Here is a 115,343-nt window from a genome sequence, read left to right as displayed (position 1 = left end):
TTATGAACAGTGATTTCGACGGCGCCAAAACGCAGGTCACGCAACGCACTCTGAATCTCACGCAGAATGGCTGCTTCGTCCTGACCGTCAACACTACGTAGAGATGCGCTCATTATCTTATTCCTTGACATGTGAGAAGCCTGCCGTCGCGACTGGGGTCGATGGCCATGGCGGTGACGCAATGATAGTGAGGCGCAGATATTCTTAAAAAGACTATTTAAGAATGCAGATATAACCAAAATGACTTTAGCGGAATGGCGCAAAACCAAGGTGCATTGCGCACCCCGGCACGCGTGCTGTGCTCACCCGCTTTGCTGGTCGAAAACCGGAGCATGCGCCCAGTCGATCGCCTGAGCGACCATTGGCCGCGCAAACCAGTAGCCCTGCCCCAGTTCGCAATCGTTCTCCCACAAAAATGCAGCCTGACTGGCCTCCTCTATGCCTTCTGCCAGCACGCGCATGCCAAGGCTGGAAGCCAGTGTGATGATGGCCCGGACAATGGCGATATCATCACGATCATTCGGCAAGCCAGCTACAAAGCCCTGATCGATCTTGAGTTTCTGCACCGGCATGCGCTTGAGCCGCAGCAGTGAAGAGTAGCCCGTACCGAAGTCGTCAATCGCCAGGCTCAAGCCCATCTCGCGCAATCGGTGCAATTGCTCGATGGCCTGATCCGGGTTCTCCATCACCGCACTTTCAGTGACCTCCAACTCCAGAAACGCACTCTCGAGCCCAGTGTCACGCAACACCTGCGCAACCTGAAGGTCCAGATCACCCCGGCTGAACAGGCGGCTGGACACGTTAACCGCCACAAATTCGATGGGCACGCCCTCCGCCAGCCATGCTTTCATCTGCCGACAGGCCGTATTCAATACCCAGGCATCGATATCGACGATCAGCCCGCTTTGCTCGGCAATGGGGATGAATTCACCGGGCGAGACCATCCCGCGCGAGGGGTGCTGCCAGCGCACCAGCGCTTCGACACCGCATATACGCCGAGTCGCCAGGTCGTGAACCGGCTGATAGAAAACCCGCAGTTCTGCCTGCGCGATGGCCTGGCGCAATTCGCTGGCCAGTTGCACCCGCTGCTGGGCGTGAGCAGTCAGCTCCTCGGTATAGAAAGCAAACACATCGCGGCCATCGCCCTTGGCCTTGAACAGCGCAGAGTCGGCGTTGCGCAACAGTTGCTCGACAGTCAGCGCATCGCCGGGAAACAGGCTGATACCGATGCTGGCAGAAACGAACAACTGATGACCAGCGATGGCGTACGGCGTCTTGAATGCATCGATCACCTGTTGCGCCAGAGCCGCTGCATGCACCATTTGGGGACAATTCTTGACCAGTAGCGCGAATTCGTCGCCACCCAGACGCGCCACTGTCATCTCGCTGTCAGACACGCTCTTGAGTCGCTCGGCAGCCGCCTTGAGCACCTCATCGCCCACGTTGTGACCGAGGCTGTCGTTGATGTTCCTGAAGTTATCGAGATCCACCAGCAACAGCGCACAGCCGCGCTTGCTGAACCGCGCCGAGGTCAGCGCCTGACTGATACGGTCTGTCAGCAGCAGGCGATTGGGCAGTTCGGTCAGGGCGTCATAGTGCGACAGCTGCGCCAGTTCCTGCTCGGAGCGCTTGATGGCAGTGATGTCGGAGAACACCGCCACGAAATGCCGGACCTGACCGTCCTCACCCTTGACGCTGCGAATGGTTTGCCACTGAGGATAGATTTCACCGCTTTTGCGCCGGTTCCAGATCTCGCCACTCCACTGCCCGGCGCTGACAAGCGAGTGATACATCTGCCGGTAGAACTCAGGCCCGTGCCGACCCGACTTGAATTTGCTGGGGTTGAAGCCCAACACCTCATCGGCCTGATAGCCGGTGATGTCCATGAACGCACGATTGACGTGGACGATACGGCCTTGCGCATCGCTGACCAGCACGCCCTCACGGGTACTGTCGAACACCACAGCCGCCAGCAACAGCCGCTCGTAGTCCTGCTGTCGACGCTCGAAAAGCGCCTTGCCACCGATAATGCTCATCAATCTGTCACGAGCAATGAAGATCATGACGGCGCTAAGCAGTACCCAGCCGTAACCGATCATCTGTTGGCCAATAGCCAGTCGAGCCGGTTCGACGATGAAAAGGGGCAGAAGAAAGTCGGCTGTCGCGAACCACAAAACCGACAGCACCCCATACAGGACGGCGGTTCGCAGCGCGTCTCGGGAATAATCGGACATAAAAGCGGGATGCCTTGCGAAAGGTCTGGATTATAAAGCAAGAAACATCCTGCGACTCTTATCTGAAAGGGTGACTGGTTTTCTTTGTAATGTCAGTGATAATGCTCCGGCAACTTTTTTCTTTACCGGTTTTTTTACGAGGGCCAAACAGCCTATGTGGTACAACGGTTTGCTCGACCTTTCCGTCTGGCAGGTAATAGCAGTCACGCTGGTGATGACTCACGTGACTATTATTGGCGTCACGGTCTATCTGCACCGCTACTCGGCCCACCGCTCGCTTGAACTCAATGCGGGGCTGAAACACTTCTTCCGTTTCTGGCTGTGGCTGACCACTGCCCAGAACACCCGCGAGTGGACAGCCATCCACCGCAAGCACCACGCAAAATGTGAAACCGTCGATGACCCGCACAGCCCTGTCGTCAAGGGCCTGTCCACTGTCCTTCGCAAAGGCGCCGAGCTGTATCGCGAAGAAGCGCAGAATCAGGACACACTGCGTATCTACGGCAAGAACTGCCCGGAAGACTGGATCGAGCGCAACCTCTACTCGCGCTACAAGCTGCTGGGCATCGCCCTGATGGCCGTGATCGACTTGGCTCTGTTCGGCGCGCTCGGCATCACCGTCTGGGCCGTACAGATGATGTGGATTCCGTTCTGGGCCGCCGGCGTAGTCAACGGCCTGGGCCATGCGGTCGGTTATCGCAACTTCGAATGCCGGGACGCGGCCACCAATCTGGTGCCGTGGGGCATCGTGATCGGTGGCGAAGAGCTGCACAACAATCACCATACCTACCCCAACTCGGCCAAGCTTTCGGTCAAGCCATGGGAGTTCGACATGGGCTGGGCGTGGATCAAGGTGTTCAGTTTTCTGGGTCTGGCCAAGGTCCAGCGGGTCGCGCCCATCGCCCATCGGGTCGAAGGCAAGGGCAGCATGGACATGGACACCGCCATGGCGATTCTCAACAATCGCTTCCAGATCATGGCCCAGTATCGCAAGCTGGTCATCGCGCCTCTGGTTGCCCAGGAACTGAGCAAGGCCGACGAATCGGTGCGTCACCAGTTCCGTCGCGCCAAACGGCTGCTGTCGCGGGAGACCAGCCTGCTCGATGACAAGCACCATCTGCGTATCCAGACCATGCTGGAACACAGCCATGCATTGAAAGTTATTTACGAGAAGCGCCTGGCGCTGCAACAGATCTGGGTCAAGACCAGCAGCAACGGTCATGACATGCTGTCTGCCATGAAAGAGTGGATTCACGAGGCCGAGGCCAGTGGCATCCAGTCCCTGCGCGACTTCGCCGATCAGCTGAAAACCTACTCGCTGCGCCCCGCCCACGCTTGATACCGTTGATCGGCGCGCCTCCCGCAGGCGCGCCGGTCCCGGAACTTATCCCCCTCCCGACCTATCTCACCAACTTCCCCGCTAATCGGGAAAGGGCGCGGCACTGGCCGTAAACGCTTGAGATGGTTCTTATGGAAAAGCAGTCTCCCACAGCCCTACCCGGCACGCCGATCACTGATATGCCCGCAGCCACAGAAACCCTGTTAGCCCTGATGCACGCACAGGCAGAAGTCGCACGCCTGAGCGAGCGTGAACAACTGTTCAGCTCATTGCTTGTGAGTGTGAACGCAGTGCTATGGGCGTTCGACTGGGAAACCCAGCACATGATTTATGTCAGCCCTGCCTACGAGCGCATCTTCGGACGCTCGGCGGGCCTGCTATTGGCTGATTACAGCGAGTGGCGCGACAGTATCTACCCGGACGACCTGAACTACGCCGAGCGCAGCCTGAACGAGGTTATCGAGAAGGGTTCGATCGAGGATCGCGAGTACCGGATCATTCGCGCAGATGGCGAAGTACGCTGGCTCAGCGACAAATGCTTCGTCAGCCACAGGGCCGATGCCAGCCAGCGCCTGATCGTGGTGGGCATTGCCGAAGATATCACCGAGAAGAAACACCTCGAGGATGAACTGCAGCGCCTGGCCACCACCGACGTACTGACCCAAAGCAGCAACCGCCGGCACTTCTTCGAATGCGCCCAGCGAGAATTCGAGCTGGCGCGCCTCAACGGGACGCCGCTGGCCTTCCTGCTGCTGGACATCGATGACTTCAAGCTGGTGAACGACACTTACGGCCACCAGGAAGGCGACACCGTCCTGCAACGCATCGCGGAAAGCGGCCGCTCGGCCTTGAGGCGTGGCGATCTGTTCGGGCGTATTGGCGGCGAAGAATTCGCCGCAGTATTCCCCGGCTGCGCGCCGGATATGGCCATGCAGATCGCCGAGCGCCTGCAACGCGAGATTCAGCGCCAGAATTTCCAGTCAGGCGGCGTGACGTTCAGCATCACCGCCAGCCAGGGCCTGACCAACCTCGGCCCCGAAGACCAAAGCCTCGAAGCCCTTTACGGCCGCGCCGACGCGGCGATGTATCAAGCCAAGCGCCAAGGCAAGAATCAGATCGTACCGGCTTGAATCAGCCGGGGATTGCAAGAGTGGACCGGGCGACGCTCCGCTTTTCCACGATCTCCCGGAATGTGTGACCTCCAGTATGTGGAACCGCCTGTACGTGGGAGTGGACTTGTCTACGAACTGCCAAGAACCGGCAGCCAAACGGCGCGGCGCAGATTTGTGACGAAGAGCGTCACCCAAGGCATTCCCACGCTGGAGCGTGCGGAACGATAATCGTCGGTAGATCACTATCGTGCCCATGCTCCGCGTGGGCATGCCGTTCTGGACGCTCCTGACGCTGGTCACGCTCTTATTTCTTCGGTAAATCCGGAACAGCGGCTGCAGAATCTTCGATAGCGGCAGGCGCCTCTGGCGTCAGGTCCAGCAAATCGGGCTCATCTTCCTTAACCTCATCGGCAGCCACTTCAGGCTCGACCGGGAGCGGTATCAGCAAGCTCGGGTCAGTCACGCCGGTCAGTTTCTTGCGCAAGCGCTGCAGATCACCGACGCTCAGCTTCAATAACTTCGCCGACTTGGTCTTGACCAGTGTCGTGACACTCTCTTCCTCACCCAGACGCGCCATCTGCCCCGCCAGGTTCATTGCCAGCACTTCGCGGGTGAAGATGCCAGTGTTGTACTGATACACCGCAGCGATCAGCTCACGCAGCTCCAGCGGCAAGCGCCAGCGGGTGCGCAGCGCGGAACCGAAGGCTGCCGAGTATTGCTCCAGTGACTGCCGGATAACCTGCTCATTCAGCTCGCCACCCGCCAGCAGCCATTCCTGCAAGCAGCCCAATACCGCCAGGTCGCCCAACGATTGCAGCAGACCGGCACAGAAGCAGCGCTCTGCATCCAGCTCCAGCATGCTGCCCAGAATGCGTGCGTAGTCGGCAGTGCGTTGCGACATCGTCCAGAACTCATGGGCCTGCGCCAGCAAAGCGTCGTCGGTCAGCACCGCCATGCGTTTCTTCGCCAGCCCGGACGCGATATTAGCGCCCTGCACCGGCCCCAGAATGGCCAGCGCCCCGGCCATGGTCTGGACAGGTTTGCCCAGGTGCTGGGCAGCACTGTTGGCGGCAGCAATCAGTACCGCGGTTATATGAGGATCGTTGCGCAATTCCTGCTCGAGCAGCACCACGTCGATGCCGCCCGGCGTCTGACTGAGCTTCACTGCCGTCGCTACGTCAACGTACAGCGGCGCGCCGTCGGCTACGTCTCGGCGCTTGTCGAGAAACTTGGTCAGCGTCAGCCCGGGCGTCAGGGCTGGCACCTCGCCCGGAGCAGCGGCGCGTTGCTCCAGCAGGAGGCTTTCAAGACGCTGACGCAGCCCCTCGGTGTTCAGTGGTTTGGTCAGATAAGCGGTCGGCGCAAGCGGCAACACTTCACGCACGCTGGCGCTGTCGTTGCGGTTGCTGATGAGGATGAACGGAATGGCAGGCTGGCGACGCAAATTGCGCACGCCACGCAACAGGCTCAGACCGTCCACGCCCGGCAACTCGCGCGCGGCAATCACCAGATCCGGCAGTTGCTTTTTCATCCATTCGACGGCTTGTCTGCCATCGGTACACATCTCTAGCTCGACATCCCCACGCACACCCAGCACCAGGTCGCTGAGCGTCTCGCGCACCCACGGATCAGACTCGGCAATCAGTACGCGAGGTACGGCGGGCAAAACTACAGCAGTCATCATGACTCTCCGATGTCGATGCGCTCACCTTAGCCAATGCAATCGCCCGGATATAGCCAAAAGAGCGAAAAACCATGCTCCAGACCAAAAAAAACCCGTCGGAACGGGCTTTTTTTGTCTGTTTGGTCAAAAATCAATCAATTCGTGACCTCACACTTTTTACGCGATTTCAGCAAAGCACTCGTCGAGAATGGCCAGGCCACGGTTCAGCAATTCATCTTCGGCGGTCAGCGGTACAAGCACACGCAACACGTTACCGTAGGTGCCGCATGACAGCAGAATCAGGCCCTTGTCGCGCGCCTTGGCGACCACCTGAGCCACTGCAGCAGCGTTAGGCTTGTGCGAATCGCCGTCTTCGAACAGCTCGACTGCGATCATCGCGCCCAACGCTCGCACTTCGCCGATCACCGGGTACTTGGCCTGCATCTCCTTGAGCGACGTCACCAGACGCTCGCCTACTGCCTTGCAGCGCTCCAGCAGATGCTCTTCTTCAAAGATATCCAGAACCGCCAGCGCTGCAGCGCACGCCACCGGGCTACCGGCGTACGTGCCGCCCAGACCGCCAGGGGCGATGGCGTCCATGTATTCAGCCTTGCCGCACACGCCCGCCAGCGGGAAGCCGCCTGCGATGGACTTGGCGAAAGTAGTCAGGTCTGCAGAAACACCCATCTGCTCCATGGCGAAGAACGTGCCGGTACGGCCAGCGCCGGTCTGTACTTCATCGGCAATCAGCAGAATACCGTGCTTGTCGCACAGCTCGCGCAGACGCAGCATGAATGCTTTAGGCGCGACGTAGAAACCACCCTCGCCCTGTACGGGTTCGATGATGATCGCAGCAATGTCCTTCGGCTCGGCGTCGTTCTTGAAAATACGCTCGATGCTGGCGATGGAATCGTCGACACTCACGCCATGCAGCTCGCACGGGTACAGTGCGCGGAAGATTCCGCCCGGCATCAGGCCCATGCCCGCCGAGTAGGGTACGACCTTGCCAGTCAGACCGAGGGTCATCATGGTACGGCCATGATAAGCACCGGTGAACGCGATCACACCGGCACGGCCAGTGGCAGCACGGGCGATCTTGACGGCGTTTTCCACCGCTTCGGAACCCGTGGTCACCAGCAGGGTTTTCTTGTCGAAATCACCTGGCACTTTGGCGTTGATCTTTTCGCACAACTCGACGTACGGCTCGTACGCCAGCACCTGGAAGCAGGTATGGCTCAACTTGGTCAGCTGCTCTTGCACGGCGGCGATGATCTTCGGGTGCAGGTGACCGGTGTTCAACACCGCAATACCGCCGGCGAAGTCGATGAATTCACGACCTTCTACGTCAGTTACGGTGGCGTTCTTCGCCGAAGCAGCGAAGATCGGGTGGATCTGCCCAACGCCGCGTGGTACGGCGGCATGGCGGCGTTGCATCAGGGAGTCGTTAGTCTTGCTCATGTATTCCTCATTCGCCGCTCATCGGTCGGCGTGGTTCAAGGATCAAGCGGGCTGGATCAACTGCGGCAGCATACGATGATCGACTGCTGCAGCCTTCAGGCCACCAAGAAACTGCGATGCTGCAAAAAGCCGATGACACGTCGCTCTCGCGCGCCATCGGCTGCACTGCCTAAGCGTCATTCTGACCGAGTCAGTCAGTCAAACCGACAGGCAGAGGTATTTGATTTCCAGGTAGTCTTCGATGCCGTACTTGGAGCCTTCACGGCCCAGGCCCGAAGACTTGATACCGCCGAACGGTGCCAGTTCGTTGGAGATCAGGCCGGTGTTGATACCCACCATGCCATATTCCAGTGCCTCGGCGACCCGGAACACGCGGCTCATGTTCTGCGCATAGAAGTACGACGCCAGACCGAACTCGGTGTCGTTGGCCATCTCGATCACTTCGGCCTCGTCCTTGAAGCGGAACAGCGGAGCCAGCGGACCGAAGGTTTCTTCCCTGGCAACGGCGGCATCTTTCGACACGTTGACCAGAATGGTCGGCTCGAAGAACGAGCCTTCCAGGCTGTTGCCGCCGGTCAGCACCGTCGCGCCTTTGGCGACCGCGTCGGCGATGTGTTCCTTGACCTTGGCCACAGCCTTGTCATCGATCAGCGGGCCGGTGGTGATGCCTTCTTCAAGACCGTTACCGATCTTCAGCTTGCCGACTGCGGCCTTGAGCTTCTCGGCGAACGCGTCATACACAGCGTCCTGCACATAGATTCGGTTGGCACAGACGCAGGTCTGGCCGTTGTTGCGGTACTTGGAAATCATCGCGCCTTCGACTGCCTTGTCGAGGTCGGCATCGTCGAACACGATGAAAGGCGCGTTGCCGCCCAACTCCAGCGACACCTTTTTGATGTCCTTGGCGCATTCAGCCATCAACTGACGACCAATGTCGGTCGAGCCCGTGAAGGACAACTTGCGCACGATCGGGTTACCGGTCAGCTCGCTGCCGATATCGCCCGCGCTGCCCGTTACCACACTGAACACGCCCGCCGGGATGCCCGCACGCTCGGCCAGTTCAGCCAGCGCCAGTGCAGAAAACGGCGTTTGCGACGCAGGCTTGAGCACCATGGTGCAACCCGCCGCCAGCGCAGGACCGGCCTTGCGGGTGATCATTGCCGCCGGGAAGTTCCAAGGCGTAATCGCCGCCGTCACACCGATCGGCTGCTTGAGCACAATCAGACGCTTGTCCGGCTGGTGACCAGGGATCACATCGCCATAGACGCGCTTGGCTTCTTCGGCGAACCACTCGATGAATGACGCAGCGTAGGTGATCTCGCCCTTGGCTTCAGCCAGCGGCTTGCCCTGCTCCAGCGTCATCAACAGACCCAGGTCGTCCTGATTCTCGATCATCAGCTCGAACCAGCGGCGCAGCTTATTGCCACGCTCCTTGGCGGTCAGCGCACGCCAGGCCGGCAGCGCCTTGTCGGCCGCCTCAATCGCCCGACGCGTCTCGGCCGCGCCCATTTTTGGCACAGTGCCGAGGATTTCATTGTTGGCCGGGTTGTTGACCTTGATCGACTGACCACCGTCCGCGTCCAGCCACTGGCCGTTGATGTAGGCTTGCTGGCGGAACAGGGTGGAATCTTTGAGCTGCATGTCGGCCTCCTAAACAGCACCGCCCACAGGCGGCGCGAACAATTGAATATCGATGCACCTCATTTGGAAGCCATCGCCAGGAAAACATTCCATCGGGTTCCAGCGATGCACAGCGCATAAAAGCAGGAAGACCGAACAAGAGCGTTTGAAATTTCAAACGAATCCTAGGCATTGCGGGGGCAAAGGACAATAGGCCGTTCGAAAAAAAGAACGGCCCTATAGAGTTGTGTGGTTTTCTGATCAGCGTCGAGCCTGGGCGCAAAGGTATCTTGCAGCCCGATTTTGCTCAGGCCGCCTTGCCCTTCAACGTGAACAGGCTCAACCCCAAACCGATAAACGACGCGCCGAACACCCGATTGACGTATTTGCGCCGACGCGCGGAGTTGAGATGACGTTTGAGCCTGAGTGCCAACAGCGCATAAAAGGCATGGGCGACCATTGAGCACCCGGCGAAAGTCAGGATCAACACCCCGGTCTGTTCCATCTGCATATTGCCCGGCTGGATGAACTGCGGCAGAAACGCGATGAAAAACAGGATCGCCTTGGGGTTGGTCAGCGCCACCGAGATGCCTTTTGCAAACAGGCTGCCTGCAGAAACCGCATTAGGCATGGTCGCCAGCTCATCGAATGCACTTCGCGCGCTGCGCCACTGCTTGATCCCCAGATAAACCAGATACCCCGCGCCTGCAACCTTCAGGACCAGAAACGCCGTGGCGGACGCCACCAGCACCGCGCCCAGCCCTGCAGTTACCGCCGTTGCAACAATGATCAACCCGAGCACGTTACCGAGCGAACCGATCATCGCCCGCGCCGGGCCGTGGCTCATCGAGTTCGACAACGCCATGACCACCGCCGGGCCGGGCGTCAGCGTAACCAACATGGCAATCATCGCGAAGCTCAGCCACTGATGTATCGATTCCATTTTTATTCTCCAAGTGGCGCAGGTTTAACGCACGCCTGTAGCGCTATCGATAGTCTGGCAGCGTGAACGACTGGACTGCCGGCGTCAGCGCCCTGGCAGCACGCTTGCTGATAAAGGGAGTTGCAACGATACGCTGCAAGGCACGAAGGATCGTAACACCGGTACGACTGCGAGGATGAACCAGACGCGGAACAAGCTTCGGCACGCTCTGCGATTTTTTCACCATAGGCCGTAAAACGTACTCATAGGCGGCGAGCGCCTCTTTAATAGAGTCGGTTTTGGTGAGCTCGCCGGCCAGTACATACGCGCCTATCAGGGCCAGCGAAGCGCCGACCCCGCCCAAGGGCGTGACACACCACGCCGCATCGCCCAGCAACACCACCGTGCCGTTCGACCAGCGATCAATCTTCACCTGGCGCAAATCATCGAACCAGAAGTCGTCCGCAGCCTCCATACCCTCAAGCAGACGAGGCACCTCCCAGCCCGCGCCTGCAAACGAAGCCTGAAGAAACGCCTTCTGCTCGGCAACGCTGTTGCCGACAGTCAGGTGGCTTCGGCCCTGCACATTAAAGAACGCACGCGTCGTACCGCGATTGTCCGGACGAACGCCCGCACTGCGACCGCCCACCGCGTTATACCAGCGCGCGGTCTGGCTATCGGTCGGCGCACGAGGCACGGTAAAGAACGCGCTGGCCAGGTCCATCCGGCGCGGCTGATTCTCGCCGGGGAACACCAATTCCCGCGTGCGCGAGCCGACACCCTCGGCAATGATCAACAGATCAAAACGCTCTACGCTACCACTCTCGAACGTGACCGACACACCCTCCTCATCATGCTCGACCGAAATAATTCGGTCGCCAAAGCGATAGAACGCATCAGCAGACGACGCCTCATACAGCAGACGCGCAAGATCACCGCGCAACACTTCAAGCTCGGCAGTGGGGCCGTCGCCGTCCAGACCTGCGAGATCAATACGCGCCGCCGTGCGGTTATCCTCATCGACCCACGCAAGCCCGGTCTCACCAGTGTTGAGGCTCTTCACCGCCTGCTCGAGCCCCATCAAACGCAAGACCTCCCGAGCCGCGCCCCGCACATCCACATTCTGCCCGCCATCGCGAAAGGCAGGCGCCTGCTCGACAACAGTCACATCACAATCGCGCTGCGTCAGCCACCAGGCCGCGGCACAACCCGCGATACTGGCCCCGGTAATAAGAACGCGGCACGGGCTGCGCTCGATGCTTTTGAACTGATTGATAAGGTGCCCCCGGTTAGAACGATCTGGCTGGACGGTATTGGCTGCATCATGCACCACTCGACGGCAGTGCCGGAAGCAGCCGTTTATACCGGCGTGAGCGTCAGTAGATATGGAGCGAAGCATGCTCATGGCTGCCCGTGCGGGGCGCGCAGGATGATTTGCGTTGCAAGCCGCCTGTAACTGGACGCCCCGTACCCATGTGAGTATCATGGCGCCCGCGCTGCACCAGTAGCTCAGCTGGATAGAGTACTGCCCTCCGAAGGCAGGGGTCGTGGGTTCGAATCCCGCCTGGTGCACCATATTTTGCAGTCTGGATATGTCTTGAATTGTGGACAGTCTAGGAATACCCGAAGCCCGCCTTGTGCGGGCTTTTTTTGTTTTTGTGTCCAGTCCTGAATAAGGTTTACACCCTCTAACCTTTCCTCAGGAGGAATCAATGGATTCGGGGAAAATGCGCAGCCAACGCGATCACACGCTGGCCTTTAAATTATCGGTCGTAGACCAACTTGAAGTGGCCTTATGAGCGGAGTTCGACCTCAGTCAGACCGCTTTTGGTCAACGGTTTTGAGCTGTTTAACAAGCTTGGGAAAGATTCCGCGCTTGGGCAAGCGTTGAGCTAAAGTTACGGCCCTTCTCACGTCAAACTTTAACTCCATGAACCTACGAGCTCTCGCTGTCGCCGCACTTGCCGCCCTTTCTGCGATCGGAATAGTTTGCGTCATCTACATCCTTGCATTCGGGACTACTCGCTCTGCCGATCCCGCGATCTGGGGGCAGTTTGGCGACTACGTAGGAGGAGTCTTAAATCCGTTGTTCGGACTCGCTGCGTTTTTGTCCGCTCTTTGGTCGGTTAATTTGCAGCAGAGGGAATCTAGAGCCGCCTCAATGCAGTTGGCGGCACAAACCGATATTGCACTGAAGGAACTGGATACGCTCAGCGCCGAAAGGCTAGGAGAAGAGTTCCTGCATGTAATTAGGGACATCGACCAGCGACTCTCCGCTCTGCTGCTCGAGGTCATATCTCCACGGAACTCACCTCAAGCAATCACTATCACTCAGATGGTTGCGGAAGCTGACCGCATTGTGATGTATGGAGGAAGCTCTCCCGCTTTTGCCCAATTTCTGCAATTTGCGAACGCTCATGGCTCTGTTGTGGAAGCCCCTGTACGTGAGATCAAACACCTTGTGAACAAGCTTCAAGAATTCTTGGAACACTATTCAAAGCACAAGGCAAAAGGCTTCGCGCCTATTCTTGTATATTACGCTGACAAGGCCTACCGATTGATGAACATGCTGGAAGCAGTCGGTGGCATGCCTCCCAAGACTCGAGAGTTCTTCGCGACCATCAGCGACTCTCACCGCTGACAATGTGCTCAAGGCTTAATCCAGATGGCCGCTGACCGTTCCAGGTGTTTGCTTTCAGCCGTTGTGACTATCACTACCGACAGCTCTGGGTCGATTGCTGCTGACCGCTAGTAGTGCCTTGCAATAGCTCCAGCATGCGGCAGCGCTATGAGCGCTCTCATACTGCGGCCTATGTCTAATTGGCCCCTACAGAAAAGCCCGCATGGCTGCGCGCTTCTCTATTTGTCCAGCCATTCCCTGATGGCGGGTTACATCGAGGCCATGAACACCTGGAAAGCCGATGAGCAGGAGCTGAATGAAAAACGTCAGAGCCTCAGCACCCGTCTTGAACAGATCAAACAACAGGCCGTAGAGGACATGGCCAAAGCCCGGCAGGCAGAAACGGACGCCGCTACTGCGTATGCACAGGCAGTCGCGTGGGGCGACACCGAAGGCGAAAAGACCGCCAGCTCCGATGCGCAAAAAGCCGCGAAGAACCTTGCAACGGCAGCCGAACATAATCGTCGGCAGGACTTGATCATATCCGCTCTGGAGCAAGAGCTGCTGACCGTAGATCGATACATCACCGAAGCACAGGAAAAGCATAAGGGAATAGAGCGCGACGCCCTGTGGCTTTCTCAAACAGTGCTGGAAGAGAAGTGGAACGAGGCCGCTAGGACGTTGTTCGAGGTAGGTGGAAGGCTATGGGCAAATTACAACCTGCTCGGCCTTGATCAAGTGAGCCTGTTGAAACTGGCGGTTCCGCAGGAAGGCGAAACGGTCGGGAGCTGGACGTGGCATGAATTATCCGACCGAGCGCGCGACTACGGCGCGCAGGATCTGCTTCAGCTCAACAATATTTAGACACCTTAACAGGCTGCACTCGTGAGCCAACTGGAGGAACGAACGGATGAAAGCAGTGAACAACACGGCGCTGATATCGTCGAGGTATGGCTGAAGAAATAAGACCGCTTTACCTGAAAAAGGGCCCAGAAGGGCCCTTTTTAGTGTAAACGCTTTACTGGAAATACACAGTATTTCTAGCCCATCGCATCAAGATAATGCTACATAGGATGCACGGGCCTATACCTATATAGTCACAGTCTGCTCTCGGCTAAGAGTAGTCGCTCGATTTCGTCTACTCCACTAGAGGAAGCTCACAATGCTGACTGGCGCTAATATTCCCGGTGGCCAAGAGCTCTTTATTCAGCTAAGAATAACCCATAGACCAATTAACGCGAGCTGTCATCCTTAATGGACCTTAGAAACAAGCAAATTCCCAGGCCAAAACATTGGCAGGAATTTGAGGAGTTATGCCTTGCCCTTTTCAGAGACGTCTGGAAAGACAGGCTCGCTCAAAGGAATGGTCGCGCAGGACAACCTCAACATGGTGTTGATGTATGGGCCGGAGTCGATGGCAGTCGTTCTCGTTTTCAAGGTGTCCAGTGCAAGGGGAAGGACGCATCGCTTGGCTCGACGGTTAGTGAGGCCGAGCTATTAGCCGAGATAGCCAAGGCGGATAAATTTAGCCCTGCACTGGAACATTGGGTGTTGGCGACCACCGCACCTACAGACGGAGAGTTGCAGCGATTTGCACGTGAAATCTCCGTCGAGAGAGAGCGCCAAGGAAAATTTACTGTCCAAGTCATGGGTTGGGGCGACATCGAGTCCCTACTCTTCAACCACCCAAAGGTGGTTGAGACCTTTTACCCAGAACTTGGAGTGGACGCTGCAAGGCTTGCGGAAGCCGTTAACGTATTCACAGTCGTGGGGCCCTCAATTAATGGTACTCAACCTTTAATCACCCAAAGATTGAATACACCTGCTTGGCGCGAAGTGATTTTTGATAGTAGTCGCGACCTAGGTCCTGCCCTCCTAGGGAGGCCACTAGGTCCGACAGATGCACTTGCTTGCCCCCGTCTTCCTGAAGCCGACTTGGTAATCCGGCAGATGGAAATGGGATACTCAGCACGACTCATCGGTGAACCTGGAACAGGGAAATCGGTTTGTGCCTTCCAAGTAGCACATACTTTTGCAACGCGTGGCTGGAGGGTTTTTACTCTCCGTGGTGACGATGTACTCCCGGAAGCCCCCCCTCGTCCGGTGACAATGGCGTCCTATTGTTGGTGGATGACGCGCACTTGGTCACCGACAATGACCTAAAAGTACTGGAAGGCCGGGCAACTTCCCAGCGGCTTATCCTCTCTACACACAGCGCAATAGAGGGTCGCGCCGCTCTGCGAGGAACAGTGCGAATGGACCCACAAGCGGCCATTCGTGCTATTGCGTCAGGTCTGCTTGCGGATCGTCGCGCTACGTTGGAAGCCGTGCGGCGGGCGGATGGCCATGTGGGCGATCTTATGATGAATACTTCACTCGAAGAGCGCATCGAACATGCAGCCAAGTATGCAGCGGTTCCGTGGCAATTCTGCTTTGTGCTCGGAGGCGGTTGGCGGCGAGCGAACGAAGCTACAAGCACGGCCGGCGCACTTGGTGCTGCTCTGCCGCTGGCTGCGGTGGCCATTAGACAGCTAGCTTCCCGTGATTCAAGCTGCTCAGCGGCGGACATCACAGAACTGCTAACCAGTACAACAGTCGACACAGGCAACCTAGGTACTGCGTTGGATGCACTCGTCACAGAGCGATTGGTAATATCTGCCAATGACTTTCGATGCCCTCATCAACGATTTGCAGCCGTGCTACTTGGACGCATCTTGGAACGCGAAGACGAGGCATCCAGAGCTTCGGTGGCTGCAATACTAAACGCTGTAATTACAGACCACTCTTTCCCCCTTGCAGGCCAAAAAACCCTATTGCATGAACTTTGGTTCCACGACCACGGCAGGTGGCGTCGACTAATCAGGAGAGAGTCAATTGAACATCTTCTTGCTCGCTGCTGGGAAGTAAGCGAACCGGATGAAGTGATGACCGCATGCTTTGTACTGACTGAAATTTCATCATATCTCGAAGAGGGTATTGTAATCGCTCTTCAAGAAAATGAATCCAAAATCGTTTCGTGGATTGAGCGAGCGATAAATCCTATGGGACATGGACTCGCGTGGCTACTGAACGATTTGTTGAATAGCAGAGAAGCGTTTGCCATCGAGCTGATCCGCAGGGTGAATCCGATAGTAATCTCTGGTTTGATCTCTAATGTAGGCCCTGCAAGCGCTGGGCATGTCGCTGACTTGGCAAAGAGCCTAAGGCTAGGACAAGGGGATCCGTGGGCGCAAAAAGTGCTTGAAAATCTAGATAAGGAAAAACTATTAGCGCTAGCGGCATCATGGCCACCGGAAGCACCTTTGTATCGAATCATCTCTTTAATGGAGGCGATAGCTTGGCCCTGTGAGACACTAACCTTAGACATGGTCGAGGTATTCTTACCCACCGCGAGACAGAAGTTAATAGCGGATCCTGTACTCAATTTCCGAGAGCTTGATGATCTTGCGTGGCACGTTCTCAGAGTCCTAGACCCTCTGGGTGTATACATAGGAAAGTACGCGCCTACTACTCGGCATATACATCTTGCCCGTGCATTGTTTGACAATGTCGACCTGCATGATCTGGCTCGAAAACTATCTTTGGCACCGCTTCGCATGTTTCAGCAAGTAACATTCCTGCTAGCGCTGCTACACCGCGTTTCGCGACCTAAGTTCAAACGGCTTGTTAAGCTGATTGACTGGGATAAACTCGGCGCAACGATCGGTGCACATTGGAGTCACCTGCCCCATGAGGCAGAGACTCTTATCGGGGTAGCCGCTGGCACGAGCGAGTCCTTGATTACAATGGCTAATTTTATCCAGAAGAACCTCGATCATATGGAAACTATGCCCCCGCGATTGGCGGTGTTGGCTCCGGATGCGGCTGTAAACTTTGTACGTCTAGGCAAGTCCATTGCTCTAGCTAATTACTCGCATGTTGAATGGACTTATGGCGAGTTTGTCATCGCACTTTTCATAGAAAAAGCACCTGAACTATTACCATCTGTGCTCGTTCAGTGTATTCCAACCATCGCTAAGACTCTCTCTGAAGCTCACCCGAGCTGGTATAAGGAGTCCTCACCAATGCTCAAAGCCATGCTGGCAAATGCGCCTGAGAGTCTTCAACGGGTCCTAGACATGATAAACACCGAAAAGGCAGCGATTGGTTGGAAGGCTGCCATGAGTGCCGGGCGCGGAAGTAAGAAAACTATAGACGTACTCCTTCAGGCAGCAGGGGATCGAACGGATGCTATTGGCGATTTTGCTAGGCAGCTCAGGACGCGAAGAAAGCCCCGCGTTATTTCGACCCGAGGAAATTAAGATCATCGGGATTTGGCTGGCACCAGGGCAAAACAATCATTGCAACTTAGTAGATGAACAAATAACACGCTTTAAAACTTAAGCAATTGTAAGGTTCTGTTAGGATAAAATTAGTCGTTTCGTAATGCTTTGCTCTGACCAAACCAGATTTTATTGTCTGAGAACAACCGCTTTTGGCCAATATATGAGGCCCACGAAAGACGGCTTTCGGCCAGAAGAGGCCATCAACTTTACATCACGGAACAACTAGCCGATTCCAGCATCCCTCTGCTGCAATATACCAAAGACTGGATTCTCTACAGGACGCCCCTGTTTTTCTGCTATATCAACGACGAGGCCTGTGTATCCGGCATGAGCGAACACCATTGAATAAAACATATGCAAGCATGAACATATACAATCATACATTTTTTGATCATCCGCCTGGCCGACTACCCCATGAGCGGAAACATGCCTTATAGAATTCCAGTCGTCCACCAGCTTATCAACAAACAGCGCGTACAGTGTGTTTTTGTTACTTGGCCGCCCCGCACCGTTAAGACTATTAATAACTCTACGAATGACTTTTTCGGAGAATAACTCTGGTTGATTCTTAACTAGCATTTCGAAAACTGGTATGGCAGCAACACACTCCTTCATATGTTCAGGATCAGCATTGGAATAATTCTTAAAGTACGCATCCGCCACACCTTCAACTGCGACAGATATCGCGAGTGCCACCGCATTTTGGCCAGTAAAATATGAATATGTAACATCGATATATAGAGGCCAGAATCTAGGGATGTCCTGCTCCAAAAAACAACCCATAAGGCTGTCTAACGCGGCTACAGAATTTTCAAATTCACTTGGGGATCCATCGCCGACTGGGCTCTCACCCGACCAAAGTCTTAAGTCTGCTTGCAGGGCCGTAAGGTGGTAGATCCATGTGGTATTGATTCTCTCATACGAGGTGACCAGTTCCAACTGAGACGCAGCCACAAACTGCAAAGCCTTGTATAGCCCCCAGTGAAATCGGGAAGGCATCGGCTTATCTGAGCTTGTTTTAATATCTAAAGTATCGTGGTGGATAACCAGCCTGCATGAGACTCCCCGAATAGTAAACTCTGAAACATTCCTAGACTTAGAAAATGCGGTAGTCGAAAAAGCGTTACAAGGGAAATTAAAATTTCGCTGAATCGCTGTCGTGTATTGAGCGTAGCTTGCGGCAGTGTTCTTTTTAGAGCAGGTATACAATAAGGCGACATGAGCGCGTAAAACCAACCCTCTGGTTACATAGTTCACTTCCGAAGTAATCCAAACATCATGAGCTTCCCACTTAGTTCCATCCAGCGCAACTCCTACAAACCTAAAATATGACTCTTCCCCAAGGTAATGTCCGGCAGGAACTTCATGGGATAAATATTCACTATCTTTTAAGCGGTAAATATCTAGTGACGAAGTGTCTGGATATACTGTAATTTCAAATCGACCAGCCCGACTCTGGCTGATCCGACCGGCGCCCCGGAACTCGGATTTTCTATTTACAAGGGACAGACTTGGAAACTCCAGCTCCAGTGACTGATCTTTTATTTTATCCGTAAGTTTCCTGAAATCCTGAAACACTATAGCCTACCTATCTCAGTGTGATTGATTCAATGACAAATCCCATTCCCGAAGATTTCGCAGCCTTCTGGGTAAAAAATGATGCATCCTTTGGGATGAGCTGGATGAGTGTACATGTTCAGCGATTAGGGCGTTCATTCCCGCCATTAAACCTAGCGAATCAACCACTAGGCTCAGCACACTAGCGCTAGCAAAGCCTAGCTACGTTCTTGGAGCCTGAAATCGCTGGCTCGCCTCGCTCACACTTTCGCGTAATCCCTGAATTCTTTCCTGAGTGTCACCACCTGCGGCGGCGTTGTGCTTCCACCCCACGACAAATTCAGATCCCGACCGGTAGCCTGTGCAGATCGTCCACGGCCGCCAAGCTCGCGCCCTCCCCATAGCAGTTTGAGCGCGCCCAGCGCCTCGATCTTCTTGATCCGCCCACTGACCCGGGCGAATAGTGGTCAACTGTCTTGATGTGGATCTGGAAGCTCTCGGTGTTATTCAAGACCTCGACTTCGCGCTCAATCGCCTTTTCCTGAATCTTGCCATCGGTCTGGCGCAGCCAGTTGCCGTCGGCATTGACGCGCTGCTGGCAGGCTTCGCTGTGCTGCCACACCTGGTCGCCTTTCGGCACCCGAGGCAGGCTCAGACCGTGCGGCGGAACCTAAGTGACTTGTGCGGCAGGCCATACTCGCCCCGGACTGCAATGCAAAAGATCGATGCACTCAATCGGAAAAGGAAGGCGGAACTGTTGATGTTAGTGAGCGGGACAACAATACGGTACGGCAGCACAAACTGCACTTTGTCTTCCTGAACACCAAAAGCGGTTTACCGCATGACAACGACTTAGTGGTGCGAGACGGGTTCTTCAAGGCTCATTTGCTCGCGGCCGGAGTTCGTTATCGAGGGCCTGGCCAATGCCAGCACACTTACACCAGTCAGTTGCTGACGACAGGCATTGCCTTAATCGATTGGATCGCCGAGCCGATCAGCCAGCCATTGCTGAGCTCATCAGCTAATAGGTCAATGGAGGCTCAAACGCCATCCATGGATCAGCATCCTTCCAAGCGCCAACCGTTGCTAAATCCTCATCCACAACAGCGTTTCCTTGCTCCGAACCTCAATCGGCAATACCGGTTTTTGTTGGGAGAGGAAATTGCCACCGAAGACCTGTATCGCAGCCATCGAGTTTCAGAACTATGCAGTCTTGAATGACCTGGGCTTTGAAGGAATCGGAACTGCGTGTTGGCTGCATGAAATACCCGCTTAAAAGGCTAGAACTCGCGCGCACTTAAATCAAGTGCACACCATGTCTGGATTTTCGGGGCTGGGTGGATGACTTGGAGGGATGGATACCGGGCGGGCGTTACCTTGCGTGGCCGGAAAGCAAGCGTAGTGCATTACGTCTTGGTTGATTGTGCCTCGCCGCTAGCGGCCATCTTACACGGTTGCCCGTACGGCATAGCGGCAGCGTTACACAGTTGCGTATTGTTACATCACATGCACAGAAACTCCCAGTGAAGTGCTACACAAACTTTATCTTTATTTTTCATGTACTTAAGTATTACTGCTACACCTGCAACACCAGTTACACCGCATTTGAAGGACCTGTCCCCACCCCCTATGAAGTGAGCCCCATCAGCGAATGGAATCCGGCATAAGCCGGGGACCCTGAGGACTTCCGCTGCATACGGGGTAGGAAACCCGCGCATCTTGAGTAGCCGACGTTTTCACAGCTTAGTGAACTGGTGAACCCGGTGAACTCACCCAATCAGGTGGTGAACCCGGATGTTCATTCCTTCAGCTACTGATCTGCTGCCGTCAACCTGTCAACTGTCAACCAACGTCAACTGATCAGCAGCTACCAAATCCACGCGGGTTTCATGCCCCGTACCGGAGGAAAAACCTCAGGGTCCCCGGCAGCTTTTCGACCCCACTAACCTTCTGGTCAGACAAAAGGCACCGCAGAGCGAGACGCCGACTAGTATCAGCTTCGAGAACGTCATCAATCAGGATAGGGAAAGCGCTATGGATATGGTTCGCGTCAACTCGTCGGCGATTACAGCTGTCGGCTATGATCCCGCTACAGGCAGGATGAAAATCATGTTCAAGCAAGGACGTACCTACGACTATTGCGGCGTTCCACCGAACATCCATCAAGGCTTGATGGCAGCGGGCTCGAAAGGTACTTATTTCGCTAGGATGATCAGGGATCGATACCAGTGCTAGGCTGGGGCATACAAGCTCATTTCGAACCTGGCGCACACCCAGCACGGCGGGCCCTGTATGCCTAACCAGACCACCGCAAGCGTAACCCTTATAAACCGGGCCTCTGACAGCCCAGTTCAAACGACGCCTGGTCTGGGAGTGTCTTGATTTGTGGACAGTCTACAAAGAAACCCGCCCCCTTTGTGCGGTCTTTTGTTTCTGAGCTTGTGGATTGGAATCCGTTGTCGCGTGCAAATCCGCGCCCCCTGAGCGACTTTTGGTGCTGGATAAAGTTGGCATGTAAGGCAGTGCCTCATTGCGAGACGGTTTAGGTACTCAGGTCGGCAAGCGCTCGCGAACGATTGAAGCGAAGCTTTTTTGAAACCATTGACGTGGCCCGGGTAAAAAAGTCGATACAAGCACTACTGATCAAAGCGGGAGTGGTGCGGATGGTGAGTAACGTAACCTGTGGGCCTGAAACTTTAATAGCTGCCATTCACCGCGATGTCTATATGTATTACATAAGCATATTTCCGTTAATTAAAGTGAAATAAACTCCTGCGCCAACGCCATACCCACCGCCTGCAATCGGTTGGAGGCCCCTAGTTTTCTACTTGCATTGGCGATGTGAAAGTTTACAGTTCGTTCAGAGCAGCCTAGGATGCGGCTTATCTCCCATGTTGTTTTGCCTGCCCCTGACCATTTCAGGACTTCAGTCTCTCTCATTGTGAGGCTGCACGATTGCTCTCCCGGTGCTTTCAAGTGCCTCTGTGAGCCTTCCAGAAGAAAAGGTACTAACATAAAGAGCACTCCAAAAGTCACATTTACTTCATCGTCAAACTCTTCATTAGAATCTACCGGATGAGCAACATTGAATGAGCCCAGCATTTCTCTACAGCGCAAGGGAATGCTAACCCCTTGTGACAGGCCATGGCGCTCGCGTGCTCTCCAGAACTCTTTTGACCTGCCACGCGCCCTCCTTCTGGCGCCACCCCAAAAGAGCGGCATGAAGTGCCTACGGCAATGCTTGACTATGGGATCTATTAGAATGAAGTTTTCATCCTCATAGCATTTTAACCAGTCGAGAGGGTAAGTCGTTATAATCCGATTGGATGGTTCATTGGTGGTGAAGCCGCCAATGCTAAGCAAATAAGTTTTGTAGCCAAGTCGACATAATACTTTTCGTAAATGACTTTCCCAATCGCGGCAATCCAAAAATTTCGCCAAACAGGAGAAATCATCTAACACTTCTAGATATTCTTTTTTTTGAATTTTTTCTTTTTTTGTATTATTGTAATTGGATAGCAAGACAATATCCTTTTTATTTTTATATAATAAAAGGTCTGAGGCGCGGGTCACATCCAGAAAGTCCGCGCCTGTTTTTAAGTTACGGATGATGACAGTGCCTTTCTACAAAGCTTCGGAATAGTCCAAGGCCATCTTCAGTCAAAATACTCTCGGGATGAAACTGAACGCCCTCCAATGGATACTCGCGGTGACGAACCCCCATGATATATCCGTCATCGTTTGAGGTGGAGGTAACCCTCAGCACGTCAGGCAGTTTCCTATCATCAATGATCAAAGAGTGATAACGTGTAGCTTTTATTGACTTGCCGCCAGTATGCGCATATACACCTTTGCCATCATTATCTATTATGCTGACCTTTCCGTGCATAACATTGTCAGCCCGAATAACCGCACCACCAAAAGCAAGACTAATAGCCTGGTGCCCCAGGCAAACACCCAATATAGGCAATCGTCCTTTAAAGTGCTGGATTAACTCTATATAACCCGCATCCTGCGGATGACCTGGGCCAGGTCCCAGCACGCAAAAATCTGGCGCATAAGCTTCGATCTTTTCTATCAGGTTTGGAGAATCATTGCGCTCCACCCAGGTCTCCAAACCTAACTGCTCAAGGTACTGACTGATAATAAATACGAAGCTGTCATAAGCATCTATCAGGAAAACTCTCACTGCAGCATCTCCTTTCCTGTGACTGCGCGATAGACAGAGCCCATTTTATAAAACGTCTCTGTCCACTCCTTGTCCGGCACCGAGTCTGCAACTACGCCTGCGGAAGCCCTTAAATAATAGGTACCCTCCTTATGTACGGCTGAACAAATACATAATGCTGTATTGACACTACCATCAAATCCGATCAAACCTACCGCACCGGCGTATATACCGCGTCGGTTTTTTTCCATACTTTCTATAATTTGCATCGCCCGAATCTTCGGCGCACCCGTCATAGTCCCCGCAGGAAACGACGCTTTGATAACATCGAATGCATCAAAGCCCGTTCTCAGTAGGCCGCGCACGTTTGAGACCATGTGATAAAGGTGCGAATACTCCTCAACCAGCATCAGCTCATCAACCTCCAGTGATCCCGGCTGACAAACACGACCGATATCGTTCCTGCATAGGTCGACCAGCATTAAATGCTCAGCACGCTCTTTTTCAGAGCGTGTCATGCTCAAGATCAACTCGCTGGAAGACACGCCAGACCTTTTACCTACGGTCCCAGCGATAGGCCTCATTTCGATCAGTTCATCTTTGACTCGGACAAATAACTCGGGACTAGCACCAATCAGATCAACACCTCCCAGATTAGCCATATACATATAGGGTGACGGATTGTTCTTCCGCAGCGCTCGATATACGTCGAAGGGCTTGACTGATGTATCGACCTGCACCTCATGACCCAGCTGTATCTGATAGATGTCACCTTGGTGGATATGCGCCAACGCCTTGTCGACCCAACCAAGGAACTGCTCTTTTTCCACCGTATCGCGAGCAACTGTAACTGAGGGGTAAACGATCTGCTCGTCAGGGAGCGGGCTCTTTGCAGCGTCGGCCAGCAGAGCAACATATTCATGAGTATTGCGTGCGTCCCACAGAGGGCAATTATTAACCACCACCTCTACAGTCTGGTTTGTGTGGAAATAAACCAGAGTTTGAAAAACGGTGAGGGCTATGATTGGATAGTCAGTAGTCCGCTCAGTAAGATCGGGAATTTTCTCGACGAATCGAACGCTGTCATAAGAAAGATAGCCAAAAAAAGCTAGGCTGGGATTAGCGTAGCGTGGAGTGTCGAATGAGTCTTGCAACATGCGTAGCAAATCCCATACAGCATCATTATTGTCAATACAGATACGCTTGCTTTCATCCAGAACGATGCCCCGCTCCAACAGCGAGCTTCTTAGATGACATATCAGCCGCTCGTTCCCCTCAAGCTCTGCATATGCCTCATATACCTTTACTGACAGCAACGGGTTCATCCCTATAATGGTCGCTTTACGATCTCGACTGGGACCCGATAAAGATTCAAGAATAAATGTGCTATCTGGACCTAAGGTATCCAACGCCAACTTGTACACTGCCAACGCTTCACATTTCAGACGCTCAGTATGTAGCTGCACACTGACAGGTGCAATTATCCTGCTCATAATGCTTCCTTTATTATCGAACACCTTAAGTAGACAGGTGAAAAACGTAAAAACTCAATTATAAAATATTTCGGCGTTACAACTAGTTAGTTATTTATGACATTCTCCACCTTTCATTGAGGTGCACAAACTTAATGAGAGTACTGTACCGGAAAGACACGAAAGCCGGCTAGCCCTGCCGACATATGTAGATTTTCGTATGAGAAATAGCGAAACTTCCTACAGCACTGAAGGTGTATTTAAAACTAAATTAATGCTTAGCTGACATGCAGCATAGCACTGGCAGTAGAGTTTGCGGCACCCAATATTGCTGTTGAAAATAGAAAGCCAGGATGCCCTGTACCGAAATGGGCGTCTCGCGAACCATAAAATAATGACATTCTGTAATACACTGTTACATCTTGCGCCGGTTGAAGGTAATGCAGAAACGATCCTGAATTATTTGAGGTGCTACTCATAGGCCGTTGGAGACTCAATATACAGTTTTCGGGCTTTCCCGATTTCTCGCATCTGATTGAGAAAAATCGCTATCCAGCAATAAAGTTCCTAATAGCGGTGACGGTCTGCTCACTGCACTCGAGGTATGGAACATGTCCGGCACCGTCAATTATACATATACTTGCATTTGGTAGGTCGCTACTGATTTTATCCAGACAAGAAATATCAAAAATACGGTCTTCACTACCCCAAACGATCAAAGTCAGGGCTTGAATTTCAGTAAGTCGCGCCTCAAGCGGGTACAAACCTGCCCCTTTGAAGTCTGCCATTATTTTTACAATATTTTTGTAGCGAAGCGCCCCTTTAGTGGCCAGAGCCTTCGCCATAAATAGCGGGATCCTGGGGGCGTGCTGGAATGCAATGCTCCAAAACTTTTCCATTTCGCCGACAGTTCGATAGCCAAAAGGATGCCTGCCAGATTCAAGAAACTGTTTCATGACAAGGCTCGGTCTCCAAGCAGGCAAACCAGCCGGTGCGATTGCGATCAGGTGAGAGACGTCAGCAGGAAAAGTAGCTGCGTACATACAGGCAATGCAGCCTCCGATAGAACTGCCGATTAATACAAAGCCTTTGCTAAGCTGCGAATCTAGAAAAGCCTTCAGCCGCTCCGTCTGAGCTGCAGGGCTGTAGCTTTGCGATGTATCGAACGAAGACTCCCCCTCACCGGGCAGATCCAAAAAAAATACAATTATAGGTATCCACCAACGAGTAGATTTGTGGACCCCACTGATCCTTGCTGGCCCCTAATCCATGAAGAAATACCAACGTAGGTCCAGTATTGCGGTCATTCGAGCATAAGTAAGCAATTTCATAATTCTCTGTTTTCCAGCGTCGAAGTTTCAGCCTGAAGCGATGCCTGTTCTGCTCGCGCATACCGAACAGTAATAATTGACCTGCCCAATTCATGAAATCCTCTTACCGGGCTCGCCGGTCAACCGGCAGGGTTGCCGCTTACTGAAACCTTCTTGGACAGTCCACGTACCTGGCAGAGCCCAACACCAACTATGACCGCCACTCCGCCGATAATGAGGTTTGTCGATAACTCCTCGCTCAGAAGCAACTGGCTTACCGCTACTGCAAATACTGGCACCAATAAAAGAAACGGTGCTAAGCGCTGAATAGGGTGGCGACCCAAGAGCCAATACCACAGGCCAAACCCAATGAGTCCGCCGCTCACAGCGGTATATAACACGGCGGCCCATGCTATCGGACTAGCAGTAAAGACTTCCTCCCACACAGGGCGCTCCACTGCAACTGATACCATCAGTAACTCGGGCGCTGCAATCAGTGCTGTCCAGGCGCTTATTGTCAATGGGTTAAAGGGCCCCCATCTTTTAGCGAGCAATGTTCCCACTGCGAACACAAAAGCGGCAGCTATCACCAGCACTATCCCCGATAGTTCGCCGCCTTTTCCTATTCCACCGACCACCATCAGCACACCCAGCAGTGCGATTATGATACCCACCATCACCGGCAACGTGATGCGCTCCCCAAACACCACCCCCCCTAGCAAAAGAGTGAAAGGTGTTGTCAGTTGGTATGCAACAGCAGAAGTCGAAGCATCTACATGTAAAATACCGCAGTACAGCAATCCAAAATGCAGCGCTCCAGTTAACGAGGCAATGTAGAAGACCTTTGATAGTTCGCTGCGCTTGGGAACTCCGCAAAACGGCAGTAGCACGACAGCAATCAACGCGAATCGCATAGCAACCATAAGGATTGGCGGAAGTTCTTCCCCGCCTATTTTCACTGCTGTCACTTGCGCACCCCATAGAAAAGCCACGAATACGGCTATCAATGTATCTCGTATAGGCATTTACACGTTATCCTGTCTGAAATTGGACTTGTTTAAGCAAACGCTGATGCTCGACATGGCGGGGGCGCTCGTTTAGTTTCTGGTAGTACTCCACGAGACGATCCAGCGTTTCCCGAAGTGCCTGCTCCGCCTCTGGGTCTTGAACCAGTTGGCTATTGAACGTAGCCGGAAACCCTGAGCCGACTAACACCATTTTGTTCAGAAGGGCGTTGAGCACCACCTGACCAAATACAGCGGTGTGACCATATCGACGTCCCACTACTGCTACCGCTGCGAGCTTGTCTCGTAATGGCCGCTCTCGCGGACGCAAAAAGCCATACCCAACACGTTCCAAAAATGCCTGGAAACGACTGTTAGCTCCATATGCATGCATCACCGGGAGATACAGGACTGCGTCTGCCTTAACCATCTCGCCAACGATCAAAGCGACATCATCAGACAAAGAGCAATCAGTTTTTGAACAGGCATTATCGGCATCGCAATAATCGATACGATAGTCTCGAAGCCAGAGATCTTTAACTAAGGCGCGTCCTTCCAAGTGACGCCGAATCAACGACACCACTCGGCCGCTGACCCCATGCGTCCGATTTGAACCCACGATAACGATCAACTTCATTAGTTCAAGACGCCTTGAGCAATGGCATCTCAGCAAGGCGTTCATACTCTAGAAATGATTCCTCCAGCAACTGCCCAGTGAGGTATAGCGTAACCCGTGCCACTTCTTTGATCATCGCCCGCTCTTCACCTGTTTTCACCGAGCGCTGCATAGCCACTCGCACTTCTTCAGAATGTTTTTCGTCAATGCTCGAATGAGCAACAAAGAATGTCATTTGCTCGTCTACAAGACCGAGGTCCAAGCGAAACTTGTTCAGTATTGGCTGGATATGGCCGTAAACCTCTTCTGCCCAATAGCTGTATCCCAAGCGAGCGACCGGCCCCTGGCGAATGGCCACATCGTTCAGATAAGCGATCAGCGCTTGAGTGGGGGCGAGCGGCGCAGGTAATAATGCGGGTAGCGCGCCTATCGACTCCAAGTCGCGAATCACCATCTTCTCGTGCCCTAACTCTTCGAGCGCATGCTTGTAGACAAATCGCAGCAGCGTTGTCTGTTCCGGATCCGCGCTGAACGCACAGGCCGCCTGATTGATTGAGTTGAATCGGGTGTAGTGGTAAATCTGAAGCATCACCTGTTGATAAAGCTCTACCGCAATCGGATACCTAAGGCTGTGTGTCCAGTAGTTACCTTTTTTGATTTTTGCCCAGCCACTTTCAACGATAGCGTCCAGTTCTTTGAAGAAATCATCCATTAGATATTTTTCCTTTTATAGTATTAAAGACGGTGTCTATCTCTAGGTATATCAAACTGTAATCACGTGTTAATTGGCGATTTTCCCAAGTGATGTCGTCGGCCAAAACAACCCCTCCAATAGCAACATACAATGCAACCAAACGACCCCGACATAATGCCGAAATATATCGGAATGACGTGTTCGCCTTCAACCAAATAGCCGCCTCCAGGAGAAAAAGTCTTAAGTGCGGACCGCCTCTGTATTTCTCATCCAACACTAGTCTATTGGCGTCAAAAGATTCCATCAGATCAGGGAAGTGATGATCTATATTAACAAGGCGTTCGACGAAGCTCATCCCATGACCCAGTGGCGTTATTCGAATGGCACCTACGACTCTCTCACCATCCATATAGACCAAGTGGTAGGAACAGGTGTCTCGCACCGCCTCCGCGTCATCAAAAAACTCTTCATTCGCTGGATTATCACCGATGTAGCGAGACCTCAAAAAACACACACTTTTGAATAATTCGTTTTTCGTAGATATCACCTGCACAGACATACTCATATAAGACCCTCGACTAGAGGCTGCGCCGGTCGATAATTCGTGCTTCTTTCCAACTGAACCAACTTCCCAAATTCACATGATCATCTAAATCATCCACTACCATGATTGTCGCATCGACCTCTAGACGCTCGTGCATACGCTCGCGAACCAGTAGCGTTAATTGACTGCGATCACCTTGGTAAAATCTGGAAATTTCAATTTTGGCTATTATCGTGTCCTTGCCATTCACGCGATTGATGACGATTTGGTAACCTAAACATTGTTCGACACCTTCGAGTAGGGCCTGCTCAATATGGCCGGCGGTGAAGAGTTTGCCGTTAAGCGTCATAGAATCTTTGACTCGGCCAAGCACTCTCATTGTTTGCGAGAGCGCAATCGGTTTTTCTACCGTTTTTTGGATGCAGACGAGATCACCCGTGCGATAACGAATTAGGGGTTTCACTCCGTCAACCAGCATAGTGACACATAACTCGCCCTCGCCACTGTCCCCGAGACTCTCACCCGTTTTCGGGTTCAATACTTCAATAATATAGTTGAGTCGATGAGGTATCAGTTGGTCATGGGCATTGGTGGCGGCAATAATCATGGATTCCTGCGAGCCATATAAACTGTTGTACGCTTCACAGCCCCAGAGGCTGTACAAATTATTTTTAAGCGCTGGCGTACAGAGCTCGCCACTCATCATGAATGCCCGCAACGAAAAGTCCTCGCGCGGGTTAAGGCCTAATCGCTCGGCCTCTTTAGCCAGCGCAAGCAGTAAACCTGGGGCGGAAGCAACGACGCCAATACGCAAGTCCCGCATTAACTGGAGCGTTTTGGGATAGCCAATGACTGGAGAGTGCGGCCAAATCTTGGCACTACAGACGCCTAGCTGCTGACAGACATCACCCAGGGTGTCGCCGAAAGAGTGAACTTCGGTAGGGCCCATGATGCCCACGACAGTTTTTTCTCTAGGAAAATGTTTTTCCAGTACCGCCTTATAGGCCATCGCGAGTTGCTTATTACTCGCATAGCTTTCCTTTTTATCTCGAGGACAAGGTGTCGCGGGGCCCGTCGTGCCGGTGGTTTCATAATAGTACACGCTGTCTTCTAATACGCCAGACAGTATATGTAGCATGGACACTCTTAAATCCTCCTTGGTTGTAAAAGGCAGGGAGGTAAGATTCTTTAGCGAAACCTCTTGAGGTGAAATATTCTTGAAGTGCTTTGCATAAAAATGTGATTTGCTTTTGACGTGCGTTAGTACTACTTCTAGCCTTTCCTCATGCCAGGATTTAAGGCCTTTTTCAGTAAGCTGATTTGCCCAGTATGCTCGATGAACATCATCATACCTCATAACAAATTCGTCAAACGACTTTTCGACTCTCACAACTTAGACCCTTATTCGCAGTTATAATCTTCGCCGTGATGGCTGCTTTTTCTGGATGCAGACATTAACAAGCAAAGAAAAATTGCATCCCTGTCAAATTGGTCAGTTGTTAGCAGGTGCTGCTTTATGCTAGAGCTAGGCGACCATGGTAGAAATATTCATTTCTTAAACAGTCTAAACCTTCAGATGGACAGTTCTTACTTGACCCAAAAAACGAGGAGGCCAGAGTGTCAAAATCAGCGGCAGCACAGCATAATCGGTGACTTCTCGTCGTGTCGTAGAGATTTCTCAACCAGTATAATGTGTAGTTTTTGGCACCTCTCATCTGTTTGACTGTTTAAATTTAATACTCAGCATTAAACGATATGTTTATTAAAATGATCCTAGAAGATATTTTCGAATAGCAAGATTCGGTCCCAATCGTCGTCGCCAAATACTGTGTTACGCGACTAGTCAATATGACACTACCAAGAATAACGCCTCAGTCGACCTCTAAAAAGCTCCTCACGAGGCCTTAACCTATCAGCCGAATTCCCTCGAAAACAATAAAACCCAACCCCCTCAACCCAACAACCCGACAACCCCAACCAACTTCAACCCCCATTCCACCCGTGCCGGAATACCTTGAATCAGATCCCCCCGATCCTCACCCAGCAGCGCTCTGAGCTGATGCGGGGCGAACACCAGGTCGATGAATTGGCGGGCCAGTGCGTCAGGGTCCGTGGGTTGGTCCGGGCCTGCCAATATTGCCGAACGTACTCTGGCGAAACCGCCTTCCCAGCCTATTCGGTTGACTTCAGCAGCCAGCAGCGGGGTGCGGTTAGAGGTGGCTATCACCAGGCGCATCATTGCCAGGGTTTCGGCTTGCAGCGCATGTTCGAGGATGCCTTGGCCCACGTGCCGCAGGCGGCCTTTGAGTGGGAGCGCTGGAGTCGTTGCGGCGGGCACCAGCAAGGCGGCTACGTGGCGTCGCACTACAGCTTCGAACAGCGCTTCTTTGTTGGCGTAGCGCGCATAGAGGGTGGCTTTGCTGGATGACGCTCAGGGCTTGCGCCGTGCCATCGCCGGTTCGGGTTGTGTGGTGTCTACGCTCAACGGCCTGGAAGAGGTGATCATCCGGCAGCAGGGCAGGCTGTTGGAGGCGGCGACGCGCTGATCAATACACAAGTGCAGGAGAAGTGGTTCTGGGCTTGGGCCTTGAACGGTTATACAACTACCGTCTCCGGTGACGTGATCAAGTTGAAAACAGCTAAGTAAGTACTGCTCGTTTTCAGAAAGCCCGGTTCGCCGGGCTTTTCTGTTTCTGGCTATTGGCGGATGCGCTGTCGGGCGATGGCCCGAGAGCAGCTAACATAGAGCCGATATGTGTAAGGGTATAAGCCAGATGTAATCCCGAGCAGACACGCATCGTTGCCAACCGCTAAAAGGTTTAGCATCCAGCCCACCCCCAGATATGAAGCCTTCTGCATGACTGCCTTCTACCTTAAGTTGCTCATCACCCCCGCGCTCATGCTGGCCATTTCATTGGCGGCCAGGCGCTGGGGCACTGGCGTGGCGGGGCTTCTCTCTGGCCTGCCGATGACCTCGGCACTGGTCATGCTGTTTCTCAGCCTTGAGCAGGGCACCGCATTCGCATCGATGGCGGTGCCCGGAGCATTGGCCGGGCTGGCGGCGATTCAAGCGACTTATCTGTTTTATTTCCTGGCCACTCGACGCGTTTCAGCGATGGCTGGATGCGTCTTGGCCTTGATGGTGTATGGCGCAACGGCCTTTTTGATGAACCTGTCGGGATCACTGGCGCTGTCGATCATGTTCACGCTGCTGATGGTTGCGTTGATCATCGTTGCCACCTCGAAACAGACGCCGCCCGAAGTAGCGGCATACGTCGCGCTGCCACGCTGGGTCATCCCGATGCGAATGTTGACGGCCACCCTTCTGCTGCTGGCGATTACCGCAAGCGCTACCTGGCTCGGCCCTGTGGTCAGTGGGCTGCTGGCGCCGATCCCGGTCATCGCCTGGCCGCTTGCAGTGTTCGTCCACGTCCAAGGCGGACGTTATGAACTGGCAGCGATAGTGCGGGGCAATGCCATTGGCGCTGTCGGGGTGGTTAGCTTTTACCTGACCCTCAGGTATTCCATATTGCAATGGGGCGCGCTTCTGTCTATTACGACTGCCGTTTTGTTGGCTGTGGTGGTGACGGCTGTGTTGGCCAGGGTGTTGGCGAAGCGGTAGTGCGTATAAATGGCTCCAATGCGACGCTGACCAAAATCAGTCATCCATAGATACCGACGATTAAAGCGGCAATGGCACACACGGCAAGCCGACTGCCTGTTCGGAAAATATGCTGAATTTCTATCATGCGACCTTATATTTAATTAACTAATCCTTGGCAGCACCAACGTTTTACCCCAGAATTTCACAGCGTCTAAACGCTTGCTCGTGGCGTGAACGCTATTTGATATAGGGAAATATAATGGCGATGGTCTTCTGTCGTGGTTGTGCAAAGGAAATACATGAAACGGCGCTCAGTTGCCCACAATGTGGCGCCAGTCAAATCTCCGCAATACCCGCAAAACAGCTGCGCGACGCAGGCTCTCCGTGGATGGCTATCACCTCTCTGGTCTTGAGCATCGTCTGCACGCTGGCCCTGTTTGACGATGGCGAGTGGGACCTGGACACCATTGTCGGGCTCGGTATGTTCTCAATAGCCGGGCTTGTTCTGGGCGTCATCAGCATCAACAAAAAGAAAACCGGTAACGGGTTGGCGATTGCGGGGACTGTTCTATCCGCCGTGTCGCTACTGATATTCATTGGATTAATTACTAACTGATTTAGGGAAGAATTGAGATGGTATTTTGTCGTGGTTGTGCAAAAGAAATCAGTGACGACGCTGACACGTGCCCACATTGTGGAGCACCGCAGCTGGTCATTTCACCTGCCGGTACAAATACAGATACCCCACCTTCAGGAAACTGGTATTTCGAAGTTCTGAAAAAATATGCCGTATTTACCGGTCGGGCACGCAGAAAAGAATACTGGATGTTTTTCCTGTTCAACGTGTTGATCTCGATGGTCATCGGCTTTGTCGGCGGACTGTTCGGCGATGGCGGCATACTCACTAACCTGTACTCCCTGGCCGTCTTGGTCCCAGGTGTTGCAGTGGGTGTTCGCAGGCTACATGACACCGACCGCAGTGGCTGGTGGTTGCTGGTCCCGATCGCCAACCTCGTGTTCCTTATTCAAGAAGGCCATCCAGGCCCTAATCGGTTTGGCCCAAGTCCTAAATAAATGCTGTTTGAGGATGTGGTCGTTTGACCGCATCCTCGCTCACACTAGACTATTTGCGCGAGTACCCCGGCAAACAGATCAAACCTCGACCTGAACCCGGGCCCCTGCACTCAATTCTTAATTAGCGAAACTCGCTCTAAGGCGCTGACCCGCATATTGCTGAGCCTCCTGAACTTTCTCCATCACCGCAGCGGCGCCGAGAGCACCACCGTCGTATAGATGGCGGCAAGCGATTACCCAGCCTCCACCATGAAAATACAGCACCACCGGAAACGGTCCTTTTCCCTCAGCCGTATAGACAGTCGCGGTCAATATTTCGGCAGCGCCCTGCACCATTGTTTCAAGGCTGGTGACACCCGATACCAAAGCGTTCGGTGAACTGTCGCGCTTCATATCACCCAACACGCTTTTGTCTGCATCAGCGATGGTCGGCTGCTGGCAAGCCTCTTCGAGTACGGTCTTTTCTATGCCTTTGGTATCGAGGCTGGCGTACTTTTTCAGGACGTTCTGCATGTTCTGCTACCCGAGTCAGTTTGCAGCATGCTCTTTGTGCCGCTTACTGCCAGTTCCTGCACTGAACGCCTTTCCGGATCGCGAGCGCAACGCGCCAATATCGTTGTGCCTACGATCATCAGTCTGAGCAGGTTAATAACAATTCGGTTTTTTTTGCCGAGTGGTAATGCCGACTGCGGCCACTAACCCTTCAAACAACTTTCCAAATCTTCAATCAAACCTGGCCCATCGGGCTGCCATCCCAAGCGCTCGCGTGTCTTGTGACTCAGGCTGATCATGTCCTTGCCCACAAATGTCGACAGCCAGCCGAAGTGCGCGGCAGCCTCATGGGCGGGCACGGCCAAAGTGGGCAGACCGAGGCGTTCTCCAATAGCCTCGGCAATCAGGCGAAAAGCGATGCCTGATTCGGCAGTCGCATGATAACGAGCCCCCGGTCGATGCTTCTCCAGAGCGAGGCGGTAGAGGCGCGCCGTATCTTCAAGGGGCGCTGCGGACCATTGATTCAGGCCCCGATCAATATAGGCCGAACATCCTTTTTTCTGCGCGTGCTTGATGACTTCGCTGACCAAGCCTTGTTTGACGGGGTTGTGAATCTGCGAGAGGCGCATGACCACTACGTTGACGCCGCGTTGCAGCAACGCCTGCCCGGCGAGTTCCGACGCGACCCGGGGGTTGGAATGCATCGGATCGAAATGATCTTCATCTGCGGCCTGCCCTAGTGATGAAGAGCCCATCGCCGTGCTGGAGGTGATAACCAAAGGGCGATTCGAGCCTTCCAGCGCAGAACCTAATGCGTCGATAACGCGAGCGTCATTCTGGCAGTTGACGACGAAGCGCGCGAAGTTGTGATCAAAGGCTGTGTGAATCACCGCGTCGCACTTTTCTGCGCCACGTTGAAGGCTGGACAGGTCTTCGATATCCCCGCGATGGAATTCGGCTCCTAGGGCAAGTAGAGCTCGAGCCCCCTCCTCTGAACGTGTCAGCCCCACTACTTGGTGGCCTGCGTTGATCAGTTCCCGGATGACCTGAGTGCCAATAAAGCCTGTGGAGCCGGTTATAAATACGCGCATATTAAAATCTCTCTTTGCTTAAGTCGCCAGAGTGCGCGTAACGTTTATCCGGTAAAAGACGTGACGTTATCAGGGTATAAAAACCAACAGGATCATCATGACGAACTCGCTGGGAAAGTATTTGAAGGACTGTAGGGCTCGTCTGGACCCTGCGAGTCTGGGTCTTTCCCAAACGCGTCGTCGTACGCCAGGCTTGCGTCGGGAAGAAGTTGCCCAACGCGCCAATATCAGCGCGACGTGGTACGCATGGCTGGAACAGGGGCGTGGTGGATCACCGTCTGCCCAAGTCCTCGGACGGATCGCGCAAAGTCTCTTGATGACCAAACCCGAGCGGGAACACTTGTTCATGCTTGCGTTTGGTCATCTGCCCGAAGTTCTCTACAGCGCGCCTGAAAGTGTGTCGCCGCGCTTGCAACGCATTCTGGATACGCTCGCGTTTAGCCCTGCTTTTATCAGGACAGCCACATGGGATGTTCTAGCCTGGAACAACGCTGCGGCGGCCGTGTTTACTGACTACAGCCTGCTGCCCCCAGAGCAGCGAAACATCATGCGTTTGATGTTTTGCAACTCCGCCACGCGGGCCAAACAGGATGACTGGTATGCCGTCGCGCGCTTTATAGTCGCCGCATTCAGAGCAGACGCCACACGTGCCGGGGCCGCGTCGGAACTTCACGAACTCGCTGACGAGCTCTGCACACTAAGCGTCGATTTCGCGACGTTATGGCGCGACAACGATGTGCGTTCACAGGACGAAGGCACCAAACGCCTGCGGCATCCGGATCATGGGCTGATTGAGCTGGAGTATTCGAGCTTCGCGGTGGACGGTAGGCCCGATCTGTCGATGATTGTTTATAACCCGGTTGCCACTGATGACGCCGAGCGAGTTCAGGCGCTGGTGGAGAGTTACTTACAGCGTTAACGCGGCTGGAGAATCATCAGGCTTTTCTGCTACCAGGCTGCCCTCTGCCCGAAAGATCGAACCGCCATCCCACCACGCACTCAGAAAGTATCTGACCTCAAAAAATCAGCCCTTTCCCGTCAATTGGCAACGACTTATCTGGAGCCCCGGTACAGCCGTCGCTTCAGCGATGATCGCCTTACTCCCGACACCCCAAACAGGTGTCGAGCACAAAGCTCCGGACCTCGCCAGTTGGTCAATCCGAATTCAAAAGAGTAACCCTATGAGACCCCAAACCTCCTTCATCTTCGACCTCGACGGCACGCTGACTGACAGCGTCTACCAGAACGTCGCCGCCTGGAAAGAAGCTCTGGACGCAGAAAATATACCGCTCGCGATGTGGCGCATTCACCGCAAGATCGGCATGAGCGGTGGGCTGATGTTGAAGTCGTTGTCACGTGAGACTGGTTTGAACATCAGCGAAGAACAGGCCGAACGGCTCAGCGAAAAGCATGCTCGGGCGTATGAGCGGCTTCAGGGTCAGATCATTGCGCTGCCTGGCGCCATCGAGTTGCTTGAGACGCTCGACAAGGAAAACCTCAAGTGGTGCATCGCCACGAGCGGTGGGCTTGATACGGCGACGATCAACTTGAAGGCGCTGAAACTGGACATCAATAAGATCAACATCGTTAATCGTGATGACGTCAGTTACGGCAAGCCTGACCCGGATCTGTTTCTGGCGGCAGCGGAGAAAATACAGGCGCCTATCGACGAGTGTCTGGTGATCGGTGATGCCATCTGGGACATGCTGGCGGCACGTCGCTGCAAGGCAACTGGTGTGGGTCTGCTTTCAGGTGGCTATGACATTGGCGAGCTTGAGCGGGCGGGCGCGCTGAGGGTTTACGAGGACCCATTGGACCTGCTGAACCATCTGGACGAGATTGCCTCTCGTCCCTGATATGGGAAAGGCAAAGTCAGCTAAAAACGCTGCAACTGTTGCCGCGCCTTAGATAACCGAATGTATTCCCCCGCTGCGAACGGGAGAATACTTTTTATCGGCGAATCAAAGTTTGAATTGTGCAACCAGCGTGTTGAACGACGTGGCCAGACGCGACAATTCCTGGCTGGATGCACTGGTCTGATTGGCACCCGCTGCCGACTGCGCACTCAATTCTTGAATGTTGACCAGGTTGCGATCCACTTCGCGTGCAACCTGGGCCTGCTCTTCGGACGCAGAAGCGATGACCATGTTGCGCTCGTTGATCGTCCCCACCCCACCGGTGATTTTCTCCAGTGCGGCACCCGCGCGCTGCGCCAGCTGTTGGGTGTTTGTGGCGGTCGCAAGGCTTTTGCTCATGGCAGCCACCGCGCCGTCGGCACCGGACTGCACGGTGCCGATCATGCCTTCGATTTCCACCGTCGACGCCTGGGTCCGGTGAGCCAGCGCGCGGACTTCATCGGCCACGACTGCAAAGCCTCGGCCTTGTTCGCCGGCACGTGCCGCTTCGATAGCAGCGTTGAGTGCAAGCAGGTTGGTCTGTTCCGCGATGCTGCGGATAACCTCAAGGACCTTGCTGATATCCCGCACATGGCCGGCAAGCGTCGTGACAGAACCCGTGGACTCGGTGATCTCGCTGACCATCGTGCCGATGCCTCTGACCGTGTCATCCACTTGCCCACGCCCATCAACGGCATCGCTGGCCAGCGTTTTGGAGACATCTGACGTGGACACCGCATTTCGGGCCACTTCCTCTACCGCGGCAGTCATTTCGTTGACCGCCGTAGCCGCTTGCTGAATCTCGTCATTTTGCCGTGTGAGGCCGCGCGTGCTTTCTTCCGTCACAGCACCAAGTTCTTCGGCAGCGGAAGCGAGTTGGTCAGATGCGCTGGAAATCTCCTGAATCGTTCGTTTCAGGCTGCCTTGCATGGTGCCGATCGCATTGAGCAAGTGCCCTGCCTCGTCGCCACGCGTACTGGAAATTGATTGGGTCAGATCACCTGAGGCGATGCGCTGGGCAACTTCGATCGCTGTTTTCAGTGGTCGGGTGATCATGCGGGTGATCATGATGCCCAGCATGATTGCGACCAGAAATGCGATGACAACCCCGACCGACAACATCGTGACCGAAGTACTCTGCAGCTTGTCAGCCTCCTCCGCGCCTTCTTTGATCTGACGTTTATTGGAGTCCGTCATTATCTGGAGATAGCCACGGGCTTTGTTGAAATCGCCTTCCGCCAGCTCGTTCAGTCGACTGCGAGCCTCCTCCAGATTACCGGCATCCTGCAGTGCGAAGATTTTCTGGGCGGCAGCGATATAACCCGGCATTACGGCGTCGTATTGATCGCCAGCGACACGCTCATCATCTTCCAGCGGAGTAGCCCGGTAGACCGCATAAACTTTCTGAGCGCGTTCCATTTCGCCATTGATGCTGTTACGCATCTTTTCTGCGGTGGGCTTGTCCTTGGCATCGAGCAAACGATAAAGGCCCCGGTTGTGAGTCGTCAGCGCGGTCAGGGTCTCGTTTGTACTGGCGACCGAAACCAGGTTATTCGAGAACGTCTGCTGCAGCGCGTAAGACAGCCGGTTGATCCCGAGCATGCCGAGACCGCCCACAATCAGCGTGATGATGGCGCAGGCGATGAACGAAGCCATGAGTTTGCTAGAGAAACTGGTGCGATTTATCAGGTTCATTGATTATCCATCATCGTTAAATGGTCAGTGCCATTCAGAAACCCTGAGGGCTTGAGGCGAGCACTACGAGGCGGTTTTGTCCCTGCCCTTTCATGATTCGCCCCACAGGCTGAAAGAATAGTCGTGCAATTCCTGCGTCACCGTTTAAATCTGGTTTCGATCCACGAAAGCAGCGGTGAGCGAGTAAACACTCGCGCCCAGACGACGAGCCTTGAAAACTTAGAGCCTTGAAAAACAGTCACCACGCTCTGGTTTTCGAGAGTACTTAAACCTATCGGCGGGACTAAATCTTTCTTGATAAATCAACGTTTATATAACTAAAGCACTGAAATCCACGCCGAAAAATGGAATAAGAGCAAAGCCAGAACCGCGCGGAGATATTTGTAGTGATGAATAGATCGGGCAGCGGCGGGCCTTGAAGATGGCAAGGCACCGCCGGATGTTCTCGAGCACTAATGCGTCAGGAGTAGAGCAGGAAACGCTTGGCTGTTAACCAGGCGAAACGCCGCCGCCCTCATCCGCCACAATATCCGGATCGTCCGAATACACTTCCGGCTCATCATCCTCATAAGCCTCTTCGTGCTCGGTGCGCTTCTTCACTTCGTCACCCTGTGCCGAACCGACACCTGGCGTGTTCGCATTCATGGCGAGAACAGGATCGGCTTCGCGGTCGTACTGGCCCAGCATGGCGCTGGCAGGGTCTTCTTTCGGGACGCTGTTTGTGAGTATCGGATCGGTCGTCATGTCAGCCACCTTTTGGTTTGCCAAAGAAAGTGGACGCAGCAGGAGGCTAAGGGTTCGATTCAATTGACGAGCGTGGCGTCGTTCATCCGCCAAACGATGCATATTGCAGTGGCAGGCCGGTGGTGAACTTTATCTGTTCCATTGCAAAACTGGAGCTCACGTCGCTGATACCGGGAATGCTGATCAGCTGTTTATAGATAGCGTCGTAACCCGCGATATCGGCGACTACGATGCGCAACATGTAATCGGTGTCACCCGCCATGCGATAGCACTCGACCACTTCAGGCAGGTCACCCACGGCGGCGTGGAACTGTTCTAGCCATGCAGCGTTGTGCTGGTTGGTGCGAATCGCGGCGAAGACGCTGACTGACACATTCAGTCGGTGCGGATTGAGCAGGGCGACGCGGCGGTCGATGATGCCGGCCTCTTCCAGCTTCTGGATGCGTCGCCAGCACGCCGTGCTGCCAAGGCCGATGCGCTCGGCAATGTCTGCGACCGAGCGCGTGCAGTCGGTTTGCAGGATATCGAGGATTGCCCGGTCAAACTTGTCCATAAGTGATTCCTGATTCAAGTCGGTACTGATACTGATCGTTCCTCACGCCATGCGCTCAGCCTCGTGAGCAAGCTCACTCCCACAGGGACATGTACTCTACAAGAAGCTGGGGCATCAGCCCTATTTGCGGGCTTTTCATGACTTGCGTATAACGCCGGGCAATGGAGCGTGAGGAACGAGATTACTGCATGTCGGGGATCATAGAATTTTTAATCGTATTAATCTAACCATAAGCGAATAATTTTTCACATCCGCTGCCGACATTCAGGGAAATATCAAAAAATTTTCGCCTCGGGATCAGTAACCTTTCATGCCATCAGCCTTGCGAGGCTGGCCCCTGACTCTGACTCGATTACAAAGTGAATTGCCCATGACCACCTCTGCGCTCTACCTGGATTACGCCGCTACCACGCCTGTCGATGAACAGGTTATCGAAGCCATGGTTGCCTGCATGGGCCGCGAAGGTCATTTCGGTAATCCGGCGTCCAGCGGGCATGGCTACGGTCAGGTTGCGCGTCAGGCGGTCGAGCAGGCGCGCCGCCAGGTGGCTGACGCGGTGGGCGCACCAGCGGATACCGTGGTCTGGACATCCGGTGCCACCGAGTCGAACAACCTGGCGATCAAGGGCATTGCTCACGACAGTACAGCGCAGCGTCGGCACATCATCACCAGCGTTCTGGAACACAAGGCGGTGCTAGACACAGTCAGCACGCTGGAGCGTCAGGGGTTTCCTGTCACTTGGTTGAAACCGGACGCCAAAGGCCTGATCCAGCCTCACGCCGTACAGGCTGCCCTGCGCGAAGACACACTGCTGGTCTCGTTGATGCTGGTGAACAACGAGTTGGGCACACTGACCGATATCGCCAGCATTGGCGCTATCGTGCGTGAACACGGGGCGCTGTTTCATGTGGACGCTGCGCAGGCAGTGGGCAAGGTGAAGGTCGATCTGTCCAGGCTCGACGTGGACCTGATGTCATTTTCTGCGCACAAGGCCTATGGCCCCAAAGGTATCGGCGCTCTGTATGTAGGACCGCGCGCGCATTCGCTGCTTCAGGCGCAGATACACGGTGGCGGGCACGAGGGGGGCTTTCGATCAGGCACGCTGGCAACGCATCAGATCGTCGGCATGGGCACAGCGTTTGCGCTGGCGATCAGTCAGGCCGATGCCGAGAATCGTCGTATCGAGGAACTGAGCCATCACCTGCGTGAAGGGTTGTTGGCCTTGCCGGATGTGCAACTCAATGGCTGTCCGGAACAACGCATTCCGCACACCCTGAACCTGTGCATCACCCGCAGTGGTTTCAGCAGCTCGCAGTTGTCACACAGCCTGGCGCTGTCCTCGACGTCGGCATGCAACTCGGCCAGCAACGCGCCCTCGCATGTGCTGCTTGCGCTGGGTATGGATTCAGCGAAAGCCTTGGCCAGCGTTCGCGTCAGCCTTGGCCGTTACACCACGCAGGCAGATGTAGAGCGCGCCATCGAGGTTTTCAGCAAGGCGCTCAGCGCACCTGCTACGTTCTGGTAGTCAGAGCACTACGCTTCGAGCCGCTCATCCCGTAGTGGCTCCCCCCTCGCATTTCCTCCTGTCTGAAGCCCGCAAAGGCTGCCTGGCTGGCAGCCTGCCGCGCGCTTTTCATGAAAATGTACCTCTCCAGATACAAAAAGACACAAATTGGCACAGTTCTTTCAGGTGGAACTGTCGTGCCATCAACCAATGGTGCTCACTGCATTCAAAGGGGTGCTTACACGCACCAACGTGCAGTTTTCGGATGCCGACGCGTCCATTAACAGTGCAGGCGACAGATCAAAAGTCTCGTGCCTCGCCAGGAAAGGAATCTAGCTGTGACAAATGAGTACCGTTCAAGACCCATGCCGCACCGACGACCAACCCTCGCACTGGTGTTTGACGTCGACCAGCCGCGCCCACCGGTTTCCTCTTTTGCCGTACCCGTCGGCCTTTTATTGAACACCCGACACTTTTTTACGTAAGCGCATTCGCGCCTGCCTTAGGACGTTCTGATTGATTGATCAGGGCTGCGGGTAACTGTGCGCGCACTAAAAGTGTAGTGCCTGTCTGACTGACAGTTTCCGCAACTAACCAGCAAAAATTGTCGAACACTTTTTATCGGGGCTCATCCCTGTTGGCCATCTTATTTACGTGGCTATTTATTCCAGAACTTTATCGATCGCCGACACTCGAGGGGACCGCCCAGAACAAACAACCAACTAACGCACCAACCTGAACACGTGCATCCTTTATTGGTGCATACCGAAAAGTGACCCGCAGGTCATGCTTTTCCAATTCGTCTGAACAGTCAGAGGGGTTGGTTTCACCCCAGGATTTAGTTAAAGGATCAGCCTCAAAGTCAGTATTTAGTGATCGTGGCGCCGTATTCGATAAATAGTTGCAGGAATGCGACGCGCAAGCGTAATCAACGTGCAGCCCACGAGCCTTCTGGCACAACGGTTGCAATGCATCCACTCAGGAACACGACTGTACGTGCGCGTACATGACGATAAGAAAACAAGGATTAGCAATGGGAACGCCATAGTTTAGAACGCGCCACCCTCTGTGAACCTGCACCGCGTGCAGGTGCAGCGGTGTCATGCACCTGATTAACGTGCGGATAACCACACTCGAATATTCATGGAATATTCGAACGGCCTTTTATTGCCCTTCAACTACCCGAGGGAGCGTTAATGAATGATGCGGTAATAATGAAAGCGGTCCCTTCCCCCTCGCCCGATGACACTTCGACGGCGTGGCAGGGCATCCCTTTCAACGCCAATACGTCACGCCCGGGCGGCTTTAACAGGCCGCAAGTAATGGTATTGATTGCTGCGTCAGTACTTATTCACGGGGTGATCTGGTGGACCATGCAAACTGCCCAGCCAGCCGTGCCGGAAGTTGCGCCGCAAGTTCCGGAAATGACCATCGAACTGACCAGCCCGACACCGCCCGCGCCGGAACCGCCGCCGCCCGAGCCACCACCTCCGCCACCTCCCCCGCCGCCGCCACCCGAACCGGAACAACCGGTCGAGGACCCGGACGCGGTCGAGCCGCCCCCCAAACCGGTGGAGAAGCCAAAGGTCGAGAAGCCCAAGCCGGTGAAGAAAGTTGAACCGGTGAAAAAGCCTATACCGCCCGCGCCGACGCCTGCTGCGGCACCAAGTCCGCCTGCGCCGCCAACCCCTGCGCCCGCGCCTCCGGCACCCGCTGCAGCACCCGCCCCGGTCAAGGAGAGCGCTGCTGTGTCCGGGCTCGCCAGCCTGGGCAACCCGCCGCCGGAATATCCGGGGCTGGCCTTGCGCCGCAGTTGGGAGGGTCGTGTGGTGCTGCGCATCAAGGTACTGCCCAACGGCCGTGCAGGCGCAGTAGAGGTGACCAAATCCAGCGGCAAACCGGTACTGGACGAAGCGGCTGTAGAGGCCGTGCGCAACTGGAAGTTTATTCCGGCCAAGCGCGGGGACACGCCGATAGAAGGCGTCGCGACGCAGACCATTGACTTCAAGCTGCCGGAATGACCCGGCACCTGACAACCGACCATTCAATTATTAAAGCTGGTGAGGTTTAAACCATGAACGCATCGCTCTCTTCCATGATCGTCCCGGCCGTGCTCTGGGCATTGATTGTATTTTCCGTATTGAGTTGGGCATTGCTGCTGATCAAGTCGGCGCAGTACGTCCGGCAGAAGTCGCAGAACAAGCAGTTCACCAAAGCGTTCTGGAGCGCGCCGGACCTGCTGACCGCTGCCGAGCACTCTGCGCAATACCCGGGTGCATTGGCGCGTATTGCCAACAGTGGCTTCGAAGCTATGGCGGTCGACGAATCGCCGCGCACCACGCAACAACTGGCCCACACCATCAACCGCTCCGACCGTCTTGAGCGCAACCTGCGCCAGCAGATACAAAAAGAGCGGCGCGCACTGGAAAGTGGCCAGGCGATTCTCGCCAGTATCGGCAGCACCGCGCCCTTCATCGGCCTGTTCGGTACGGTCTGGGGGATCATGGAAGCGCTGCAAAGCATTGGCGTGACCGGTTCGGCCAGCCTTGAGGCGGTCGCTGGCCCCATCGGTCATGCGCTGGTCGCCACTGGCGTCGGTATCGCCGTGGCCGTGCCTGCAGTGCTGATCTACAACTTCTTCCTGCGCCGACTCAAGCTCGCCGTCGCCGACATGGATGACTTTGCCCACGACTTCGACGCCCTCGCCCAGCGCAGCGCCTTCGCAGTAACCCGCCAGCCCATCGCCAGCAAGAATGGCCATGCCGTTCGGGAGGCCAGCTAATGTCTTTCTCCACTCAGGACAGCGATGAAGTACTCAGCGAAATAAACGTCACGCCACTGGTGGACGTGATGCTTGTGCTGCTGGTGGTGTTCATCGTCACCACGCCGCTGATGACCAATGCGATCAAGGTCAACCTGCCCAAGACCGATGCGGTCGCTCCCGCCGAGAAGAAAAACCCGGTGGTGGTCAGCGTCGATCAGGACGGCAAGTTTTACCTCGCCAAATCGGAAATCGCTCCGGAGCTGCTGGAAAAAAGCCTGCAGGACGAAAAGGCAAAGGACCCGGAAATCCGCGTTCAGCTGCAGGCCGACACTGCCGTGAATTACGGCCAGGTGGCCAAGGCGATGGCGTCCATCGAACGCTCCGGCATTACGAAGATATCCGTCATGACGGCGAAATAACCCTTGAGTGATTTGACGGTTTCGCCGCGCGCAGCCGTCTGACCCGACTCCCGTGAATGCGGTCGTCCGTGGGCTGAAAAGCCCCTGGAGGGGAGCGGCTTGCTGGAAAAAAGAAGTGGAATACCCGCTCGGCACAACCGCGTCGGGAACAGAGGGCTCACAAGGCCATTTCAATAAATGTCTGGATCAAGTCGGAACTAACCATGCTGATGAATCTTCCCGGTTGCACCCTCAAACCACTGGCCCTCGCGGTCCGACGTCATCCACGTGCCTTGCTCTGTGCATTGGCGATGGGCATGAGCGGTGCCCAGGCGGCTGAAGCCGTCGATGCGGACACAGGCGCTTCGGCGGTGTCCACCAGTGCAGCGGTTGTGCCTGCCACGACTCAATTGCAACGTGTCGAAGTGACTGGTTCGGCGATCCGCCGGGTCGATGCCGAAACCGCCGTGCCGATTACCATCCTGCGCGCCGACGACCTGAAGAAACAGGGCGTGACCACCACTCAGGAAATGGTCCAGCGCATCACCGGCAGCCAGTCGATCCAGAACAGCGCAGGCTCGGTTGGCGCCAGCACCGGCGGTGCCTCATTCGCCGACATGCGTGGCATTGGCGCGAACAAGACGCTGGTGCTGCTCAACGGCCGTCGCCTGGCCAACAATGCGATTTCCGGTGTGGGCACGCCCAATGGCAGCGCCATCGACCTGAACATGATCCCGTTCGCCGTCATCGACCGCGTCGAAGTGCTGCGTGACGGTGCCTCGGCGCTGTACGGCACCGACGCCATCGGCGGTGTGATCAACTTCATCACTAAAAAGTCGCTGACTGACGGCACCCTGACGCTGGGTGGCGAGACGCCGACTGCCAGTGGTGGCGGTGCCAGCAAGGACATGAGCGCCAGCTGGGGCTTCGGTGATCTGGAAGAAGACCGCTTCAACGTCATGGGCGTGGTCAACTACAACAAGCAACAGAACCTGGACGCCAACGACCGCTCGTTCACGCGGGATTACCAGCCAGGACGCGGGCTCAATCAGACTTCCGGGACAGCCTACCCGGCCAACTATTATCAGGGCGACAACTCCGGCAACCCGCTGGGCAGAAACTGCAGCGGCCCCAATCTGATCGCCAGCAACGGTATCTGCCGGTTCAGCACCCGCGAATACATCGACTTGATCCCGCAGACCGAGAAGACCTCATTCTTCGGCAAGGCCACCGGCAAGCTGGCCGACGATCACAACGTCAGCCTCGAATATTTCTGGGCACGCAACAATAACCACACCGGCATTGGCCCTGCGCCGCTCACAGGTCTTTCGCTGGACGCGTCGTCACCCTTCTACCCTGGCAACGGCATTACCCCGGCACCTACCGATTTCACAATGGACCCGACGCTACCGGTCAACACCGCCTGGCGCGAAACCGCAGCAGGGCCGCGTGGCGGCAGCGATCAGAACACCAGCCAGCGCTTTCTGCTGAATTTCGACGGGCTGGTGGGCGGCTGGGACTATAACGTCGGCGCTTCGTACAACCAGAACAAGGTACTTTCATCGGTTACCAGTGGTTATGTCAGCGACTCGGCGATGCTGAACGGCCTTGCCAATGGCGTGCTCAACCCGTTCGGCCCGCAAACGGCGCAAGGCCAGGCGCTGATCGATGCCAGCGAATACCACGGTCAGTACTCCAGCGCCGTAGGCCGGGTGGCCGGGCTGGATGCACGCATCAGCCGGGAAATCGGCGACTGGTTCGGCGCGGGCCCGTCCGGCCTGGCGCTGGGCGGCGAATACCGCAAGGAGAAGATGCACCAGGACTTCGACCCCTTCGTCAACGACATCAGCAGCCTGGGGCTGGATGCAGCCGGCAGCGTAGAAGGCGACCGCAGTGTCAAAGCCGAATACGCCGAACTTAACGTACCGGTACTGGACAGCCTGGAGCTGACCGCCGCTGTTCGTCACGACAAATACAGTGACTTCGGCAGCACCACCAACCCCAAATACTCGTTCCGCTACCAGCCGTTCAAGCAACTGGTGGTCCGTGGTGCCTACAGCGAAGGCTTCCGCGCGCCGTCACTGTATGAGCTCTATGCACCGCGCAGCCTGAGCTACACCCAAGGCTACTACAACGATCCGGTACTCTGTGCCGGTGGCACTGTGCAACCGGGTGGCAACGCCGGACGCGATTGCGCGCAACAGTTCCTCAACAACAGCGGTGGCAACACTGAGCTAGCCCCGGAAAAAGCTCGCAACATGACGCTGGGCTTCGTCTATCAGCCGGTCAACAACCTGTCGATGGGCCTGGACTTCTGGTGGATTCATATCTCCAACCAGATTCAGTCGTTCCCTGAGTCGACCGTTTTCGATGACCCGAACACCTACGCTGACCGCTACGTACGCGCCGCCGACGGTTCGATTGCCAACATCGTCACCGGCAACGCCAACCTGGGCATCGTCAAGACCAGCGGTATCGACGTGACCCTCGACTATCGCTTTCCGAACACGCCGTACGGTCAGTTCGGTCTGGGCATGACTGGTACTTACGTCACCCGTTATGACTTCCAGAACATCATCGACGGCCCTTACACCGACAAGGTAGGCGACTTCCAGGGCGATGGCGTGATCGCGCGCTGGAAACACGTACTGACCGGCACCTGGTCGCTGGGTGACACCCGTGCATCCCTCACCAACCGCTTCACCAGCGGCTACAACGACTATGACCGCACCACCAACGCCCGCGTCGCGTCGTATGCGCTGTGGGACATGTCGGTGGGTCATACCTTCGACAAGGTGCTGGATATCGATGCCGGGGTACGCAACATGTTCGACCGCAACCCGCCGTTCTCCAACCAGGCCTACAACTTCCAGTCCGGCTATGACCCTCGCTACGCCGACCCGCTGGGCCGCACCCTGTTCGCACGCGCGACTTACCACTTCTGAGTGTAACGAGGTGGCCCATACACGCTCCGTGGGCCACGTCTGATTGCGAGCTCGCCCCCTCCGGCCCAGGCTTCATCCACCTTCCCCGGCCGGGGGCTTTTTCGCGGCTCATCGTCATTCAGTGCGCACGAGGAAAGCCCCATCATGCTGCGTCATTCCCGTTTTCTGCGGCGCCTGATTCTGGGTGTCACGCTATTGAGTTGCTGGCCAGTCGCGCAGGCGGCGCCGACCCATGCCTTGACTGTCTATGGCGAAGCTCCGAAATACCCGGCTGGCTTCCAACACTTCGACTACGTCAACCCGAACGCCCCCAAAGGCGGCTCGCTGACCCGCTCAGCGGAAGAAATCGGCCAGTTCAACTACCTCAACCCTTACGTCGATCAGGGCATCAACGTGAGGGAGGTCGACAGCTGGGTCTACTCGCCATTGGCCTACCGCTCGCTGGATGAGCCGTACACCGTTTATGGCTTGATTGCCGAAAAAATGGAGATGGATCCCGACGGTCTGTGGATTCGCTTTTTCCTCAACCCCAAGGCGCGCTTCGAGGACGGCAAACCCGTCACTGCACAAGACGTGCGCTACACCTTCGAGCTGATGACCACCAAGGCTAGCTTCAGTTATCGCCCCATGTTCGCCGACGTCAAAGAGGTGACCATCGAGGGGCCGCTACAGATTCGCTTCGACTTCAAGAACAACCTCAACCGCATGCTGGCGCTGGACATTGCCAGCCTGCACATCCTGCCGGAGCACTGGTGGAAGAGCCGCGACTTTGCCAACGGTGGCGGTTTCGAGCCGCCGCTGGGCAATGGCCCTTACCGAGTGTCCAAGGTCGATGCCGGGCGCAGCGTCACCTTCGAACGGGTCAAGGACTGGTGGGGCAAGGACCTGCCGGTCAGCCGTGGGCTGTACAACTTCGACAGCCTCAGCGTGAATTACTACGGCGACACCGAGATAGCCCGCCAACTGCTGCAGGCAGGAACCTTCGACTACAACCGCGAGTTCTCTTCTTCCGGCTTCGTGGTCGGCTACAGCGGCCCGGCGATAGACGACGGACGCTTGCAGAAACGCATCTTCGCCCAGCAGCGCCCGGTCGCCGCGCAGGGCTTTGTGTTCAATCTGGACAACCCGATCTTCAAGGATCGCCACGTGCGTGAGGCACTGTCGCTACTGTGGGATTTCGACTGGATCAATCGCCGGGTCATGCGCAATTTCTACGTGCGCGAGCAGAGCTACTTTCCGAAAAGCGACATGGCCGCCACCGAACTGCCGACACCCGCCGAGCTGAAGATTCTAGAACCATTGCGCGCTCAGGTGCCGGACGAAGTATTCACCACGGTCTATCAACCACCAAAAACCGACGGCAGCGGTTACATTCGTGACAAACAATTGCAGGCCCTGAAGCTGCTGGCAGAGGCTGGCTGGCACCCGAAAGACAACAAGCTGGTCAACGCCGCGGGCGAGCCGATGGTGTTCAGTTTTCTCGACGGTCAGGGCGGTTTCGACCGACTGATTCTGCCGTTCAAACGCACCCTGGCGCAGATCGGTATCACCTTGGATTTTCTGCGTATCGATTCGGCGCAGTACATCAACCGGCTCAATGCACGGGACTACGACATGATCGTGGTGACATTGCCGAAAAACGGCAACCCGATCATTTCTCCAGGCCGCGAACTGTACAACCTGTACGGCTCGCAAAGCGCCACAGAAGTGGGCAGCTCCAATGCAATGGTGCTACGCAACCCTGCGGTAGACACGTTGATCGACGGTCTGGTGAGCGCCAACACTCGCAATGACATGGTGCTGTATGCGCGGGCGCTGGATCGGGTCCTGCAATGGGGCTACTACATGATCCCCAACTACTACTCCAAGGGCACGCCGCTGGTGTTCGCCAACCGTTTCGGCATGCCTGACGAGGCTCCGATCTACGACGTGGGGCTGGAAACCTGGTGGCAGATAAGTCCGACGCCGCTGACCAACGCTCAGGCCGCGGCACTAAACAGCAAGACCACCGCTGCGAAGGAGCATTGAGATGCTGGCTTACGTGATTCGACGCTTGCTGCTGATCATCCCCACGCTGCTGGCAATCCTGATCGTCAACTTCCTGATCGTGCAGGCCGCGCCCGGCGGCCCGGTCGAGCAGGCCATCGCCCGCATTCAGGGTTTCAGCCCCAACGGGGTCGGTGGCGGTGGTGGTGAAGTGGCTGCCAGCGGCACCGCCAGCCGTAGCACACGAGGGCTTGACCCAGCGCTGATCGAGCAGATCAAGGAGCACTACGGTTTCGACAAGCCGATGCACGAACGACTCTGGCTGATGCTCAAGAACTACGCGCAACTGGATTTCGGCACCAGCTTCTTCCGGGGTGCGCCGGTCACCGAACTGATTGCACAGAAACTGCCGGTGTCGCTGTCACTCGGGCTCTGGGCGACGCTGATCACCTACCTGATTTCGATCCCGCTGGGCATTCGCAAAGCGGTCCGGCATGGCAGTGCGTTCGATGTGTGGAGCAGCACGCTGGTGATCATCGGCTATGCGACGCCAGCGTTTCTGTTCGCCATTCTGCTGATCGTGGTATTTGCCGGCGGCAGCTATCTGAGCTGGTTTCCGGCGCAAGGGCTGTTCTCGGACAACTTCGACAGCCTGAGCACCTGGGGCAAGGTGAAGGACTACCTGTGGCACCTGGTGTTGCCGGTCAGTTCGCTGGTGATCGGCGGGTTCGCCACGCTGACCATCCTTACCAAGAACAGCTTCCTCAACGAGATCAGCCGCCAGTACGTGGTCACGGCGCGGGCCAAGGGCCTGACCGAGCATCGCGTGCTGTACGGCCACGTGTTTCGCAACGCCATGCTACTGGTGATCGCCGGCATTCCGCAGGCATTGATCGAGGTGTTTTTTGCTGGCTCGCTGCTGATCGAAACCATCTTCGGCCTAGATGGCCTGGGACGTATGAGTTACGAGGCAGCGGTTTCGCGCGATTACCCGATTGTGTTCGGCACGCTGTTCCTGTTCACGCTGTTCGGCCTGCTGATCAAACTGATCGGTGACCTGTGCTACACGCTGGTCGACCCGCGCATCGACTTTTCCGCGAGGAGCGCCTGATGTTCGAATTCTCTCCCCAGACCCGGCGGCGCCTCGACCTGTTCAAGGCCAACCGGCGTGGCTGGTGGTCGCTGTGGATCTTCATCGGGCTGATGCTGGTGTGCCTGTGCGGCGAGCTCATCGCCAACGACAAACCGTTACTGATCAGCTACGACGGGCAGATGTATTACCCGGTGTTGCACACCTACATGGAAACCGATTTCGGCGGTGAACTGCTCTTCGAACCGGACTATGCCAGCGACTACGTGCGCAAGCTGATCGCCGCGAAAAACGGCTGGATGCTGTTTGCGCCGATCCCGTTCAGCTACGACACCATCAACTACGATCTGGACGCGCCGTCGCCCAGCCCGCCTGACCACATCAACTGGCTGGGCACCGACGAGCAGGCGCGTGACGTGTTGGCACGAGTGCTGTTCGGCGCGCGAATCTCCATTCTGTTCGCGCTGTTGTTGACGTTAATCAGCACGGTGATAGGGATATGTGCCGGGGCGATTCAGGGGTATTACGGCGGCATGACCGACCTTATCGGCCAGCGTATTCAAGAGATATGGTCGGGTTTGCCGGTGCTGTACCTGCTGATAATTCTGTCCGGTTTTGTATCACCGAGTTTCTGGTGGTTACTGGGCATCATGGCGCTGTTTTCGTGGCTGTCGCTGGTGGACGTGGTGCGTGCCGAGTTCCTGCGCGGGCGCAATCTGGAGTACGTCAAAGCCGCCCGCGCACTGGGCCTGACCGATGCCGCGCTGATGTGGCGGCACATCCTGCCCAACGCGATGACCAGCACCCTGACCTACCTGCCGTTCATCATCACCGGCGCCATCGCCACCCTCACTGCGCTGGATTTTCTCGGTTTCGGCATGCCGGCGGGCAGTGCTTCGCTGGGCGAGCTGATTGGAGAGGCCAAGCGCAATCTGCAAGCGCCCTGGCTTGGCCTGACCGCGTTCGTGGCGCTGGCCTTGATCCTTTCGTTGCTGGTGTTCATCGGCGAAGCCTGCCGCGATGCGTTTGATCCTCGGAGCTGACATGCAAGACAATCTGATTGAAATTCGCGACCTGCGGGTCGCCTTCAACGGCCACGAAGTGGTGCATGGAATCAGCCTCGATATCCGCCGTGGCGAATGCCTAGCGCTGGTGGGCGAGTCCGGCTCCGGCAAGTCAGTCACCGCGCATTCGATTCTGCGCTTGCTGCCACCGAAAAACGTCAGTACACAGGGTTCGATTCGCTATGACGGCCTGGATCTGGTCACGGCCAGCGACAAGCAATTGCGCAGCCTGCGCGGCAACCGGGTGGCGATGATTTTTCAGGAGCCCATGAGCTCGCTGAACCCGCTGCACACGGTCGAAAAGCAAATTGGCGAAATCCTCGTCACGCACAAGGGCCTGAAGGGCAAGGCCGCACTGAGCCGGACCCTGGAGCTGCTGGAGCTGGTCGGCATTCGCGATCCGCTGTCGCGGCTCAAGGCCTATCCGCACCAGCTATCGGGCGGGCAGCGTCAGCGCATCATGATCGCCATGGCGCTGGCCAACGAGCCCGACTTGCTGATCGCCGACGAGCCGACCACCGCGCTGGATGTGACGGTGCAGGTGAAGATTCTCGAGCTGCTCAAATCGTTGCAGCAGCGACTGAACATGTCACTGCTGCTGATCAGCCATGACCTCAATCTGGTGCGGCGCATTGCTCAGCGGGTCTGTGTGATGCGTGAGGGTGAAATTGTCGAGCAAGCTGATTGCCAGACGCTTTTTGACAGCCCGCAGCACTCTTACAGCCGTCTGCTGATCAATGCTGAACCGGATGGCGAACCGGTGCCGTCCACGCACAGCAACACGTTGCTGTCGGTGCAGGACCTGAAGGTCTGGTTTCCGCTGGGCAAAGCCTGGTTCAAGCGCGAGCCGCAGTATGTAAAGGCGGTGGACGGCGTGAGTTTCGAGCTGCTCAAGGGCAAGACGCTGGGCATTGTCGGCGAGTCAGGTTCGGGCAAATCGACGCTGGGCCAGGCGATTTTGCGACTGGTGGATTCAGAGGGCAGCATCCGTTTCGGCACCAAGGAACTGAGCCTGCACAGCCAGCACTTGATGCGCCCGTTGCGTCGGCAATTGCAGGTGGTGTTTCAGGACCCGTTTGGCAGCTTCAGCCCGCGCATGACCGTAGAGCAGATCATCGCCGAAGGGCTGGTGACGCATAAAATCGGCACGCCGAAAGAGCGTGAGCAGACGGTGATCCGGGTATTGCAGGAAGTGGGGCTCGACCCGGCGACAAGGCATCGCTACCCGCACGAGTTCTCCGGTGGTCAACGCCAGCGCATTTCCATCGCACGGGCGCTGGTACTTGAACCGGACCTGATTCTGCTGGACGAGCCGACTTCAGCCCTCGACCGTACCGTGCAGAAGCAGATCGTTGCGCTGTTGCGCGATCTGCAAATCCGCCATGGCCTGACCTACCTGTTCATCAGCCACGACCTGGCAGTGGTTCACGCGCTGGCCCATGACCTGATCGTGATCAAGGACGGCAAGGTCGTCGAACAAGGCCCATCCCGCGACATCTTCGCCGCGCCGCAGCAGGCCTACACACAGGAACTGCTGCGCTCGTCGGGGTTGGTGTTTGCCTGAGCTCAGGCAACTGTGTTCTGGAATCCTTATGGGAGATCCCTGTGGGAGTGGACCGGGCGACGCTTCGCTTGTCCGCGAAGACTGGCTATCAACCGCCGAATTAATATGCCGTAAAGCATTCCTCCGCTGCTTCGCCGCTCCAAGCGCTAACGTTCCCCTTCAGCTAGCCTTTGAGGTCATGGAATGCATGCTTACTCTGCGTCACGCCGTTTGCGCACGGGCCTATGCTCCGTAATAGGCCAGATTTATATGGTGACGTCAGTGACGAAGGGGCGCGAACCTGTGTTTGCCGATTTCCGCCTCGGACGCTTGCTGGTGAAAGAACTGAGGCGTTGCGAAGAGCAGGAACTGGTCAAGTCGCTTGCCTGGGTCGTGATGCCCGACCACGTTCATCGGCTTTTTGAGCTAAGACAGAATGATCTGCCCATGCTGATGCAACAGCTCAAAGCTCGCAGCTCGATAGCCATCGGAAAAGTCAGAGACCACCCCGAAACTCTATGGCAGTCCGGGTACCACGATCATGCCGTACGCAACGAGCAAGACATGGTCGGCCTGGCTCGCTATGTCGTCGCTAACCCGCTACGCGCCGGGCTGGTGAGGAAGATTGGAGATTATCCATTATGGGATGCGGTCTGGATGTGACCTGTGTCTCTACACAATCAAACGTCACAGCAAGCCGGCGCTCTTTTTTAGCCGCTTCAATGCCGCAACAATTTGCGCAACGGCACGCCGTCTTTCATGACCGGGGATTTGATGACGATGTAGCTGAAGTACTTGGAAATGCCGATGTTCTTGTCCAGCAGTTCTTCAATCACTTCCTGGTAGTGCTGAATGCTGCGGGTCATGAAGCGCACGAGGTAATCGTAGCCGCCACTGATCAAATGGCACTCGAGCACTTCGTCCACATGGCGGATGTTGGCTTCGAACTTGGCGAAGTCTTCGCGCTTGTGGTCGCTGAGGGAGATTTCCGTGAACACGGTAACCGATTCGGTGATTTTCGCGAGATTGAGGTGCGCCTTGTAACTGGAGATGTAACCCGCCGACTCAAGTCGTTTGACGCGTTGCAGGCAAGGGCTCGCGGAAAGCCCTACTGCATCGGCCAGGCTGACGTTGGTCATGCGCCCGTCTTTCTGGAGTTCTACCAGGATATTGATATCAATCCGATCCAGTTTGACCAAGCCTTCCATCACCTACCTCATGTATTGCCATTACGGTGCCTACCTTCTAGCAAAATCAGCGCCGTAAAGACAGCTGATGCTGAGCAACGAGGTCCGCCATGCTGTTGATGCAGATATCTGCGGCGCAAGGCTGACTGTGCTCTTCGCGGCTGCGGCGGATCAGGCACAACCCGCCCAGGCCCGGCGCAGAGGCCGGTGGACGGGATACTAGCAGGGTGTCTCGGGTGTCCAGATCCATTTTGGCAAGCCAGCGTGTGTCATCCAGCGGGTGCGTGGTCAACGACAGCAGGCTGTCAGGCTCGAGCCCCAATCGCTCGCACAGGATGCCGCGATCCTGCAGATCACGGTCGGCGTAAACCAACAGCCGGTAGAACTTGCGCAGGTAGAGCATCGCGCCCGGTGCATCCTCGAACAGCGTCCAGTTCGACACTGAGCGGGCGAAACTCATGCCTTCCTCCCAGCTCGCCTTGATCCCCAGTCGTTCAGCCAGCTGTCGATGCGCAAAGCACAGCAGCCCGCTGAAGCCCAATTCATCAAAGCGCGGGTACAACGTGCGGATGACATCATTGAATTCAGTGAGTATCTGGTCTTTGCCGGGTGTACTCAGACCGTTATCCAGCAACGGCTGCAAGGCCGACCAGACGCCTGAGTCGCGGTCCACCAGAACCTCATCACAATCGATCAGTAATGCGCGGTAATCAATAAGCCCCATGGCAGGCAACGTCTCCATTCAACAATGATCCCCAGCGCTGGTGGTCGCAGCGTCTCGCAACAGCTGCGACCACGCTCACGCTCAGCTGGACTTCAATACTCGTGCCAAGGCGGCATCGAGGATGGTCAGCGCTTCATCAATCTGCTGCTCGGTGGTCACCAGCGGTGCCAGGAAACGCAGCACGTTGCGGTACACACCGCACTTGATCACCAGCAGACCGCCAATGCGCGCCTGATCGATGATTTTCTGGTTGAGATCGGCGTCCGGACTGCGCGCGGCATCGTCCTTGACCATTTCCATAGCGAGCATAAAGCCAGTGCCGCGCACGTCGCCGATGAAGCTGTAACGCTCTTTGAGCGCTAGCAGACCGGCACGCAGGCGATCGCCCAGTAGCTTGCCACGCGCCAGCAGGTTTTCCTGCTCGTACGTATCGATGACCGCCAGCGCGGCGGCGCACGACAGAGCATTACCGCCGTAAGTGCCACCCAGGCCGCCCGGAAGCGGTGCATCCATGATTTCAGCGCGTCCGACAACGCCTGACAGCGGCATACCGCCAGCGAGGCTTTTGGCAACGGTGACCAGATCTGGCTGGATGCCCGAATGTTCGAAGCCGAACCACTTGCCGGTACGACCGAAACCGGTCTGGATTTCATCGAGAATCAGCACGATGCCGTGTTTCTCGGTCAGGGCACGCAATGCCTTGAGGAACTCGACCGGCGCGGCCAGGAAGCCACCATCGCCCTGCATGGGTTCGATCAGAATGGCTGCCACTCGATCCGGGGCTACTTGGGTAGCCAACAGCTCATGCAATGCCGCCAGTGCCACTTCGGTGGTCACGCCACGGTACTCGTTCGGGTACGGGGTGTGGAACACTTCAGGCGCCATCGGGCCGAAGTTCTGCTTGTACGGCTGACTCATGCCGGTCAGCGTGGTGCCGAGCAGCGTGCGGCCATGAAAGCCGCCCCGGAACGAGATGATCGCCGGACGATTGGTGTGGGCGCGGGCAATTTTCACCGCATTTTCCACAGCTTCGGCACCGGAGGTGAAAAACACTGCCTTGTGATCGATGCCGCTCTGGCCTGCGATCAACAGACTCAAGCGTTTAGCCAGGTCGATGTAGGGCTGGTAGGAGGCTACCTGAAAGCAGGCGTGGGTGACTTTGGTCAGCTGTGCCTGAATCGCCTTGACCACATTCGGGTGGTTGTGGCCGATGTTCAATACGCCGATACCGCCGACGAAATCCAGGTAGCGCTTGCCATCGACGTCCCACAATTCAGAACCCTGGGCGCGGTCGATGACCAGCGGGTGGGCCGTGACAATGCCACGCGGCACAAACTGGTCGCGCTGGCGGATCAGATGAGGGGTGTCGTCGACTTTGCTGTTCATGGTTTTACCTATCATGGGCCAGGCAGCCGGCGGGGGTGGCTGCGATGGTGTTCAGGTTAAGCGTTCAGCGAAATGATCTACGCCGAACTTCGCCCCTCAGAAGTCCATATCGACTGTTTTTCGCCTTGCAAACGGCAGATTCCTTCATGCCCCGCAAGCACCATGCAATCTGCCGGGCAGCGCTGCTTTTCAGGCGTGGCGAGGCGCTGGAAACGGCCGTTTCGACAGATCCTGCTCCCGACTTGCGGCATGATGGGGCTCCACTTTCATGCTCAGGAAATGCCCATGCCCGCCCTGCTCTACAAAGCTGATCCCGCACGCGCCGAACGCTGGCGTGTCCTGTTTGCCGAGCACGCGCCGGACATCGAATGGCGGGTGTGGCCAGATATCGGCGACCCGGCCGACATCCACTACTTGGGCGCCTGGCTGGCGCCTGATGACCTGCAGGAGCTGCTGCCCAACCTGAAAGTGCTGTTTGCTCTCTCGGCCGGAGTGGATCAACTGGACCTGAGCCGTATCCCGAAAGCCCTGCCGGTGGTTCGCCTGCTGGACCCCGGCATCAGTCGCGGGATGTGCGAGTACGCTTCTTTTGCGGTGCTGAGCCTGCACAGAGAGATGCTGCGTTATCAGCAGCAGCAGGTTGAAGGCGTGTGGAAAGCTCACCCGCTGATACCGGCGCACAAGCGTCGGGTGGGCGTCATGGGCCTCGGTTTGCAGGCGCAACAGATTCTGGCGAGCCTGAAGCCGTTCGGTTTCGAGCTGTCAGGCTGGGCACGCAGCGAACATCAGCTTGACGGTGTGACGTGTTATGCGGGTGAGGTACAGCTGGAGGCATTTCTCGGGCAGTGCGACATTCTGCTTTGCGTGTTACCGCTGACGGGGCAAACCGAAGGTATCCTCAATCGCCAGTTATTCGATCACTTGCCCAAAGGTGCAGCCCTCATCAACATGGGCCGTGGTGGGCATCTGGTAGAGGCTGATCTGCTTGAAGCGCTGGACAGCGGCCAGTTGAGCGCTGCGGTGCTGGATGTGTTGCAACAGGAACCCGCGCCTGCCGATCATCCATTCTGGAAACACCCGAAGATCCTGCTGACGCCGCACGTCGCGGCCATGACCCAGCCGGAAAGCGCATTCCCCGGTCTGCTCGACAACATCCGCCGCTTTGAGCGGGGTGAGGCAATGCAGGGCGAGGTTGATCGCGGGCAGGGTTACTGACTAATTATTATCGTTCCAGAGTTCCGTGTGGGCATGCAGTTCTGGACGCTCCGCGTCCGGGCCTGAGCGTGCGGCGCTCTGTGGGTTTGTGACGCGGGGCGTCACGAACTGCATGCCCACGCGGAGCATGGGCACCATCGTCACGCGGGCACGGGCGCGAGAGTCGGTTGTACTGCGCGCCCTACAACCCACCCACGTGAAACGCCTTCACTTCCAGGTATTCGTCCAGACCGTAGCTGGAGCCCTCGCGGCCCAGGCCGGACTGTTTGACGCCGCCGAACGGGGCGACTTCCATAGAGATGATGCCGGTGTTGAGGCCGATCATGCCAAACTCCAGCGCTTCGCCGAAACGCCACGAACGGCGCAGGTCCTGGGTAAAGTAATACGCGCCAAGGCCATAAGGCGTTGCGTTGGCTAGTGCCAGCGCCTCGGCTTCATCGGTGAAGCGCATCAGCGGGGCGACCGGGCCAAAGGTCTCTTCGTTGGCCAGCAGCATGCCTGCATGAGCATCGCCCAATACCGTTGGCTGGACGAACTGGCCGTCGCCCTCGGGACGTTTCCCATACAGCAATTTCGCGCCCTGGCTCAACGCGTCATCAATGTGCCGGGCTACCTTGCTGACGGCTGCCGGGTTGATCAGCGGACCAATCGTCACGCCGTCTTCCAGGCCATTGCCAACCTTGAGTTTGGCGACCTCTTCCACCAGCCGCGCAGCGAAGCGGTCGTAAATGCCGCTCTGCACCAGAATCCGGTTCGCACACACGCAGGTCTGACCGGCGTTGCGGAACTTGCTGAGCATAATGCCAGCCACGGCCTGTTCCAGATCGGCGTCGTCGAACACGACAAACGGCGCGTTGCCGCCAAGTTCCAGGCTCAGACGCTTAATGTGTTCGGCACTTTGACGCATCAACAGACGGCCCACCGCCGTGGAGCCGGTGAAGGAAATCTTGCGCACCACCGGGTTTCCGGTCAGCTCTTCGCCGATGCCGGCAGGCATGCCAGTGACCACGTTGAAGACACCAGCAGGAATGCCTACACGCTCGGCCAGCACTGCCAACGCCAGAGCGGACAGCGGCGTAAGGTCAGAAGGCTTGACGATGATCGGGCAGCCCGCGGCCAGCGCTGGTGCGCATTTACGGGTGATCATCGCGTTGGGGAAATTCCATGGCGTGATCGCGGCGCAGACACCCACCGGCTGCTTGAGCGTCATCAGGCGACGGTCGGCACTGGGCGCAGGGATGGTTTCACCGTAGGAACGACGCGCCTCCTCGGCGAACCATTTGACGAAGCTGGCACCGTAGCGAATCTCGCCCCGAGCCTCGTTCAGCGGCTTGCCCTGCTCGAGGGTCATGATCAGCGCCAGGTCTTCGACGTTCTCGAGCATTGCCTGATGCCAGCGATCCAGCAGGGCCGCCCGCTCGGCGGCAGGACGGGCACGCCAGGCCGGCCAGGCGCGATCAGCGGCCTCGATGGCACGGCGGGTTTCAACCCCTTGCAGGGCAGGAACCGTTGCGATCACTTCGCCCGTTGCCGGGTCGGTTACCTTCAGCGTTGCGCCGTCGTCAGCGTTGATCCATTGGCCATCGATGTAAGCGCGGTCTACCAGCAGGCTGGGGTCTTTCAACTGATTCTTGAGCATGGTCGAGTCCTGTTTCGGGATACCTGCCAGTCTAGGCAGACGTCACAGTCCAGGATGCTGAAAGCGGGATAACGGCAGTGTCCGATGCTGAAATTTACGCCCGGACGGCAGCCTCTACTGCTTCAGCGAGCCGAGCAGACTTTGCAGAAAACGCTCGCCTGCGTCCATCTGACTCTCTTCGATAAACTCGTCCGGCTTGTGCGCCTGCTCGATGGAACCCGGGCCGCAAACCACTACCGGCACGTTGAGTCGCCCTGCAAACAGACCGCCTTCGGTGCCATAGGACACCTTGATGTGTTGCGTACCCGGCTCGGCAAAAGCATGCAGCATGCGCACCGCTTCGACGCTTGGGTGAGTCTCCAGTGCCGGGTATTCGTTCATGACTTCGATCTCGATGGCGGCCACGCCCGACAGCAGTCGCGCTTCACGTACCAGCACCTCGGCACGCTCGCGCAATTGCTCCAGCAATGCATCGGGATTGTCACCCGGCAGGTTGCGGTACTCGAACTCCATGGTGCACAGGTTCGGCACAATATTCAGCGCCTTGCCGCCATCGATACGGCCGATGTGTACGGTGCTGTAAGGGATGTCATAACCCTCGTCACGCGCGCCTTGCTGTTCGATCTGCTTCTGGCTCTTGCGCAGTTCGGCGATGAAATCGCTGGCCAGATGAATCGCGTTAACCGCCCTGGGCGCCAACGAAGAGTGCGCTTCCTGACCGCGACAGAACGTGCGATAGGACGCCTTGCCTTTGTGTCCGACCGCAAACTGCATCATCGTGGGTTCGCCCACCACACACAGGAAGGGCCGCATCGGTGCCAGATGCAGCACGTCCAGCAGCCGACGCACGCCGACGCAGCCGATTTCTTCGTCATGCGACAAGGCCAGTTGCAGCGGACGCAGCAGCGTCATGTCTGCGGCATCGAGCATTGCGTCGATGGCCAGCGCAATAAAACCCTTCATGTCGCAGGTGCCACGACCATAGATGCGCCCGTCACGCAGCGTTGCCTGAAAGGGCGGCATCGTCCACGCCTGACCAGCCGCCGGCACGACGTCGGTGTGGCCGGAAAGCAGCACACCGGGCACGTCTTGCGGTCCGGTACTGGCGAACAGGTTGGCTTTCTTGCCAGTTTTGTCCTTGACGATCAACGACTCGATGCCCTTGCTGGCCAGCAGCTCGCGGACGTATTCGATAAGTGCCATGTTTGGCTCAGACGACACAGTGTCGAAGGCAATCAGGCGCTTGAGGATATCCAGTGCGCGTGGGCTCATGAGGCTTTGCTCGCTTGTTCATTGAAAAGGTCGAAACGACGGATGTCGAACGGGCTAATCGAAGTGCTGGTCGCGCCGGTACTGATCAGCTCAGCCATCACGTCGCCCACGCCAGGGCCGAGCTGAAAGCCGTGACCGCAGAAGCCGAACGCATAGAACAGCCCGTCGACCTTACCGCTGGCGCCTATCACCGGCAGTGAATCGGGCGTGTAGCCTTCGATGCCGCTCCACACGCGGATGATGTTCAGATTACCGACGCCGGGCAGCAGACGACGCATCTGCTGCACCTGATTGATGATGCTGCGTGGCTCGACATGGGCACGACGATTGGCCATGTCCGGCTTGCTGCGAAAACCACCGCCGATGACGATGTTACCGCGCGCAATCTGCCGAAAATAGATGACTTCATGAGGGATTTTGGTGAACACACCGATCACTGTCGGCAGCGCGTAAGGCACCGGTTCAGTAACAGCCATCTGCGGGCCGTGAGTGTCCAGCGGTACCGGCTCGCCGAATTGCGCGGAGATTTTCTGCCCCCATGCGCCTGCGGTGATCAGCAATTGATCGGCAGTGAAGACACGTCCGTCAGTGGTGGTTACTTCGAACGCGTTACCGACCTTTTCGACCTGTGCCACTTCGGTGCGCTCTTCGATCCGCGCCCCGGCCCTGATTGCGGCGCGGGCAAAGGCCGGTGCAGCGAGACGCGGGTTGGCGTGGCCGTCGTGCGGCGCATAAGAGCCGCCCTTCACGTCGGGGCCGAGAAACGGAAAGCGCTCGTGCAGTGCTTTCCCGCTGTAGATTTTCAGGTCCAGCTCGCGCGCTTCAGGAGCCGCCGCGTAGGCTTCCAGTTCGCAGATTTCGTCTTCGCGGTAGCAGACGCGCATATGGCCGCTGGGCAGGAACTCCAGGTCTTCGCCGATCAGTTGCGGCAGCTTCTGCCACAACGCCCTGGAGCGATTGGCCAACTCCAGTTGCCCCAGATGGCGACCCTGGCGCCGTACATTGCCGAAGTTCACGCCGCTGGCATACTGGCCGATCACGTCGCGCTCCAGCAGCGTCACCGACTTGCCGTGCTGCCGCAGAAAAAACGCCGACGCCGAGCCCATGAAACCGCCACCAACTATCAGTACATCGACCTTGGGCTGCTTCATGAAATCACCTCGTCCACCAGCATCGACAATGGTTTGACCGGCGCTTGACCGCGCTGGCGACCGACTTGCTCGACCGGCACACCGGCCTCGGCAGCGATCACTTCGGCGCCGGCCTGCGAGCAATAACGCCCTTGGCAGCGGCCCATACCGACACGGCTGAACGCCTTGGCGCGATTGACCTCGCAAGCGCCTTTCTCACGCACCACGCCACGGAGCTCGCCTGCGCTGATCATTTCGCAACGGCAGACAATGGCGTCATCGGGCAGTGCAGCGGCTTGAGCGGAGGGCCAGGGGAATGCTTCGGTGAGACCAACGCGGAAGCGATCCATGACCACCAAATGCTTGCGCACGTCTTCACGACGCGCGTTATCCACAGGCAGGCCAAGGTCGTCCAGCAGCGCTATCGCGGCCAGTCTACCTGCTTGCTCGGCGGCATCGGCACCGCGAATCTTCGCACCATCGCCCGCCGCATAGACACACTTGACCGAGGTGCGGCCCTCTTCGTCGACCGCCAGCACCCATTGCCCGGAATCCTCATCGAAACGCAGGCCGCAACCGGCCAGATCTGCCAGCTGGGTTTCCGGGCGCAGGTGATAACCCAGCGCCAGCGCATCGCAATCGACGGTCAGCAACTTGCCATTGGCAAGCTTCACACGCACGCCCGAGACACCGGCCTGCTCGTCACCCAGAATTTCTTCAGGTTGCACGCCAAGATGCACCGGCACCCTGGCGCTGTATAAACGGGCCAAAAGCTTCATGCCGTCGAACAGCACACCGGGGCGCGCCAGCAATTTGGGCATCGCGGCAACGCGCTTGCTGAACGGAGAAGTATCGAGCACCGCTGCGACATCGGCACCGGCCTTGACGTACTGGCTGGCAACCAGATAAAGCAACGGGCCACTGCCCATGAACACCACGCGACTGCCAATCGAGACCGATTGCGACTTGAGCGCGATCTGCGAACCGCCCAGGCTGTAGGTGCCCGCCAGTTGCCAGCCCTTGATCGGCATCAGACGGTCGGTGGCGCCTGCGCACAGCATCAGCGCGTCGTACTCGACCACGGTGTGCAGGCCTTGGCTGGCGCAGCACAGCTCGCCTGGCGTGAGGTTCCAGGCGAGGGTATCGGGGCGATAGTCGATCTGCGTGCGCAAGCGATCGAAGCTTTCGTGCAGGTCGCGCGCCTTGGCTGCTTCAGTGCCATACAACGCCGGATAATCACGCTTGAAGCCTTCCGGCTGGCGACGGTAGATCTGCCCGCCGTCACGCCGGTTCTCATCGATCAGAATCGGTCTGATCCCGGCGGCCAGCAGGGTTTCTGCACAACGGGTGCCCGCCGGGCCAGCGCCAATGATGACCACTCGAGGGCTGGCAGGGTTCTGAACGTCTAACCGTGAAGAAGTGGCCATTTCGCCTCCGGTTGAGTGGTGACGATATCCAGCCCGTCGCGGACTTCACTGGAGCAGGCGCGCAGCCGTTCACCGCTGCGCGTCCAGACCCAGCAGTCCTGGCAGGCACCCATCAGACAAAACCCGGCACGCCGCCCGGCGTCGAATTCGGACTGGCGCAAAGCGGCCGTGCGTGTCAGCAACGCCACCATCAGCGTATCGCCTTGCAAGGCTTCGATGGACGCGCCATCGACCGTGAGGCTCACCATCGGACGATCACGCTCGCCCAGCCTCACAAAACGGCTGTTCATGCGTACGCTCCGGCAGTGACAGGGTTCAGGTCTTTCTGCACGGCTTGCAGCTCGTCGCCGTCACGATGGCAGAGGATTTCGCTGCCGCCAGCAATCCGGCGACGGCCTGGAGCGGTCTTGTTGCACAGGCCCTCGACGCGGGACGGGCAGCGATTGAGAAAAGTACACAGCTCAGGATTACTGGCCGGAGCACTGATCGGCGGCAGCTTGCCGCTGGTCACGCCGCAGCTTTCCAGCCAGCCCTGACGCAGCTCCGGTACAGAATGCACCAACAGGTCGGTGTACGGGTGGAAGGGCACGCGGCTGAAGGACTCGCGGGTGCCCTCTTCGACCTTGTGGCCGCTGTACATCACCACAATGTCATCGCACAGCGCACGCACAGTGGAGATGTCATGGCTGATGAACAGGTAGGAAACACCCAGCTTGCGACGCAATTCGCCGAGCAGTTCGAGAATGCACGCGCCGACCACGGTATCCAGCGCCGACGTCACTTCATCACAGAGGATCAAATCCGGTTTGGCCGCCAAAGCACGGGCCAGGTTGACGCGTTGTTTCTGCCCGCCAGACAGTTCATTGGGGCGCCGATCCGCCAGCTCGCGCGGCAGGCGCACAAGGTCCATCAGCTCACCAATACGATCGTTCAGCGGCTTGCCTTTCAGCCCGAAATACATCTTCAGCGGTCGGGCGAGAATAGCGCTGACGCTGTGCATCGGGTTGAGCGCGGTGTCGGCATTCTGGAACACCATCTGGATGCGCCGGAACTGCTCTTCAGTGCGGCCTGACAGCGAGCCGGACAACTCCGCACCGTCGAATGTCAGGCTGCCGAGGGCCGGGTCCAACAGACCGGCAACCACACGAGCCAAGGTTGATTTGCCCGAGCCGGATTCGCCGATCACACCGACCGCCTGACCACGGCGGATGGTAAGGTCGATGCCTTCCAGCACCCGAATCATCGGCATGCCTTGCAGGTCCTTCTTGCCGTAGCCAGCGGTCAGGCCCTTGATGGTCAACAGCGTGCTGTCCTTGGCCACCTCGCTGGCCGGGGTCAGCACTCTGTCCGGACGCGCCGCCGCCAGCAGGCTCTGGCTGTAAGGGTCTTTTGGCCCGCCGAGCAGCGCCGCGGTGCTGCTGGTTTCGACAATCTGCCCGCCGTTGAGCACGACAATCTGGTCAGCCATTTGCGCCACGACGGCCAGGTCGTGAGAAACATACACCGCTGTTGCCCCACGCTCGCGAACCACACGCTTGAAAGCGCGCAGCACATCGATCTGCGTGGTCACGTCCAGGGCCGTGGTGGGTTCGTCGAGGATCACCAGCAATGGATCGCTGATCAGCGCCATCGCCGCCATTACACGCTGCAACTGGCCGCCTGAGACCTGGTGCGGATAACGCTTGCCGATGGTGTCCGGGTTGGGCAACGCAAGGTCTCGGAACAACTCGACAGCTTTGGCCTCCAGCGCCGCACGGCTGCCCAGGCCATGAATCAGCGCGCCCTCGATAACCTGATCGATCAGCTTTTTCGCGGGGTTGAAAGCCGCTGCCGCACTTTGCGCGATGTAGGAAACACGATTGCCACGCAGGCCCTGCAACTGGCTTTCCGGCAGGTTGAGCATGTCGTGCTCACCAACCTGAACCACGCCGCCGGCCAGCTTGCAGCCACGTCGGGCATAGCCCAGCAGCGCCAGGGCAATGGTGGTCTTGCCTGAGCCGGACTCACCGATCAACGCCAGCACTTCGCCTTTTTCCAGCGAGAAACTGACGCCTTTGACGATTTCCAGTTCGCCGTGATCGCCGTCGGCTACCACGCGCAGGTCTTGCACTCGAATCAACTGGCTCATATCAATGCCCTCCCGAACGGCGACCGCGCCGTGAAGCCAACCGGTCGATGAAAAGGTTGACACCGATGGTCAGCGTACCGATCGCCAGCGCAGGAATCACGATGGCCGGAGCGCCCTGACTGAGGCCGCCGATGTTTTCGCGCACCAGCGAACCAAGGTCGGCGTCGGGCGGTTGCACGCCGAGCCCCAGAAAGCTCATGCCGCTGAGCAGCAACACAATGAAACCGAAGCGCAGCCCCAAGTCAGTCATGACCGGGTTGAGCATATTCGGCAGGATCTCCCGACAGGCAATATAAATGCGGCCTTCGCCTCGGGTACGCGCTACCTGCACGTATTCCAGCGCTTCGATATTCACCGCCAGGCTGCGCGCAATACGAAATGCACCCGGCGTGTAACTGAGCACCGCCGTGCAGATCAGCAAGACTTCAGACGATCCGAATGCCGACACCATGATCAGCGCCAGCATCTTGCTGGGGATCGAGATGAACGCATCCATCAGGCGACTGATAACTTCGTCCAGCCACTTGGGCGCGACCACCGACAGCAGCGCGCACAATGTGCCGAGACCACTGGCCAACACGGCAGAAATCAAGGCCAGGCCCACCGTGAAGCGCGCGCCGACCAGTACCCGGCTGAGCATGTCGCGGCCCAGGTAGTCAGTACCAAAGGGGTAAGCAGCGCTGATGTTTTCGAACATGTTGTCGGAAACCACCTCACCCACCGGATGCGGCGCGAGCCAGGGTCCGAACAGCGCGACCATCAGCCAGATGAAGCACACCGTCGCGCCCAACAGGCCCAACCAGGAGGTCGGCCGGGACACTTTTTTGCTCGGCATCGGTTCCGCCGCAACAGGCGTCGATTTCGCAATGAATTCAGTCATTGGGTTCTCAGCCTCGGGTTAGAAAGAATTGCACACAGGTCGGCCATCAGCACCAGACCCAGGTAAGCGGAACAGAACAGCATGGTGCAGCCCTGAACCAGCGCCATGTCTCGGTTGGTCACGGCATCGACCATCAGGCTGGCAATACCGGGATAGTTGAAGATGGTTTCAACGATGACCACCCCGCCCAGCAAGTAGGAAAGGCTCAAGGCCACTGCATTGACGATCGGCCCGATGGCGTTCGGCAGTGCGTGACGCAATACGATGCGAACCGGTCCGACGCCCTTGAGGCGCGCCATTTCCACATAAGGGCTGTCCAGTTGGTCGATGACTGCAGCACGTGTCATGCGCGCCATCTGCGCCACGATTACGCAGCACAGGGTCATGACCGGCAATGCGTAGGTGCGCATGAACTGCCAGGGTGAACTGACATCGCCGCCATACGACAGAGCTGAGAGCCAGCCCAGGTTGACGGCGAAAATCAGCACCGCCAGGGTTGCCACCAGAAACTCGGGCACCGCCACCAGCGTCAGCGTGATGAAGTTCAGGGCGCTGTCCAGACGACTGCCGCGATACATCGCGGCACCAATGCCCAACGCCAGAGCGACAGGCACCGACACCAGCGCGGTGGTTGCCGACAGCATCAGGGTCTTGGGAAAACGCCCTGCAATCAGCTCGGAAACCGGCATCGCGTTGGAAACGGACTCACCGAAGTTGCCACCGAGCAGATTGGTCAACCAATGCAGATAACGCACCACACCGGGTTGATCCAGGCCCAGTTTTGTCCGCAATGCCGCGACTTGTTCAGGCGTCGCAAATTGCCCAAGAGCCTGTTGCGCAGCGTCTCCAGGCAGCACCGCCGTAATGGCGAAAACCACGATGGAAACGATCAACAACGTCACGATCGCCGCGCCGAAGCGCTGCACGATCAACCAGAGTGTGTTGCTATTCATCTGCATCCTCCCGCTCGATTCAGCGTTTCATTTACGCGTCCAGCCACACCTGCTCGCTGAACATGTAACCCATGAAGCCGCCCAGCGGGTTGCTGGAATAGCCCTGGATACGCTTGTCCACACCATCGATATTGCTGATGAAAACCGGGATGCCGACGCCGCAGTTCTGGCTGACCAGCGTCTGCATGTCGCCATACATCTTGGCGCGTTTGGTGTCGTCGGTTTCGCCACGGGCCAGCATCAGCAACTGGTCGAACTGATCATTCTTCCAGCCGGATTCGTTCCATGGCGCGGTGGACTGGAAGAACTGCGAGAAGATCACGTCGGCGTTCGGGCGCGGGTTGATGTTGCCGAAGCTCAGCGGATGCTTCATCCAGTGGTTGGACCAGTAGCCGTCGCTTGGCAGACGGTTGACGTTGAGGGTCAGACCAGCCTGCTTGGCCGACTGTTGCAGCAGCACCGCAATGTCCACCGAACCGGTCGCAGCAGGCGATGCCGCCACGGCCATGGTGATACTTTCCATACCGGCTTTCTTGAGCAGGAATTTGGCTTTCTCGGGATCGTAGGCACGCTGCGGCAGATCCGCGTTGAAGTAGCGCGAGCCAGGCGAGATCGGATGGTCGTTGCCGACGCGTGCATAACCACGGAACACCGCCGACTTGACCTGTTCGCGGTCCAGCAGGTATTTCATCGCCTCGGTAAATTCCGGGCTCTTGCCGGGCATCTGATCCTGACGAATGATCAGGTCGGTGTAGTTGCCGGACGGCGCATCGACCACACGGTGCGTGGAACTGGCCGCAATGCGCGAGGTGGAGCGCGGGTTGACCTCGTTAATCATGTGTACGTCGCCGGACAGCAAAGCGTTGACCCGCGATGGTTCGTCGGCAATCGCGATGAACTCGATCTCATCCAGGTAGGGCAGGCCCGGCTTCCAGTAGTTGGGGTTGCGCGCACTGACCGAACGCACGCCAGGGTTGAACTCCTTGACGGTGAACGGGCCGGTGCCGATGCCTTTGCTGAAATCGGTGGTGCCTTCGGGCACGATCAGCAAATGCGATACCGCGAGGATCGACGGCAGCTCGGCATTTGGCGAACTGAGGGTGATCTGCACTTCCATCGGGCCGGTGGCCTTGATCTCGGAAAACTGCGCCATCAGTGGCAACACTTTCGAGCCGGTGGCCGGGTCCTTGTGACGCGACAGAGAGAACACCACGTCGCCAGCAGTCAATGCCTTGCCGTTGTGGAAAGTCACGCCCTTACGCAAGGTCACGGTCCAGACTGTGGCGTTGTCGCTTTCGATCTTCTCGGCCAGCTCCATGTGCGGAACCAGATGGCTGTCGAAACGGGTAAGACCGTTGTAGAACATGAAATGGCGAACATAGTCGGTGGACAGCGCGCCCTTGGCCGGGTCGAGTGTATCGGCCGTGGAGCTGGACATGCCGGCAACCCGAATGCGACCGCCCGGCTTACCTTTGACCGGAGCATCCGCGTCATCGGCAAAGACTTTACCCGCCGCGCTGAACAGGCTGGTGGAGCCGGCTGCGACCACACCTGCAACGCCCAGCATGCGCAGCGCATCGCGACGTGACAGACCGCGATTGAGCCCTTCGAAAACCCGCAGGCTGTCTTCGCCTGTGATCAACGTGGAGTCGTTTTTTTTGTCAGTCATATCAGTTCTACCTGTCGAAAAGGGGAAATTCCGAGTTGCTCACGGTTGGCCGGAGCGTCCTTCATGCACACACAACGACGGTCAAACGAAAAATCAGTGGCGGCTGTCCTGATAGCGGTAATAAGCGCCTACCAAAGGCAGAAACCAGGGCTTGCCGAAGTGGCCGGGAATGGCGGACCACTTCAGGTCTTTCCAGGGGTTGGCTTGCGCCTTGCCTTCCATGACCTCGGCCATCACCTTGCCCATGTGTACCGACATCTGCACACCATGACCGCTGTAGCCCATCGAGTAGAAGACGCCGTCGTGTTCGCCTGCACGCGGCAAACGATCGGAAGTCATGTCCACCAGTCCGCCCCAGCAATAGTCGACCTTGACGTGCGCCAGCTGCGGGAACATCTGCACCATCGCCGCTTGCAGCACCTTGCCGCTTTTGGCGTCGGAGCTGCTGTTGGACATGGCAAAGCGCGCCCGACCGCCGAACAGCAAACGGTTATCCGGTGTGAGGCGGAAATAGTTGCCGATCAAGCGACTGGTCACGTAAGCACGCTGATGGGGGAACAACTGATTGATCAGCGCCTGCGGCAACACTTCGGTGACAATCACAAAACTGCCGACCGGCACGATGCGACGCCGATACCAGCCCAGCCCGCCATGCTGACAGGCACCCGTCGCCAGCAACACTTGGCCGGCCTGAATCGAGCCCTTTGAAGTGTTTACCACGAAGCCGCCACGGTTGGCTTTCCAGTCCTTCACCGTAGCGCCCTGATACACCCGTGCGCCATGACGCACAGCGGCATCAGCAAGGCCCAGGCCAAAACGACCAACGTGCATCTGCACGCCGTTGCGCTGCAGCAGGCCACCGTGAAATTCGTTTGAACCGATTTCGCTGCGTACGTCTTGAGCCGAAAGCAGCTCGACGTCCGGATCGACCTCACGGCGTATCAACTCGCAGGTGCGCGCCAGACCTTCGTAATGCCCAGGCTTGGCGGCCAGCTTGAGCTTGCCGTTACGCTTGATGTCACAGGCAATGCTTTCCTGCTCGATCACGTTCACGACGCTCTGCACCGCGCTTTCATAAGCCTTGTAATACTCACGCGCCTGATCGGCACCCAGGGTCGTGCTCAAAGAGGCATAGTCCTGAGCCACACCGGTATTGCACTGCCCGCCATTGCGGCCAGACGCTTCGCCGATCACCCGACCAGATTCCAGAACCACCACGCTGGCACCTTTCAAGGCCAATGCACGTGCTGCCGCGAGCCCGGTAAAACCACCACCGACCACCACCACGTCAGCTTGCCCCTCCACTGCGCCATCTTGCGCGCCGGTAAAATCTGGAGCTGTGTCGAGCCAGTAAGACTCACTGCGCATTCTGTTCCCCTTCTCACTCATTGAAGAGCACCTTGAAAAATGCCGGTGTTGCCAGTGCGCCTGGCTTAAAAGCCTACCAGCCCGGCCAGACCGCCGATGTCCGGGATCTGGTGGTATTCGTAGGAGCTGTTGGCTGGTTGCTCGTGGCCTCGAGCCACAAACGCCTTGTTTCTGATTTTCATGTCGTGAGCCGAGAACAGGTCGTAACGGAAGCTGGAAGACACATGCAAGATGTCGTCCGGACCGCAACCCAGGTTGTCGAGCATGAACTCAAAAGCAGCCAGACGGGGCTTGTAGGCCTGGGCCTGTTCAGCGGTGAAGACCTTGTGGAAAGGAGCGCCGAGTTTCTCGACGTTGGACATGATCTGGCTGTCGCTGGCGTTGGAGAAAATCACCAAGGGGATCTTGTCGGCGATTTTCGACAGACCGGCCGGCACGTCGGCATGCGGGCCCCAAGTCGGCACGGCGTCGTAATAGAGCTGGCCTTCTTCACGGTATTCAACGTTCCAGCGCTTGCAGGTACGAGCCAGTGCGACTTTCAGGATTTCGTCATAAGGCATCCAGTCACCCATGACCTGGTCCAGGCGATACGCCGAGAAATCCTTGACGAACTGATCCATTTGTTCAGCCGGAACGCGGTCGGCGAAGAGCTCGCGCGTCATGGTGCCCATGTGGAAATTGGTCAAGGTGCCGTAGCAGTCGAACGTAATGAATTTTGGTCGAAGAAAGCTCATTGTGTGCGGTCCTGAAGGTTTGTTGAGGTCATGGCATGACGAGCAGTCCGACCTCGTCTCAAGGGCGGTGATGCACGCTGCAGCACACCCTCATTACAACACCGTGAAATCAGCATATGGCGTTAAAAGTGATGGCTGCTTGATAGAAACCACCGTTTTGAGGCATGCGCTCAGCAGACTTTGCGGGGCGCTCCAGCCTTGGGCAAACCCCGGTTTTCAGTGCCTTTTTGACCCTTTTCAGGGCGCTCAGGCTCAAGCACGCGGCTTTGCACCGCAGAACCTGCGCCGCCATGCTGATTAGTGAGAGAGCAAAATCCGACAGCTATATATATAGAGCTTCATCGGCACGAAAAACCACAAGCATTTGCTGCCGGGTCTTCGACTCATTTAAGCAGTAACTGTGGTCTGGCGAACGGTGGTTTGCGGAATCTGCCGAATGCTCGCCCGCCTCTTGTCACCTCTCGCCGCAGGTGGGATACAGCACGTCTGCAGTATCTTTTTATTGCCTGTGCATTCTTCTGGACGGAGACACGTCATGCTCGCTCAGCAACGCCTCGACTTTGAATACCGCCCCATGACCGCAGCCGACGTCGGCAACGCTCATGAATTGTCCATCGCCTTGAAGTGGCCGCATCGACTTGAAGACTGGGCCATGCTGCAACGTGTCGCGCAGGGCTTCGTCGCGTTACATAACGGCCGTTTGATCGGCAGTGCGTTCGCCTGCCATCAGGGTAAATTCTCGACCATCGGGCTGGTTATCGTCAGCGATGACTATCAGGGCAAGGGCATTGGTCGCAAGTTGATGGAGATGGCGGTAGGCAGCGTTCCACCGCGTACCGCCGTGCTCAACGCGACGCTGGCAGGCGCGCCACTGTACGAAAAAATGGGGTTCGTCAGCTTTGGCGAGGTTCACCAGCGCCAGGGTCAGGCGCAACAACCGACACCGACCGGGTTGAACGCCGGGGAAGACTGTCGCGCCCTCAGCGAAGCTGACCATCCTCGCGTGCTGGAACTGGCAAACGCCGGTTCGGGCATGGATCGCTCAGTCACGCTGGGCGATTTGCTGAACGACATCGAACATGCCGTCGGTATCGAACGTGACGGCCAACTGCAGGCCTTCGCTTTACTCCGCCCATTCGGCCGTGGCCTGTGCATTGGTCCGGTGGTTGCCCAGACAGTCGATCAGGCCCGGCACATGATCGGGCAATTGCTGACCAAAGTGCCCTACGCCTTCGTTCGCATCGATATCCCGGCCGAGTGTGGCCTGGGCGACTGGCTGGAAGAGGCGGGCCTCAAGCGCGTCGACAGCGTGACCTGCATGAGCATGGGCGCAGTGCCGCAACCCAGCCAGGGCGTGCGCCAGTTTGCGCTGATTACTCAGGCAATCGGTTAGGAGCCAGCTCAAGAACACTGTCTTGCCAATGCTCCGCGCTGGCAAGCAGCTCCGGACGCGCTGCGTCCGGCCTTGAACATGTGACGCAGAGCGTCACGAAAGGGATTACCACGCCAGAGCGTGGGAACGATCATCGACTCGTCAAACTCAGGAACCAAGTCAATGCCCCACCCAACTGTATTGCTGCTTGCCCGTGCCGACCTCAGCCCGGTAGACACCGAATTCACCGCCGGCCCCCTCGACGCGCATGACCCGTTCGATAATGGCCGTCGCACGGCGTTCATCGATGATCAGGGCATCGCTGCCGGTGTGGTTCACTTCGGCACATCACTAACAGTAGAGGCCTATCCCTACACCGAAATGCTCGTGATGCATCGCGGGTCCGCAACGCTGAGCTCCGGCACCCACCGCATCACCATCAGCACCGGTGAAAGCGCGGTGATCGGTCGCGGCACTCACGTGCAAATCGAAGCACAACCGGACAGCCTCTGGGCGTTCTGCACGTCGACTAAGGCCAGCGGGCCAGACAAACCCGGCATCGTCCCGCTCGACCGCCTCGCCATGCTCACGCCCTCCTCGCCGCCAGACCCGGCGATCATGATCAGCCCGCTGCCGCAGTGCCGCAGCAACAATTTGTTCGAGGACACCGCAAGCACCCTGCGCATCGGTGTGTGGGATTCCACCCCCTACGAACGCATCTCGCGTCCGCACAAGATCCACGAACTGATGAACCTGATAGAAGGCAGCGTCGAGCTGAGTCTGGAAAACGGCCCAAGCCTGACGGTGAACACAGGCGACACCGTATTCGTCGCCCAAGGCGCACCCTGCAAGTGGACCAGCACGGGGTATGTGCGCAAGTTCTATGCGGTGACGTGAAACGAGTTTGTTGCGCCCTTCAGCTCTGTAGGGCGCATTTTCTACATAGGTATATAACTCCCGCCAGCGCAGTTAATCCAACACTGCACTAAAAGACAAGCGCAATAATGTTTATTAACTGATTAACAAACAATCAGAAACGTCCTACTTTACTCCCTCGCCCTCTGTGCTAAAACTCTTGTTCATCGGGGCAATTCAGGCACTTGCCGATAACCCGCTTATCAACAGTCCTGTGCTTTCGCATGGCGCTACTTTGTAGTTACTTGCTTATCTGAAAACAAACCATTGACGGGCGCATTCACCAGGCGCACGCACACACCTCTTACCTTACAGACTTGAATCTGGACGACCGGTGCTGGCAACGAATGATCGTTGCGCCGCAACGTCTCGCGCTTGATTTGTTAAAACCACACATAAGATTATTTGATTAACTTAAGGACTACACTGTATGAAAACCAAAAGGTTTTTGCTAACTTCTCTTGCCTTCGCCACACTGTGCGCAACGGTTGCTGCGCAGGCAGGACCACCGGTTACTGTCACCTTCAAGAACCTGGGCACCGAGGTGGCGGAGTATAAATTCGTTACTCGTAACGAGGTATCAACTCATTTGAATGCCAGAACGGCTATCGCCGCAAATGTCCAACCTGGTGATTCGAATTTTTATACTGTGCAAAGCACGATCTCACCGGATACCAGTTACGCCAGTGTTCGCTACGTCATGGGCTCCAAGGTTTGTATATTCTCGACCACCTTCATAAAGCTTCACGGTGCGGGTGGGGCCAAGGTGCCAAAATGGAACCGTACTGCAAACTCTGAAGGCGGCGCCGTCTGCACGGCCACGTCTCGAGCCACCAATTTTTCCACCTATGCGTGGGCTGCTGAATTCACCATGAAATAAGCTCTGGGGCGTGCGTGTTGCATTTTGACACGCACGTTTTCAAGCGGAAAACTAAAGCGGACTACTGCCGAGCCGATACAGAGGGTGAATATAAAGCCATGGATTGGCCTCTGCCGCGAGGACGCAGCATGATTGATAACGTATCTGTCACACACCTCACCAGCAGCACGATAACTACTGTCGCAAAAAGCGCTCCCTTAATGACACGTAGTACGGACCTAAAAGAGCCCGCTGCTACAACTCAGACTGACAGCGCTGGCTTCTCGACGTTGTCCAGACAGCTAAGTTCCACTGCAGCACGTGCCGATGCCCGCGATAGCAGCCTCAGTTTCAAAGACCTGCGTGCTTTAGCCGAGACCATTAACGATAAAATCGCAGGCACGAGTTACCGCGCCAATAGAACGTTGCACGACGCAGAAATTCCAGACACCGACGACTCGGCACGCCTGGAAAGAGCCCGTCAGGCGACTCAGTTCAGGAATGGATTAGGCACCAATCCGTTCGCGAGCCTATCCCAGGATGAACTGCGACTAATCATGTATGACGAAAGTGGCGACTTCACCATCAATGAAAGAAGCGCGGCTTCGTCCGAAAATCATCTTCAACAAGAAGCCTGGAACAGAGCGATGGGTAAGCGCTACGTTGATGAATACAACGAAACCGGCGAAAGCACTCAAACACTGGTCATGCTTCTCGCACACTACGACCAACTGCCACCCATAGAAAAAGCGCAATACCCTGCCAACTATGCCGCCACCATCACCTCGGGTGACAGCTCGGCCATGGGTATTTTCAGCGCACTTAAAAACCAGTCAGGCATACAGCAAACCTAAACGTAAAGGGGCACGCGGTTTCGCCTGCGTCTTATGCTGCCAGCAGTACACGGATGTGGGCTTAAGCCGATCCAACGCCAGTGCGGCCAGGCGACTACTCTGCGCTGAGTTCCAGCAGGTAGAACTTGCTGTCCACGGCGATCAACGGAAAGCTCGCGGGAAGCGCTTCTTTGGCGATTTCTCTGAAACCGTGCTTTTCATAGAACCTATGCGCAGCAAGGAATTTGTCGGTCGTGCCCAGGAATATGTCAGTAACGCCCCTGAGAATGGATTGCTTGATCAAGCAATCCAGCAACCTTGCCCCAACCGAAAACTCACGCCCGCGAAACGACGCCGCAACAAACATCTTTCGTAGCGCAGCGTGGCCTGAACCGATGTCCTTGAGCGCAATGCTTCCGATCACGCGCTCGCCTTGTACGGCAACCCAGAAGTCGCCGGCACCGGTCTGATAAAACACCGAAATCGCCTTCAGGTCAGGCTGATCCTCGGCAGTGATGGCTATGTCGAATTCCTCGCGCTGAATGGGCAGAATCAGCGCCAATACACCTGACTCATCGCTCGGCACAAAACGGCGTATCTCAATCTCGTCCGCGCTCACAGCCACCTCCTTCATCCTCATAAACCGAAAACCAGTATTCCAGACAAGCAAACTTCCCGACAAATCGAGGCGTTTACCTGCGCATTTCCGGCGGTCACACGAGCGTATGACCTCGAAGATGTTTAATTACAACATAGCCAGCGGCCTGTCGGTCGCGGCCGTAGCTTTGACCCACACTGCAGATCTGGCGCTTCAAACCTGGCAGTAGGCAGTTCCCGACATGCGCGATTGATGGCTTAAGCGATGCCGACGCCTCATAAAGCGAATAGATGACGTTAGCATGATACTTCGCCCCTACACCTTAAGCTGATCACTGGCTTCCTGAGCAGTGGCCGAAGCGCAGTGCATTAAGTCGATATGAGTATCAGCGTTTATCCAAGACTTGAGTAGGTTTAGGATAGGTCTAGAGTGGGCCCGGAGTGATGCTGGCGATACGCCTAATCAATGTCGTTACTGAGTTTACAATGACAAAAAACAGGCTAGGTCCAGTAGAGATCGAACGCCACCTGCTGGATAATCTAGGAAATTTCACACAAGAGACAGGGAAAGACCTCTCAAACTTGAGATATTTTCAAACTCAGTGCTGTAGACATCGGAACATTAACAAGATTAATTATTCGCTTGCAGCAAACAAAACCCCCTGATATTTTTGATTCTGAACACCACTGCTTGAACGTAAAAAACACAAGGAAACAGTGAAATGGCATTTGGTGCGCATATAAAAACAGAAGGCATACCCGGTGAAGCTTTGGATGATGCTTATAAAGATTGCATCGAAATTACTGGCTATGGTTTCGAAATGCACCAAAGCACCTCGGCCACAGCAAGTTCCTCCGGAGGAACCTCTTCGGGAAGGTCGTCTTTAAGTGACTTTACTTTCACAAAAGCCTTAGACAAAGCAAGCTGCAAAATTATCGGAACAGTATGTGCAGGCAAACATTTGAAAGAAGTTGTCTTATCATTGACACCGCGCAGGTGGAGACAAGGTTAAGTATTTTGAGATAATATTAATGGGAAAATACGTGTGCAGTCAGAATGAGCTATGTATTAGATTATTCGGGCTTGATCATACCCAAGACACCTGGACAAACAGTTTCCGGTAACGACCAACGGCAATATTTCTTCCGCGTCAAAAACCTTATACATTTTCTGGAAGCACGGTGGGGCAAGCCCGACGTCGTTAAGTACCCTCCCACTGGCGGCGGTGCACTGGCTAACAAGAAAGGCTTCATACTTTTTGAAATATCTGGATGGCAGGATGCGTCAGGCCATGCAACGCTATACGATGGAAACATTTGTTATGATCACTGCTATTTTAATGAGCCAGGCGCTAACTAAAGTACAGAAAAAGCAAACGTCTGGAGTCTAAGTTAATGAGAGTTATTTTTGCTGTCGGTTTATTGTTTTCGTGCCTCGCGCCCACAAGTTTTGCATCGCCTCCTGAGTCCTCCCCCCAAGGAATGGAGAGGACTTACGCACAAAATTACAGGGATATGGTGCTGGCGACCTGTATAGCCAATGCCTACAAGGGAGAAAAAAGCACCGCGATGGATGCAGGAAGCAGTGTCACTGCTTTACGCGAATGGGCCTATTATGATTTCGAGAAAAGCCCTGACGCCGTCAAAGCGCTCATTGATAAATATTTGGCCAGAGACTATACAAACCCACTGGTTGAATCTGAAATAAAAGGAGTCAAGTTTGATTTACTGAAGTGCCTGGATCTCTATCACAGTAAAGAGCTCAACGCCCTGGTAAAGGAGGTTGTGATAAAACCTGGCCAAACTTATGTTCAAGACAATAAATAACAGATCCTAAAATTCGTAAAACGAAGGCAAAAAAAACCGCCCGATGAAGGCGGTTTTTTTAAACGTTACCCGTTACAACTTTGGACCCGCTGCCTTGATGGCATCGCTCACGTCGAACTTCTTGAAGTTCTCCACGAACAGGCCAGCCAGTGCTTTGGCCGCTTCGTCGTAAGCAGCCTTGTCAGCCCATGTGTTGCGTGGGTTGAGTAGGCCGGTGTCTACGCCGGGAACCAGTTTCGGTACGTCGAGGTTGATGGTGTCGAGGTGTTCGGTTTCGGCACCGATCAACGCGCCGCTCTGGATAGCTGCGATCACGCTGCGAGTGGTCGGGATGTTGAAGCGCTTGCCGACGCCGTAGCCACCACCGGTCCAACCGGTGTTGACCAAGTACACCTTGGATTTGAAGCCGCGGATGCGCTTGATCAGCAATTCAGCGTATTCGCCAGCCGGACGCGGGAAGAACGGGGCGCCGAAGCAGGTGGAGAAGGTGGACTTGATGCCCGAACCCGAACCCATTTCGGTCGAACCGACCAGTGCGGTGTAGCCCGACAGGAAGTGGTAGGCGGCTTGTTCTTCGCTGAGGATGGATACTGGCGGCAGCACGCCGGTCAGGTCGCAGGTCAGGAAGATCACGGCGTTCGGCTCGCCACCGAGATTTTTCGGTGCGCGTTTTTCGATCAACTCACGCGGGTAGGCTGCGCGGCTGTTCTGGGTCAGGCTGCTGTCGGCGTAGTCGGCTTTTTTGGTAACCGGGTCGAGTACGACGTTTTCCAGTACAGCACCGTGCTGGATAGCTTTCCAGATGACCGGCTCGTTCTTCTCGGACAGGTCGATGCACTTGGCGTAGCAACCGCCTTCGATGTTGAACACCACGCCTTCACCCCAACCGTGCTCGTCGTCACCGATCAGGTAACGGCTTTCATCGGCGGACAGGGTGGTTTTGCCAGTACCGGACAGACCGAAGAACAGCGTCACGTCGCCCTCTTCACCCATGTTGGCGGCGCAGTGCATCGGCAACACATCGACGGCTGGCAGCAGGAAGTTCTGCACCGAGAACATGGCTTTCTTCATTTCGCCGGCATAGCGCATGCCTGCAATCAACACCTTGCGGGCTGCGAAGTTGATGATGACGGTACCGTCGGAATTGGTGCCGTCACGCTCAGGGTCACAGACGAACCATGGCGCGTTCTGGATTTCCCACTCGTCCTTGCCTGCCGGGTTGTACTGTTCAGGGTTGATGAACAGGCAACGGCCGAACAGGTTGTGCCACGCGGTTTCGGTGGTCATCTTGACGGGCAGGTAGTGCGCAGGATCAGAACCTACATGAACGTGGGAAACGAAACGCTCACGTTCTGCCAGGTAAGCACCGACACGGTTCCACAGAGCATCGAATTTCTCGGCCGGAAACTTGCGGTTGATCGGTCCCCAGGCGATGGCGTCCTGAGTGCTCGGCTCTTCCACAATGAAACGATCGACCGGCGAACGGCCAGTACGATGGCCCGTTTGCACAACCAGTGCGCCAGTGTCAGAAAGTTCGCCTTCGTTACGGGCAAGGGCTTCCTTGACCAGTTCGTCGGTGCTCAGATCGGTGTACACAGCGTTGTTGGTTTGCGTCATGAGGTTCCCCGTCGGCCTGTAGCCGAGTGCTCCAAACGGTTTTGTAGTAAAAAAACAACCACTACTACAGCGTAAAAGTGGGCCGGATTATGCCAGAAATGCCCAGAAATGGTAGGACCCTCCTGTCAGAACAGCATTACAGGCGCCCACACCGTATTCTGAGAGCCTTTACGCGTTGATCAATGGCGCGTGTCAGATGGCGAATCGACACCGCCGCCAGCAAACAGCTGCGCGACGTCAGTGGCATCGAACAGGTAGCGCTCGTTGCAGAACTGGCAGTCGACTTCAATTTGGCCGTTATGCTCGATCACCAGTTGCTGCGCATCTTCCAGACCGAGGCTGACCAGTGCATTGGCGGACCGCTCGCGCGAGCAGCTGCAGCGGAAGCAGATCGGCTGCACGTCGAAAAGGCGAACCGGGTCCTGGTGATAAAGGCGATGCAGGATGGTCTCGTTGTCCAGGCTTAGCATTTCTTCGGCCGACAGGGTGTTGGCAAGCGTGATGACGTGTTCCCAGCTGGCAGAGCGCTCGTCAGGGTCGGTGATCTGCGCGGCAGGCAACTGTTGCAGCAGCAAGCCGCAAGCGCGGTGACCGTCAGCCTTGAGCCAGAAACGCGTACCCAGCTGCTCGGACATCACGAAGTAGTTGGAAAGGCTTGCCGACAGGTCGACGCCGTCCAGCGCTACGATGCCCTGATAACGCTTGCCCTTGCGCGGGTCGACAGTCAGCGCCAGCGAGCCATCGGGCATCAGGTCCTGAAGCCCGGCACCTGGCGTTATCTGCGATTCGTCGTACCGGGCAATGCCCCGCAGCTCTCGCTCGCTGGAACATTCGACCATCAACAGCGGTACGGCGCCATTGGAGCGCGCCTGCAGAATCAGCAGGCCGTCAAACTTTAGCGTGCCGACCAACAAGGCCGCAGCCGCCATCAGCTCGCCAAGCAACTGCGCGACAGGTTCCGGGTAGGGGTGCTTGGCCAGTACTTCGGCGTAGCTACGCTCCAGCTCTACCAGCTCTCCACGGACGTCGCTTTCGTCGAAGATGAAACGCTGGGTGAAATCGGTGTCCGGTAAATCATGCATAGGAAGGGGGTATCTGAGTTGATGACAATGGATGGCCGTCGGCTGCAAGCGCGCCAAACGGCATTTGAAAGTGCTGTGCACCATAAGGTTTGACCGGCATTTTAGGAGCTATACGGCGCGCTTCCAAGCTGGAAGCGCGCTTGGGCGACTGTCCGGTATGCCATTCGGCGGTTTTTCAGTCGCTGTCCCGGGCACCGCGGAAATCAAAAAGCTGCCTGCGCTGCTTCTTGGTCGGCTTGCCGTCGGTGGTCACGCCCAGGTTGCCGGCCTTGCGCTGAGCCGCTGCATTTTCTCGCCGGGTAATGCTCTCTGGCGTCTCGCGATAGAGCGTCTGGGCTTCCGGCGCGCCTCGTCGAACAACCGAGAGAGCCTCGACAACGACCGTGCGCTCGTCGAAGCCCATCCGGATCTGAAATTCATCGCCGAGACGCGGCTCCTTGCCAGGCTTGCAACGTTCGCCGCGACAGTGCACCTTGCCGCTTTCGATGGCAGCCTTGGCCAGCGCACGCGTTTTGAAGAAGCGCGCCGCCCACAACCATTTGTCCAGACGAACCTTGTCGTCTTCAAGCTTTTGTGCCATTTGAATTCCTCATCGATGCGGCAGTCTGAACGATATCTGACTCATCGGGAAACTTGACAGCACTCGGATGGCTAACGTTTCAACATCCTGCCAACATGAAGTAACCGATCCTTGCTTGTCAAAATCAGCCATTCATCATTGTATTGCCCCGACCTCACATGGAGTGCGACGTGACAGAATTTCCAACTTCGTTAACCTCCCCCAGGAAGGGGTGTGAGGGCTGCACCGGCAGTCCGGAACTGGGCTTCTCGTTCGACTATGCCTATCAGCCCATCGTGGACCTGCGCGACCAGTCCACTTTTGCCCATGAAGCGCTGGTGCGTGGGCCCAATGGCGAGAGCGCGTATTCGGTGCTGAGTCAGGTCAATGACAAGAACCGTTATCGCTTTGACCAGATGTGTCGCACCACGGCCATTGCCGGTGCGGCAAGGCTGGGCATGACCGAGCGTTTATCGATCAACTTTTTGCCCAATGCCGTGTATCGTCCCGAATTATGCATCCGCAGCACACTGGAAGCCGCCAAGCTTCACGACTTCCCGATCGACAGGTTGATTTTCGAAACCATCGAAAGCGAGCACGTGTGCAGCAAGGGCCATTTGAGCAACATCCTGCGTGAGTATCGACAGTTCGGCTTCATGACCGCCATCGATGACTTCGGCGCCGGGTATTCAGGCCTGACGCTGCTCGCTGATTTCCAGCCCGACCTGATAAAACTCGACATGCATCTGATCCGCGATGTTCATCGTGATCGCGCGCGTCAGGCAATTGTTCGCGGGGTTGTCACAATGTGTTCGGACTTGGGGATTAAAGTCATCGCAGAAGGCATAGAACAGATAGAGGAGCGGGATTTTCTCGCCGACTGCGGCATTGTGCTGATGCAGGGTTATCTGTTCGCCAAACCTGCCTTCAGAGCCTTGGCTCAGGTAACACCGAAAGCCTGGAAGACGCCTTGAAAAATACGGAATCGCATTGAAGACATTTGATCACCTGACCGTTATCGGCCTGCGCGAGTGGGTAGCGCTGCCCGACCTGGGGGTGGCTGGCCTGCGGGCAAAAATCGATACCGGCGCAAGTACTTCAAGCCTGCACGCCACTGAAATCGAGCCTTTCGAACGCGACGGGCAGAAATGGGTTCGCTTCAACGCACACCTCGGAACGGTGGTTCAGCTACGGCATCGTCGATGCGAAGCGCCGCTGGTCGCCTTGAAAACCATAAAAAGCTCCAACGGCCACGCACAGGTGCGCTACGTCATTCGCACCACACTGGCACTGGGCGATCTTATCTGGCCGGTGGAATTCACACTGGCGTGCCGCAAGTCGATGCGCTATCGACTGCTGCTGGGTTCAAAGGCTCTGATAGACGGCCAGCTGGTCGTCAATCCGGGCATAACGTATGTACAAGACAAGCCGGTGTTCCCGGCCTCTACTTCCTCAGGTGTTGCATGAAGATCGCTGTGCTTTCGCGTAATCCGCGTCTGTATTCCACCCGTCGTCTGGTTGAAGCCGGTATCGAGCGGGGCCATGAGATGGTGGTGATCGACACCCTGCGCGCCTACATGAATATCGCCAGCCACAAGCCGCAGATCCATTATCGCGGCAAACCCCTGGAAGGCTTCGACGCGGTGATTCCGCGCATCGGTGCCTCGGTGACGTTCTATGGCTGCGCGGTGTTGCGCCAGTTTGAAATGATGGGCGTGTTTCCGCTCAATGAATCGGTCGCCATTGCCCGCTCGCGGGACAAGCTGCGTTCGCTGCAGTTGCTGTCACGTCGCGGTATCGGCTTGCCTGTTACCGGTTTTGCCCACTCCCCGGACGATATTCCGGACCTGATCCAGATGGTCAACGGCGCGCCGCTGGTCATCAAGGTGCTGGAAGGCACTCAAGGGATCGGGGTGGTGCTGTGTGAAACCGCCACCGCAGCAGAATCGGTGATCGAGGCCTTCATGGGCCTCAAGCAGGACATCATGGTTCAGGAGTACATCAAGGAAGCAGGTGGCGCAGATATTCGCTGCTTCGTAGTCGGTGACAAGGTCATTGCCTCGATGAAACGTCAGGCCAAACCGGGGGAGTTCCGCTCCAACCTGCACCGTGGCGGCAGCGCCAGCCTGATCAAGATCACGCCGGAAGAACGCATGACTGCGCTACGTGCAGCGAAGGTCATGGGGCTGAGTGTGGCGGGCGTGGATATCCTGCGCTCCAACCACGGGCCGCTGGTAATGGAAGTAAACTCGTCTCCCGGCCTGGAAGGCATCGAAGTGACGACCAGCAAAGACGTGGCCGGGATGATCATCGAATATCTGGAAAAAAACAGCGGCCCGCACATGACACGCACCAAGGGCAAAGGCTGATCCATCAGAAACCTGTCGAGCGCCTGAGCCATCCATCCATTGCGGATACGCAGGCTTGGGCGTCTTGATACCGTACATCTGTTAAATCCCTCGGGTAATCGATTCAGCACTGCGATATTCGTCTTTCCACCACTATCTCTTCCACCACGCCAAAGGCGACGTTTTAGCCACCTTTGCGCCGAATAGCCACTTCCTCGCCTGACATAAATCAATACTTATTTACGTTTTTGTATGCCGATTCGGCATGAGGTAGTCGTTTACGGCATTAGACGTGAGCGCGCGCCATGGGAATAGTTGCGACTTTTTTCGCCTGCTACAGAGCTCGGATGCTCGCCTGCGGTGACCTTCTCGGGACATTTCCAAAGGGATTCCCCTGCCCTGAAAATGCTGCAAAAAGCACGCTCGGCGCATCGGTTTTGGACTTGCCCAAGCCACTTCCAACAAGGGTAATAATATGAAGAAGGCAAAGCTGAGTCTGGCCTGGCAGATTCTGATCGGACTGGCACTGGGCATCGCTGTGGGCGCGCTGCTCAACCATTTCAGTGCCGAAAAGGCCTGGTGGATCAGTAATATCCTGCAGCCAGCGGGCGACATCTTCATCCGTCTGATCAAGATGATCGTTATCCCTATCGTGGTTGCGTCGCTGATTGTGGGTATCGCAGGCGTGGGCGATGCCAAAAAGCTAGGGCGCATCGGCCTCAAGACCATTCTGTATTTCGAAGTAGTGACCACCATCGCCATTCTGGTGGGGCTGGTTTTGGCCAACGTGTTCCATCCGGGCACCGGCATCGACATGAGCACACTGGGCACGGTCGACATTTCGAAATACCAGCAAACTACAGCTGAAGTTCAGCACGATCATGCCTTCGTCGCGACCATTCTCAACCTGATCCCTTCCAATATCTTTGCCGCAATGGCGCGCGGCGAGATGCTGCCGATCATCTTTTTCTCGGTACTGTTCGGTCTGGGCCTTTCCAGCCTGCAAGCCGAAGTTCGCGAGCCTCTGGTGAAGCTGTTTCAGGGTGTCTCGGAAACCATGTTCAAGGTCACGCACATGATCATGAGCTACGCCCCGATAGGCGTATTCGCGCTGATCGCGGTGACCGTGGCCAACTTTGGCTTTGCATCGCTGTTGCCGCTCGCCAAGCTGGTGATTCTGGTTTACGTGGCGATTATCTTCTTCGCCTTCGTGGTACTGGGTCTGATCGCCAAGGCTTTCGGCTTTTCGGTCATCAAGCTGATGCGCATCTTCAAGGACGAGCTGATTCTGTCCTACTCCACCGCCAGCTCGGAAACAGTCCTGCCGCGCGTGATCCAGAAGATGGAAGCCTACGGCGCACCGAAAGCGATCTGCAGTTTCGTGGTGCCCACTGGCTATTCGTTCAACCTCGACGGTTCGACGCTTTATCAGAGTATTGCGGCGATATTCATTGCCCAGCTTTACGGCATCGACCTGTCGATAGGTGCACAGCTGATGCTGGTACTGACGCTGATGGTCACCTCCAAGGGCATCGCGGGCGTACCGGGCGTCTCCTTCGTCGTGTTGCTGGCGACACTGGGCAGCGCCGGCATCCCACTGGAAGGCCTGGCCTTCATCGCGGGCGTCGACCGGATCATGGACATGGCGCGCACGGCCCTGAACGTGATCGGCAACGCACTGGCGGTACTGGTGATCTCGCGCTGGGAAGGCATGTATGACGATGCCAAGGGCGAGCGCTACTGGAACTCCCTGCCGCACTGGCGCAGCAAGCAACCTGTGCCGCTGGCTCAGCCGACCGCCGACTGACCTTCACGCCTGACTGACAGACCCCGGACTTCCGGGGTTTGTTGTTTTCAGGTCGCCGGTTAGACTGCCCGCCTTACTTGAGGATTTACCATGACCGACGCAATCGACAACGACGAAGAAGAATTTGCCGCTTCGACCCTGATCGAAGCCATCGAGAACCAGATAGAAGCCGGTAACCCGCCAGCGGCCAAAGCGGTATTCAACATGCTGACCCTGGTGAATTACGAGCGTGAAGACATTCTCGAAATGATGGCGCACGTTCTGGCCATCGAAATCGACGCCTTGCTTGAACAGGACCGTCCGTTCGACACGCAATGGTACGAAGCTGCCTTGCGCGCCCTGCCTGAGCTGCCGCCCGAGAAATAATCATCCGGCCGTTCATGTCGTCGATATATATGCTGCAAACACTTCGGACGCTGACTACACTGCAAATGCCCCGCTGCCGCTGAATCCTCCGGGGCCATCTCGCCAAACCGGCTTTAACGGTCATCCAGAACCGACGAGCGAAGAACGGACACGTCGATTCCAGAACCCACCCGCCAGCCGGCCAGGTCGTACCATTACAAAAAGTCTGGAGTACCTATGTCGTATACCCCTGAGTTGGTTGCCGAACTGGAAATCCTTGCACTGTTCAATCTGGGAAATACCCAGGAAGGCCTCAAAGTCCATCACGTCGCGGCCCCCACTGCCGTCACAGCAGCAAAAAGACTGTTCGAAAAAGGTCTCACGACTCAGGTCGATGGCGGTTATCTGACCAGCCTCGGACTTGAAGCGGCGCAACACGCCCAATCCCTGCTGACCATCCTCAGCGTATCTGAACAGGCGGCCTGAAGGCCGCGGGGCCTGCGCACAAAAACCTGTGGCAGGCCCTTCACTTATCTGACTCCCGGTCGATAACCGATACTGGCGCCAGAACGACAACCCGAACGAACCCGTTTCTCTCGGCTGCAAACCTTCTTCGCCATCTTGCTCAGCAATTCCACGGCTGCACAGGCCAGATGCCTTGAGTTGCGATGACGCGTAATCCTGAAATTCGTCCCGACCTGGATGAGGGCATCGACCGCAAGGTGCTCAGCCAGTTGCGCAACCGCTTCCTGTCCCTCAATGACGGGCGGTACGCGCGCGCCCTCGAAGGGTTCTCGACCCGCCAGCAAAGTGTTCTGACCCTGCTGCCGCTGTTTTTCCACGTCAATCATCCTCTGTTGCCGGGCTACGTTTCAGGCAGCACGCCAGCGGGTGTATCGCACTATGAGCCAGACACCCTGGCGCTGGCAGAAGCTCAGCGCCTGACGCGCTCGTTCTCGTACAAGGCGCGCCACGGCCACCCGCCTCAACCTATTCATGGCCTGTTCCTGATGGGCAGCCTCGGCACGCTCGCTCAGGCTGAACAAAGCGATATGGATGTGTGGGTCTGTCACGACAGTACGCTGGACACAGACGCCATCGCCGAGCTGCGCAAGAAATGTCAGGCCCTCGAAGCCTGGGCGGCCACGATGGGAGCGGAGGCGCATTTTTTCCTGATCGACCCACAACGCTTCAGAAGCGGTGACCGCGACTCGCAGCTCAGCTCGGACGATTGCGGCACGACTCAGCATTACCTGCTGCTGGACGAGTTCTATCGCACCGCAATCTGGCTCGCTGGCCGCACCCCGATGTGGTGGATGGTGCCGGTCTATGAGGAGCAGAATTACGAGGAATACACCCATACGCTCCTCAACAAACGCTTCATTCGCGCCAGTGAAGTGCTCGATCTAGGCCCGATGTCGCACATTCCGCCGGCGGAGTTTGTTGGCGCAGGGTTGTGGCAACTGTTCAAAGGCATCGAATCACCCTACAAGTCAGTGCTCAAGCTGCTGTTAATCGAGGTGTATTCCAGTGAGCATCCGCGCGTCCAGTGCCTGAGTCTGCGTTTCAAGCAGGCTGTGTTCGCCAATCAACTGAACCTGGATGAGCTGGACCCGTATGTGGTCGTCTACCGGCGTATCGAAGAGCACCTGCAAGCGCGCAATGAGCCGGAACGGCTGGAGCTTGTGCGCCGCAGTCTGTACCTGAAGGTCAACAAGAAGCTCAGCGGGTCCACTCGTCAGCGCAACATCGGCTGGCAGCGCCAGTTGCTGGAACGCCTGACCTCGGAATGGGGCTGGGACGAGCGGCACTTGGCGCTGCTCGACAGCCGCAGTCAATGGAAAGTACGCCAGGTAGCGAGTGAGCGCCGCGCGCTGGTCAACGAGCTGAATTACAGCTATCGCTTTCAGGCCCAGTTCGCCAAAACGCAACGCACCGCCGACACGCCCGGCGCCCGCGACCTGACTATCCTTGGACGCCGCCTCTATGCGGCGTTCGAGCGCAAGGCGGGCAAGGTCGAATTCATCAACCCGGGGATCGCTCCGGACTTGGCCGAAGACACACTGACGCTGGTGCATTCGCCCAATAAACGCGAGCCCGGCAAGCATCAATGGGCGTTGTACAACGGCAACCTGAGCATTCATGAATGGCCGAACTTCACGCCGATCAAACGTAGCCGGGAGTTGCTGGAACTGTTGACCTGGTGCCACCGCAACACCGTGATCGACTCCACGACCCGTTTGGCGCTGCACCCGGGCGCCAGCGATCTGAGTGAATCCGAGCTGTTCAACCTGCTCGGCGCCCTGCAGCAGAGCATCGAATTGCCGCTCCCTGAAGTGGGCGACGAGGCGTTGCTCAAGCCAAGCGTGCCCAGTGAAATATTGCTGCTGATCAATGTCGGCGTCGACCCGCTCAGGCATCACCGCGATCTCAACATCCTGATGACAACCGAGCGCACGGATGCGCTCAGTTACGCCGGGGTGCGGGAAAACCTGGTGCTGACGCTGGACCAGATCACGCTCAATAGCTGGAACGAAACGCTGGTCAGCCGCTATGACGGCCCGCACGCCTTGCTTGATTGCATGAGCGAACTGCTCGGCAGCTTGCCGGTAGATGGAGAACAGCCACGGATTCAGGTGCGTTGCTTCTGTCATAACCGCGCGCCAGCCATCGCCCAGCGTGTCGAGGAACTGATCAGCACCGCGCGGTTGTTACTCGCCAGACGGCTGAACCATCGCTACCTGATTCAGGTGCAGCAGCAGTACCACGTTCTGGAAATAAGGCCAGGGCAGGTCGGCCATGTGGTGGTGAACAGTTTGCCAGGGTTATTCAAATACCTGGGTGAGGAGCTGCCGACTTACAGTCCCTTGCACCTCGACCCTCAGGCACTCGACGGCCACGACCTGGCCCTGATTCTGCCGTTCGGGCAGCCGGAATGCATTCAGGTGTTTTACCGGATCAACGAGCCGGATACCGACCTGTACGTGCTCGACGAGCACAATTCGCTCTGGCACCAGCGCGTGCCCTACCACGACGAGCAAAGCCTGTTACTGCCGCTGCAGCGCTTTTTCCACTCATTGGTCTATCGTCGGGGCGCCTCCCTGCCGCTGGATAATCCGTCCGAGCCGCTTTCCCTCGAGACCCTTTACTATCAGGTGCTGCCTTCCGGGCCCGGTCTTGCGCGACGCATCGAACAGCGCCTGGCGCCAACTGCAACGGACAAACCGTTTTACGACGTGCAGGCAATCATCGAAGAAGCCTCACCGGGACAGCTGAACACTACGCTGTACTGCGACAACAGCGAGTTTTCCGAGCTGGAATACGGCGATCAGCTATACGCCGCCGTTGCTCGGCAAATCCTCGGCAAACGTCTGGAACCGCAGCGCTATCGCTGTTACATCACTGACCTGGATATTTCCGGCCTGCTGGATGAGCGGCACGGGCAGAGCATCCTCTTTCTGCGCCACAAGGCCGAGCTGGAAAAGCTGCTGAACGAGGCGATGGATCAAGCGTGACTATCACCTTACTTATCGTCCCGGCGCTCCGCGTGGGTATGCAGCTCTGGACGTTATGCGTCCGGTATTGATCGTGCGGCGCCGCAAGAGAGGTTCTCGATTACTCGTACTCACCCGCCGCTTCCGGCTGATATTCCACCGCCAGCAAGGTCAGTTTCAGGGTCTTGCCGCCCGGCGCGGGCCAGTCGATATGCTGGCCGACCTGCAGGCCCAGCAAGGCCGAGCCCATAGGCGCGAGAACCGAGACAGTGCCCTCTGCGCCAGCATCCTGCGGGTAGACAAGCTTGAGGTGGTAATCCTTGCCACTGACTTCTTCGCGGCAGTGCACGCGTGAGTTCATGGTCACAACGCCTGCAGGCACTTCATCGTGGCCAACCACTTGCTCGGCACGGTCCAGTTCGGCCTGTAACGCCTGGATACCCGGCGCGTCTTCGTCCTGGCTGGCGATAAAGCTTTCAAGACGCTGTACGTCGAGACGGGTGAGGATGATCGAAGGTGCTGTGGTCATGGTCTGGGCAGACTCCTTTATTCTCCATGAATAAAACAAAACCCCGCCGATAGGCGGGGTTTGACGGGCTTCTTTATCTAAAGAAGCAGCCTTCGACACTAACACAGCGCAGCAAATACACAACCCGACGACGTCTCAGCTAGCAGGCTGGCCGTTCTCGACGCTGGCACGGCGATCTTCTGCCTCGCGGCGAATCTGCCGACGCCGGTCGTCATCGGCCGAGCGCCATTCGCGGATGTCTTCGACGTGACGAAAACATCCCAGGCAGACCTTTTGCTCATCGAGCCGACACAGACTGATGCAGGGCGACGCTACTGCAGGGCTGACGTTGCTGAACAATGGCTTGGGCGGTCTGGCGGTAGTCTGGCTCACGATCAGATCTCGGAGAAGTCCAAGTCGGCACCAGCCTGCTCGAGCGTCATGCGCGCAAGCATCTCGCTGAGCAGCTCGTCACTGGTGTCACATGCCCAACGGCTCTCGTCTTCATCGTAGTCGAAGTGAAAACCACCCGATTTAGCGGCTAGCCAGAGCTGACGGAGCGGTTCCTGACGGCTGAAAATCAGCTGCGAGCCGCCTTCGAACTTGACGGTCAGTACACCGGCCGAGTTTTCCAGATCGACATCCAGACCGCTCTCGTCGAAAACGTCTTCGATATTCTGTTGAGTCGCATCGACGAGGTCGTGGAAACGCGCTTCGGTCAAACTCATTACGGGAACCTCGATTAATGTCTGCTGATAGCGCAAACGCGCAAGATACGGACGCTGTCGGGCAAATGCAAAGCCTAACCGTCGGTTGTTGTCAGATGAACACATTAATGCACGAGCCCCGCTCGACGGGAGGCCCCTCGCATAGGCAAGGTGCCGGGTGGTCGGTATACTCGGGCGCAATTAATGCTTTTACAAAGGATTTCGCCATGAAGCGCCTGATCTCTTCGCTTGCTGCGCTTGTCGCGGTCGCTTGTCTTGTTACCGCCTGCGGCCAAAAAGGCCCGCTGTATCTGCCGGATGACACCAAAACTCCGGAAGAACAAGCCAAATCGCAATCGCACAAGCACCTTTAAGGGAATCCAATGGACGCCTTCAACTACCGCGACGGTGAGCTGTTCGCGGAAGGGGTAGCATTGTCTGCCATTGCCGAGCGCTTCGGCACGCCGACGTATGTCTACTCACGCGCTCACATCGAGGCGCAATATCGTGCCTACGCCGACGCGCTGAGCGGTATGCCGCACATGGTCTGCTTCGCCGTCAAAGCCAACTCCAACCTGGGTGTGCTCAATGTCCTGGCGCGTCTTGGCGCCGGTTTCGACATTGTGTCGCGTGGTGAACTTGAGCGCGTGCTGGCCGCTGGCGGCAAGGCGGAGAAGATCGTCTTCTCCGGCGTCGGCAAGACCCGTGAAGACATGCGCCGCGCCCTCGAAGTCGGCGTGCACTGCTTTAACGTCGAATCCACCGACGAACTGGAGCGCCTGCAGGACGTCGCCGCTGAACTCAACGTTCGTGCGCCGATTTCGCTGCGCGTCAATCCGGACGTGGACGCGGGCACCCACCCGTACATCTCCACCGGCCTGAAAGAAAACAAGTTCGGCATCGCCATTGCGGCGGCCGAAGACGTTTACATTCGCGCCTCGCAGTTGCCAAACCTCGAAGTGATCGGCGTCGATTGCCACATCGGTTCGCAGCTGACCACGCTTGAGCCGTTCATCGATGCACTGGATCGCCTGCTGCAGTTGGTCGATCGTTTGGGCGATTGCGGCATTCACTTGCACCACATTGACCTGGGTGGAGGCCTGGGTGTGCGTTACCGCGATGAAGAGCCACCGCTGGCAGCCGACTACATCAAGGCTGTGCGCGAGCGTCTGGCCGGTCGCGACCTGGGCTTGCTGTTCGAACCGGGGCGCTTCATCGTCGCCAACGCCGGCGTGCTGCTGAGCCGTGTCGAATACCTCAAGCATACCGAGCACAAGGACTTCGCCATCGTCGATGCGGCGATGAACGACCTGATCCGCCCGGCCCTGTATCAGGCCTGGATGGACGTAACGGCGGTGCGCCCTCGTGACGGCGAAGCTCGTGCCTATGACATAGTGGGTCCGATCTGCGAGACCGGTGATTTTCTCGCCAAGGGCCGCGAACTGGCACTGGCCGAAGGCGATCTGCTGGCGGTGCATTCAGCCGGTGCCTATGGCTTCGTCATGAGCTCGAACTACAACACCCGTGGCCGCGCCGCCGAGGTACTGGTCGACGGTACTCAGGCTTTTGAAGTCCGTCGTCGCGAAACCGTGGCCGAGCTGTTCGCTGGCGAAAGCCTGCTGCCGGAGTAATCCCATGCTGCTGCGTTTTACCAAGATGCACGGGCTGGGTAACGACTTCATGGTTCTGGACCTGGTCAGTCAGCACGCGCATATTTTGCCCAAGCACGCCAAACAATGGGGCGACCGCCACACCGGCATCGGTTTCGACCAGTTGCTGCTGGTCGAGGCGCCTACCAACCCGGACGTTGATTTTCGTTACCGAATCTTCAATTCGGACGGCTCTGAAGTCGAACAATGCGGCAATGGCGCACGCTGTTTCGCACGCTTCGTGCTCGACAAGCGCCTGACCGCCAAGAAACAGATTCGCGTCGAAACCAAAGGCGGCATCATCGAGCTGGATATCCGCAGCGACGGGCAGATCAGCGTCGATATGGGGCCGCCTCGGTTCGCTCCGCAAGAGATTCCGTTTCAGGCAGCGGAGCAAGCCAGCAGCTACTCGGTCGAATTAGACGGGCAGACGGTCGAGCTTGCCGCTGTGTCGATGGGCAATCCTCACGCCGTACTGCGTGTCGATGACATCAACAATGCGCCGGTACACGAACTGGGCGCGAAGATCGAACATCACCCGCGCTTTCCGGCACGGGTCAATGTCGGCTTCCTGCATGTTGTGGATCGCCAGCGCGCGCAGTTGCGCGTCTGGGAGCGCGGCGCAGGGGAAACCCAGGCCTGTGGCACCGGCGCCTGCGCGGCAGCAGTTGCCGCTATCAGCCAAGGCTGGATGGATTCACCCTTGCTGATCGACCTGCCCGGAGGTCGCCTGTCCATCGAATGGGCTGGCCCGGGACATTCAGTGATGATGACCGGCCCTGCGACTCGGGTCTACGAAGGCCAAGTTCGTCTTTAAGCGAGTAACCATGATGACCGATCAGCCTCCAGCTTCAACCGGCACCCCCGGCGAATCGCCCGTCGATGCCGCAGCGCCAGACCTTGAGGCAGAAGCGGTCATCGCTTTTCTGCTGGAACACCCGGAGTTCTTTGCCGAGCACGACGAGCTGCTGGTATCGATGCGCATTCCTCACCAGCGTGGTGACACCGTCTCGCTGGTCGAGCGGCAGCTCAAACTGTTGCGTGAACGGAACATCGAAATGCGCCATCGCCTGTCGCAGTTGATGGACGTCGCACGGGACAACGATCGCCTGTTCGAAAAAACCCGACGCCTGAACCTTGCCCTGATGGACGCCACCAGCCTGGACGAGCTTGTCATCGCAGTGGAAGACAGTTTGCGCCAGGATTTTCAGGTGCCCTTCGTCAGCCTGATCCTGTTCAGCGACACCCCGATGCAGGTAGGTCGCTGGGTCAGTACTGTCGACGCGCAGAAAGCCATCGGCGGTCTGATTGGCGACAAGATCATTTGCGGCGCGCTGCGTGAGCATGAGCTGGCCTTCCTGTTTGGTGAAGAGCAAGGCAAGGAAGTCGGCTCGACTGCTATCGCCAGCCTCAACCATCTGGGCCTGCATGGCGTGCTGGCAATTGGCAGCCGTGATCCGCAGCACTACAAAAGCTCCGTCGGCACGTTGTTTCTCAGCTATATCGCTGACGTGCTGAGCCGTCTGCTGCCCCGTTTCGCCCATTCGTTACGCTCGGTCCGCTAGCCGTGGAACAGCACCTGGACGCGTACTGCATGCACCTGCGCAGTGAGCGCCAGGTGTCGCCGCATACGCTTGAAGCCTACCGACGCGATCTGGGCAAGGTTCTGGCGTATTGCCAGAAAGCCCAACTGTCGAGCTGGAATGAGCTGGATATCCAGCATCTGCGCAGCTTTACTGCCCGCCAGCACCAACAAGGCCAGTCTTCACGAAGCCTGGCGCGAATGCTGTCGGCGGTGCGTGGCTTCTACAAATACCTGAACCGTGAGGCCATCTGCGCACACGACCCTGCCAATGGCCTGTCCCCGCCCAAGGGCGAACGCCGCTTGCCCAAGACGCTCGACACCGACCGCACCGCGCAATTGCTGGACGGTGGCGTTGAAGATGATTTTCTGGCGCACCGCGATCACGCCATTCTGGAGCTGTTCTACTCATCAGGCCTGCGCCTGTCGGAGCTGACCGGCCTGAACCTTGACCAGCTAGACCTTAGCGATGGCCTGATACAGGTTCTGGGCAAGGGCAGCAAAACCCGTGTGCTGCCTGTCGGCAGCAAGGCACGTCGGGCGCTGGAAACCTGGCTGCCGCTACGCGCGCTGGCCAACCCGCAGGACGATGCGGTGTTCGTCACCCGGCAAGGCAAGCGTCTCGGCCCACGGGCAGTTCAGGTCAGGCTCAAGGCGGCTGGCGAGCGAGAGCTGGGGCAGAATCTGCACCCGCACATGCTGCGTCATTCTTTCGCCAGTCACCTGCTGGAATCGTCCCAGGACTTGCGCGCAGTGCAGGAGCTGCTCGGCCACGCTGACATCAAAACGACGCAGATCTACACGCACTTGGACTTTCAGCACCTGGCGACTGTCTATGACAACGCCCACCCGCGCGCCAAACGTAAAGGATCTGCAGATGATTAAGCTGGTGACGTTCGATCTTGATGACACGCTCTGGGACACAGCCCCAGCCATTGCCAGTGCCGAAGCCATTTTGCGTGACTGGCTGACAGAACATGCGCCGAAGCTGGGGCCGGTCCCCGTCGAACACCTGTGGGAAATCCGCTCGCGGCTGCTGGCGGCAGACCCCTCACTTAAGCACCGAATCAGCGCGCTGCGCCAACGTGTGTTGTTTCACGCCCTTGAAGATGCCGGCTACGACTGCGACGAGGCGCAAAGCCTCGCCGATGAGAGCTTTGAGGTCTTCTTGCACAACCGTCACAAGGTGCAGATTTTTCCGGAGGTGCAGCCCACTCTGGAAATCCTGGCCAAGACTTTTACCTTGGGCGTGATCACCAATGGCAACGCCGATGTACGGCGACTGGGGCTGGCAGACTACTTCGCCTTTGCCCTGTGCGCCGAAGACCTCGGCATTGGCAAGCCAGACCCGGCGCTGTTCCACGAGGCACTGAGGCGCGCAGACGTTGATGCCTCGGTGGCAGTGCATGTCGGCGATCACCCCAAAGACGATATTGCAGGCGCACAGCAGGCTGGCATGCGCGCGATCTGGTACAACCCGCAGGGCAAGGTCTGGGACGCAGACCGCCTGCCGGATGCCGAGATACACAACCTGTCGCAACTGCCGGAGGTATTGGCGCGCTGGGCCTGAAACCGGCATGAAACGCCCACAATAGAAAAAGCCCGCAGCGACGGCGGGCTTTTTCTCATACAGCGTCTGTGCCCTTAAATAGGTCGGCTGCCGTATTTGTTGTCAGGCTTCTTGGGCGGATCGGCGACCACATTGGCCTCCACTTCCTGCACCTTGCCGCCGCGCGCCAGGAATTCTTCCATGGCACGCGCCAGAGCATCACGCTCCTTGTTTTTGGCTTCTACGCTAGGCAACTCCTCGACCGACACTGCGGCCTTGGCCTTGCCTTTGGCGGGTGCTGCCGGAGCGTCGGAGTCGTCTGGCTCAGCAGACTCGTCTTCCGGGGAAGCAGCTGCAAGCTCCTCACCGTCCTCTTCGCCTTCCAGGTCGTCTACCAGATCGTCGTTAGTATCGTCGTCGTCGCTCATGTTCTACCTCATGACTTGCGAAAGCTGATTAGTTATAGCCCAAGCGCCGGGAACTGCTATGGCGATCGGAAAAATTCAACACCGCTGACAGCAGCGGCGATGTCTACTCACCCTGAAGGGTGGCCAGGACGTTACGAGACCCACCAGCATCTCGATGTTCGCCCAGGTAAATACCTTGCCAAGTGCCCAGCGCCAGTCGACCCGCCGTGACCGGCAAAACCAACTGGCAGCCCAGCAAACTGGCCTTGAAATGCGCTGGCAAGTCATCAGGGCCTTCGTCGTCATGTTCGTAGCCGTCCACGCCCTGAGGCACCAGACGGTTGAAAAAACGCTCAAAGTCACGACGTACCGCCGGGTCGGCATTTTCGTTGACGGTCAACGAAGCCGAGGTATGTTGCAGCCATACATGCAGCAACCCGACGCGACAATCCCGCAGCTGGGGCAAGCCTGCGACTATTTCGTCAGTCACCAGATGGAACCCGCGGGGCCTCGCCCGCAAGGCAATCCTGGATTGATGCCACATACCGTTCTCCGCACCTTCGGCGCGCATTCTAACTCGACTGAGAAAAAAGCAAAGCGCGCAATAAACCGGCTTCCCTGCAAGTTAACGAAGACTGCTGCAGCATCGTCACCTGCTCTGCGTCACGTCGCCGAAATCATTGACACAGGCAAGATCAATGACAGCAAAACGGCGCGGTTTATCCGCAAACTTCAGACAAAAAAAATGCCCGGAGACCGGGCATTCTTTTTTGCATCGCCAGCGGGTTACAAGTTGTAGCCACGCTCGTTGTGTTGCGCAAGGTCCAGACCGACAGACTCTTCCTCGTCGGTGACACGCAGACCCATCACCGCATCCAGCACCTTGAGGATGATGAAGGTCACGATCGCGGTGTAGACGACGGTGAACGCAACGCCCTTGAACTGAATCCAGACCTGAGCACCGACGTCGGTCACGGTGCCGAAGCCACCCAGTGCCGGCGCTGCAAACACGCCAGTCAGGATTGCACCGACGATGCCGCCGATACCGTGCACGCCGAACGCATCCAGGGAGTCGTCATAGCCGAGCTTGCGCTTGAGGCTGGTGGCGCAGAAGAAGCAGATGACGCCTGCTGCCAGACCGATGATCAAAGCGCCCATCGGGCCGACTGTACCGGCGGCCGGGGTAACGGCGACCAGACCGGCAACCACACCCGATGCGATGCCCAGAGCGCTTGGCTTGCCGTGGGTCAGCCACTCGGCGAACATCCAGCCCAGTGCGGCAGCGGCGGTAGCGATTTGCGTGACCAGCATTGCCATACCTGCTGTGCCGTTGGCCGCTGCGGCAGAACCTGCGTTGAAGCCGAACCAGCCCACCCAGAGCATTGCTGCGCCGATCAGGGTGTAACCCAGGTTGTGCGGAGCCATCGGCGTGGTAGGGAAGCCTTTGCGCTTGCCCAGTACCAGGCAAGCCACCAGACCGGCCACACCGGCGTTGATGTGCACCACAGTGCCGCCTGCGAAGTCGAGAACCCCCCAGTCCCACAGCAGACCACCAACGCCGCCCCAGACCATGTGGGCGATAGGTGCGTAGACCAGAGTGAACCAGATACCCATGAAGATCAGCATCGCGGAGAACTTCATGCGTTCTGCGAAAGCACCGACGATCAGCGCGGGGGTGATGATTGCAAAGGTCATCTGGAAGGTGACGAACACCGCCTCAGGGAATAATGCGGCAGGACCGGTAATGCTCGCCGGCGTGATGCCCGCCAGGAACGCTTTACCCATACCGCCAAAGAAAGAGTTGAAGTTGACGACGCCCGCTTCCATACCGGTTGTGTCAAACGCAATGCTGTAGCCGTAGACGACCCAGAGGATGCTGATCAGACCGGTGATAGCGAAACACTGCATCATCACCGACAGGATGTTTTTCGAGCGAACCATGCCGCCGTAGAACAGCGCGAGGCCGGGAATGGTCATGAACAGGACCAGAGCGGTCGCGGTCAGCATCCATGCGGTGTCGCCAGAGTTCAGCACCGGCTCGGCCACTGGATCAGCCGCCAGGGCAAGACCAGGTATTGCGAGGGACAACAGGGCACCGAGCCCTGCGAATTGACGCAGAGTCATATTGTTTTCTCCTGGGGCGTTGGGGTTTGGCGGCTTAAATTGCGTCTGTATCGGTCTCGCCGGTACGGATGCGAATGGCCTGTTCCAGATTGACCACAAAAATCTTGCCATCACCAATCTTGCCGGTGTTGGCGGCCTTGGTTATGGCCTCGATGACACGATCCAGATCCTTGTCATCGATAGCGACGTCGATCTTCACTTTTGGAAGGAAGTCGACAACGTATTCAGCACCGCGGTACAGCTCAGTGTGACCCTTCTGACGCCCGAAGCCTTTGACTTCAGTGACGGTGATGCCCTGCACGCCGATCTCGGACAACGACTCGCGCACGTCATCCAGTTTGAACGGCTTGATGATGGCAGTGACTAGCTTCATGAAAACTTTCTCCCGAATTTGGTGGACTTGCCCCAGGAAAACAAACCCGACTCAAGTCTAAGCGCAGTGCCTGGCTTTGTAACGTGTCGGCCGCCTGATCAGGCCAGACCAACGCCAGAAGACCGCGTATGACGAAACATCCCCGCTCCGCCTGCCGCACTGCATTCGTCACAGCGACTGCATCAGTGCATGGGTCATAAGCCACTAAGCAGAAAGCTTGCCATCTCGTGAATATTCATTGAATACAGGTTCTTGGGCAGGTTTTGTGCGGTCAGAGCGGTGTCGCAATGAAGCGAATGCACAGCAATGGTGCCCGCGTGCACGTCACAGCGCCCCATAAACGTGCACATCACACCTGAAAATGACTATAGACAATGCGTGTTACACTGCCGCCATCTGTTTCAGGGAAATCATCATGCTCGCACCCAAAGCCTTTCTCGACGCCCTCAGCGGCCACGCCTCCCGCCTGTTCAACGGCGAAACGCCAGTGCCCCGCAGCGAATTCGAAACCCAGTTCAAGGCCCTGCTGCAAAGCGGCTTCAGCAAACTTGATCTGGTCAGCCGCGAAGAGTTCGACAGCCAGATGGCCGTCCTCGCCCGCACCCGCGCCCGCCTTGAAGCGCTGGAGGCCAAAATGGCCGAGTTGGAAGCGAAGACAGGCGCGACTGAAAAAACTGAGGCTGAAAAGGCTGAGTAAGGTTTTGCTGGCTACGCTGACTGGTGAGTGTCATCAGGCGCAGCGGGCCAGACACCTGACTTGCTCACGAATCTGCGCGCCCTTCTCGATCTCTGCCTTGCGCAGATTGTGGGTAGGCGTCTCTGTCTATTGATCACCCAAAGACGCTCTTGAAAGCGATCTGTACCTGTAGGTCATTTTTCCTCATCAATGGACTGAAGCATGACGCACAACCTTCCCCTGCTCCGATGGCTCGTAACGGCAACCGTTTCACTCTTTGCCGGCATATCCGCCGCCGCTGACAATTCGACACTGCATGCCGGCAAATACGAGCAATTGTTGCTCGCCGTGACGCCCGAGCATCAAGTCGAAGGCTACTACGCGGAAGAAATAGGCGAAGACCCACCCTTCAGTTGTGCGTTCTATCTAAAAGGCGCTGTAGAGGCCGGGAAAGACGTAACGATAGCGTCTTGGTCTGACGGCGCCTATCCGGGAACACTAAAGCCCTCGACTGATGGTGTGACACTGACCATCGAGCACGGCCAGCAACACTCTGGCTGTCTGAATGTATTGGTGCCGGAAATCGCCACAGGCCTGGACCTGAGCCGCACGGCAAGCAAGCAGTGGATAAGTCTGGTAAAGGTCAAGGCTGACAAGGCATGGCTGCAGAAGACGCCAAATGCCAAAGCCACTCGTGGCTCCTACATCGTCAAAGGTGATGTCGTCGGGGTATTGGCCTTCAAGGATGGCGCGGCCCAGGTTGAGTTCATCAACGCCGATGATCGTTCGTTCACGGGATGGGTCAGTCAGGATCAATATGCGCATCTGACAGCGCCCAGGCAGTGACTGCATGACGCTGCGTCAGACTATCTGACGTACCCGGCTCAGGTCTGTTGAAGGCGGGCAGCCAAATTGGCGGCTGTACTCCCTGCTGAATTGCAAAGGGCTTTCAGAACCGACGCGGTAGCAGGCGCTGGATACATCCAGACCTTCATTGATCATCAACCATCGGGCCTCTTGCAGTCGCAATTGTTTCTGATACTGCAGCGCCAGCGGCGCGAGCATGCCGATGTCTCTGGGTGTATCGAGCAGGCGCACGAGTCGCAGCACCGTATCAAGCAGAAGCTGGTCAATGCGATCCAGAAACAGACGGCGCTGTGGCTCGTCCGGTACGCCACTGAGCGGCGCATCGGCAATAAGCCGGGCGATTTGCACAGGGTCGAAATCCAGACGAATACATAGATAAGGTGCGTCGCAACTCGCTTCAATTACCTGCCCGAAAACCGGCACAGTCACCGCGACCACAAGGTAGCTGAGCGGGTCGTACACATACTGCTCATCGCCCAGCCCAACCTCTTTGCGGCCCTGAACAATCAGGCAAAGGGCTGGCCGATGAACAGCATGAATCAATTCGGACGGCGCGTCGGAGCGGATGACGTGCAGCGGCGCACCGAGCGTTTGAAGGCGCTGGCAACAGACATCGAAGCGCAAGGCGGCTCGGTGCGTTTCCGCGCGCTGGACGTCACCGATGCAGCCGACGTGCAGGCATTTGCCGACTTCGCCAAGCGTGAATTCGGCAAGATCGACGTGATCGTCAACAACGCAGGCGTCATGCCCCTGTCGCCACTCGCCTCGCTGAAAATCGCGGAATGGAACCAGATGCTCGACGTCAACATTCGCGGCGTGCTGCACGGCATTGCCGCCGTACTGCCGGTCATGGAAGCACAAGGGCATGGTCAGGTGATCAATATCTCGTCCATCGGCGGCCTCGCCGTTTCCCCCGACCGCCTCGGTGTACTGCGCCACCAAATTCGCTGTCCGCGCCATCTCCGATGGCCTTCGGCAGGAAACCGACAAAATTCGCGTTACGGTCATATGCCCCGGCGTGGTCGAGTCAGAACTGGCCGACTCGATTTCAGACGAAACGGCGCGTTAAGCAATGAAAGCGTTTCGAAAAGTTGCGTTGGGGCCGGACGCGATCGCCCGGGCGCTTGTGTATGCGATCGAGCAGCCTGACGGGGTGGATGTAAGTGAGATTGTGGTCAGGCCTACGGGGAGTGCTTGAGGCAGTACAAACAGGGGGACACAGCTTTTTATCGTCCGGACAATATTGCATACAGATAACGAGTTCACGTCTTGCATCGACCGCTCCAGAATAAGGCGCTCAACACGATACCCAATAACCCACATTAAATGCGTCAAACGACGCTATACTTGCGTCAAATGTCACACACGGAGGACGCATGATGGTTTCCGCCAACACACGTAACGTCGAGTCCGCGCCGACCACCCGAAGGCCAACGGAATATCTGCTCAGGACTGACGTGGGTCAGCTCAGTCAGGTCATGGTCTATAAGATGACTGTCAAAGGCTTCGAACTTAAAGACGTACAAGACATGCTGTCGATCTCTGACCTTTATTCGACAAATAAAATCATGAGCCGCATCGTCGGCAAGTCCATAAGGACGATCCAGCGTCAAGGCAGCAGCAAGCAGCCTGTACACCTCAATTCCCAGCAAAGCGCAGTGGCGTTCCAGTACGCGAAGGTTCTGGAACACGCTATTCATGTTTTCGGTAACCAGAAGCTTGCAGAAGAGTGGCTCGGGCGTCCCTGCAAATACTTGGATGGCGACATACCGCTGGACGTTATCGACAACCCCATCGGGTTCCAGGCAGTCGAAGACTACCTGGAGCGTATCGAGTACGGTGTCTATCAGTGAATCCATTGCCCTGGACTGACTCATGGCGCGCATGGCGGCTTGATCGCGAGATCTACAAGGACAGTTGGGACAGCGGCATTGGTGCTCATAAGCTGGGTGGGCGCTGGAACCCTCCGGGTCGATACGTTGTTTACGCATCGGCTGACCCCTCAACGGCCATCCTTGAGGTAGCAGTGCACGCTGGTTTTGATGCGCTGGATACCGTTCCGCATGTGCTCACCTGTTTCGAAGTACTTGATCAAAGTCTGATCAAAACAGTGCAGCCGGAAGATGTTCCCAACCCTGTCTGGCTGACAAGCGCATCAGCCTCACCGAACCAGCAGAAATTCACCGACGCCCTTCTGGCTAAGCACCCATTCGTACTTATCCCATCTGCCGTCACACGCCACTCCTGGAATTTGCTGATCAGTTGCCAGCTGGCCAAGGACAAATATCGTGTGATCCATCAGGAACGCTTTGGTCTGGATACGCGGCTCGTGAAGGGTTGAGTCTTCTTCGAATGAGGGGTTACGCCTGCTTGCAGACTCTGGACATAGTTTGAACCCAATTGTCATGCGCTAATTTCTCTACTTCATTTTCGTCTCCACATTGCTGGCCGCTATTACCAGCCGCATGCTCGGTTAGGGAAACGCTGAAGAAGACTTTCATATCTTGTAGAATGTCTGATCTTAATCGCCGAGATGCTTGATGAAGCAGATGACCTTCGCCACCGTCAAGTACGCTGAAAAGAGACTGATCAACCTGATCGAGCCTCATTACCCGAGGGCGAGTTGTGATGGCTTTTTTATTCTGCTTGCTTCTTTTGATTTCGATTAAAACCAAACTCCCTGTCAAAGCAGAATTTCAATTCTGCTTTGACAGGGATGTAAGTTACTGAAGATTAGTGCTGTCTAGAAGTGCCTGATATTGGTCAGGGTCTTTTTGTTTAATTGTGTCCAGCACAAAATTTGCTAGCCTAGTAATTTCGGGAACATCGAGAGGCCTCATACTTCTATCGAACATTTCTTCCAGATGCGATAGCTCATTATTAATCCTATTGGCCAAGCTTGTGGCTATTTGGTCTCCTCCAAAAAAAGCTTTCAACTTTTCATCATTAGATTTGTTATTCGGAAACTTGTAAAATAGATAAGCCTCAAGGAATTTTCTGAGATTGTTCCCGAAGTTATAAAATGATTCATGCCCGATCTCTATAGCTGTCGAGTTAGCACAAGCATGTACCTGGCTGAACAGATAGTTAAATTCAGTAACGTACTGCTTCAGGTACTTGGGCATCAACTTCAAATGACTTACATCGTTCGAACGCTCAAGTATAAAGTACTCACAGTCGATTTTGGGCTTGAGGGAATTATCCATCGGCTTGGATAGTTTTTTAAGATATTTCAAGAAGTCTAAATTATGAGTCGAGATGAAAAGCTGATTATATTTGTAGGTGTTTTTTTGATTTGGCATCTTTATTGGACTTGCAAGTACGTGCTCTATGAGGCTATAGACGAAGAAAATATGGTTGCTGTCCAAGCTTGAGATTGGATCATCAATCCATACGACAAGTTCTTTTCCCTGTGTTTCAACGTCCTCTAACTTCGCAATAAAGTAGCAAAAAGCGACGAGACTGCACTCTCCTTCACTGAGATTTTCCGCAGGTAAATCACCGCGAAATATTCTAAAGTTTATTTCTGTTACCGCCTCGTTATCTAACGCCGATAGTTTTAATCCGGTATGACCAAAGTGATTTTCGAGGTAGTGATTTACGCGCTCAGCTCCTCTTCTTTCGTCTTTGAGTTTGTTCTTTAACTTCTGAATATCTTTTTCAAGCTGAAGTATTTCTGTACTTGTCTTGCTTTTGGTATCGGCTTTTGAAGTAATCTCTTCTTTGAAATCATCTATTGCGCCAAGCTCTTTTTTATAGGATATGTCGGTTAAAAATTTTGAAACTTCGTCGAGACGCAATACGCTTCTTGCGGTTGATTGGTCATTGTCTAGGGTTTCCGTTTTTTTGTTGTGTTTTGTTACCATTTCTGACACAAAGCTATAGACTGCATCTATGCTTGAATCTTCCTGTTTTAATATGGGCGTGGGGAATATGCGAAAAATATCGTTAAGACGCAATGACAATACAGTAGCAATCAATAGTAAGTTATTATCATATTGCTTAATAGACTCTAAAAACTGCTCATTTAGGCCTGAAAACTCTTCATGGTAGGTGCTATAAAAATCTAACTGTTTTATCGGCAACGATTTAAGTATCTGCTCTCGCTCTGTATTGACTTTATCTAAAAGCGCTTGGATGTCCGTCCGCAAGCTGTCGGACTCCTTACTAAAGTGCGCGTCTAATTTTCTCCATAGGTCTGCGGGTATTGGACTACCACAAAAGGCACAAGCTGAACGAATATTTTTATGGCTTTCAATTCCCTCGCGGACCCATTTTTGCAATAAAGCATCATTAATTAAGTCCTGAATGCTTTGTGTCGGCTTAACTTCTTTTTCAAGCAAGATCCGAGCTTCCGCCAAGAACGTGTTTCTTTTATCAATAAATTTTTCACTAAACACTATTTCGGGTTTTGCTTGATCACTCAACAATGTAATTAATTCAGCTTGTTGTTCAGGCATAAGTGTGGGCTGTGGCTTCTTATCTAGAGCGGCAATATCAGCCTTGATGTTAGCAATCGTATACGTGAATTGCCTATAGTTCGGATTTGTTTTTATAGGACCGTTAGCTTTGTCACGAAGTTTGTTATCTAATCCAGTTTGTGCTGCTTTCACTCGGCGTTGAACTGCCGCTAAATCTTCTGACTCTATCTTTAGTCGATTCCGCAGACTACCAATAGTATCTTCTGTTCCGAGCAGACTTTCCTTTTCTTCGATTTCTTTTTCGAGTGCAATGTTCTCATCACCTAAGACAGCAAATGGTTTTATACTTCCGTCAGGATTTGAAAGCCATCGAAGATTATCGTCAACAAAGTCTTTGTTATACACTCTGACGCTGTATTGGCAAGTGTCTAAATTTTGCTGATTTAATAGTTCAGGACCTTCATGTGAGAAGCTGTACTCTGCATTTTGATATTTATCATGCTTCTTTTTTAACTCTAGGCTTCGGACAATTCTTGAAAGACTGGTTTTCCCGGAATAATTTCGGCCATAGATAATGTTCAGCTTTTTAAATTTACCTATGGTCCTGCCTTCATCCCTGACTGAAACGTCCCAGTCAAACTCCTTGAAGACAGCGAAATTCTTAATTTTATTGATTTTTGTGAACACAGCCCGCTCCTTGTGCTTGTCGGTAGTGGCAGATTGCTTGCCCTCTACAATCTGGCACATACGGGGTGCTAATTGAAGGGAGAACATTTTTTGATTTTGTCTGTTAAGTAGCTAGTAAATCGCGCGCAAAGAGAGTAGTAACCGGGTGCGCAACGCCATTCTGAATTCCGGACTGGTATACCAGCGCGGTATATCACGCTTCATCTGGCCCCGATTGATCTGCCCAAAGATGGCGTTCGGTTTGACATCGCGATTGCGCTGGGTTTGATGGTCACCAGCGGGCAAATGCCTCTGGTTGCGTTGCAGGATGTCGAATGCTTGGGCGAGCAGGCGTTGTGGGGGGCGATTCGGCCTTTTCAGGAGTGTTGCCTACTGCGATGGCTGCGCGAGCGGACGCTGATCATCCCGGCTGTGAATACCGAAAAAGCTTGTCTGGTGTCTGGCGTCGGGATTGCGGTCAATCACTTGCTGGAGCTGGTCGTGCATTTCAACGAAAATGCGGTGATTGCGCCGTCTCAGTCCAGCGGACTGCTGCATTAACCCAAGCCGTATTCCGGTTTAAGCGAAATGCAGGTCCAGACAGCTGCCAAGTCTCAGAAAAGCTCTAGTTTCCTGAGCATCGCTTCGCTTTAGCGTTGACCTGAAGCTTTGCTCAAAGCCTTTGCTCCTCGTCATTACAAGCCTCAGTAGCTCATGTTGTAAGTGGACCACGCAGCTTGAGCACTAACTGAATCCCCTTAGCCAGCCCCCAGAACCATTCCAGCGGCACAAGAAAGCGAAGGGTGCTTCCCTCAGTCGCTAGTGCCGCCCGAGCTTCAAGTGCTTCATTTTCTCAATGGCATGTCTGAAACACTCCCACTAAAACCACGTTTCCATCTGAACACCGAATTGCCATACGCCACCGGCGCTGAAGTCGCTTTTGCCGAAATTGCCGGTCGTGCTATATCGGTCCAAGTCCGAGGACCAGTTCATAAGGCTGGCGAACACTCGCAATTCGGGACGGGTGAGCAAATCGCCCATGTCCGGCTTGAATGTCGGCGCGACCGTAAACTTCCAGAAGTTGCCGTCAACTGCATTGCGTTGCAGGTAGCCTTTGGGGTCCAGGTCCATGGTTTGCCAGCTAAGTTCGTAGGCCATCTCGAAGTTACTGTTGATTTCATTGGCCAGGCGCATGTTCAGAGTAAGCCAGCGATAGTCGTCGCCTTTGACGTATCGGTCTTTGCTCTGCTCGGCCAGCAGGCTGGGGCCGATGCGCCATCCAGGCGCGATGGGTGTTTCGCCATACAGCGCCAGACGTAGTGCACGGGCGTCGTCGAGCAGTTCGCCATCCGAGCCAATGTCCTTAACCTGCGCGCCCAGGCCTTGCCCATAAAGCAACGCGGCCTTGGAGAAGCCCTCCCTGCCGAAAAAGTCTTTCTGGTGGATGGCCAGCATGGAATGCAAGCCCGAGTCTGCAGGCGCAAAGCCGGCCTGATTGGTGCGAGTGCCTATGTCGTTTTTCTTTGCACCAATGGCATTGAACATCCACTGCCACTGACCATCGTCGAAAAACTGGTTGGAGGTCAGGATGTAGCTTTCTACATCGGCATCGACGCCGCCCTCACTGAAATCGCCGTAGTTACGTCCGATCAAGGAATAGTTCGAACGCCAGTCCTTGGTCATCTGCACATCGTAAATACCGCCGCCGGTCCCGGCCAGAAAGACCACGTCCGAGTCCAGCCAGTGAATATCGAAATTATCCCTGTCGAAGCGCTTGCCGGCCCACAGCGTGGAGTTCTCGAACATTGAATTGCCCTTGAAAGCGGCGATGTGGTCGAGTTCGGTAAACACCTGGCGCACGTTCAGTTTGCTTTCGGTGGCCGTCCAGTCGTTGTAGCTTTCGACGCCATCGGCGATGGAAACCGTGAATTTGGAACGAGTGCCGTTCTGCGCGTAGATTTCTTTCGACAGGTCGAAACGCATGTAGGTGTCGTCTTCATTACCCAACCGCCCCACCGCGCCACCGACCGAACCCGCCGGGGTCGTATAGGGCCCACCACGACCGCCGCCCAACCCGTCGTTGATCAACAAGCCGGAGCGAGCATAACCCTTGAAGCTGAACCCGTCGGTGAGGTGCCCGGTAACGCTTGGCTTTTCCATGCTTTGCTGGCGTGCTTCGAGTTTTGCCACGCGATCGTCCAGGGCAGGCGCTGGACTGGCCGCCACAACAGGGGCAGCACCAGAGGCGGCAGGCTGCAAAGCAGGGTTGGCGAGTTTGATTTGCTGCAGCTCCCTGGCGAGCGCCCGGGTTTGCTGTTCGGCTGCGGCTGCACGCTGTTCAGCAGCGCTGGCACGGGCTTCGAATGCGGCCATCCGCTCTTCCAGAGTGGCTGCCTGAGTGACCGTCGTCGAGGTACCGAGCACCCCGGCGAGTACCCATCTTGATGCGTTCTGCATATGGACTTCCTGCTTTGTTTTTATTGTTTTTGTGGCGTAGGCCACGCCTTTTTTCCTTCGAGGCTGAATCGTGCAAATCGAAGAAAAAAGGGTGCCACATCGAAAATACGCTGTTACATTAACGATGTTAACGTTAACTTTTATAAAAACAAAAATAAAGAGGGCTCTATGAAACAGCTGAAATCTCTTCTCGCCGCCGTGCTGCTCACCTCCTCTGCGGGGGGCTCTGCGCTATCGAACGCCGCAAATCTGACGATCTCCTGCGGGGCCGTCGGGGCGGAGTTGCAACTGTGCAAAGAGGCTGTTGATACGTGGTCGAAACAGACCGGCAACAATGTCCAAGTGGTGTCGACGCCCAACTCGGCAACCGAGCGCCTGTCGTTTTACCAGCAGATCCTCAGTGCCAAATCCACCGACATCGACATCATCCAGATCGACATGGTTTGGCCAGGCATGCTCGCCAAACACCTGACGGATTTGCATGAGCTACTCCCGGCGGATGCTACAAAAGGCTACTTCCAGGCGCAGGTAGACAACGCCACGGTCGATGGCCGGTTGGTGACGATGCCGTGGTTCACCGATTCGGGGCTGCTGTACTACCGCAAGGATTTGCTCGAAAAGTACCAAAAGCCGATCCCCCAGACCTGGGAGGAAATGACCGCTACGGCCACGCAAGTGCAACAAGCCGAGCGCGATGCAGGGAACGCGAATATGTGGGGTTATGTCTTCCAGGGGCGCGCCTATGAGGGGCTGACGTGCAATGCCCTGGAATGGATCAGCAGCCAGCCGGACGGCGGGCTGATCAACCCACGAGGAGACATCGTGGTCAACAGCCAGGCCTCAAGAGCCGCATTGACCCTGGCAAAAAGCTGGGTCGGCGTCATCTCTCCGCGCGGTGTACTCAACTACACCGAAGAAGAAGGACGTGGTGTGTTCCAGTCCGGGAATGCGCTGTTCATGCGCAACTGGCCTTACGTCTGGGCCTTGGTGCAAAGCCAGGACAGCGCCGTAAAAGACAAGGTCGGCATCGCGCCCCTGCCCCGAGGCGGCGCAAACGGTACCCATGCCTCCACGCTCGGAGGCTGGGGCCTGGCGGTTTCGCGATACAGCAGCAACCCCAGGTTGGCGGCAGAGCTGGTGGCCTACCTGACCAGCGCCCGACAGCAAAAACAGCGTGCCTTGGCAGGCGCTTACAACCCGGTTATCGAGTCGCTCTATGACGACCCCGAGTTGCTCGCCGCGATGCCTTATTACACCCAATTGCGCGGCATTCTCAGCAATGGGGTCATGCGCCCCGCCGCTATCACCGCCAGCGGCTACCCGCGCGTATCCAACGCATTCTTTGACAGGGTGCATAGCGTGCTGGCGGGCGATTTACCGGTCGATCAGGCACTGGTTGAACTGGAAACCGAACTGAAGCGCATCAAACGACGCAACTGGTAAGCCACACGCAAGGAACTCACAATGCCTTCCTCTTCTATCGACTTTCCCGGTGACGACGCCTTCATCACTCGAGAAACGCCTGTACAACGTCGCAGGGTACGGGCCGCCTGGCTGTTTCTGACGCCGATGCTGGTGTGCCTGACGCTGGTGGCGGCCTGGCCGTTGCTGCGCACATTCTGGTTCAGCCTGACTGACGCCGACCTGTCGGACACTGAAGCTGGCTCATTCATCGGTTTGAGCAACTATCTGTTTTACGACGGCACCCTTTGGTCAGGCGTTCTGGTCGATCCACAGTGGTGGCACGCAGTGCGCAACACCTTGCACTTCACTGTGGTGTCGGTAGGCCTGGAGATGATCCTGGGACTATTGGTGGCATTGCTGTTGAACGTCAAGTTCACTGGACGCGCGCTGGTCCGTGCGTTGATTCTGATCCCTTGGGCGATCCCGACTATTGTCTCGGCGAAGATCTGGTCATGGATGCTCAATGATCAGTTCGGCATCATCAACCACCTGATGCTGGGCCTTGGCCTGATCGATGCGCCTCTGGCCTGGACTGCAGATGCGGATCTCTCTATGTGGGCAGTCATCATCGTCGACGTCTGGAAGACCGTTCCCTTCGTCACCCTGCTGATGCTGGCAGCCCTGCAGATGCTGCCAAGTGATTGCTACGAAGCCGCCAGAGTCGACGGCATTCATCCGTTGCGCGTGTTCTGGCGTGTCACGTTGCCGCTGCTGATGCCGGCCTTGCTGGTCGCGGCGATCTTTCGCATCCTCGATTCGTTGCGGGTCTTCGACGTCATCTATGTCCTGACTTCCAACTCCTCCAGCACCATGAGCATGTCTGTCTATGCCCGCCAGCATTTGGTGGAGTTTCAGGACGTCGGCTATGGCAGCGCAGCCTCGACCCTGCTGTTTCTGGTGGTGGCGGTGATTGCCATGCTTTATCTGTACCTCGGACGCCGCCAACTGGAGGTGCGCTCATGAACCTGCGCCAACTGAAGAAAGCACTGCTGCGCGCAGGTTTCTGGTGCCTTGTCGGGATCTTGCTGTTCTACGCGATCTTCCCTTTCTACTACGCCATCGTGACATCGCTGAAGCCTTCCAGTGCCTTGTTTGAGGCGAGCTACTGGATCACCGAACCCGACTTCTCCAATTACACGACGGTCCTCAGCCAGCCTTCATTCCTTCAGGCCATCGCGAACTCGCTCGTGGTTTCGCTGTGTGTAGTGATGCTCGCGTTGTTTCTCGGCCTGACAGCGTCCTATGCCTTGGGCAGGGTCAAGTTTCGTGGGCGCGGCACGGTGCTGATGATGGTTCTCGGGGTCTCTATGTTTCCGCAGGTTGCGGTGCTGTCGGGGCTGTTTGAAGTCATCCGCATGCTGGGGCTCTATAACACCTCATGGGCGTTGATTTTGAGCTACACCATTTTCACCCTGCCCTTCACCGTCTGGGTGCTGACCACGTTCATGGGGCAACTGCCGCATGAACTGGAAGAAGCAGCCATCATGGACGGCGCCTCGCCCTGGGTCACGCTGACCCGTGTGCTGTTGCCGCTGCTGTGGCCGGCATTGGTCACCACAGGCCTGCTGGCCTTTATTGCCGCGTGGAACGAATTCCTGTTTGCCCTGACCTTCACCCTGACAGACGCCCAGCGCACGGTGCCGGTCGCCATCGCCCTGATTTCGGGTGGCAGCTCCCACGAATTGCCCTGGGGCTTGCTGATGGCGGCGTCGGTGATTGTGACCGTCCCGCTGGTGATTCTGGTGCTGATATTCCAGCGCCGCATCGTTTCCGGCCTCACTGCCGGCGCGTTAAAGGGTTGATGCACAATCATGACAAGGAACAGCATCGTGATGAAATTAAAGCTAGCCAACATCAACAAGCAATTGGGCGGCGTACGTATTCTGCGCAACGTGAGCCTGGAGATCGCTGCAGGTGAGTTCGTTGTGTTCGTTGGGCCATCGGGCTGCGGAAAGTCGACATTGCTGCGATTGATCGCAGGGCTGGATTCGATCTGTGGCGGCGACCTGCTGATCGACGGACGACGCGTCAACGCACTGGAACCGCGCGAGCGTGGCGTCGGCATGGTCTTTCAGTCTTATGCGCTTTACCCGCACATGAGCGTTTACGACAACATCAGTTTTGGTCTCAAGCTGGCCAAGACCGAAAAAAGCAGCCTGCGTGAACGCGTACTGAAAACCGCAAAAATCCTGCAACTGGACAAGCTGTTGCAACGCAAGCCCAAGGAACTGTCTGGCGGACAGCGCCAGCGTGTGGCAATGGGCAGAGCCATGGCGCGGGAACCGGATATTTTGCTGTTCGATGAACCGCTCTCCAACCTCGATGCCTCATTGCGGGTGCAGATGCGCAACGAGATCGCCCGGCTCCATCAACGGCTGGGCTCGACCATGATCTACGTCACTCACGACCAGGTAGAGGCCATGACCCTGGCGGACAAGATTGTCGTACTCAACGGCGGTCGGGTCGAACAGATTGGCTCGCCACGCGAGCTCTACGAACGCCCCGCCAGCCGCTTCGTCGCCGGTTTTCTGGGCTCGCCCAGAATGAATTTCCTGCCAGTGCGCCTGCACGCGGCGAACCGCAGCAGCCTGATTGATATCCCGGCACTGGGCATGGCATTCCTGCCCTTCGACAGCTCGAACCTGGCTGACGACGCGCAACTGACGTTGGGCGTACGTCCGGAGCATATAACCCTCGGTGCTGCAAACAGTGGCAGTGGCGTTAGCGTGACCGGCGTTGAATATCTGGGCAGCGAGGTCTATGTACACCTCGCTACAGGCGAGAACGAACCCTTGATCTGTCGTTGCGAAGCCACAGCCGGATGGCAAGTGGGCGACCGGGTCGCGCTGCAACTGGATACCGGCAATGTGCACTTGTTCGACGCCGATGGCGTTGCATTGAGGCGACACCCAAATACCCATCAGCACCAGACCAACGACACCACGGCGCACGTCGTACAGGCGGGTACCCTATGAGTGTTTGTGTGAATGGCATGAGCGATCCAATGCCCGCCGCCCTCGAGCGTGCGCACGATGCGCTCAAGGATGGCCTGTCGCAGATCGTCCACGATTATCGACCCGCTTATCATCTGGCCCCGCCTGCTGGCTGGATGAACGACCCAAACGGTGTGGTGTACTTTCGCGGCGAATATCACGTGTTCTATCAGCACCACCCCTTCGACGCGAAGTGGGGTCCAATGTACTGGGGCCACGCCAAGAGCGCTGACCTGGTCCATTGGCAGCATTTGCCCATTGCGTTGGCACCCGGCGCTGACTTCGACCGGGACGGTTGTTTTTCCGGCAGTGCCGTGGTGTGTGGCGATACCCTGGCACTGATCTACACCGGGCACACCTGGCTGGGTGACGTGGGCGACGAGCGCTTTATCCGTCAGGTGCAGTGCCTGGCCACGAGTGTCGATGGCATCAGCTTTACCAAACATGGCGCCGTCATCGATACCCCGCCGCAAGATGCGATTATTCATTTTCGTGACCCCAAGGTCTGGCAGCAGGATGACCATTGGTACCTGATTGCTGGCGCGCGTCTGGGTGACACGCCGCTACTGCCGTTGTATCGATCTGCGGACCTGCACGTCTGGGAATTCGTGAACTATGTGTCCACCGGCAACGAGGGCGATGGCTATATGTGGGAATGCCCCGACCTGTTTCGCCTCGACGCACGCGACGTACTGCTTTACTCGCCCCAAGGCATGCCCGCTGAGGGCTACGAGCGACTGAACAAGTTTCATACCGGCTACCGAGTAGGTCAGGTCGACAGGCAGTGGCAGTTCACTGGCGGGCCTTTCATCGAGCTGGATAACGGCCACGACTTCTATGCAGCGCAAACGCTGGTGGCTGCCGATGGCAGACGTCTGGTGTGGGCGTGGCTCGATATGTGGGAGAGCCCGACCCCCAGCGCGGCGCATCATTGGCGCGGCATGCTCGGCCTTCCGCGCGAACTTGAATTGCGTGCCGATCGCCTTTGCGTGCAACCCGCACGCGAACTGACGGCATTGCGCAACACGTCGATGTCAGGCACCTCATGGTGGAGCGAAGCGGGTACCCGGTGGCTGACTGATGTACACGGCGACCTGCTCGAAATTCATGTGAGCCTGGACCTGCGCGACTGCATCAAAGGCCGCCTTGGCGTGGCACTGCGCTGCAGCACAGATGGCAAAGAGCAGACTCTGCTTTACTACGATGCTTCGCTGAAGCGCTTGATATTGGACCGTGACCAGTCGGGTACCCACGTTTTCGGTCAACGCAGCGTGGCAATAGATCCGCAACAGGACCGGCTCGAGCTGAGAGTCTTCCTTGATCGCTCCTCCATCGAGGTGTTCGACCAAAATGGCAGCTTCACCCTCAGCAGCCGCTTTTATCCACAGAACGACAGCCTGGGGGTCAAGCTGATTGCCAACGGAACCGGAGGCCGAGTCTGTATTGCAAACGCCTGGACACTCTCCTCGGGCTACGTGTAGGTAAATCATTGACGTCGCGAAAAAAATCAGGCCTCTGTAGCATGATAATCATCAGTCAACCTGACAGGCCCCGCCTCGCATGACCTCAGTTAAAGACGTTGCACGATTGGCCGGTGTTTCCCTGATGACGGTGTCTCGAGCGCTCAATAATCCGGAAAAACTGAGCCCCGAGACCTATCAGCGAGTCCGCAGCGCGATTGACGAGCTTCAATTCGTACCCAGCCTGTCGGCTCGCAGAATTCGCGGCGACAACCTGCAGACACGAACGATCGGCGTGTTTGCCCTGGACACCGCAACAACACCCTTCGCGGTCGAGCTGCTGCTGTCCATCGAACAGACCGCGCAGCAAGCAGGCTGGAACGTATTTATCCTAAACCTGCTAAGCAACCCGCCAACCGACCAGAACATCGACCTGATGCTGTCACACCGGCCTGACGGGTTGATCTTCAGCGCCATGGGGTTGCGCGAAGTGAGCATTCCGCAGCGCTTGAAGAGCAAACCACTGGTGCTCGCCAATTGCGTGGCTGATGACAGCAGCCTCGTCAGTTATGTGCCAGACGACGAAACCGGGCAGTATCGCGCCTTGCATCACGCGTTCAGCCAGGGCTATCGACGCCCGTTGTTTATCAATCTGCCAAAACAGAGCCTGGCCTGGAAAATTCGGCAAGCGGGTATGCAGCGTGCCTGCCAGGCATTCGGCCTGGCTACCGGCGAGCTCTTGCAATACAACCTGTCCGAACATGACGCCTATGGGGAAACCGCAGGCATCCTCGAACGGCACATGACTGATGGCCGTCCGCAGTTCGACATTCTGATCTGCGGCAATGACCGCATTGCCTTTTGTGCCTACCAATTGCTGCTGGGCCGTGGCCTGAAAATCCCCGGTGATGTCGCCGTGCTTGGCTATGACAATATGATCGGCATCTCCGAACTGTTCATCCCTGCACTGACCACGGTGCAACTGCCGTATTACGAGATCGGTCGCAATGCCGCCAGGCACTTGATAGAAGGTCTCGAAGTTTCAGGCACCCAGCAGGTGGATTGCCCACTGGTGGTCAGGGAATCGTTATAAAGAACTTGCGTGGCACAGGTCACGTATCAGCGCTGAGCACGCGCGGTTTGTATAACGAACGTTGACCATCAGCGAAACGACTGACGAATCAACAAAACAAATGAAGCGACCCTCAGGCCGCTTCATTTGTTGTTGCAGGGAACAGCGAAATCACCGCTGCGTCTTATCGAGTTCGCCCCACGTCATGTCACGTACGGCATCGCTGAAGCTGCGCTCACCCTCAAGAGCAGCGCGGTTTGCCTGGTCCAGGCGTTTAGCGGTCGCGTCCATCGCTTGCTGCTCGCCAAGCCAGTGGGCGCGCAGCCATTGCAGCGATGAATTAATGCTTTGCAGCTCCAACGCCATCTCTTCGCTGTTGCCACTGCCCTCCTGACCGCCGCTTTCAAGTTGCATCAGGAGCGCGTCTCGACGTGCGACCTTGTCATCCACTTGCGATGAGATGCGGTTAAGTTCAAGCCCAGTCGCCGTGCCCACTTTCGCCCCTTCTTCAGCAAGTGTTCTTATGGCATTTCCGAGTGAACGCCGACGCGTTTCAACAGTAAGCAGATGGGCCGAAGCCGGGTTCTCCTCCTGCGCGGTCTGATCGCCAGTTGTCGTGTAAACCATTTCGCTGGCCTGACGCATGTCCTGCTCAGCCTGATCCAGTGTCTGATGATATCGATCAAGCGACGCAAACGTCCCCTGCGCGCCTTCTCCATCAGCGGCACGGTCATCAATTTCAGGCACTGGCAATTCAGGGATGCGTACAAGCAGCCTGTCTATATGTGCGGACGTCAGCCCATAAACCTGCTGAAACGAACCGATAGCCTTCGCCTCACGCTTAAGCGCCGAACTCATACGCTGAACTCTACCGTCAAGTTGGCTTATCAGGTCATTGGTTGTTCGCTCAGCAACATCGCCTGTGGCGCGTATCGTTGTCTCTCTACGCGGCGACGGAGGGGAGTAAGGAACTTCCCCAGCCTGCGTTCTCTGCCCCAAGGCCTGAAGACCGAATCCTTGTAATGCGCTTAACGGTCTCTGCAACGCTCTGTTTCCGGCTTCCAGTACTTCAATACCTTGCAAACCGTCATAAAGACCGTAGCGGAACTGGATCTCTGCTTCGAACAGTTGATGCGATGTCGCGCCAGTGGCCGAAACATTCAACAGCGGCAGGCCTATTCTTGAAGTCACCGGGTTTTCATCGGTGTTGTGTACGGCAATCGCCGCCAGTCGATACAGGTCAGGCGTGTTTTTGATCTTGTCCAGAACGCCGCGCCAATTCAGTTCGCTTGCAGAGGGGCCCTGCAAACCGATCGCGCGTGCCGACGCGTTCTGCTCCCGTGCCAGTAACGCGTCGTTGATGGCGAACCTCGCCTGTGGACGCATCTCGAAGACATATCGCACCTGATTGACGTTGGGCAACGACTGGAAACAGAGCATGACCTGATCAAGGCCAGGTATCTTGCGACGCAGCTCCGCCAGGTCGTTAAGTTTGCTGCCAAGCCCCAGATGACCGATGGCGTGAAAGACTACTGTTTCCAGAGATTCACGCCCGAACAGGTTGAACTCCACGCGCGCCCCCGGAATGGCCCTGGCACGGTGCTGAACGGCGCTTTGGTCCTGCTGACGTAATTGATGCAGCATCTCCACTACCGAGGCGCGGTCAATTTCGGAGCTCGCACGCCACACGCTGCTGTGCGCATCCGACATTTCTCTGGCCGCATTGAAGCGCTGACGGCGCAGAGCCCCACCCTCAAGGGCACCACCGGCTTCCACCCTGCGCGCCTCGGGACCCTGAATGCGGTCGATCATCTGTTCGATTGCTGCAATACGCTGGCCAGCGCTGGCAGAGTAATTGAGGGCACTCAACTCTCCGCTATTGTCAGGAAAGGCGCTGGCCA

General features: G+C 56.5%; 103 protein-coding genes, 1 tRNA gene and 7 pseudogenes (2 of these 111 cut by a window edge). 57 read left to right on the top strand and 54 right to left on the bottom strand.

Annotated features, from left to right (window positions below):
• Positions 1 to 113 carry the 5' portion of a sulfur starvation response protein OscA gene (gene oscA, locus POR16_RS00845; RefSeq protein ID WP_005887929.1) on the bottom strand. Its footprint begins 70 nt before the window's first position, so 113 of the gene's 183 nt are visible here — the first part of the coding sequence; its start codon is at positions 111 to 113; its stop codon lies off the left edge, out of view.
• Between the two features lie 189 nt (positions 114 to 302).
• A complete protein-coding gene (gene dibA / locus POR16_RS00840) occupies positions 303 to 2,234 on the bottom strand; it encodes a phosphodiesterase DibA (protein WP_005887928.1) in 1,932 nt (643 codons plus the stop codon).
• Between the two features lie 154 nt (positions 2,235 to 2,388).
• On the opposite strand from dibA, the gene desA reads away from it, so the two are divergent.
• Both desA and POR16_RS00830 read left to right on the top strand, forming a co-directional pair.
• Positions 2,389 to 3,573: a delta-9 fatty acid desaturase DesA gene (gene desA, locus POR16_RS00835; protein WP_005887927.1), complete on the top strand. Its 1,185-nt coding sequence runs from the start codon at positions 2,389 to 2,391 to the stop codon at positions 3,571 to 3,573.
• 131 nt (positions 3,574 to 3,704) lie between these two features.
• Positions 3,705 to 4,703 (top strand): GGDEF domain-containing protein, encoded by a 999-nt coding sequence (locus POR16_RS00830; protein WP_005887926.1) that lies wholly within the window; start codon positions 3,705 to 3,707, stop codon positions 4,701 to 4,703.
• A 286-nt stretch (positions 4,704 to 4,989) separates the two neighbouring features.
• Here POR16_RS00830 and POR16_RS00820 read toward each other — a convergent pair whose 3' ends face one another.
• From POR16_RS00820 to POR16_RS00795, 5 genes are all read right to left on the bottom strand, one after another.
• Entirely contained in the window at positions 4,990 to 6,369 is a 1,380-nt protein-coding gene (locus POR16_RS00820; RefSeq protein WP_024671776.1) for a response regulator, read from the bottom strand.
• A gap of 156 nt (positions 6,370 to 6,525) precedes the next feature.
• Positions 6,526 to 7,806 (bottom strand): 4-aminobutyrate--2-oxoglutarate transaminase, encoded by a 1,281-nt coding sequence (gene gabT, locus POR16_RS00810; RefSeq protein ID WP_005887924.1) that lies wholly within the window; start codon positions 7,804 to 7,806, stop codon positions 6,526 to 6,528.
• Positions 7,807 to 8,004: 198 nt separating this feature from the next.
• Entirely contained in the window at positions 8,005 to 9,447 is a 1,443-nt protein-coding gene (gene gabD / locus POR16_RS00805) for an NADP-dependent succinate-semialdehyde dehydrogenase (protein ID WP_005887923.1), read from the bottom strand.
• A 286-nt stretch (positions 9,448 to 9,733) separates the two neighbouring features.
• Positions 9,734 to 10,369: a LysE family translocator gene (locus POR16_RS00800; protein WP_005887922.1), complete on the bottom strand. Its 636-nt coding sequence runs from the start codon at positions 10,367 to 10,369 to the stop codon at positions 9,734 to 9,736.
• Between the two features lie 43 nt (positions 10,370 to 10,412).
• Positions 10,413 to 11,681 (bottom strand): FAD-dependent monooxygenase, encoded by a 1,269-nt coding sequence (locus tag POR16_RS00795; protein WP_162010116.1) that lies wholly within the window; start codon positions 11,679 to 11,681, stop codon positions 10,413 to 10,415.
• Between the two features lie 165 nt (positions 11,682 to 11,846).
• Here POR16_RS00795 and POR16_RS00790 point away from each other — a divergent pair.
• The 4 genes and pseudogenes from POR16_RS00790 to POR16_RS00775 all read left to right on the top strand — a co-directional run bounded on the left by POR16_RS00790 (position 11,847) and on the right by POR16_RS00775 (position 17,269).
• Positions 11,847 to 11,923, top strand: a tRNA-Arg gene (locus POR16_RS00790).
• A gap of 355 nt (positions 11,924 to 12,278) precedes the next feature.
• The gene (locus POR16_RS00785) at positions 12,279 to 12,989 is read left to right on the top strand and encodes a hypothetical protein (protein ID WP_005887919.1); all 711 of its coding nucleotides are present in this window, start codon (positions 12,279 to 12,281) and stop codon (positions 12,987 to 12,989) included.
• 222 nt (positions 12,990 to 13,211) lie between these two features.
• Positions 13,212 to 13,841 (top strand): annotated as a pseudogene (locus POR16_RS26115) (chromosome segregation protein SMC); the annotation flags it as partial.
• A gap of 1,382 nt (positions 13,842 to 15,223) precedes the next feature.
• Entirely contained in the window at positions 15,224 to 17,269 is a 2,046-nt protein-coding gene (locus tag POR16_RS00775; protein ID WP_042932003.1) for a hypothetical protein, read from the top strand.
• A 246-nt stretch (positions 17,270 to 17,515) separates the two neighbouring features.
• Here POR16_RS00775 and POR16_RS00770 read toward each other — a convergent pair whose 3' ends face one another.
• Positions 17,516 to 18,871, bottom strand: coding sequence for a hypothetical protein (locus POR16_RS00770; protein ID WP_147460282.1), 1,356 nt, complete (start codon positions 18,869 to 18,871; stop codon positions 17,516 to 17,518).
• Positions 18,872 to 19,190: 319 nt separating this feature from the next.
• A complete protein-coding gene (locus POR16_RS26425) occupies positions 19,191 to 19,472 on the bottom strand; it encodes a hypothetical protein (RefSeq protein WP_234887629.1) in 282 nt (93 codons plus the stop codon).
• Positions 19,473 to 19,559: 87 nt separating this feature from the next.
• Between POR16_RS26425 and POR16_RS26845 the strand changes: the two are divergent.
• Positions 19,560 to 19,840 (top strand): annotated as a pseudogene (locus tag POR16_RS26845) (site-specific integrase); the annotation flags it as partial.
• 1,044 nt (positions 19,841 to 20,884) lie between these two features.
• Positions 20,885 to 21,085, top strand: a complete 201-nt coding sequence (locus tag POR16_RS26765) for a KTSC domain-containing protein (protein WP_005887911.1) — start codon at positions 20,885 to 20,887, stop codon at positions 21,083 to 21,085.
• A gap of 519 nt (positions 21,086 to 21,604) precedes the next feature.
• On the opposite strand, the gene POR16_RS00750 is transcribed toward POR16_RS26765, so the two are convergent.
• From POR16_RS00750 to POR16_RS00705, 10 genes are all read right to left on the bottom strand, one after another.
• Positions 21,605 to 22,423, bottom strand: a complete 819-nt coding sequence (locus POR16_RS00750) for a helix-turn-helix transcriptional regulator (protein ID WP_122381196.1) — start codon at positions 22,421 to 22,423, stop codon at positions 21,605 to 21,607.
• Between the two features lie 28 nt (positions 22,424 to 22,451).
• Positions 22,452 to 23,039, bottom strand: coding sequence for an anthranilate synthase component II (locus POR16_RS00745; protein WP_005887908.1), 588 nt, complete (start codon positions 23,037 to 23,039; stop codon positions 22,452 to 22,454).
• Positions 23,036 to 24,511 carry an anthranilate synthase component I family protein gene (locus POR16_RS00740; protein ID WP_005887907.1) on the bottom strand — a complete coding sequence of 492 codons (1,476 nt, stop codon included), beginning with the start codon at positions 24,509 to 24,511 and terminating at the stop codon, positions 23,036 to 23,038. The genes POR16_RS00745 and POR16_RS00740 overlap by 4 nt, the downstream gene beginning before the upstream one ends.
• A 527-nt stretch (positions 24,512 to 25,038) precedes the next feature.
• Entirely contained in the window at positions 25,039 to 25,686 is a 648-nt protein-coding gene (locus tag POR16_RS00735) for an alpha/beta fold hydrolase (RefSeq protein ID WP_005887905.1), read from the bottom strand.
• A gap of 254 nt (positions 25,687 to 25,940) precedes the next feature.
• A complete protein-coding gene (locus POR16_RS00730; protein ID WP_005887903.1) occupies positions 25,941 to 26,825 on the bottom strand; it encodes a DMT family transporter in 885 nt (294 codons plus the stop codon).
• 7 nt (positions 26,826 to 26,832) lie between these two features.
• Entirely contained in the window at positions 26,833 to 27,441 is a 609-nt protein-coding gene (locus POR16_RS00725) for a flavodoxin family protein (protein WP_005887901.1), read from the bottom strand.
• Positions 27,442 to 27,445: 4 nt separating this feature from the next.
• Positions 27,446 to 28,132, bottom strand: a complete 687-nt coding sequence (locus POR16_RS00720; RefSeq protein WP_005887899.1) for an iron-containing redox enzyme family protein — start codon at positions 28,130 to 28,132, stop codon at positions 27,446 to 27,448.
• Positions 28,125 to 28,679, bottom strand: coding sequence for a hypothetical protein (locus POR16_RS00715; RefSeq protein WP_005887897.1), 555 nt, complete (start codon positions 28,677 to 28,679; stop codon positions 28,125 to 28,127). Before POR16_RS00715 ends, POR16_RS00720 begins: the two co-directional genes overlap by 8 nt.
• A 13-nt stretch (positions 28,680 to 28,692) precedes the next feature.
• The gene (locus POR16_RS00710; protein WP_042932063.1) at positions 28,693 to 30,015 is read right to left on the bottom strand and encodes a phenylacetate--CoA ligase family protein; all 1,323 of its coding nucleotides are present in this window, start codon (positions 30,013 to 30,015) and stop codon (positions 28,693 to 28,695) included.
• Positions 30,016 to 30,609: 594 nt separating this feature from the next.
• Positions 30,610 to 31,023 carry a TetR/AcrR family transcriptional regulator C-terminal domain-containing protein gene (locus POR16_RS00705; protein WP_024671391.1) on the bottom strand — a complete coding sequence of 138 codons (414 nt, stop codon included), beginning with the start codon at positions 31,021 to 31,023 and terminating at the stop codon, positions 30,610 to 30,612.
• Positions 31,024 to 31,075: 52 nt separating this feature from the next.
• Here POR16_RS00705 and POR16_RS26760 point away from each other — a divergent pair, with 52 nt between their 5' ends.
• The 4 genes from POR16_RS26760 to POR16_RS00685 all read left to right on the top strand — a co-directional run bounded on the left by POR16_RS26760 (position 31,076) and on the right by POR16_RS00685 (position 33,336).
• The gene (locus tag POR16_RS26760) at positions 31,076 to 31,204 is read left to right on the top strand and encodes a hypothetical protein (protein WP_005887891.1); all 129 of its coding nucleotides are present in this window, start codon (positions 31,076 to 31,078) and stop codon (positions 31,202 to 31,204) included.
• Positions 31,205 to 31,515: 311 nt separating this feature from the next.
• Positions 31,516 to 32,280, top strand: a complete 765-nt coding sequence (locus POR16_RS00695) for a hypothetical protein (RefSeq protein WP_005887889.1) — start codon at positions 31,516 to 31,518, stop codon at positions 32,278 to 32,280.
• Positions 32,281 to 32,521: 241 nt separating this feature from the next.
• The gene (locus POR16_RS00690) at positions 32,522 to 32,878 is read left to right on the top strand and encodes a DUF4190 domain-containing protein (RefSeq protein ID WP_042932000.1); all 357 of its coding nucleotides are present in this window, start codon (positions 32,522 to 32,524) and stop codon (positions 32,876 to 32,878) included.
• Positions 32,879 to 32,895: 17 nt separating this feature from the next.
• The gene (locus tag POR16_RS00685) at positions 32,896 to 33,336 is read left to right on the top strand and encodes a DUF805 domain-containing protein (RefSeq protein WP_024671413.1); all 441 of its coding nucleotides are present in this window, start codon (positions 32,896 to 32,898) and stop codon (positions 33,334 to 33,336) included.
• 117 nt (positions 33,337 to 33,453) lie between these two features.
• On the opposite strand, the gene POR16_RS00680 is transcribed toward POR16_RS00685, so the two are convergent.
• The gene (locus tag POR16_RS00680; RefSeq protein WP_005887883.1) at positions 33,454 to 33,849 is read right to left on the bottom strand and encodes a hypothetical protein; all 396 of its coding nucleotides are present in this window, start codon (positions 33,847 to 33,849) and stop codon (positions 33,454 to 33,456) included.
• Positions 33,850 to 34,031: 182 nt separating this feature from the next.
• Positions 34,032 to 34,919 carry an SDR family oxidoreductase gene (locus tag POR16_RS00675; RefSeq protein ID WP_005887881.1) on the bottom strand — a complete coding sequence of 296 codons (888 nt, stop codon included), beginning with the start codon at positions 34,917 to 34,919 and terminating at the stop codon, positions 34,032 to 34,034.
• A gap of 97 nt (positions 34,920 to 35,016) precedes the next feature.
• Here POR16_RS00675 and POR16_RS00670 point away from each other — a divergent pair, with 97 nt between their 5' ends.
• Positions 35,017 to 35,838, top strand: a complete 822-nt coding sequence (locus POR16_RS00670; RefSeq protein ID WP_042931999.1) for a helix-turn-helix transcriptional regulator — start codon at positions 35,017 to 35,019, stop codon at positions 35,836 to 35,838.
• Positions 35,839 to 36,100: 262 nt separating this feature from the next.
• Complete coding sequence (locus tag POR16_RS00665; protein WP_005887877.1) at positions 36,101 to 36,775, top strand: HAD family hydrolase; 675 nt, start codon at positions 36,101 to 36,103, stop codon at positions 36,773 to 36,775.
• 105 nt (positions 36,776 to 36,880) lie between these two features.
• On the opposite strand, the gene POR16_RS00660 is transcribed toward POR16_RS00665, so the two are convergent.
• From POR16_RS00660 to POR16_RS00650, 3 genes are all read right to left on the bottom strand, one after another.
• Entirely contained in the window at positions 36,881 to 38,509 is a 1,629-nt protein-coding gene (locus tag POR16_RS00660) for a methyl-accepting chemotaxis protein (protein WP_005887875.1), read from the bottom strand.
• Between the two features lie 489 nt (positions 38,510 to 38,998).
• Positions 38,999 to 39,253, bottom strand: a complete 255-nt coding sequence (locus POR16_RS00655; RefSeq protein ID WP_005887873.1) for a hypothetical protein — start codon at positions 39,251 to 39,253, stop codon at positions 38,999 to 39,001.
• A gap of 82 nt (positions 39,254 to 39,335) precedes the next feature.
• Entirely contained in the window at positions 39,336 to 39,806 is a 471-nt protein-coding gene (locus POR16_RS00650; protein ID WP_005887871.1) for an Lrp/AsnC family transcriptional regulator, read from the bottom strand.
• 370 nt (positions 39,807 to 40,176) lie between these two features.
• Between POR16_RS00650 and POR16_RS00645 the strand changes: the two genes are divergently transcribed.
• The 10 genes from POR16_RS00645 (at position 40,177) to POR16_RS00600 (ending at position 53,763) form a co-directional block, all read left to right on the top strand.
• Positions 40,177 to 41,331, top strand: a complete 1,155-nt coding sequence (locus POR16_RS00645; RefSeq protein WP_005887870.1) for a cysteine desulfurase family protein — start codon at positions 40,177 to 40,179, stop codon at positions 41,329 to 41,331.
• Positions 41,332 to 42,506: 1,175 nt separating this feature from the next.
• Positions 42,507 to 43,331 (top strand): energy transducer TonB, encoded by an 825-nt coding sequence (locus tag POR16_RS00640; RefSeq protein ID WP_080268051.1) that lies wholly within the window; start codon positions 42,507 to 42,509, stop codon positions 43,329 to 43,331.
• A 74-nt stretch (positions 43,332 to 43,405) separates the two neighbouring features.
• Positions 43,406 to 44,092 (top strand): MotA/TolQ/ExbB proton channel family protein, encoded by a 687-nt coding sequence (locus POR16_RS00635; RefSeq protein ID WP_010220340.1) that lies wholly within the window; start codon positions 43,406 to 43,408, stop codon positions 44,090 to 44,092.
• Complete coding sequence (locus POR16_RS00630) at positions 44,092 to 44,493, top strand: ExbD/TolR family protein (RefSeq protein ID WP_005887861.1); 402 nt, start codon at positions 44,092 to 44,094, stop codon at positions 44,491 to 44,493. The genes POR16_RS00635 and POR16_RS00630 overlap by 1 nt, the downstream gene beginning before the upstream one ends.
• 203 nt (positions 44,494 to 44,696) lie before the next feature.
• Positions 44,697 to 47,417: a TonB-dependent receptor gene (locus tag POR16_RS00625; protein ID WP_005887860.1), complete on the top strand. Its 2,721-nt coding sequence runs from the start codon at positions 44,697 to 44,699 to the stop codon at positions 47,415 to 47,417.
• Between the two features lie 144 nt (positions 47,418 to 47,561).
• Positions 47,562 to 49,445, top strand: a complete 1,884-nt coding sequence (locus POR16_RS00620; RefSeq protein WP_122381195.1) for an extracellular solute-binding protein — start codon at positions 47,562 to 47,564, stop codon at positions 49,443 to 49,445.
• A gap of 1 nt (position 49,446) precedes the next feature.
• Positions 49,447 to 50,514, top strand: a complete 1,068-nt coding sequence (locus POR16_RS00615) for a microcin C ABC transporter permease YejB (RefSeq protein ID WP_003367615.1) — start codon at positions 49,447 to 49,449, stop codon at positions 50,512 to 50,514.
• Positions 50,514 to 51,536 carry an ABC transporter permease gene (locus POR16_RS00610; RefSeq protein WP_005887853.1) on the top strand — a complete coding sequence of 341 codons (1,023 nt, stop codon included), beginning with the start codon at positions 50,514 to 50,516 and terminating at the stop codon, positions 51,534 to 51,536. Before POR16_RS00615 ends, POR16_RS00610 begins: the two co-directional genes overlap by 1 nt.
• Position 51,537: 1 nt before the next feature.
• On the top strand, positions 51,538 to 53,121 hold the full coding sequence (locus POR16_RS00605; protein ID WP_042931998.1) for an ABC transporter ATP-binding protein: 1,584 nt from the start codon (positions 51,538 to 51,540) through the stop codon (positions 53,119 to 53,121).
• A gap of 183 nt (positions 53,122 to 53,304) precedes the next feature.
• Complete coding sequence (locus POR16_RS00600; RefSeq protein WP_042931996.1) at positions 53,305 to 53,763, top strand: REP-associated tyrosine transposase; 459 nt, start codon at positions 53,305 to 53,307, stop codon at positions 53,761 to 53,763.
• A 56-nt stretch (positions 53,764 to 53,819) separates the two neighbouring features.
• Here the strand turns inward: POR16_RS00600 and POR16_RS00595 are convergent, their stop codons facing one another.
• The 3 genes from POR16_RS00595 to gabT (POR16_RS00585) form a co-directional block, all read right to left on the bottom strand.
• Positions 53,820 to 54,308: an Lrp/AsnC family transcriptional regulator gene (locus POR16_RS00595; protein ID WP_002555947.1), complete on the bottom strand. Its 489-nt coding sequence runs from the start codon at positions 54,306 to 54,308 to the stop codon at positions 53,820 to 53,822.
• Positions 54,309 to 54,354: 46 nt separating this feature from the next.
• The gene (locus tag POR16_RS00590; protein ID WP_005887848.1) at positions 54,355 to 55,011 is read right to left on the bottom strand and encodes an HAD family hydrolase; all 657 of its coding nucleotides are present in this window, start codon (positions 55,009 to 55,011) and stop codon (positions 54,355 to 54,357) included.
• 81 nt (positions 55,012 to 55,092) lie between these two features.
• The gene (gene gabT / locus POR16_RS00585; RefSeq protein WP_005887847.1) at positions 55,093 to 56,397 is read right to left on the bottom strand and encodes a 4-aminobutyrate--2-oxoglutarate transaminase; all 1,305 of its coding nucleotides are present in this window, start codon (positions 56,395 to 56,397) and stop codon (positions 55,093 to 55,095) included.
• Positions 56,398 to 56,682: 285 nt separating this feature from the next.
• Between gabT (POR16_RS00585) and POR16_RS00580 the strand changes: the two genes are divergently transcribed.
• Positions 56,683 to 57,612 (top strand): 2-hydroxyacid dehydrogenase, encoded by a 930-nt coding sequence (locus POR16_RS00580; protein WP_024668957.1) that lies wholly within the window; start codon positions 56,683 to 56,685, stop codon positions 57,610 to 57,612.
• Positions 57,613 to 57,793: 181 nt separating this feature from the next.
• Here POR16_RS00580 and POR16_RS00570 read toward each other — a convergent pair whose 3' ends face one another.
• The 11 genes from POR16_RS00570 to POR16_RS00520 form a co-directional block, all read right to left on the bottom strand.
• Entirely contained in the window at positions 57,794 to 59,251 is a 1,458-nt protein-coding gene (locus POR16_RS00570) for an NAD-dependent succinate-semialdehyde dehydrogenase (RefSeq protein WP_005887844.1), read from the bottom strand.
• Between the two features lie 114 nt (positions 59,252 to 59,365).
• The gene (gene argE, locus POR16_RS00565; RefSeq protein WP_005887843.1) at positions 59,366 to 60,523 is read right to left on the bottom strand and encodes an acetylornithine deacetylase; all 1,158 of its coding nucleotides are present in this window, start codon (positions 60,521 to 60,523) and stop codon (positions 59,366 to 59,368) included.
• Positions 60,520 to 61,674, bottom strand: a complete 1,155-nt coding sequence (locus POR16_RS00560; RefSeq protein ID WP_005887842.1) for an NAD(P)/FAD-dependent oxidoreductase — start codon at positions 61,672 to 61,674, stop codon at positions 60,520 to 60,522. Before POR16_RS00560 ends, argE begins: the two co-directional genes overlap by 4 nt.
• Positions 61,671 to 63,080: an FAD/NAD(P)-dependent oxidoreductase gene (locus tag POR16_RS00555; RefSeq protein WP_024690305.1), complete on the bottom strand. Its 1,410-nt coding sequence runs from the start codon at positions 63,078 to 63,080 to the stop codon at positions 61,671 to 61,673. The genes POR16_RS00560 and POR16_RS00555 overlap by 4 nt, the downstream gene beginning before the upstream one ends.
• A complete protein-coding gene (locus tag POR16_RS00550) occupies positions 63,059 to 63,370 on the bottom strand; it encodes a (2Fe-2S)-binding protein (protein WP_005887839.1) in 312 nt (103 codons plus the stop codon). The genes POR16_RS00555 and POR16_RS00550 overlap by 22 nt, the downstream gene beginning before the upstream one ends.
• A complete protein-coding gene (locus POR16_RS00545; RefSeq protein WP_005887837.1) occupies positions 63,367 to 65,208 on the bottom strand; it encodes an ABC transporter ATP-binding protein in 1,842 nt (613 codons plus the stop codon). The genes POR16_RS00550 and POR16_RS00545 overlap by 4 nt, the downstream gene beginning before the upstream one ends.
• A gap of 1 nt (position 65,209) precedes the next feature.
• On the bottom strand, positions 65,210 to 66,088 hold the full coding sequence (locus tag POR16_RS00540; RefSeq protein WP_005887835.1) for an ABC transporter permease: 879 nt from the start codon (positions 66,086 to 66,088) through the stop codon (positions 65,210 to 65,212).
• Positions 66,085 to 67,041, bottom strand: a complete 957-nt coding sequence (locus POR16_RS00535) for an ABC transporter permease (protein WP_005887833.1) — start codon at positions 67,039 to 67,041, stop codon at positions 66,085 to 66,087. Before POR16_RS00535 ends, POR16_RS00540 begins: the two co-directional genes overlap by 4 nt.
• Before the next feature lie 31 nt (positions 67,042 to 67,072).
• Positions 67,073 to 68,710 (bottom strand): ABC transporter substrate-binding protein, encoded by a 1,638-nt coding sequence (locus POR16_RS00530; protein WP_005887831.1) that lies wholly within the window; start codon positions 68,708 to 68,710, stop codon positions 67,073 to 67,075.
• A 93-nt stretch (positions 68,711 to 68,803) separates the two neighbouring features.
• The gene (locus tag POR16_RS00525; protein WP_005887829.1) at positions 68,804 to 70,078 is read right to left on the bottom strand and encodes an NAD(P)/FAD-dependent oxidoreductase; all 1,275 of its coding nucleotides are present in this window, start codon (positions 70,076 to 70,078) and stop codon (positions 68,804 to 68,806) included.
• Between the two features lie 65 nt (positions 70,079 to 70,143).
• On the bottom strand, positions 70,144 to 70,812 hold the full coding sequence (locus tag POR16_RS00520; RefSeq protein ID WP_005887827.1) for a haloacid dehalogenase type II: 669 nt from the start codon (positions 70,810 to 70,812) through the stop codon (positions 70,144 to 70,146).
• 535 nt (positions 70,813 to 71,347) lie between these two features.
• On the opposite strand from POR16_RS00520, the gene POR16_RS00510 reads away from it, so the two are divergent.
• The 4 genes from POR16_RS00510 (at position 71,348) to POR16_RS00495 (ending at position 74,812) form a co-directional block, all read left to right on the top strand.
• Positions 71,348 to 72,205: a GNAT family N-acetyltransferase gene (locus POR16_RS00510; RefSeq protein ID WP_005887824.1), complete on the top strand. Its 858-nt coding sequence runs from the start codon at positions 71,348 to 71,350 to the stop codon at positions 72,203 to 72,205.
• Positions 72,206 to 72,367: 162 nt separating this feature from the next.
• On the top strand, positions 72,368 to 73,081 hold the full coding sequence (locus tag POR16_RS00505; protein WP_005887822.1) for a cupin domain-containing protein: 714 nt from the start codon (positions 72,368 to 72,370) through the stop codon (positions 73,079 to 73,081).
• A gap of 448 nt (positions 73,082 to 73,529) precedes the next feature.
• Positions 73,530 to 73,979 (top strand): hypothetical protein, encoded by a 450-nt coding sequence (locus tag POR16_RS00500; RefSeq protein ID WP_005887820.1) that lies wholly within the window; start codon positions 73,530 to 73,532, stop codon positions 73,977 to 73,979.
• A 128-nt stretch (positions 73,980 to 74,107) separates the two neighbouring features.
• Positions 74,108 to 74,812, top strand: coding sequence for a hypothetical protein (locus POR16_RS00495; RefSeq protein ID WP_024690705.1), 705 nt, complete (start codon positions 74,108 to 74,110; stop codon positions 74,810 to 74,812).
• Between the two features lie 94 nt (positions 74,813 to 74,906).
• Here the strand turns inward: POR16_RS00495 and POR16_RS00490 are convergent, their stop codons facing one another.
• The gene (locus POR16_RS00490; RefSeq protein ID WP_304665143.1) at positions 74,907 to 75,425 is read right to left on the bottom strand and encodes a GNAT family N-acetyltransferase; all 519 of its coding nucleotides are present in this window, start codon (positions 75,423 to 75,425) and stop codon (positions 74,907 to 74,909) included.
• 685 nt (positions 75,426 to 76,110) lie between these two features.
• On the opposite strand from POR16_RS00490, the pseudogene POR16_RS26110 reads away from it, so the two are divergent.
• From POR16_RS26110 to POR16_RS00475, 3 genes and pseudogenes are all read left to right on the top strand, one after another.
• Positions 76,111 to 76,420, top strand: a pseudogene (locus POR16_RS26110) (type VI secretion system tube protein Hcp); the annotation flags it as partial.
• 1 nt (position 76,421) lies between these two features.
• Positions 76,422 to 76,748, top strand: a pseudogene (locus tag POR16_RS00480) (type VI secretion system amidase effector protein Tae4); the annotation flags it as partial.
• 35 nt (positions 76,749 to 76,783) lie between these two features.
• Entirely contained in the window at positions 76,784 to 77,215 is a 432-nt protein-coding gene (locus tag POR16_RS00475; protein ID WP_122381194.1) for a type VI secretion system amidase immunity protein Tai4, read from the top strand.
• Positions 77,216 to 77,287: 72 nt separating this feature from the next.
• Here POR16_RS00475 and POR16_RS00470 read toward each other — a convergent pair whose 3' ends face one another.
• The 3 genes from POR16_RS00470 to POR16_RS00460 all read right to left on the bottom strand — a co-directional run bounded on the left by POR16_RS00470 (position 77,288) and on the right by POR16_RS00460 (position 80,494).
• Entirely contained in the window at positions 77,288 to 78,832 is a 1,545-nt protein-coding gene (locus POR16_RS00470; RefSeq protein ID WP_005887809.1) for a phosphoenolpyruvate carboxykinase, read from the bottom strand.
• 179 nt (positions 78,833 to 79,011) lie between these two features.
• A complete protein-coding gene (hslO, locus tag POR16_RS00465) occupies positions 79,012 to 79,914 on the bottom strand; it encodes an Hsp33 family molecular chaperone HslO (RefSeq protein WP_005887807.1) in 903 nt (300 codons plus the stop codon).
• Positions 79,915 to 80,089: 175 nt separating this feature from the next.
• Complete coding sequence (locus tag POR16_RS00460) at positions 80,090 to 80,494, bottom strand: RNA-binding S4 domain-containing protein (RefSeq protein ID WP_005887806.1); 405 nt, start codon at positions 80,492 to 80,494, stop codon at positions 80,090 to 80,092.
• Between the two features lie 170 nt (positions 80,495 to 80,664).
• On the opposite strand from POR16_RS00460, the gene rimA reads away from it, so the two are divergent.
• The 7 genes from rimA to POR16_RS00425 all read left to right on the top strand — a co-directional run bounded on the left by rimA (position 80,665) and on the right by POR16_RS00425 (position 88,488).
• Entirely contained in the window at positions 80,665 to 81,447 is a 783-nt protein-coding gene (gene rimA, locus POR16_RS00455) for a S6 modification regulatory phosphodiesterase RimA (protein WP_005887804.1), read from the top strand.
• A 16-nt stretch (positions 81,448 to 81,463) separates the two neighbouring features.
• Positions 81,464 to 81,940, top strand: a complete 477-nt coding sequence (gene rimB / locus POR16_RS00450) for a retropepsin-like aspartic endopeptidase RimB (RefSeq protein ID WP_005887802.1) — start codon at positions 81,464 to 81,466, stop codon at positions 81,938 to 81,940.
• A complete protein-coding gene (gene rimK / locus POR16_RS00445) occupies positions 81,937 to 82,842 on the top strand; it encodes a 30S ribosomal protein S6--L-glutamate ligase (protein ID WP_003318100.1) in 906 nt (301 codons plus the stop codon). The genes rimB and rimK overlap by 4 nt, the downstream gene beginning before the upstream one ends.
• Positions 82,843 to 83,296: 454 nt before the next feature.
• Entirely contained in the window at positions 83,297 to 84,628 is a 1,332-nt protein-coding gene (gene gltP, locus POR16_RS00440) for a glutamate/aspartate:proton symporter GltP (protein ID WP_005887801.1), read from the top strand.
• 90 nt (positions 84,629 to 84,718) lie between these two features.
• Positions 84,719 to 84,994, top strand: coding sequence for a hypothetical protein (locus tag POR16_RS00435; protein ID WP_005887799.1), 276 nt, complete (start codon positions 84,719 to 84,721; stop codon positions 84,992 to 84,994).
• A gap of 216 nt (positions 84,995 to 85,210) precedes the next feature.
• Positions 85,211 to 85,459 (top strand): TIGR02647 family protein, encoded by a 249-nt coding sequence (locus POR16_RS00430; RefSeq protein WP_005887797.1) that lies wholly within the window; start codon positions 85,211 to 85,213, stop codon positions 85,457 to 85,459.
• Positions 85,460 to 85,641: 182 nt separating this feature from the next.
• Positions 85,642 to 88,488 (top strand): class I adenylate cyclase, encoded by a 2,847-nt coding sequence (locus tag POR16_RS00425; protein WP_005887795.1) that lies wholly within the window; start codon positions 85,642 to 85,644, stop codon positions 88,486 to 88,488.
• Between the two features lie 100 nt (positions 88,489 to 88,588).
• Here the strand turns inward: POR16_RS00425 and rnk are convergent, their stop codons facing one another.
• From rnk to cyaY, 3 genes are all read right to left on the bottom strand, one after another.
• Entirely contained in the window at positions 88,589 to 88,996 is a 408-nt protein-coding gene (gene rnk, locus POR16_RS00420) for a nucleoside diphosphate kinase regulator (protein ID WP_024668944.1), read from the bottom strand.
• A 135-nt stretch (positions 88,997 to 89,131) separates the two neighbouring features.
• Positions 89,132 to 89,368 carry a DUF1289 domain-containing protein gene (locus POR16_RS00415; RefSeq protein WP_005887791.1) on the bottom strand — a complete coding sequence of 79 codons (237 nt, stop codon included), beginning with the start codon at positions 89,366 to 89,368 and terminating at the stop codon, positions 89,132 to 89,134.
• A 2-nt stretch (positions 89,369 to 89,370) separates the two neighbouring features.
• On the bottom strand, positions 89,371 to 89,703 hold the full coding sequence (gene cyaY / locus POR16_RS00410; protein ID WP_005887789.1) for an iron donor protein CyaY: 333 nt from the start codon (positions 89,701 to 89,703) through the stop codon (positions 89,371 to 89,373).
• Between the two features lie 206 nt (positions 89,704 to 89,909).
• Between cyaY and lptM the strand changes: the two genes are divergently transcribed.
• Genes lptM through POR16_RS00380 form a run of 6 tightly spaced genes read left to right on the top strand, consistent with a single transcriptional unit; the run spans position 89,910 to position 94,483 of the window.
• A complete protein-coding gene (lptM, locus tag POR16_RS00405; protein ID WP_003377923.1) occupies positions 89,910 to 90,056 on the top strand; it encodes an LPS translocon maturation chaperone LptM in 147 nt (48 codons plus the stop codon).
• A gap of 9 nt (positions 90,057 to 90,065) precedes the next feature.
• Entirely contained in the window at positions 90,066 to 91,313 is a 1,248-nt protein-coding gene (gene lysA, locus POR16_RS00400) for a diaminopimelate decarboxylase (protein WP_024668942.1), read from the top strand.
• Between the two features lie 4 nt (positions 91,314 to 91,317).
• On the top strand, positions 91,318 to 92,148 hold the full coding sequence (gene dapF / locus POR16_RS00395; RefSeq protein WP_005887785.1) for a diaminopimelate epimerase: 831 nt from the start codon (positions 91,318 to 91,320) through the stop codon (positions 92,146 to 92,148).
• Between the two features lie 13 nt (positions 92,149 to 92,161).
• The gene (locus POR16_RS00390; RefSeq protein WP_005887784.1) at positions 92,162 to 92,896 is read left to right on the top strand and encodes a DUF484 family protein; all 735 of its coding nucleotides are present in this window, start codon (positions 92,162 to 92,164) and stop codon (positions 92,894 to 92,896) included.
• A gap of 2 nt (positions 92,897 to 92,898) precedes the next feature.
• Entirely contained in the window at positions 92,899 to 93,798 is a 900-nt protein-coding gene (gene xerC, locus POR16_RS00385; RefSeq protein ID WP_024668940.1) for a tyrosine recombinase XerC, read from the top strand.
• Positions 93,791 to 94,483 carry an HAD family hydrolase gene (locus tag POR16_RS00380; protein ID WP_005887780.1) on the top strand — a complete coding sequence of 231 codons (693 nt, stop codon included), beginning with the start codon at positions 93,791 to 93,793 and terminating at the stop codon, positions 94,481 to 94,483. Before xerC ends, POR16_RS00380 begins: the two co-directional genes overlap by 8 nt.
• 74 nt (positions 94,484 to 94,557) lie before the next feature.
• Here POR16_RS00380 and sutA read toward each other — a convergent pair whose 3' ends face one another.
• From sutA to glnK, 4 genes are all read right to left on the bottom strand, one after another.
• Entirely contained in the window at positions 94,558 to 94,890 is a 333-nt protein-coding gene (sutA, locus tag POR16_RS00375) for a transcriptional regulator SutA (protein ID WP_005887778.1), read from the bottom strand.
• A gap of 103 nt (positions 94,891 to 94,993) precedes the next feature.
• Positions 94,994 to 95,413 carry a secondary thiamine-phosphate synthase enzyme YjbQ gene (locus POR16_RS00370; RefSeq protein WP_005887776.1) on the bottom strand — a complete coding sequence of 140 codons (420 nt, stop codon included), beginning with the start codon at positions 95,411 to 95,413 and terminating at the stop codon, positions 94,994 to 94,996.
• Between the two features lie 242 nt (positions 95,414 to 95,655).
• The gene (locus POR16_RS00365; RefSeq protein WP_005887772.1) at positions 95,656 to 96,993 is read right to left on the bottom strand and encodes an ammonium transporter; all 1,338 of its coding nucleotides are present in this window, start codon (positions 96,991 to 96,993) and stop codon (positions 95,656 to 95,658) included.
• 34 nt (positions 96,994 to 97,027) lie between these two features.
• A complete protein-coding gene (glnK, locus tag POR16_RS00360) occupies positions 97,028 to 97,366 on the bottom strand; it encodes a P-II family nitrogen regulator (RefSeq protein ID WP_002555808.1) in 339 nt (112 codons plus the stop codon).
• A gap of 415 nt (positions 97,367 to 97,781) precedes the next feature.
• Here glnK and POR16_RS00355 point away from each other — a divergent pair, with 415 nt between their 5' ends.
• A complete protein-coding gene (locus POR16_RS00355) occupies positions 97,782 to 98,063 on the top strand; it encodes an accessory factor UbiK family protein (protein WP_005887770.1) in 282 nt (93 codons plus the stop codon).
• A gap of 33 nt (positions 98,064 to 98,096) precedes the next feature.
• On the opposite strand, the pseudogene POR16_RS26410 reads toward POR16_RS00355, so the two are convergent.
• Positions 98,097 to 98,174, bottom strand: a pseudogene (locus POR16_RS26410) (addiction module antidote protein, HigA family); the annotation flags it as partial.
• A gap of 90 nt (positions 98,175 to 98,264) precedes the next feature.
• Between POR16_RS26410 and POR16_RS00345 the strand changes: the two are divergent.
• Positions 98,265 to 98,888, top strand: coding sequence for a hypothetical protein (locus tag POR16_RS00345; RefSeq protein WP_005887768.1), 624 nt, complete (start codon positions 98,265 to 98,267; stop codon positions 98,886 to 98,888).
• A gap of 15 nt (positions 98,889 to 98,903) precedes the next feature.
• Here the strand turns inward: POR16_RS00345 and POR16_RS00340 are convergent, their stop codons facing one another.
• Complete coding sequence (locus POR16_RS00340) at positions 98,904 to 99,533, bottom strand: AraC family transcriptional regulator (RefSeq protein ID WP_122381193.1); 630 nt, start codon at positions 99,531 to 99,533, stop codon at positions 98,904 to 98,906.
• Here POR16_RS00340 and POR16_RS00335 point away from each other — a divergent pair.
• From POR16_RS00335 to POR16_RS00325, 3 genes and pseudogenes are all read left to right on the top strand, one after another.
• Positions 99,486 to 100,107 (top strand): annotated as a pseudogene (locus POR16_RS00335) (SDR family oxidoreductase); the annotation flags it as partial. The gene POR16_RS00340 and the pseudogene POR16_RS00335 overlap by 48 nt on opposite strands.
• Positions 100,108 to 100,285: 178 nt before the next feature.
• The gene (locus POR16_RS00330; protein ID WP_024690698.1) at positions 100,286 to 100,762 is read left to right on the top strand and encodes an antitoxin Xre/MbcA/ParS toxin-binding domain-containing protein; all 477 of its coding nucleotides are present in this window, start codon (positions 100,286 to 100,288) and stop codon (positions 100,760 to 100,762) included.
• The gene (locus POR16_RS00325) at positions 100,759 to 101,250 is read left to right on the top strand and encodes an RES family NAD+ phosphorylase (RefSeq protein ID WP_005887763.1); all 492 of its coding nucleotides are present in this window, start codon (positions 100,759 to 100,761) and stop codon (positions 101,248 to 101,250) included. Before POR16_RS00330 ends, POR16_RS00325 begins: the two co-directional genes overlap by 4 nt.
• A 382-nt stretch (positions 101,251 to 101,632) precedes the next feature.
• Here the strand turns inward: POR16_RS00325 and POR16_RS00315 are convergent, their stop codons facing one another.
• Positions 101,633 to 104,017: an AAA family ATPase gene (locus POR16_RS00315; RefSeq protein ID WP_234887627.1), complete on the bottom strand. Its 2,385-nt coding sequence runs from the start codon at positions 104,015 to 104,017 to the stop codon at positions 101,633 to 101,635.
• Positions 104,018 to 104,138: 121 nt separating this feature from the next.
• Here POR16_RS00315 and POR16_RS00310 point away from each other — a divergent pair.
• Positions 104,139 to 104,554: pseudogene (locus POR16_RS00310) on the top strand (magnesium chelatase domain-containing protein); the annotation flags it as partial.
• 321 nt (positions 104,555 to 104,875) lie between these two features.
• On the opposite strand, the gene POR16_RS00305 reads toward POR16_RS00310, so the two are convergent.
• A complete protein-coding gene (locus POR16_RS00305) occupies positions 104,876 to 106,453 on the bottom strand; it encodes a carbohydrate porin (RefSeq protein ID WP_054997191.1) in 1,578 nt (525 codons plus the stop codon).
• Between the two features lie 168 nt (positions 106,454 to 106,621).
• Between POR16_RS00305 and POR16_RS00300 the strand changes: the two genes are divergently transcribed.
• From POR16_RS00300 to POR16_RS00275, 6 genes are all read left to right on the top strand, one after another.
• On the top strand, positions 106,622 to 107,896 hold the full coding sequence (locus tag POR16_RS00300) for an ABC transporter substrate-binding protein (RefSeq protein ID WP_005887756.1): 1,275 nt from the start codon (positions 106,622 to 106,624) through the stop codon (positions 107,894 to 107,896).
• Positions 107,897 to 107,917: 21 nt separating this feature from the next.
• A complete protein-coding gene (locus tag POR16_RS00295) occupies positions 107,918 to 108,880 on the top strand; it encodes a carbohydrate ABC transporter permease (protein WP_005887755.1) in 963 nt (320 codons plus the stop codon).
• Entirely contained in the window at positions 108,877 to 109,719 is an 843-nt protein-coding gene (locus POR16_RS00290; RefSeq protein WP_005887752.1) for a carbohydrate ABC transporter permease, read from the top strand. Before POR16_RS00295 ends, POR16_RS00290 begins: the two co-directional genes overlap by 4 nt.
• Positions 109,720 to 109,746: 27 nt before the next feature.
• A complete protein-coding gene (locus POR16_RS00285) occupies positions 109,747 to 110,892 on the top strand; it encodes an ABC transporter ATP-binding protein (RefSeq protein ID WP_024668932.1) in 1,146 nt (381 codons plus the stop codon).
• Positions 110,889 to 112,391, top strand: coding sequence for a glycoside hydrolase family 32 protein (locus POR16_RS00280; protein WP_024668931.1), 1,503 nt, complete (start codon positions 110,889 to 110,891; stop codon positions 112,389 to 112,391). Before POR16_RS00285 ends, POR16_RS00280 begins: the two co-directional genes overlap by 4 nt.
• Positions 112,392 to 112,470: 79 nt before the next feature.
• The gene (locus POR16_RS00275; protein ID WP_005887746.1) at positions 112,471 to 113,463 is read left to right on the top strand and encodes a LacI family DNA-binding transcriptional regulator; all 993 of its coding nucleotides are present in this window, start codon (positions 112,471 to 112,473) and stop codon (positions 113,461 to 113,463) included.
• Between the two features lie 150 nt (positions 113,464 to 113,613).
• On the opposite strand, the gene POR16_RS00270 is transcribed toward POR16_RS00275, so the two are convergent.
• On the bottom strand, positions 113,614 to 115,343 hold the 3' end of the coding sequence (locus tag POR16_RS00270) for a hypothetical protein (RefSeq protein ID WP_005887744.1). The gene runs 4,006 nt beyond the window's last position; only the last 1,730 of its 5,736 coding nucleotides appear in the window; its start codon lies off the right edge, out of view; its stop codon occupies positions 113,614 to 113,616.

The organism is Pseudomonas coronafaciens pv. oryzae str. 1_6 (assembly GCF_000156995.2).
Classification (GTDB): domain Bacteria; phylum Pseudomonadota; class Gammaproteobacteria; order Pseudomonadales; family Pseudomonadaceae; genus Aquipseudomonas; species Aquipseudomonas tremae.
The sequence above is the reverse complement of the archived record's forward strand: the minus strand, read 5'-3'. Positions and strand labels throughout refer to the sequence as shown.

Coding starts and splice junctions, on each gene's coding strand:
- dibA (WP_005887928.1), bottom strand. CDS start 2,234: ATGTCCGATTATTCCCGAGACGCGCTGCGAACCGCCGTCCTGTATGGG.
- desA (WP_005887927.1), top strand. CDS start 2,389: ATGTGGTACAACGGTTTGCTCGACCTTTCCGTCTGGCAGGTAATAGCA.
- POR16_RS00830 (WP_005887926.1), top strand. CDS start 3,705: ATGGAAAAGCAGTCTCCCACAGCCCTACCCGGCACGCCGATCACTGAT.
- POR16_RS00820 (WP_024671776.1), bottom strand. CDS start 6,369: ATGATGACTGCTGTAGTTTTGCCCGCCGTACCTCGCGTACTGATTGCC.
- gabT (WP_005887924.1), bottom strand. CDS start 7,806: ATGAGCAAGACTAACGACTCCCTGATGCAACGCCGCCATGCCGCCGTA.
- gabD (WP_005887923.1), bottom strand. CDS start 9,447: ATGCAGCTCAAAGATTCCACCCTGTTCCGCCAGCAAGCCTACATCAAC.
- POR16_RS00800 (WP_005887922.1), bottom strand. CDS start 10,369: ATGGAATCGATACATCAGTGGCTGAGCTTCGCGATGATTGCCATGTTG.
- POR16_RS00785 (WP_005887919.1), top strand. CDS start 12,279: ATGAACCTACGAGCTCTCGCTGTCGCCGCACTTGCCGCCCTTTCTGCG.
- POR16_RS00775 (WP_042932003.1), top strand. CDS start 15,224: ATGGACCCACAAGCGGCCATTCGTGCTATTGCGTCAGGTCTGCTTGCG.
- POR16_RS26765 (WP_005887911.1), top strand. CDS start 20,885: ATGGATATGGTTCGCGTCAACTCGTCGGCGATTACAGCTGTCGGCTAT.
- POR16_RS00740 (WP_005887907.1), bottom strand. CDS start 24,511: ATGAGCAGGATAATTGCACCTGTCAGTGTGCAGCTACATACTGAGCGT.
- POR16_RS00730 (WP_005887903.1), bottom strand. CDS start 26,825: ATGCCTATACGAGATACATTGATAGCCGTATTCGTGGCTTTTCTATGG.
- POR16_RS00725 (WP_005887901.1), bottom strand. CDS start 27,441: ATGAAGTTGATCGTTATCGTGGGTTCAAATCGGACGCATGGGGTCAGC.
- POR16_RS00720 (WP_005887899.1), bottom strand. CDS start 28,132: ATGGATGATTTCTTCAAAGAACTGGACGCTATCGTTGAAAGTGGCTGG.
- POR16_RS00715 (WP_005887897.1), bottom strand. CDS start 28,679: ATGAGTATGTCTGTGCAGGTGATATCTACGAAAAACGAATTATTCAAA.
- POR16_RS00710 (WP_042932063.1), bottom strand. CDS start 30,015: ATGAGGTATGATGATGTTCATCGAGCATACTGGGCAAATCAGCTTACT.
- POR16_RS00695 (WP_005887889.1), top strand. CDS start 31,516: ATGACTGCCTTCTACCTTAAGTTGCTCATCACCCCCGCGCTCATGCTG.
- POR16_RS00690 (WP_042932000.1), top strand. CDS start 32,522: ATGGCGATGGTCTTCTGTCGTGGTTGTGCAAAGGAAATACATGAAACG.
- POR16_RS00685 (WP_024671413.1), top strand. CDS start 32,896: ATGGTATTTTGTCGTGGTTGTGCAAAAGAAATCAGTGACGACGCTGAC.
- POR16_RS00680 (WP_005887883.1), bottom strand. CDS start 33,849: ATGCAGAACGTCCTGAAAAAGTACGCCAGCCTCGATACCAAAGGCATA.
- POR16_RS00675 (WP_005887881.1), bottom strand. CDS start 34,919: ATGCGCGTATTTATAACCGGCTCCACAGGCTTTATTGGCACTCAGGTC.
- POR16_RS00670 (WP_042931999.1), top strand. CDS start 35,017: ATGACGAACTCGCTGGGAAAGTATTTGAAGGACTGTAGGGCTCGTCTG.
- POR16_RS00665 (WP_005887877.1), top strand. CDS start 36,101: ATGAGACCCCAAACCTCCTTCATCTTCGACCTCGACGGCACGCTGACT.
- POR16_RS00660 (WP_005887875.1), bottom strand. CDS start 38,509: ATGAACCTGATAAATCGCACCAGTTTCTCTAGCAAACTCATGGCTTCG.
- POR16_RS00655 (WP_005887873.1), bottom strand. CDS start 39,253: ATGACGACCGATCCGATACTCACAAACAGCGTCCCGAAAGAAGACCCT.
- POR16_RS00650 (WP_005887871.1), bottom strand. CDS start 39,806: ATGGACAAGTTTGACCGGGCAATCCTCGATATCCTGCAAACCGACTGC.
- POR16_RS00645 (WP_005887870.1), top strand. CDS start 40,177: ATGACCACCTCTGCGCTCTACCTGGATTACGCCGCTACCACGCCTGTC.
- POR16_RS00640 (WP_080268051.1), top strand. CDS start 42,507: ATGAATGATGCGGTAATAATGAAAGCGGTCCCTTCCCCCTCGCCCGAT.
- POR16_RS00635 (WP_010220340.1), top strand. CDS start 43,406: ATGATCGTCCCGGCCGTGCTCTGGGCATTGATTGTATTTTCCGTATTG.
- POR16_RS00630 (WP_005887861.1), top strand. CDS start 44,092: ATGTCTTTCTCCACTCAGGACAGCGATGAAGTACTCAGCGAAATAAAC.
- POR16_RS00625 (WP_005887860.1), top strand. CDS start 44,697: ATGCTGATGAATCTTCCCGGTTGCACCCTCAAACCACTGGCCCTCGCG.
- POR16_RS00620 (WP_122381195.1), top strand. CDS start 47,562: ATGCTGCGTCATTCCCGTTTTCTGCGGCGCCTGATTCTGGGTGTCACG.
- POR16_RS00615 (WP_003367615.1), top strand. CDS start 49,447: ATGCTGGCTTACGTGATTCGACGCTTGCTGCTGATCATCCCCACGCTG.
- POR16_RS00610 (WP_005887853.1), top strand. CDS start 50,514: ATGTTCGAATTCTCTCCCCAGACCCGGCGGCGCCTCGACCTGTTCAAG.
- POR16_RS00605 (WP_042931998.1), top strand. CDS start 51,538: ATGCAAGACAATCTGATTGAAATTCGCGACCTGCGGGTCGCCTTCAAC.
- POR16_RS00600 (WP_042931996.1), top strand. CDS start 53,305: ATGCATGCTTACTCTGCGTCACGCCGTTTGCGCACGGGCCTATGCTCC.
- POR16_RS00595 (WP_002555947.1), bottom strand. CDS start 54,308: ATGGAAGGCTTGGTCAAACTGGATCGGATTGATATCAATATCCTGGTA.
- POR16_RS00590 (WP_005887848.1), bottom strand. CDS start 55,011: ATGGGGCTTATTGATTACCGCGCATTACTGATCGATTGTGATGAGGTT.
- gabT (WP_005887847.1), bottom strand. CDS start 56,397: ATGAACAGCAAAGTCGACGACACCCCTCATCTGATCCGCCAGCGCGAC.
- POR16_RS00580 (WP_024668957.1), top strand. CDS start 56,683: ATGCCCGCCCTGCTCTACAAAGCTGATCCCGCACGCGCCGAACGCTGG.
- POR16_RS00570 (WP_005887844.1), bottom strand. CDS start 59,251: ATGCTCAAGAATCAGTTGAAAGACCCCAGCCTGCTGGTAGACCGCGCT.
- argE (WP_005887843.1), bottom strand. CDS start 60,523: ATGAGCCCACGCGCACTGGATATCCTCAAGCGCCTGATTGCCTTCGAC.
- POR16_RS00560 (WP_005887842.1), bottom strand. CDS start 61,674: ATGAAGCAGCCCAAGGTCGATGTACTGATAGTTGGTGGCGGTTTCATG.
- POR16_RS00555 (WP_024690305.1), bottom strand. CDS start 63,080: ATGGCCACTTCTTCACGGTTAGACGTTCAGAACCCTGCCAGCCCTCGA.
- POR16_RS00550 (WP_005887839.1), bottom strand. CDS start 63,370: ATGAACAGCCGTTTTGTGAGGCTGGGCGAGCGTGATCGTCCGATGGTG.
- POR16_RS00545 (WP_005887837.1), bottom strand. CDS start 65,208: ATGAGCCAGTTGATTCGAGTGCAAGACCTGCGCGTGGTAGCCGACGGC.
- POR16_RS00540 (WP_005887835.1), bottom strand. CDS start 66,088: ATGACTGAATTCATTGCGAAATCGACGCCTGTTGCGGCGGAACCGATG.
- POR16_RS00535 (WP_005887833.1), bottom strand. CDS start 67,041: ATGAATAGCAACACACTCTGGTTGATCGTGCAGCGCTTCGGCGCGGCG.
- POR16_RS00530 (WP_005887831.1), bottom strand. CDS start 68,710: ATGACTGACAAAAAAAACGACTCCACGTTGATCACAGGCGAAGACAGC.
- POR16_RS00525 (WP_005887829.1), bottom strand. CDS start 70,078: ATGCGCAGTGAGTCTTACTGGCTCGACACAGCTCCAGATTTTACCGGC.
- POR16_RS00520 (WP_005887827.1), bottom strand. CDS start 70,812: ATGAGCTTTCTTCGACCAAAATTCATTACGTTCGACTGCTACGGCACC.
- POR16_RS00510 (WP_005887824.1), top strand. CDS start 71,348: ATGCTCGCTCAGCAACGCCTCGACTTTGAATACCGCCCCATGACCGCA.
- POR16_RS00505 (WP_005887822.1), top strand. CDS start 72,368: ATGCCCCACCCAACTGTATTGCTGCTTGCCCGTGCCGACCTCAGCCCG.
- POR16_RS00500 (WP_005887820.1), top strand. CDS start 73,530: ATGAAAACCAAAAGGTTTTTGCTAACTTCTCTTGCCTTCGCCACACTG.
- POR16_RS00495 (WP_024690705.1), top strand. CDS start 74,108: ATGATTGATAACGTATCTGTCACACACCTCACCAGCAGCACGATAACT.
- POR16_RS00490 (WP_304665143.1), bottom strand. CDS start 75,425: ATGAAGGAGGTGGCTGTGAGCGCGGACGAGATTGAGATACGCCGTTTT.
- POR16_RS00475 (WP_122381194.1), top strand. CDS start 76,784: ATGAGAGTTATTTTTGCTGTCGGTTTATTGTTTTCGTGCCTCGCGCCC.
- POR16_RS00470 (WP_005887809.1), bottom strand. CDS start 78,832: ATGACGCAAACCAACAACGCTGTGTACACCGATCTGAGCACCGACGAA.
- hslO (WP_005887807.1), bottom strand. CDS start 79,914: ATGCATGATTTACCGGACACCGATTTCACCCAGCGTTTCATCTTCGAC.
- POR16_RS00460 (WP_005887806.1), bottom strand. CDS start 80,494: ATGGCACAAAAGCTTGAAGACGACAAGGTTCGTCTGGACAAATGGTTG.
- rimK (WP_003318100.1), top strand. CDS start 81,937: ATGAAGATCGCTGTGCTTTCGCGTAATCCGCGTCTGTATTCCACCCGT.
- gltP (WP_005887801.1), top strand. CDS start 83,297: ATGAAGAAGGCAAAGCTGAGTCTGGCCTGGCAGATTCTGATCGGACTG.
- POR16_RS00435 (WP_005887799.1), top strand. CDS start 84,719: ATGACCGACGCAATCGACAACGACGAAGAAGAATTTGCCGCTTCGACC.
- POR16_RS00430 (WP_005887797.1), top strand. CDS start 85,211: ATGTCGTATACCCCTGAGTTGGTTGCCGAACTGGAAATCCTTGCACTG.
- POR16_RS00425 (WP_005887795.1), top strand. CDS start 85,642: ATGACGCGTAATCCTGAAATTCGTCCCGACCTGGATGAGGGCATCGAC.
- rnk (WP_024668944.1), bottom strand. CDS start 88,996: ATGACCACAGCACCTTCGATCATCCTCACCCGTCTCGACGTACAGCGT.
- cyaY (WP_005887789.1), bottom strand. CDS start 89,703: ATGAGTTTGACCGAAGCGCGTTTCCACGACCTCGTCGATGCGACTCAA.
- lptM (WP_003377923.1), top strand. CDS start 89,910: ATGAAGCGCCTGATCTCTTCGCTTGCTGCGCTTGTCGCGGTCGCTTGT.
- lysA (WP_024668942.1), top strand. CDS start 90,066: ATGGACGCCTTCAACTACCGCGACGGTGAGCTGTTCGCGGAAGGGGTA.
- dapF (WP_005887785.1), top strand. CDS start 91,318: ATGCTGCTGCGTTTTACCAAGATGCACGGGCTGGGTAACGACTTCATG.
- POR16_RS00390 (WP_005887784.1), top strand. CDS start 92,162: ATGACCGATCAGCCTCCAGCTTCAACCGGCACCCCCGGCGAATCGCCC.
- POR16_RS00380 (WP_005887780.1), top strand. CDS start 93,791: ATGATTAAGCTGGTGACGTTCGATCTTGATGACACGCTCTGGGACACA.
- sutA (WP_005887778.1), bottom strand. CDS start 94,890: ATGAGCGACGACGACGATACTAACGACGATCTGGTAGACGACCTGGAA.
- POR16_RS00370 (WP_005887776.1), bottom strand. CDS start 95,413: ATGTGGCATCAATCCAGGATTGCCTTGCGGGCGAGGCCCCGCGGGTTC.
- POR16_RS00365 (WP_005887772.1), bottom strand. CDS start 96,993: ATGACTCTGCGTCAATTCGCAGGGCTCGGTGCCCTGTTGTCCCTCGCA.
- glnK (WP_002555808.1), bottom strand. CDS start 97,366: ATGAAGCTAGTCACTGCCATCATCAAGCCGTTCAAACTGGATGACGTG.
- POR16_RS00355 (WP_005887770.1), top strand. CDS start 97,782: ATGCTCGCACCCAAAGCCTTTCTCGACGCCCTCAGCGGCCACGCCTCC.
- POR16_RS00345 (WP_005887768.1), top strand. CDS start 98,265: ATGACGCACAACCTTCCCCTGCTCCGATGGCTCGTAACGGCAACCGTT.
- POR16_RS00330 (WP_024690698.1), top strand. CDS start 100,286: ATGATGGTTTCCGCCAACACACGTAACGTCGAGTCCGCGCCGACCACC.
- POR16_RS00305 (WP_054997191.1), bottom strand. CDS start 106,453: ATGCAGAACGCATCAAGATGGGTACTCGCCGGGGTGCTCGGTACCTCG.
- POR16_RS00300 (WP_005887756.1), top strand. CDS start 106,622: ATGAAACAGCTGAAATCTCTTCTCGCCGCCGTGCTGCTCACCTCCTCT.
- POR16_RS00295 (WP_005887755.1), top strand. CDS start 107,918: ATGCCTTCCTCTTCTATCGACTTTCCCGGTGACGACGCCTTCATCACT.
- POR16_RS00290 (WP_005887752.1), top strand. CDS start 108,877: ATGAACCTGCGCCAACTGAAGAAAGCACTGCTGCGCGCAGGTTTCTGG.
- POR16_RS00280 (WP_024668931.1), top strand. CDS start 110,889: ATGAGTGTTTGTGTGAATGGCATGAGCGATCCAATGCCCGCCGCCCTC.
- POR16_RS00275 (WP_005887746.1), top strand. CDS start 112,471: ATGACCTCAGTTAAAGACGTTGCACGATTGGCCGGTGTTTCCCTGATG.